The organism is Vibrio sp. F13 (assembly GCF_020806305.2).
Taxonomy (GTDB): Bacteria; Pseudomonadota; Gammaproteobacteria; order Enterobacterales; family Vibrionaceae; genus Vibrio; species Vibrio crassostreae_C.
Window position 1 is genome coordinate 2074682 of sequence record NZ_CP170175.1, and the last position, 113853, is coordinate 2188534.

Sequence of the window (113853 nt, forward strand, 5' to 3'; positions counted from 1 at the left end):
TGAAGGTTCTAAGCGTAACTTCTCACGTTCATACTTCACTCGCGCTAAAGGCGGAGTGTTGATGAAGTCGATCACGGTTGCTATCCGCAACGGTGAAGACCGAGTGATTGGCCTACTGTGTATTAACGTGAATCTAGACGCGCCATTCTCACAAGTGCTGCAATCGTTCATGCCTACACAAGACGCAGACGAAGCCGCATCATCGGTTAACTTCGCTAGTGACGTTGAAGAACTTGTCGACCAAACGGTTGAACGCACCATTGAAGAAATTAACGCTGACAAATCGGTATCGAACAATACTAAGAACCGTCAGATCGTGATGGAGCTGTACGACAAAGGTATTTTCGATATTAAAGACGCGATCAACCGCGTTGCTGAGCGACTGAACATCTCTAAGCACACCGTGTACCTATACATCCGCCAACGTAAAACAGAGGATGAAGAGGGTTGCTAAGCTATACACTCCTAGTGAATGGGCCAGTCTATGGCTCACAGTCAGCAAGAAGTGCCTACCAGTTTGCCGTGGCTCTGATTAAACAGGGCCACAAACTTCACAGTGTGTTCTTCTATCAAGATGGCGTGAGTAACGGCTCAGACCTTACCGTACCGGCTAACGATGAATTTGATTTAGCTTCTGCTTGGCAAAAGCTGGCTGATGAACACGATGTTAGCCTTGAAACCTGTGTGGCAGCTGCGCTAAGACGCGGAGTGATTAGCTCTGAAGAAGCAGAGCAACATCAACTAAGTGCCTCTAACCTAGCCACTGGATTTACTCAAGCCGGATTAGGAAGCTTATCGGAAGCGCTACTAACGCAAGATAGGGTTGTGCAGTTTTGAGAAAGTTAGCCTTTATATTTAACAGTTTCCCTCATACGACCGCTGCGGGTAGAGAAGGGTTAGACGCCCTGCTTGCTGCGTCCGCATATAGTGAAGGCATTGCCGTGTTCTTTGTTGGCGATGGCGTGACACAGCTTCTCAAAGCGCAGCAGCCCGACGAAACACTATCGCGTGACTACATCTCTGCATTCAAACTTATGGACCTGTACGACATCGAACAGGTGTATGTGTGTCAGCGTAGTCTGAGTCAGTTTGGTCTTTCAGCAGACAACCTGCTGATCGATGTGACCACCGTTGAAGCCGACGAGTTAACGCAGAAGTTAGCTCAGTGCCAACAGATACTGACTTTCTAGGGGACGCTATGCTTCATATTGTAAAATCAGTCGACAAACTTAAACTCGCATTGACCTATTCTCAGCCACAAGATCAGTATCTTTTGGTGGAAGATGCGGTGTATGTTTGCCTTCCCAATCATGAGTTATTCACTCAAATCTGCGCAGTAGAGCAGGTGTCGGTGTTAAAACCAGATCTCGATAGCCGAGGTTTACAACTACTTGTCTCAAGTACCATTGATCAAGTTGACTTCGATGGCTTCGTTAAACTGACGGTTTTGAACGACAAATCAGTCACTTGGTAGCTGTGTTTTATCAGTTTGGTTAAAAGTAGACCATCCTGAGCTCTAGACGGCTAAAAAAGATCTGTATATTTCTTGACACACCTCCCACTGCTGAATAGAATTTTGCGTCCCTAATTACGACTTGTGATTAGGGATAGATTTTTCACAAAGCTTACTTTCAAGTAAATTTCAGGAGCTAGTTAATGGCAACTATTAACCAGTTGGTTCGCAAACCTCGTGTAAAGCAAGTTGTTAAAAGCAACGTGCCTGCACTAGAAGCGTGCCCACAAAAACGTGGTGTATGTACTCGTGTTTACACTACTACACCTAAAAAACCTAACTCGGCACTACGTAAAGTATGTCGTGTACGTCTAACTAACGGTTTCGAAGTAACTTCGTACATCGGCGGTGAAGGCCACAACCTACAAGAGCACAGTGTTGTACTAATCCGTGGCGGTCGTGTAAAAGACCTTCCGGGTGTTCGTTACCACACTGTTCGCGGCGCACTTGACTGTGCTGGCGTTAACGACCGTAAACAAGGTCGTTCTAAGTACGGTGTGAAACGTCCTAAGTCTTAATTGATTCTCTTTTTTAAAAAGAAATCGTTAAGTAAGGCCAAACACTATTTTATTTATTATTCTGAAAAGTTTTGGAAAAAACCTGAAGAAGACAACGGAGAATATCCATGCCACGTCGTCGCGTAATAGGTCAGCGTAAGATCCTTCCAGATCCTAAGTTCAAATCTGAATTGCTGGCAAAATTCGTTAACATCCTTATGGTTGACGGAAAGAAATCTACTGCAGAAAAAATCGTTTACACTGCACTAGATTCAATGGCTGAGAAGTCTGGTAAAGACCACTTAGCTGTATTTGAAGAAGCTCTTGAAAATGTTCGCCCAGCGGTAGAAGTTAAATCTCGCCGTGTAGGTGGTTCAACTTACCAAGTACCTGTAGAAGTTCGTCCGGTTCGCCGTAACGCTCTTGCTATGCGTTGGGTAGTTGAAGCTGCGCGTAAGCGTGGTGAAAAATCTATGGCTCAACGCCTAGCTGCTGAAATGCTAGACGCGTCTGAGAACAAAGGTACTGCGGTTAAGAAACGTGAAGACGTTCACCGCATGGCTGACGCAAACAAAGCGTTCGCACATTACCGTTGGTAATACCTTTTTAGTGCTGCAAGGTTCCTTGCAGCACTTCTTTAGTTCCTATGCTTATGCTAGGAACTATTGCTATTTCTAGGGCAAGCAATTTTTAGCGAAGCATCGCTTTTAACGCCTAATCTAGACATAGCAATAGTCCCTAAGTCTCTAATAAGAGGATTCAACCGTGGCTCGTAAAACTCCTATAGAGCAATACCGTAATATCGGTATCGTTGCTCACGTAGATGCAGGTAAAACAACCACAAGTGAACGTATTCTGTTCTATACCGGTCTTTCTCACAAAATCGGCGAAGTTCACGATGGTGCAGCAACCATGGACTGGATGGAGCAAGAGCAAGAGCGCGGTATTACGATCACTTCAGCAGCAACCACTACGTTTTGGCGTGGTATGGAAGCTCAGTTCTCGGACCACCGTATTAACATCATCGACACTCCTGGACACGTTGACTTCACAATCGAAGTAGAACGTTCTCTGCGTGTGCTTGATGGTGCAGTTGTTGTGTTCTGTGGCTCATCTGGTGTTGAACCTCAGTCAGAGACAGTATGGCGTCAAGCTGATAAGTACCAAGTTCCACGTATGGTTTTCGTTAATAAAATGGACCGTACCGGCGCTGACTTCTTGCGCGTAGTTGAACAGATCAAGGACCGCTTAGGCGCAACTCCTGTTCCAATTCAACTGAACATTGGTGCTGAAGAAAACTTCCAAGGCGTTGTCGATCTTATCAAGATGAAGGCAATTAACTGGAATGAAGCTGACCAAGGCATGACTTTCACGTACGAAGATATTCCTGCAGACATGCAAGAAATGGCTGAAGAATATCGTACAGAACTTGTTGAAGCTGCTGCAGAAGCAAATGAAGAGCTGATGGATAAGTACCTTGAAGAAGGTGAACTAACAGAAGCTGAAATCAAACAAGGTCTTCGTACTCGTACCCTTAATAATGAAATCGTACTTGCTACTTGTGGTAGTGCATTCAAAAACAAAGGTGTACAAGCTGTTCTAGATGCAGTTGTTGATTTCCTTCCTTCTCCAGTCGATGTACCTGCAATTAAAGGTATCGATGAAGATGAGAACGAAGCAGAGCGTCACGCAGACGACAAAGAACCGTTCTCAGCGCTAGCATTTAAGATTGCAACAGACCCATTCGTTGGTACTTTAACTTTCATCCGTGTTTACTCTGGTGTTGTTGAAAGCGGTAAAACAGCTTATAACTCTGTGAAGAAACAACGTGAACGCTTAGGTCGCATTGTTCAAATGCACTCAAACAAGCGAGAAGAAGTAAAAGAAGTACGAGCAGGTGACATCGCAGCCATCATTGGCCTGAAAGATGTGACTACTGGTGAAACCCTTTGTGACCAGAACCATAAGATTGTTCTTGAGCGCATGGAGTTCCCAGACCCAGTTATTCAGATCGTTGTAGAGCCAAGCTCTCAAGCTGATCAAGATAAAATGACTATCGCTCTAGGTAAACTAGCAGCGGAAGACCCATCGTTCCGCGTTGATATGGATGCGGAAACTGGCCAGACTCTGATTTCTGGTATGGGTGAACTACACTTAGATATCATCGTTGACCGTATGAAGCGCGAATTTAGCGTGAACTGCAACGTTGGTAACCCGCAAGTGGCTTACCGTGAGACTATTCGTGGTACAGCGAAAGCGGAAGGTAAATTTATCCGTGAACATGGTGGTAAAGGTCAGTACGGTCACGTATGGCTGAAACTAGAACCATCAGAAGCTGGCGAAGGCTTTGTCTTTGTGGATGAAATTGCCAATGGTATCGTACCGAAAGAGTTTATCGCTTCAGTTGCTAAAGGCGTTGAAGAGCAGATGAACAATGGTGTGCTTGCTGGCTATCCAGTTTTGGATATCAAAGCTACACTATATGATGGTTCTTACCATGAAACAGATTCAAGTGAGATGGCGTTTACAATCGCTGCCTCTATGGCTTTCAGAACGGGTGCACTTGAAGCGCAACCGGTTCTGCTTGAGCCTATGATGAAAGTTGAAGTAACTACTCCAGAAGACTGGATGGGTGACGTTGTTGGCGATATTAACCGTCGTCGCGGCATCATCGAAGGTATGGACGAGGGGACAGCTGGCCTGAAGATAATTCGTGCACAAGTTCCGTTGTCTGTCATGTTCGGTTACGCAACTGATTTACGTTCTGCGACACAAGGTCGTGCTTCTTACTCTATGGAGTTTAGTGAGTACGCTGAAGTGCCTAACAATGTTGCAAAAGCAATCATTGCAGAGCGTGGTTAAACAAAAGGAAGGCATTTTTTTTCATTTTTTGAAAGAACAATGCGTCCAAATATTGCGCTAACGAGAGTTGGCGCATAAAATAGCAATTTCTGGCGCGTCTCGCTCAATAATGAACGTGGCGAATCATAACTAGGAAGGAACACGATTGTGTCTAAAGAAAAATTTGAACGTACGAAACCGCACGTAAACGTTGGTACTATCGGCCACGTTGACCACGGTAAAACAACTCTAACTGCTGCTATCTGTACTACTCTTGCAAAAGTATACGGCGGTGTTGCTAAAGATTTCGCATCTATCGATAACGCTCCAGAAGAGCGTGAGCGCGGTATCACAATCGCAACTTCTCACGTTGAGTACGACACTCCAGCACGTCACTACGCACACGTAGACTGTCCAGGACACGCGGATTATGTTAAAAACATGATCACTGGTGCTGCACAAATGGACGGCGGTATCCTAGTTGTTGCTGCGACTGACGGCCCTATGCCTCAAACTCGTGAGCACATCCTACTTGGTCGTCAAGTTGGTATCCCTTACATCATCGTATTCATGAACAAATGTGACATGGTAGATGACGAAGAGCTACTTGAGCTAGTTGAGATGGAAGTTCGTGAACTTCTTTCTGAATACGACTTCCCAGGTGATGACCTACCAGTTATCCAAGGTTCTGCACTTGGCGCACTAAACGGCGAGAAGCAGTGGGAAGACAAGATCGTTGAGCTTGCAGAAGCACTAGATTCTTACATTCCTGAGCCAGAGCGTGCAGTTGACCAACCGTTCCTACTACCAATTGAAGATGTATTCTCAATTCAAGGTCGTGGTACTGTTGTAACTGGTCGTATCGAGCGCGGTATCCTACGTGTAGGTGACGAAGTAGAAATCGTTGGTATCAAAGAGACTACTCTTACTACTTGTACTGGTGTTGAAATGTTCCGTAAACTGCTTGACGAAGGTCGTGCAGGTGAGAACGTTGGTGCACTTCTACGTGGTACTAAGCGTGATGACGTTGAACGTGGTCAAGTACTTTCTGCGAAAGGTTCTATCAACCCACACACTAAGTTTGAGTCTGAAGTATACGTACTTTCTAAAGACGAAGGCGGCCGTCACACTCCTTTCTTCAAAGGTTACCGTCCACAGTTCTACTTCCGTACAACTGACGTAACAGGCGACATCACTCTACCAGAAGGCGTAGAAATGGTAATGCCAGGTGACAACGTTCAAATGACTGTTGAGCTAATCGCTCCAATCGCAATGGACGAAGGTCTACGTTTCGCAATCCGCGAAGGTGGCCGTACAGTTGGTGCTGGTGTTGTAGCTAAAATCTTCGCTTAATAGCATTTAGATTTTTGCACTCTCTTCATTAGAAGAGCACGCATCTGAAAAGGGGAGCTTCGGCTTCCCTTTTGTTTTCTCAAAAGAAATATTACCTTCCATCTATCTTCTTCCCTCTCGATACAAAACCAACTTCCAATAAATTGCGATTATTTTTCCAACACTACTTGCATACTAAAGTGTGATCTGTATAATGCATCGCACTGGCTAACGCTGGTTGTGAACCAATGAGCACTGAGGAGTAGGTCTTACCTAGTAATGTATACTCAGCTTATGTTCGCGGTTAATAAAAATAGTAAACTTCTTGTTTACTTCAAAAGTTAACTGACAATGCGTCCTAATTTTGGGTGCTACGGTTTCACATAAATCAATCGGCATTCTCTCGTTTTATCGGGTTTGAGTGGCGATATTGTTTGTGTAATTTTTAATAATTGGAGCTCTGTCTCATGCAGAACCAACGTATTCGTATCCGCCTTAAAGCGTTTGATTACAAGCTAATCGATGCTTCAACTGCGGAAATCGTTGAAACAGCAAAACGTACTGGCGCACAGGTTCGTGGTCCTATTCCACTTCCTACTCGTAAAGAGCGTTTCACTGTTCTTACCTCTCCACACGTCAACAAAGATGCACGTGATCAGTACGAAATCCGTACTCACAAGCGTTTGATCGACATCGTTGAGCCAACAGATAAAACTGTTGATGCTCTAATGCGTCTTGATCTTGCAGCTGGCGTTGATGTTCAAATCAGCCTAGGTTAAGGGAGATAAGAATAATGATTGGTCTAGTCGGACGTAAAGTGGGTATGACCCGCGTATTTACTGAAGAAGGCGTTTCTATCCCAGTAACTGTTGTTGAGGTTGAAGCGAACCGTATTTCTCAAGTTAAAACTCTTGAGACAGACGGCTACGCAGCAATCCAAGTAACTACTGGTGCTAAGAAAGCTAACCGTGTAACTAAACCTGAAGCTGGTCACTTCGCGAAAGCGGGTGTAGAAGCAGGTCGCGGTCTTTGGGAATTCCGTTTAGAAAACGGCGAAGAGTTTGAAGTTGGCGCTGAGCTAAACGTAGAACTTTTCAACGAAATTAAAAAAGTAGACGTTACTGGTACATCTAAAGGTAAAGGCTTCCAAGGCGCTATCAAGCGTTGGAACTTCTCTACTCAAGATATGACTCACGGTAACTCTTTGTCTCACCGCGCACCGGGTTCAATTGGCCAATGTCAAACTCCAGGCCGCGTGTTTAAAGGCAAGAAAATGGCAGGTCACATGGGTGCTGAGCGTGTAACGACTCAAAACCTAGAGATCGTACGTGTTGACGCTGAGCGCAATCTACTCCTTATTAAAGGTGCAGTACCGGGCTCAACAGGCGGAAACGTGATCGTAAAACCTGCTGTTAAAGCATAACGTCTAGGAGTAAGTAATGGAATTGATGGTTAAAGGTGCTGATGCACTAACTGTTTCCGAGACTACTTTCGGACGTGACTTCAACGAAGCTCTTGTACACCAAGTAGTTGTTGCATATGCAGCAGGTGCTCGTCAAGGTACTCGTGCTCAAAAGACTCGTTCTGAAGTATCTGGCGGTGGCGCTAAGCCATGGCGTCAAAAAGGTACTGGCCGCGCACGTGCTGGTACAATTCGTAGCCCAATCTGGCGTACAGGTGGTGTTACTTTTGCTGCGAAACCACAAGATCACAGCCAAAAAGTAAACAAAAAAATGTACCGCGGTGCTATGAAGAGCATTCTTTCTGAGCTAGTTCGTCAAGAGCGTTTAATCGTTGTTGATAACTTCTCTGTAGAAGCACCAAAAACAAAAGAACTTGTAGCTAAGCTTAAAGAGCTTGAGCTAAGCGACGTTCTGATTGTGACTGGCGAAGTAGATGAAAATCTATTCTTAGCTGCTCGTAACCTATACAAAGTAGATGCACGTGATGTTGCTGGTGTTGATCCAGTATCACTAATCGCTTTCGACAAGGTTCTAATGACTGCTGACGCAGTTAAGCAAGTTGAGGAGATGCTAGCATGATCACTGAAGAGCGTATCTTAAAAGTTCTACGTGCTCCGCACATCTCTGAAAAAGCAACTATGGCAGCTGAGAAAGCGAACACTATCGTTTTCAAAGTAGCTAAAGATGCAACTAAGAAAGAGATCAAAGCAGCTGTAGAAAAGCTATTTGAAGTTGAAGTTAAGTCTGTAAATACTCTTGTATTAAAGGGTAAGACCAAACGTCAAGGTATGCGTGAAGGCCGTCGTTCAGACGTTAAGAAAGCCTACGTTACTTTGAAAGAAGGTCAAGATCTTGACTTCGTTGGCGGCGCGGAATAACAGGAGTAGTAAAAATGGCTATTGTTAAATGTAAGCCGACTTCCCCTGGTCGTCGTCACGTCGTTAAAGTTGTTAACGCTGACCTACACAAGGGTAAGCCATACGCACCACTTCTAGAGAAAAACTCTAAGAACGGTGGTCGTAACAACAACGGTCGTATTACAGTACGTCACATCGGTGGTGGTCATAAGCACCATTACCGTGTAATTGACTTCAAACGTACTAAAGATGGCATCCCAGCGAAAGTTGAGCGTCTAGAATACGATCCAAACCGTAGTGCTAACATCGCTCTAGTTCTGTACGCAGACGGTGAGCGTCGTTACATCATTGCACCTAAAGGTGTTAACGCAGGCGACCAGATTCAATCTGGCGTAGATGCTGCAATCAAAGCAGGTAACACTCTGCCGATGCGCAACATCCCAGTAGGTTCTACTGTACACTGTGTTGAACTTAAGCCTGGTAAAGGTGCTCAACTAGCTCGTTCGGCTGGTGCTTATGCTCAAATCATCGCTCGCGATGGTGCATACGTAACTATCCGTCTACGTTCTGGTGAGATGCGCAAAGTTCTTTCTGAAGGTCGTGCAACGATCGGTGAAGTTGGTAACTCTGAGCATATGCTACGTGAACTTGGTAAAGCTGGTGCTTCACGCTGGCGCGGCGTACGTCCAACCGTACGTGGTGTAGTAATGAACCCGGTGGATCACCCACATGGTGGTGGTGAAGGCCGCACATCTGGTGGTCGTCACCCAGTTTCTCCTTGGGGCGTTCCTACTAAGGGCTTCAAGACTCGTAAGAACAAGCGCACTGACAAGTACATCGTACGTCGTCGCACTAAATAATTTATAAAGAGGAATCGCCATGCCACGTTCTCTCAAGAAAGGTCCTTTTATTGACCTACACTTGCTGAAGAAGGTAGAGAAAGCGGTGGAAAGCGGAGACAAAAAGCCTATTAAGACTTGGTCCCGTCGCTCAATGATCATCCCAACAATGATTGGTTTGACCATCGCTGTCCATAATGGTCGTCAGCACGTTCCAGTTTTCGTTACCGAAGAAATGATCGGTCACAAACTGGGCGAATTTGCACCAACTCGTACTTATCGCGGTCATGCTGCAGATAAGAAAGCTAAGAAGAAATAAGGAGTAGATGATGGAAGCTTTAGCTAAACATAACTTTGCTCGTATTTCTCCACAGAAAGCTCGCTTAGTTGCAGACCAAATTCGCGGTAAGTCGGTAGACCAAGCTCTAGAAATTCTAACTTTCAGCAACAAAAAAGCTGCTGTATTAGTTAAGAAGGTTCTTGAGTCAGCTATCGCTAACGCGGAACATAACGAAGGTGCAGATATCGACGATCTAAATGTCGCTAAAATCTTCGTAGATGAGGGCCCTATCATGAAGCGTATTATGCCTCGTGCTAAAGGTCGTGCGGATCGTATCTTGAAGCGTTCAAGCCACATCACTATTGTTGTAGCAGATCGCTAAAGACTAGGAGAGTAAGCAATGGGTCAGAAAGTACATCCTAATGGTATTCGTCTTGGCATCGTTAAGCCTTGGAATGCTACATGGTTTGCTAATACCAACGAATTCGCTGACAACCTAGACGGCGACTTCAAGGTACGTCAGTTCCTTACAAAGGAACTACAAAAAGCATCATTATCTCGTATCGTTATCGAGCGTCCAGCTAAGAGCATCCGTGTGACTATTCACACTGCTCGCCCTGGCGTTGTTATCGGTAAGAAAGGTGAAGACGTAGAGAAGCTACGCGCAGCTGTAGCTAAAATCGCAGGTGTACCAGCGCAAATTAACATCGCTGAAGTACGTAAGCCTGAGCTAGATGGTCAGCTTGTAGCTGATAGCATCGCGTCTCAACTAGAGCGTCGTGTTATGTTCCGTCGTGCAATGAAGCGTGCGGTACAAAATGCTATGCGTCTAGGCGCTAAAGGCATCAAAGTACAAGTAGGCGGCCGTCTTGGCGGTGCTGAAATCGCACGTTCAGAGTGGTACCGTGAAGGCCGTGTGCCTCTACACACTCTACGTGCAGACATTGATTACGCAACTTCTTCGGCTCACACTCAATACGGTGTGATCGGCATTAAAGTTTGGATCTTCAAAGGTGAGATTCTAGGCGGTATGCCAGCTGCTAACGCAGTAGAGCCAAAAGGCGATAAGCCTAAGAAGCAGCGTAAAGGCCGTAAGTAAGGAGTCGAACGATGCTACAACCAAAACGTACTAAGTTCCGCAAGGTTATGACTGGTCGTAACCGTGGTCTAGCTAAAGGTACTGAAGTAAGCTTCGGCGAATTCGGTCTTAAAGCTGTTGGCCGTGGTCGTCTGACTGCACGTCAAATCGAAGCGGCACGTCGTGCTATGACACGTCACATTAAGCGTCAAGGTCAAATCTGGATCCGTGTTTTCCCAGACAAACCGATTACTGAAAAGCCTCTTGAAGTTCGTCAAGGTAAAGGTAAAGGTTCAGTTGCGTACTGGGTTGCTCAAATCCAACCAGGCAAAGTTATGTACGAGATGAATGGCGTACCTGAAGAGTTGGCACGTGAAGCGTTCCGCCTAGCGGCACGTAAACTGCCTGTTAAAACTACTTTTGTAACTAAGCAGGTGATGTGATGAAAGCACAAGATCTACGCGAAAAGAACGTTGAAGAGCTTAACGCTGAGCTATTGAATTTGCTACGTGAACAGTTCAACTTGCGCATGCAAGCTGCAACTGGTCAACTTCAGCAAACTCATACTCTAAAAGCTGTACGCCGTGACATCGCACGTGTGAAAACTGTTTTGACTGAAAAGGCAGGCGCATAATGAGCGAAACTAACCGCATCCAGCAAGGCCGTGTAGTAAGTGACAAGATGGACAAGTCTATCGTTGTTGCTATTGAACGTACTGTAAAACACCCGATTTACGGCAAGTTCATCAAACGCACGACTAAAGTACACGCACACGACGAAGACAACACTTGTGGCCTAGGCGACAAAGTTGAAATCGCTGAGTGTCGTCCTCTGTCTAAGACTAAGTCTTGGACATTGGTTAAAGTTCTAGAAAAAGCGAAGATTTAATCTTTGTAATTCTATAACTTATAAGCGGCTCCAAATTATTTTTTGGAGCCGCTTGTTTTTTGTCTACCCAATTTAAAAAAAGGGTGGTACAATTCGCGTCCCTTTTAAAGAGGCAGCCCGACCCGAGAGGGTCTAGTTTTAATATTTAGCGGAGCACTAACAATGATCCAGATGCAAAGTACACTTGACGCAGCAGATAACTCTGGCGCGCGCAAGGTAATGTGTATTAAGGTTCTGGGTGGCTCTCACCGCCGTTATGCACATATCGGTGACGTCATCAAGGTTACAGTGAAGGAAGCGATTCCTCGCGGTAAAGTAAAGAAAGGTGATGTTCTGAAGGCGGTAGTAGTGCGCACCCGTAAAGGCGTTCGTCGCCCAGACGGTTCTGTCATTCGCTTCGACAGTAATGCTTGTGTATTGTTAAATGACACTACTGAGCAACCAGTCGGCACACGTATCTTTGGTCCTGTGACTCGTGAACTTCGTAACGCGAAATTCATGAAGATTGTATCACTAGCACCTGAAGTTCTGTAAGGAGCGGCAATATGGCAGCTAAAATCCGTCGTAATGACGAAGTAATCATTCTTGCTGGTAAAGATAAAGGCAAGAAAGGTAAAGTAACTAAGGTTCTGACAACTGGTAAAGTTATCGTTGAAGGCATCAACCTTGTTAAGAAACACCAAAAGCCGGTTCCGGCTCTAGGTCAACAAGGTGGCATCGTTGAACAAGAAGCAGCTATTGATGCTTCTAACGTTGCTGTTTTTAACGCGGCTACTGGTAAAGCAGACCGTATCGGTTTCCGTATCGAAGATGGCAAGAAAGTTCGTTTCTTCAAATCTAACGGCGAAACTGTTTCTAACTAATTAGAAGTAATTTGGAGTTCTACTATGGCGAAACTGCATGATTACTACAAGTCGTCTGTAGTCGCTGAGCTTACCAAAGAGTTCAGCTACACAAGCGTCATGCAAGTCCCTAGGATTGAGAAAATCACCCTAAATATGGGCGTTGGTGAAGCAATCAACGATAAGAAACTGCTAGAAAACGCAGCAGCTGATATGGCAACGATCTCTGGTCAAAAGCCACTTATCACTAAAGCGCGTAAATCTGTAGCTGGTTTCAAAATTCGTGAAGGCTACCCAATTGGTTGTAAAGTAACCTTGCGTGGTGAGCGCATGTGGGAATTTTTAGAGCGTTTAATCTCTATCGCACTTCCACGTGTACGTGATTTCCGTGGTGTTAGCGCTAAGTCTTTTGACGGTCGCGGTAACTACAGCATGGGCGTTCGCGAGCAAATCATCTTTCCGGAAATCGACTACGATAAAGTCGATCGTGTCCGCGGTCTTGATATCACTATCACGACTTCTGCGGGTTCCGATGAGGAAGGCCGAGCTCTGCTGGCTGCCTTTAACTTCCCATTCCGTAAGTAAGGGTAGGGTTACTGTTATGGCTAAACAATCAATGAAAGCACGTGAAGCTAAACGTGCAAAACTAGTAGCTAAGTTCGCTGAAAAGCGTTCTGCGCTAAAAGTTATCATTAGCGATGTAAACGCATCTGAAGAAGATCGTTGGAATGCGGTTCTTAAACTGCAATCTCTTCCACGTGATTCAAGTGCATCACGTCAGCGCAACCGTTGCAACCAAACTGGTCGTCCACACGGTTACCTACGTAAATTCGGTCTAAGCCGCATTAAGGTTCGTGAAGCTTGCATGAAAGGCGAGATTCCGGGTCTTCGTAAGGCTAGCTGGTAATTGCCACTTAATCATTTGGAGTAAATCTTATGAGCATGCAAGATCCGATTTCGGATATGCTGACCCGAGTTCGTAACGGTCAGGCAGCAAACAAAGTTGCTGTAAAAATGCCTTCTTCAAAGCTTAAAGTTGCAATTGCTGCATTACTTAAAGCTGAAGGTTACATCGTAGACTTCGCTGTTAACAGCGAAGCAAAACCTGAGCTAGAAGTTACTCTTAAGTACTTCCAAGCTAAACCTGTAATCGAGCAAATCAAGCGTGTATCACGTCCTGGTCTAAGAGTTTATAAAAATAAAGACTCTTTACCTACAGTGATGGGTGGTCTTGGTATTGCAGTTGTTTCTACTTCCAAGGGTCTGATGTCTGACCGTGCTGCTCGTAAAGCAGGTCTTGGCGGTGAAATCATCTGTTACGTAGCTTAAGGAGTAGATTATGTCTCGTGTTGCTAAAGCACCTGTCGCTATTCCAGCTGGCGTAGAGGTGAAACTAAACGGCCAAGAAGTTACTGTAAAAGGTAGCAAAGGTGAGCTTACTCGCGTTCTTAACAGCGCCGTAGTTATTGCACAGGAAGAAACCAACCTAACTTTCGGTCCGAAAGAAGGTGTTACTAACGCATGGGCACAAGCTGGTACAGCTCGCGCTCTAGTTAATAACATGGTTGTGGGTGTTACTGAGGGCTTCACTAAGAAGCTAACTCTTAAGGGTGTTGGTTACCGTGCTGCTATGAAAGGCAACTCTGTAGCTCTAACTCTTGGTTTTTCTCACCCAGTAGAGCACGCTCTACCTGAAGGTATTAAAGCTGAGTGCCCTAGCCAAACTGAGATCATCATTACTGGTTGCGATAAGCAAGTAGTAGGTCAGGTTGCGGCTGACATTCGTTCTTACCGTGCTCCTGAGCCTTACAAAGGCAAAGGTGTTCGTTACGCAGATGAAAATGTGCGTACTAAAGAAGCTAAGAAGAAGTAAGGTATCACTATGGATAAGAAAGCATCTCGCATCCGTCGTGCTACACGTGCACGTCGTAAGATTGCAGAACTTGGTGCAACTCGCCTGGTAGTACACCGTACTCCTCGCCATGTTTACGCACAAGTTATCGCGGCAAACGGCTCTGAGGTTATCGCAGCTGCTTCTACTGTAGAAAAAGCGATCCGTGAGCAAGTTAAGAACACTGGTAACGTTGATGCAGCTAAAGCAGTTGGTAAAGCTGTTGCTGAGCGCGCTCTTGAAAAAGGCGTAGCTTCAGTTGCATTTGATCGTTCTGGTTTCCAATACCACGGTCGAGTAGCGGCGCTAGCAGAATCTGCTCGCGAAGCTGGTCTGAAATTCTAAGGTAGGGTTGGAAGATGGCTAAAGAACAACAACAAGCTAATGATTTGCAAGAAAAGCTGATCGCAGTTAACCGTGTATCTAAGACGGTTAAAGGTGGTCGAATCATGAGCTTTACTGCACTAACAGTAGTTGGTGACGGTAACGGTCGCGTAGGTTTCGGTTACGGCAAAGCTCGTGAAGTACCTGCTGCGATTCAAAAAGCAATGGAAAAAGCGCGCCGTAACATGGTTACAGTATCGCTTAACGAAGGCACTCTTCACCACCCGGTGAAAGGTCGTCATTCGGGCTCTAAAGTTTACATGCAGCCAGCTGCAGAAGGTACAGGTGTTATTGCCGGCGGTGCAATGCGTGCTGTACTTGAAGTTGCGGGCGTACATAACGTACTTTCTAAAGCATACGGTTCAACGAACCCGATCAACATCGTTCGTGCAACGATTGGTGCTCTAGTAGACGTTAAGTCACCAGAAATGGTTGCTGCTAAACGTGGTCTAACTGTTGAATCTATTTCGGAGTAAGCACACGATGGCAACTATTAAAGTAACTCAAACTAAAAGCTCAATTGGTCGCCTACCTAAGCACAAAGCGTGTCTTAAAGGTCTAGGTCTTCGTCGCATCAACCATACAGTAGAACTTGAAGATACACCGTGCGTACGCGGTATGATCAACAAGGTTTACTACATGGTTAAGATTGAGGAGTAATCAGAATGCGTTTGAATACTCTATCACCGGCTGCTGGCTCTAAACCTTCTAAGAAGCGTGTAGGTCGTGGTATCGGTTCTGGCCTTGGTAAAACAGGTGGCCGCGGTCACAAAGGTCAAAAGTCACGTTCTGGCGGCTCTGTTCGTCCAGGTTTTGAAGGCGGTCAAATGCCTCTAAAACAACGTCTACCTAAATTCGGTTTCACTTCTCGTAAGAGCCTAGTGTCTGCTGAAGTTCGTCTAGCTGAGCTAGCGAAAGTAACAGGTGACGTAGTTGATCTTAACAGCCTTAAAGCTGCTAACGTTATCACTAAGAACATCGAGTTTGTTAAGATCGTTCTTTCTGGTGACCTAAGCAAAGCTGTGACTGTTAAAGGTCTACGCGTGACTAAAGGCGCTAAAGCTGCAATCGAAGCTGCAGGCGGTAAAATCGAGGAATAATCTCGAGGAACGAGGTACAGATGGCTAAGAAACCAGGACAAGATTTTCGTAGTGCTCAGAGCGGCTTAAGTGAACTAAAGTCGCGCTTATTATTCGTAATTGGTGCACTTTTAGTATTCCGAGCCGGCTCTTTTGTGCCGATCCCTGGTATTGACGCAGCTGTACTTGCCGATTTGTTCGATCAGCAAAAAGGTACCATCGTAGAAATGTTTAACATGTTCTCCGGTGGTGCTCTTGAGCGTGCATCTATATTAGCATTGGGTATCATGCCGTACATTTCGGCATCGATCGTAGTCCAATTGCTAACTGTAGTTCATCCAGCGTTAGCGGAACTCAAGAAAGAGGGTGAAGCAGGCCGTCGTAAGATAAGCCAATATACACGCTACGGCACGCTTGTACTTGCAACATTCCAAGCTATTGGTATCGCAACAGGCTTACCAAACATGGTCGACAATCTGGTTGTTATCAACCAAACCATGTTTACGCTTATTGCTACCGTGAGTTTAGTAACTGGTACCATGTTCTTAATGTGGTTAGGTGAACAAATCACTGAGCGAGGAATCGGTAATGGTATTTCCATTCTGATTTTTGCAGGTATTGTTGCTGGATTGCCTTCTGCAATCGGTCAAACAATCGAGCAAGCGCGTCAAGGTGAATTGCATGTGCTTCTTCTGCTGTTGATTGCTGTATTGTCTTTTGCTGTTATTTACTTCGTAGTTTTCATGGAACGTGGTCAACGTCGTATCGTCGTTAACTATGCGAAACGTCAACAAGGTCGTAAAGTTTTTGCAGCACAAAGCTCTCACTTGCCTCTTAAGATTAATATGGCAGGTGTTATTCCAGCGATTTTCGCATCAAGTATTATTTTGTTCCCAGGAACATTAGCGCAGTGGTTTGGTCAAAATGGTGAAAGCAGCGCGTTCGGTTGGTTAACTGACGTGTCATTAGCTCTTAGCCCAGGTCAACCTTTGTATGTAATGCTTTATGCAGCAGCTATAATCTTCTTCTGTTTCTTCTATACAGCGTTGGTGTTTAACCCACGTGAAACAGCTGATAACTTGAAGAAGTCTGGTGCATTCGTACCCGGTATCCGCCCAGGTGAGCAGACAGCGAAATATATCGATAAAGTGATGACTAGACTAACCCTTGCGGGCGCTCTATACATTACTTTTATATGTCTGATTCCTGAGTTCATGATGGTCGCGTGGAACGTTCGTTTCTACTTTGGCGGCACATCACTACTAATCGTAGTGGTAGTTATCATGGATTTCATGGCACAGGTACAGACTCATCTGATGTCACAACAGTATGATTCTGTGTTAAAGAAAGCGAATCTGAAGGGTTACGGCCGTTAATTCGGTGGTAACAATTTCGATTCCATTTACGGAGTTTAGCAATGAAAGTTCGTGCTTCCGTTAAAAAAATCTGCCGTAACTGTAAAGTTATCAAGCGTAACGGTGTCGTTCGCGTGATTTGCAGTGAGCCAAAGCATAAGCAACGCCAAGGCTAATTAGCAGAAATTTTTACTTGAAATACAAGGTAGAGTCGAGTATATTCCTCGGCCTACCTTTTGCGTGCAAAAGAAGTAGTATGCCGCAGCGTATCCATAACGGGCTTTGCTGCGGATAATTCTTTTATGAACCCCTTAGGAGTGAATAATGGCCCGTATAGCCGGCATTAACATTCCTGATCATAAGCATTCTGTAATTGCACTTACTGCAATCTACGGTATCGGTAAAACTCGCTCTCAAGCTATTCTAGCTGAAGTGGGTATTGCTGAAGATGCTAAGATCAGTGAACTAACTGAAGAGCAGATCGATCAACTGCGTGATGGTGTAGCTAAGTACACTGTAGAAGGTGATCTACGTCGTGAAGTATCGATGAACATCAAGCGTCTTATGGACCTTGGCTGTTACCGCGGTCTTCGTCATCGTCGCAGTCTACCACTACGTGGACAGCGTACTAAAACCAACGCTCGCACCCGTAAGGGTCCGCGCAAGCCGATCAAGAAATAGTCGGATAAGGTAGAGTACAATGGCAAAACAACCAACTCGCGCGCGTAAGCGCGTACGCAAGCAAGTAGCTGATGGCGTAGCGCACATTCATGCTTCTTTCAACAACACAATCGTAACTATCACTGACCGTCAAGGCAACGCTCTTGCATGGGCTACAGCAGGTGGTTCAGGTTTCCGTGGTTCTCGTAAATCTACTCCGTTCGCAGCACAAGTTGCAGCTGAGCGTTGTGGTGAAATGGCTAAAGAATATGGCCTAAAGAACTTGGAAGTTATGGTTAAGGGTCCAGGTCCAGGTCGCGAATCTACTGTTCGTGCACTGAACGCTGCTGGTTTCCGTATCACTAACATTGTTGATGCGACACCAATCCCTCATAACGGTTGTCGTCCACCTAAGAAACGTCGCGTTTAAGTTTCGTTTCTAGGAATATTGGAGAAAGATCATGGCAAGATATTTGGGTCCTAAGCTTAAGCTTAGCCGTCGCGAAGGTACTGACTTATTCCTTAAGTCTGGTGTCCGTGCGATCGATACCAAGTGTAAAATTGATAACGCACCAGGTGTACACGGCGCTCGTCGCGGTCGTCTATCTGAGTATGGCGTTCAGCTTCGTGAGAAGCAAAAAGTTCGTCGTATCTACGGCGTTCTAGAAAAACAATTCCGCAACTACTACAAAGAAGCTGCACGTCTTAAAGGCAACACAGGTGCAAACCTGCTTCAGCTTCTTGAAGGTCGTCTTGATAACGTAGTTTACCGTATGGGCTTTGGCGCTACTCGTGCTGAATCTCGTCAACTAGTTAGCCACAAGTCTATTCTAGTTAACGGTAAAGTTGTAAACGTTCCTTCTTTCAAAGTAGCGGCAAACGACGTTGTTTCTATCCGCGAGAAAGCTAAACAGCAATCTCGTATTAAAGCGGCTCTAGAAGTTGCTGAACAACGTGAAAAGCCAACTTGGATTGAAGTAGATGCTGGCAAAATGGAAGGTACATTCAAGCGTATGCCTGAGCGTTCTGACCTATCAGCTGACATCAATGAACACTTGATCGTCGAACTTTACTCTAAGTAAGGTTAAAAAAAGAGAGGACACAATGCAGGGTTCTGTAACAGAATTTCTTAAGCCGCGTCTTGTTGACATTGAACAGATCAATACGACACACGCGAAAGTAACTCTTGAGCCATTAGAGCGCGGTTTCGGCCACACTCTAGGTAATGCTCTTCGCCGCATTCTTCTATCTTCTATGCCGGGTTGTGCCGTAACAGAAGTTGAAATTGAAGGTGTGCTACACGAATACAGCACTAAAGAAGGCGTTCAGGAAGATATCCTGGAAATCCTTCTAAACCTTAAAGGTTTGGCTGTACGCGTTGCTGAAGGCAAAGATGAAGTGTTTATTACACTGAACAAATCAGGCTCAGGCCCTGTTGTTGCAGGTGACATCACCCACGATGGTGATGTAGAGATCGCTAACCCTGAGCACGTAATTTGTCACCTAACGGATGACAACGCTGAGATCGCTATGCGTATCAAAGTAGAACGTGGTCGTGGTTACGTTCCAGCTTCAGCTCGTATCCATACTGAAGAAGATGAGCGTCCTATCGGTCGTCTACTAGTTGACGCTACTTACAGCCCGGTTGATAAAATCGCTTACGCTGTAGAAGCGGCACGTGTAGAACAACGTACTGATTTGGACAAGCTTGTTATCGATATGGAAACGAACGGTACTCTAGAACCTGAGGAAGCAATCCGTCGTGCAGCTACTATTTTAGCTGAACAATTGGATGCGTTCGTAGATCTTCGTGATGTACGTGTACCTGAGGAGAAGGAAGAGAAGCCAGAATTCGATCCTATCCTACTACGTCCTGTAGACGATCTTGAACTAACAGTTCGCTCTGCTAACTGTTTGAAAGCAGAAGCGATTCACTACATCGGTGATCTTGTACAGCGCACTGAGGTTGAGCTACTTAAAACGCCAAACCTTGGTAAGAAATCTCTTACAGAGATTAAAGATGTGCTTGCTTCACGTGGTCTTTCTCTAGGCATGCGTCTAGAAAACTGGCCACCAGCGTCAATCGCTGAAGATTAATCGAAAAGTTAGAAGGATTAGGTCATGCGCCATCGTAAAAGTGGTCGTCAACTCAACCGCAACAGCAGTCATCGCAAAGCGATGTTCAGCAACATGGCTAGCTCTCTTGTTCGTCACGAAGTTATTAAAACTACCGTGCCTAAAGCAAAAGAACTACGTCGCGTAATTGAGCCATTGATTACCCTAGCTAAGACAGACAGTGTTGCTAACCGTCGTCTTGCATTTGCTCGCACTCGTGATAACGAAGTTGTGGCAAAACTATTTAATGAACTAGGCCCGCGTTTCGCGGCTCGCCAAGGTGGTTACACTCGCATTCTTAAATGTGGTTTCCGTACTGGTGATAAAGCTCCAATGGCTTACATTGAGCTTGTAGACCGCCCAGCTGCTGAAGAAGCTGCTGAGTAATCTATACTAGATTCTTAATACAAAAGCCGAGCATTAGCTCGGCTTTTTTGTGTCTGTAGAACAAGGAAAAGATAATAGAAATTGCACCATGATGTTTGGCACTTTTTGCTTGTCTTATCTGCTCCAATTTTCAAAAATGTCTCGTATCTCGTATCTCGTATCTCGTATCTCGTATCTCGTATCTCGTATCTCGTATCTCGTATCTCGTATCTCAAATATCTTTTCTTCCACGCACAAAAAAGAGCACCGAAGTGCCCTTATTAGATTTTAAGCTAGCTATTAATAACTAACGATTATTGCCATATAGCTGAAAGTGAATCCATCAGGCCGCTCGTTGCACCTTGTGACTGCAGTGCTTGAAGAATGATGGGTGCAAATGTTGTAACCATTGATGGATCCATACCTAATCCAGAAAACGCACTTTCAACGGCACCTTGTGAGCTTAGTAGCGATGATAGACCAGTAGACTCAAGGCTCGACATACCCGGAATAAGTGTCGCGAGTTCTTTGTTGTCGGCTGTGCCAAGAGAGTTTTGTGCAAGGGCTAACATTGAACCAATACCGCCAACTGCTTGGTCGCTGGTAACAGAAGCTTGGTCAGCTACCGTATCCACAAGCGGTGTTGTTTCGTTCTGCTGAGACCACATATTCACTGCAGCCATCAGTGCAGTTTGGGATAGTTGGGAATAGTTGGTATCTGATGATGAACTGGTTTGTTCAGAGTCGCTAGTGCTAGCGCAAGAGACAACAGCAAGGCTGCTTAAAACTGTGATGAGTACTTTCTTCATTATTCGTCCTTAAGTAATAAAGTAATTTACTCTTTCACTATAAACGAAAAACGGCGATGTAGTCACATCGCCGTTGGATTATTTCAATTTTATTTACCTATAGTATTTTGTTTTACTAAAGGTTTTTATAAAAATTAAAGAATTGCTAGAAGTTCTACTTCAAATACTAGAGCAGCAAATGGTGGGATTGCAGCACCTGCGCCACGCTCACCGTATGCTAGATCTTGAGGGATGTATAGCTTCCACTTAGAGCCAACAGGCATCATTTGTAGAGCTTGTACCCAACCTTGAATTACGCCAGTTACTGGGAATTCAGCAGGTTGACCGCGAGATACAGAGCTGTCGAAAACAGTACCGTCAGTTAGTTCGCCGTGGTAGTGAACACGTACTTGCTTGTCTGCAGTTGGGATTTCGCCAGTACCTTCAGTTAGTACTTCGTACTGAAGACCAGACTCAAGAACCGTTACTTCTGAACGAAGAGCGTTGTCAGCTAGGAAAGCTTCGCCGTCAGCAGCAGCAGCTTTAGCTAGTTCTTGACGTGCAGCTTCACCGCGAGTGTGTAGCTCTTGTAGTGCGTTGTTGATTTCGTCAACTTCGATAGCTGGCATGTCGCCAACTAGAGCTGTTGCGATACCAGCAGCGATTGCGTCAACGTTTAGGCCTTCAAGACCAGAACCAGCAAGTTGTTGGCCCATTTGTAGACCGATACCGTAGCTAGCTTTTTGCTCTACAGTTTCAAATTTTACTTCAGACATGAAAAGTCACTCTTTTTGTCAGTACGAAAAGGGTAAGAATACCAGTATTAGCAGCGTGAAGAAACGGCTAGTCCCTGATCACTTGCGCTTTACCGTGCCCAAATCACAGCCATGTCAATTTTCTCGCTTTGGGCCTTGTTGTGACGGAAAGATCTATACTGTTGGTACTTTGGTTTTTATACTGTAGTTATTCAATGTATAGGACGCAGTGGTATGAATCGTCGTCAAAAGAAGAAACAGAAAGTTGACCACTTAGCAGAATTCAAGGATCGACTGAATAAGGTCAAAGAGAAATTGAGTTCGATCGATGTGAAGAAATTGAAAACCTCGACAGCGCAAACTTGGGGCTCATTGCCGAAGTTACACCAAAGACTGTTGATGGTGATTTCTCCGATCGTACTGATATTACTTTTTGTGCCGCTACCAGAACCTAAAGTAGACACAGCTCCAACAACATCGCGCGTTGAGCTTGAAATAAACACCGTCGGCTTAAGCGAACAGCAAAATGCCAAGAGCAGTTCATCAGAACCGAGTAACAAAAATTGGCAGGAGTACCTTGTTAAGCAAGGGGATACGTTAGCGCAGGTTTTTCGAAACAACGATTTGCCATTGTCTGACTTGAATGCGTTAGTGCGTATTGAAGGTGCAGATAAGCCACTCAGTCAGATTCGTAAAGGCCAACTGGTTCGTTTCAAACTTGCTGAAACTGGGCAGTTGGACATTCTTCAGCTAGAGAAAGGCGACACTTCGGTGATGTTCTTCCGCTTATCCGATGGTGGCTTTGGTCGCAGTAAGTAGATGAATAGTGAGCCTGAGTTAAAGCGCTTCACCAGACACAGATAAACGATAGAAAAGAGCTAAGCATTAGCTCTTTTTTTTGGTCGCTTGAAAGGGGCGAGTGGCAAGATGATAAGCATGATTCCGATAAAGGTTAATGTATCCGGAATCTCATCGAACCATATTGCACCTATTAGCGCGACAAACACCAATCCTGAATACTCAGCCAAGGCAATTTGGCTAGAGTGTGCTTTTTGATAGGCAGCAACCGCAAGGCCGTTGTAACTTAAGATTAGCGTCGCACTCAGGGCTATGTATCCCAAATGCTCCACAGACACCGGCTGCCAGTATAAGAAGCACAGTACTAATGAGGCTGGAATAGAGAATAAGGTTGTCCACCACAGCGTAGTGACCACCGTTTGCTCACTAGGAAGCTTTCTTACGAGTACATTAAATAGTGCTAGGGTGAGTGCTGTCCCCAAAGCAAACAGTGCCGCCCAATGAAATTGTGATGGCCTCAAGACAATCAATGCACCAATAAAACCTATGGTTGTGCCGATCACCTTGCCGAGTGCCGGTTGCTCTTTCAATAGCAACATTGAGAGCGGCAACATCAGTAAAGGCGCGACATAAAATACTGCGTTGGCGGTTGCCAAAGACAAGTGAGTGATCGTGACCACCATGCACCCACTGCCGATCAGAATTAACTGACCTCGAATGAAGGTTACCTTAGCCTGCTGTAAGCGCCGTTGTTCTTTTTTCTGCTGTAGCCACAAAGGGGTGATGATGAGCAGAGATATCAACTGTCGGAAAAAAATATACTGTAAGGGCGGTACTTCGCCATTTAACAGCTTTACCGCTACGTCGGAAAGCGAGGCAAACAAGTTACCTGCAACCAACAATAGAATACCGGCAGTGATATTCGTCATTATTTTTCTAATCTCATGTCTATATGAGGAATGTCATCTTCGAGGTACATATCCGAGATGGTGTTGAAGCCGTGGCTCGCATAGAAGTTTTCTAGGTGTTGCTGCGCGCCAATATCAATGGCCGTATTTGGCCAAAGAGCCTCGCAGCGTGTTAATGCTTCTTTTATTAATTGATGCCCCAAGCCATCACCTCTTGCTGATTGCTTGGTTGCGACTCGGCCGATGCTGGTGTTGTCGTAAGAGGTACCTGGTGGTAATAAACGTGCACACGCAACCAACTCATCATCAGAATAACCAAGCAGGTGCTCAACACCTGCGAGTGTATCTTTACCGTCGAGCTCTGGATAAGGACAAGTTTGCTCAACCACAAATACATCGACTCTTAATTTAAGTAGTTGATAAAGCTGTTGTGTTGAGAGTTCAGAAAAAGGAATTGAGTGCCAAGTGATCATGTTTACATCCAGAGATTATCGATGCCCTGAATGTACTATGCGTGATGATTGTTGGCATTAACTATTGTTAATTCGACCTTTAATTCTGCTCAGGCTGATTGCGGTGATTCCTAGATAAGCGGCAATTTGATTGTCATTTAAGCGCTGCTCAAGGTCGGGATAGTGCTCGCAGAACAGCTGATAACGTTGCTCTGGTGTATAGAGCAGCATGAAGCGTTCTTTGTTTTCCTTATGCATCAGCTGTGTTTCTAACAGCTTTAAATACAAAGGATTATTTGATGCACGCCACTCGATAACCGCATTCATTGGCAGCTCTAACATGGTGATGGGAGTCAGCGTTTCTAATAGGTAAGGGGACGCTTGGCTTTTTATCAGACTCTCAAAGCCGATGATCCAATCTTGTTCCCAATAGAACTCTTTACTGTATTGCTTACCATCATCAGTGAGGTAGCAGGCATGGCACAAGCCTTCAAGTACAAAGTAGATTGAACTCGCCATCTCACCTTGATTGATCAAGATGTGTCTGGTTGGCAACTCAAGTGGCTTGGCGACAGCAACTAGAGATTCAATCTGGCTTTCAGAGAAGTCGAAGCTTTGTAGTTGTTCGATAAAAGAGGTGTGCATGAAAATAACCTAACCCAAATAAGTGCCGAAATCATCGCACTTATTTGGAGAGAGGTACAGAGCGGGATAAATCAGCGGCGTGCGTGTTGCTCTAGGTAATCTTGAGCAAGCTCTCTGCCCATGTATTTACCCAGAGTCTTCAGTGGTACCTTTTTAAGGTTCACCACAATCAAGCCATCCAAGGCATCATTAAACGATGGGTCGACATTAAAACACACCAGTTTACCGTTCATCCCTAGATATTGGCGCAGCAGTACCGGCAGGCCTTTACCTTGCTCCATGCGTGCTAACACTTTAGAGAGCAGAGGCACACTCGCCAGTGAAGAGAGCAGGTGATTTTGCCAGAACACATGACTGCTGGTATTGAGTGGTGACGAAGGTGAAACCAAATTCGCCTTTTCCTCATCATAATGGTGGATTGATAACGTGGTCGCGATCAACAGACGCGCATTGTGGCTGTAATCATTGCTGATACTGACTGGGCCGAACAGATGGGTATATTGAGGGTGACGAGACACAAAGGTCGCAATGCCTTTCCACAATAGTAACAGTGAGTTCAGGCTCTTTTGGTAAGGTTTACTTACTACCGATCGCCCTAGTTCAATGCTGTTTTCTAACGTATCAATGAATTCTTGGTTGTAGTTAAACAGGCTACGAGAGTAAAGCTGATCAAGCCCGTGCTCTGCGATGAGTTTGTCGACCATACCGAGTCGATACGCCCCGACCAGTTCTGCCTTGGTTTTATTCCACACAAACAGTTGATGGTAGTAAAGGTCATACTCATCTAAATCACAGGCCAGCCCGCTGCCTTCTCCGACTTCTCTAAAGCTTTCTTCTCTTACTCGACCAATCTCGCGCATTAAGTTAGGAATGGATTGGCTTGGTGTGCAGTAGACCTCAAAGTTCCCTTGCTCGAGCAGTTTCATCTCTTCAGGGAGTGAGTCTATCTCTATTGATAAGACTTCTGGTGGAATAGGCGCTATCACTTGGGTATCGAAAGAGGGCGCGTGGATTGGCGTGTTCGGACTATCTTGTTGACTCATTAGATAGGTATTAAGTCGTAGGTAGTTGACGATATCCATCTCTTTTTCAAACGATTTTATCTCTGAATACGGAATCGATGAGCCAATCGAGATAGAGATAGTTGTCGCTTGTTTATTAAGAAGTTCACGCCCGAGTAGAGCGGTTCTCAACAGTGGATGAACACGACCCGCTTGATAGAAAAGCTCACTGTTCTTGCCATTGATAAAGATAGGTACCGTGGTGGCTTGGTGACGTTTGACGAATTTCGCTACCGACTTGCTCCACTCGATGTCTGTCAGTGTTTTTGCCCCTTTACGGTAGCTTGATACTTCACCTGCTGGGAATACAATCAATAGTCCACCATCAGCCAAATGACGATTGGCATCTCGAATCGCTTTGGCATTGGTGCGTTTCGATTCTTTACTGTTAAAGACATCGACACCGATGAAAAGATCATCCAGTTCAGGCAGGCGCTTAAGTAACTCATTGGCCAGCACCTTCACATCCTTTCTTACTGATCCTACGAGATCGGCAAGGATCACGCCTTCGATGGCGCCAAGCGGGTGGTTCGCCACAATCACGACAGGCCCTTCTTCCGGGATGTTTTCCGTGCTTCCCGATGCAACCGAGTAGTCGATATTGAGCGCCGACAGAGTGTAATTCATGAATTCGAAGCTAGATAACTCGTTTTTACGATCTTGGTAGAGTCGGTCTAGCTTAGATAGCCCAGTTGCCCACTCGACAACAGACTCACCTAAACCAAAAGGCGTGTAACGTGGTAAACGAAAAGGACTATCAATCATAATGAAATTACCTTACTTAATCAGTTGCGGCCAAACTTTATCGGCTTGTTGAATATGCTGTGCTTGGTCTTGTTCCCAGCGCTGCTTAATCTCTTGGTCGTAGTTGAGGTAAAGCTTGTTATCAACAATCGTCCATTGATGTGGGTCACTCGGTGCAAAGTCGCTCTTCGCTGATACTGCCCAAGCGCAATAGCCACCATATTGAGGGGCATATTTTTCAGGATTATTAACAAATAAAGTCAGATTCTTTTCAGAAGAGAAATACCAGTCCGCGCCTTTGTACTCTGTGCTGAACTTCTTGCTCCCTTCAACAGGCTTCCCAGACGTGAAATAAGCCACGGTATCGTAGCCATCGAGTGCCTTACTGCTAAAGAAGCCGGTATAGATTTCATCGGCGGCAAATACGTACGGGCTAACAAGTAGCAGAACCATGGTGAATAGTTTTCTCATGATGGACTCCATCTATAGATTGATTGCGGGTGATAAATCAAAGGTAAAGCGCTGCTGATTTATCTGACATGGTTTAATGGGTTCGCATGGTGAGCCGGGTGCATAAAACATAGAGGCTTGACCATGCAGGTTACGTAAGTGTGTAAAGCTCACGGTATGTGCGTCTTCGCGATGCATACAGGTCGCTAAATGAGGTTGCTCATTGTGATGGTGAGAGTGGAACATCAGTAAGTTCTGTTGATTCTTACCTGCCGCCATGAGCTGATCATATTTTGCTTGTCGGTAGGCTTGCACTCGCTCTAAATCAACACCGGATGAGAAGAGCGGAGAATCAGTGTCGACTATTTTCTGTTGAATACCATCCCACATGTAGGCGATAACCAGACCATTGTGTTGGGTTAGATTGGGCGCGAAAGCTAGCAAGGTAAATGGGGCAAAAGAGTGTAGGTCTAGCTTGTGAAACGCTTCAGATAGCTGACTGATATTACGACTCGATGATAGATTTTTAAGTAGCAAACCGCGGCTGACTAACGGCCCAACGGGCACTGTGCCTTGATAGTTATTGAGTAGACATAGCGAAAGCCCGAACTCATTAATACTTATCCAGCTACCGCCGCCAGTTGGGTCGAGTGGCATAATGATATCGACACCGTTGACTCGATATTGTCTGGGTGGCATTGCCAGTGCTCGCGTCTTTTGTTCATCACGATTAAAAAAGACCTGATAACCATTCTCTTCAAGCAGCCAAGATACTGAACACATGATTATTGCTCCCTCAGATAGCTGTTGGTGGTTGGGGCATAACCAAAGGTGTTGCAGGTCTCGACGTCTAGGAAGGTGGTGATCACCTTGATCATCGCGTAATGATGATTGGCATGCAGTGCGGCAAAGGTGACCTCTCTTTCGAGCGTTGAAGGCAGGCTTGCGAACACTTGAGCATCCATCGAAACCTCGGTTTGGATCATGATAGGCGCTTCGAGATCTCGACGGTCTAATCGTTCAAGCCAGTTGATCACATAGTGGATCTCTTTGACTGCAATAGAGCGGTCGTATTCGACAGGATGACCACGACGACGAGTGTTGTAATCAACGGCCTCATCCTCTTTTAAAATCAAGGCGTGAAAAAGATCCAGTGTGTGACGAGTATGTTCACCGATAGAGCTTGTAACGTGTGGCTTTGCTCGTGTCAGGTAATCGCTGTCAGAAATCGCTAACAAAAACTCTAGACCCTGATTCAATATCTCTACCGCTCCTTTGATACTAGGAGAGAAAGAAGTGAGGGCGCTCGGTTGGGCTATGGGGTTCATTCATGGTCCTCGTACAAAGTTAGTCAGTGGTCGGATATTGTTGAACAAGGCGTCGCTCTTCTTGCCACGCAGCGAATAAGCTTTTGAAAGAAGGAGTCTTATGGCCTCGTTGTTTTTGCTGAGCGCCAATATCAAAAAGAATGCGGTATTGCAGTAGTAGCGTAGAAAATATCTCTCGCAGCGGTGTGTTGCGATCCCAGATATGCCCAGCCTCACTGCTTGCGCCATTGACCTCAAGGATCGTGAAATCCTCGCCGTTCATTAGGCTGTGCATGTCCTTAAACTTGACGTCGAGTCGGCCAAAATGAAAACCATCGAAGTCATCGAATATCTCGTCTAAACGTTCAGTTAAAGCCCGAGTGATGTATTGATTGCCATCGCGGAAGATGCAGCCACGGCTATGGCTACCTGCGAACGCGAGTTGGAACTCTTCGCCCTCTGCGAGCACGTGATCCAATTTATCTTCATGCCTTGGTAGATACAGGTGACTGAGCTGCCCAGCACGCGGGCTATTTTCAATTAACTGCTTGAGTGTCGACTTGCCATCACCCATCACCATTGGCGCATATTTGAGTGTGATCGAGATGATCTCGCCTTGCTTTTTGTTTGGGTAACGAACATAGAAAACGCCAGCTTCTGCCTGATAAGGCGCCTTTTCTTGCAGTAGAAAGCGAGCATTATTTGGGAAAGATTCAACATATTGCTCAAGTTGATCTTGTGTGTTGATCAGCTTGACGCCAACGCCTCGACAGCCAAGATCTGGTTTAGCGACAATCGGGAAATCAAGATCGGATTGTATTAGTGCGCTGCGTGCGTCTTCGGCTTGTTTTTTACTGCTGAGATCCGTTTTGGTGAGGGTGATAAACGGAGAGATCCAACGCTGACTTGAAGATCCGGCAAGGCTTAATATCTCGTGTTTTGATTCGCCTACCATACCGCTTAACTTGATGCTTGGGTTGGCGATGAGCGGCAGCGCCCAGTCAAAGTGCCGTAACCCTTGCATCAGGCTTTGAATCACCACTGGCGTGTAGAAAAACCAAGTTGGAAGAAACTCATAAGGAGAGACACTGCGCACGGTATCTTTTTCAAGTAAGGGCATGCCTGCATTGATTTGATGTGCGGGAATGATGCGAATATCTTGCGGTGAACTCATGATAATCCTCTAGAGTAGGTTTTATTCATTAATCGATTACCGATAAACAGTAAAGCGATGGCACACGGGATAACGATCCATTGATATTCAGAGGCTTGCAGCCACGCTGATGTCCCTAAATAGTAGATGGCAGAGAAGACAATGCCAGTCCAGAGCGCAGTGGCACTAATAACGGCAAACAAGAATGTAGACAGTGGGATGGCGAAAAAGCCACTCAAGGTAAACCCGACGGTGCGAAGCCCAGGAATAAAGCGGATGACAAAAAGGCTGCTGAATGCGTTCTGACGTAATTTGGTACGAAGCGAACGAAAGTACTTATTGGTGAGGGCTTTATATCGAACACCTCGGAAGTAACGTCCTGACTTCCCTAAGTAATAAAGACCGAGATCACCCGTGGCAATACCGATGAAAATAGCAAGCAGCGCATATTGAGGAAGTATTAGACCTTGAGTCGCGATGCCTGCCGCCGTAACAATCGCAAGATCTTCAAGCAGGTAAGAAAGCGCGATGATGCCAAGCATCAGCCATAGCAGCGACTCCTCTCCTGAATGTAACCATGCTTGAATGCTCTCGACGGTGCTCATTAAATGTCCTTATCTATCCTATAGATGAATGGCTTAACGACCATTCATTGAGTGTAGTAAATTAAATAGACAGGAGGAGCAGATAAAAACTTACAGCTGATTAGTGTTTTTTTGTGTTGGATTCATTCAATTGGTGGTTTGAGTCGTGCTGTTTGACTGCTGTTTGACTGCTGTTTGACTGCTGTTTGACTGCTGTTTTGAAGCTGAAGGCGTGGCATTTGGAAGCGGGTTGAACGAGAGTTTGTCGTTCGAAAATTAGGGCTTTGGGCTGAACATTTAGAAGAAAAGAAAAAGGCTGAGTCGTAAAACTCAGCCTTTCAGAACGTTAACTATGGATTACTTAAGCAATCTATTTAGTTAGGTCAATCTGGTAAACAGCAAAACCAACATCGTCAGTCGCAACACGTTTCATCGGGTATTGACCTTTCTCTTTAATGAACTCTGCTGCTTTGTCGCTTGGAGATGTTTCAAAGCGGATATCTAGCTTGTTATCCGTTTTGATTGGTGCAAATGACCAATTGTTATCTGCGCTTGGGCTCACTTGACCTTGTTCTTTGCTTACGCGAGAGATGTAGTTTGCAAGAACAGTACGGTTCTCATCTGGTGCATCAAATGCGATGAAGTCTTCACCTGTGCCTGGGAACTTAGCGCTGTATGCACGGTAGTTGTTGGTTGCGATCAGGAAGTCTTGCTTCATGTCGATTGGCTTACCTTGGTAAGTTAGGCCAACAATACGCTGTGAGTCAGGGTTAACGACTTTACAGTTTGCATCGTATTTCGCAGGTTGAGTTACGTCGATTTGGTAATCAACACCGTCGATAACATCGAAGTTGTAAGTGCGGAAGTTATCCCACTCGATCAACTGTTGTGGTGCTGTTGAGTTAACATCAACTTGGTTGAATTGACCAGCAGAACACTCAAGCCACTCTTTTACTTCGTGACCTGTTACCTTCATCGCAACTAGTGTGTTCGGGTAAAGGTATAAGTCAGCTGCGTTACGGAATGTCAGTTGACCAGATTCAACTTCAGTGAAGTTCGCTGGGTCATTCTTACGGCCACCAGCTTTGAATGGTGCAGCCGCGGAAAGTACTGGCGTACCATCTAGGTCAGGGTCACCTTGGATGAACTGTTCAACGTAATCTTTCTGTGCAAGGTTAACGATTTGAACTGTTGGATCGTCTTGTACTAGAGACAAGAAGCTGTACATCACATCGTCTGCTTTACCAATCGGTTGGTTAACAAACTCACGAGTACCAGCGTGGTCTTTTTCTAGTGCTGTTACGATGCCTTCATCAGCCGCAGCAAGAGATTTCTTCTCGATCTTGTCGTAGATAGGGCGTGCTTCTGATTGGCCTTTAACGACTTCCCACTTACCGTCTTTTTGTGCCAGTGTTAGGTCCATAACACCAACGTGGCTACCCCAACGACCTGGCATTACTGCCGCAACGCCGTTCATTGTGCCCGTTTCGTTGTCGATGCCTTGAATGTCATCAAAACCTTTACCTGGGAACACTGCGTGAGAGTGGCCGAATGCGATCGCATCAATGCCATCTACTTCAGATAGGTAGAACGTTGAGTTCTCTTCGCCATTTTTGTATGGGTCAGTTGATACGCCTGAGTGAGGGATAGCAACGATAACTTCAGCGCCTTCCGCTTTCATTTGAGGCACTAACTCGTTAGCCGTCTCAATGATATCGCGAGCGATCACTTTGCCTTCAAGGTTCTTCTTATCCCACGTCATGATTTGTGGTGGAACAAAACCGATGTAACCCACTTTTACTTCGTGCTCTACACCAGCAGTATCTTCGAACGTGTGCGTCTTGATGATATAAGGCGTGAAGTAGTGTTCTTTGGTTTCTGCGTCGTAAACGTTAGCACTGATGTACGGGAAATCAGCGTCGTTGATCGATTCTTCTAGGAACTCAAGACCGTAGTTGAATTCGTGGTTACCTAGGTTTGCAGCGTCGTAGCTTAGTTGGTTCATAGCTTTGTATGCAGGGTGAACTTCGCCTACTTCGATGCCTTTGTCTGCCATGTAGTCACCCATTGGGCTACCTTGCAGCAAGTCACCGTTATCAACTAATACGCTGTTGGTTACTTCGCTTTGAGCTTCTTTTACTAGAGTTGCAGTACGTGCTAAGCCAATTTTTTTCGATGGCTTGTCTTTGTAGTAGTCGTAATCCATTAGGTTGGTATGGATATCCGTCGTTTCTACGACACGTAATTTAATCACTTCATCGGTATCTGGTGTTGTTGTGCAGCCTGCTAAAGTCAAACCAAGACCCGCAAGTACAGCCAATGACAAAGGTTTCATTGCAACTTTCATTTTGTAGCTCCAAAGTGGATAGTAGAAAATTCGTTGCGTAATGTAACAAAATGGAATGAAACAATGATTACAACGAATGTTAATTCGTGACTTAGATCGATTACTTTATGGTGTTCTGCAAGACGCCTCCCAAACCTGATTAATCGATGTGCAACTGATATCGATAATATTAGTCCATTCATTTCACCTGCTTATCGATAAATTCAATCCCTTATCAGCTTTTCGAATAAAAAATGAAATTTTAGAATTTCCAGTAATATGAGAGGCTCGTCATAATGCCTATATCAAGGACGTATCAGGCAGACGAATAGCAAGGATAGCTCAACACGAAGCTTCTGTTTTCTTCTAGTGCCAATACTCCCATTCACTCAAGTGGATGAGTTAAATCCCATGCTTGGCAAGACCAAGTAATGAATTGCTCGTAACGCGAGCCTTAAAGGAAGCACTGAAATGGACCAAGAACGTTTAACCCACCTAAAACAGCTCGAAGCGGAAAGTATTCATATTATCCGTGAAGTGGCGGCTGAGTTTGATAACCCAGTGATGATGTACTCCATCGGAAAAGATTCTTCTGTGATGCTTCATTTAGCTCGCAAAGCGTTTTATCCAGGCAAGATTCCATTCCCGCTATTGCATGTAGATACGGATTGGAAATTCCGCGAGATGATTGAGTTTCGTGATCGTACGGCTAAAAAGTACGGCTTCGACCTTTTAGTACATAAGAACCCAGAAGGTATTGAGATGGGTTGTAGCCCATTTGTACATGGTTCTTCGAAGCACACTGACATCATGAAAACACAGGGCCTTAAGCAGGCGTTAAACAAGTATGGGTTCGATGCGGCTTTTGGTGGTGCGCGTCGTGATGAAGAAAAATCTCGTGCGAAAGAACGTGTTTATTCTTTCCGTGATAAGAACCATACGTGGGATCCAAAAAACCAGCGTCCAGAGCTTTGGCACACCTACAACGGTCAGGTTAATAAGGGCGAAAGCATTCGTGTCTTCCCGCTATCTAATTGGACTGAGCTCGATATCTGGCAATACATCTATCTAGAGAGCATCGATATTGTTCCACTTTACCTTTCAGACAAACGCCCTGTAGTTGAGCGTGATGGCATGCTGATCATGGTTGATGATGACCGTATGGAGCTGCAAGAAGGTGAAGTGATTGAAGAGAAAAGCGTTCGTTTTCGTACTTTAGGCTGTTACCCATTAACCGGAGCGGTTGAATCTGAGGCGAATACGCTAACGGGCATTATTGAAGAGATGCTGGTGGCGACGTCTAGTGAGCGTCAAGGTCGAGCGATTGACCATGATCAGTCGGGCTCTATGGAGCTGAAAAAGCGCCAAGGTTATTTCTAAGAATCTAAGGAAAGAAAAATGAATAGTGCAGTAGAAGCCGAATTGGCTGAACTAGGGATTGAAGGTTATCTAAGTCAGCATCAGCATAAATCTATGCTTAGATTTTTAACTTGTGGCTCGGTAGATGACGGTAAAAGTACGCTAATCGGTCGCTTACTCCATGATACAAAACAGATTTATGAAGATCAGCTAGCGGCGGTTCACTCGGATAGCCAACGAGTGGGAACGACAGGTGAGAAACCTGATTTGGCACTGCTTGTTGATGGTCTGCAGGCTGAGCGTGAGCAAGGGATCACGATCGATGTGGCTTACCGCTACTTCTCGACTCAAAAACGTAAGTTCATTATTGCTGATACTCCTGGGCATGAGCAGTATACGCGCAACATGGCAACAGGCGCTTCAACGTGTGATCTGGCGGTGATCTTGATTGATGCTCGTAAGGGCGTTCTGGATCAAACACGTCGTCACTCGTTTATCTCTAACCTGCTTGGTTTGAAGCATTTCATCGTTGCTGTAAACAAGATGGATCTCGTGGAGTATTCACAAGATCGTTTTGAAGAGATTCGCGATCAGTATCTAGAGTTTGCAGAAAACCTAGAAGGCGAAACCAATATTCAGATCTTGCCAGTATCGGCGCTTGAAGGCATCAACGTTGCTGCACCAAGTAAAGAGCTTGCATGGTTCGAAGGCCCATCTCTGCTAGAAGTGTTAGAGAACGTCGACATTGACCAAAAGCGTTCGGCAGGTGAATTCCGATTCCCAGTTCAGTACGTCAATCGTCCTAACTTAGACTTCCGCGGTTTTGCTGGCACCGTTGCCTCTGGCCGTGTCAGTGTCGGTGATGAAATCAAGGCGCTGCCGTCGGGTAAAACCTCTAAGGTTGCACGCATTGTAACTTTTGATGGTGATTTGGAGTCTGCGCAAGCGGGCTTGGCAGTAACACTGACCCTTGAAGATGAGATTGATATCAGTCGTGGTGATTTGATTGTGCTAGAAAACGCGCAGATTGAATCCACTAACCACGTATTGGCTGACATCGTGTGGATGACAGAGCAACCATTGCAACCGGGCAAAGCTTACGACATCAAGATCGCAGGCAAGAAAACCGTTGGTCAGGTTGAAACGGTTCGTCACCAATACGACATCAACAACCTATCGACTCACGCTGTCGATGAGTTGCCATTGAATGGTATTGGTTTGTGTGAATGGTCATTGAACGAGACTGTCGCGCTGGATAAATACCGTGAAAGTGCCGATACCGGTGGCTTCATCGTTATCGACCGACTAACCAACGTGACGGTTGGCGCGGGTTTGATTCGAGACCGTTTGGACTCTGTTGAACAGCAAGTCGGTAACTTCTCTGCATTTGAACTTGAGTTCAACGCATTGGTTCGCAAACATTTCCCTCATTGGGATGCCAAAGATCTAAGCCAACTACTGAAGTCATAAACGACCAAGTAACAGCTTATTGAATCAGGCGGAAACCGATCGTTTCCGCCATAAAGGACGGGTATATGTGGCAACAAGGATTTGTATTAGCGATTTTGCTCGGCATTATTACTTGCCTGCTCGTTACCCGTATTAAGCCAAGCTTTATCTTTGCTGGCGCGGCGTTTATTGCTTTTATGGCTGGCATGATCGACTTGTCGAGCTTGGCTAATAACTTCACTAACTCCTCGTTACTGACTTTAATTCTTCTGATCCTCGCATCAAGTGCGTTGGAGAAAACTCGCTTAATCAGCTGGGTTAGCCGCAATATCTCTGAAGGTAGGCTAGGTACCGTGGTTGCGAAGTTGGGTATTTCTACAGCGTTACTTTCTTCTTTTACTAATAACACCGCGGTGGTTGTTTCTTTGATCGGGGCGATCAAACGTAATCAACAGCACGCGCCGTCTAAGTTACTTATCCCTTTGTCATACGCTGCCATCTTAGGTGGCACCCTGACATTGATCGGCACCTCTACCAATTTGATCATCAATAGTTTTGTTGAAGATGCAGGTTTACCGAGCTTAAACTTTTTCACACCTACCTTGATCGGTTTAGCGGTTTTGGTCGGTGGGGTATTGATCCTTATTCCTCTTAGCTATTTTCTACCCAGCTACGATGATGGTTCTCAAGATGATCTGCCTTACTTTCTCGAGGCGCGAGTTGAGCCAGGTTCTCCATTAGTTGGCCGTAGCGTCAGTGAAAATAATCTTAGAGCTCTTAGAAAACTGTTCTTAGCCGAAGTGATTCGAGACGGTAAAACCACCGCGTCGATTGACCCTGATTTTATTCTTCAAGCTCGTGACCGATTGCTGTTTTGTGGTGATGTTGAGAGCGTGGCGACACTGCAAGAAATTCAAGGACTGACTCTGTTTGGTCAGCATCATTTGAATGGCCAGAGCTTTGTTGAAGTGGTGGTGAGTTCATCAGCAAGTTTTTGTAACAAAACCCTGAAAACTAGCCAGTTTAGAGACCGTTTCGATGCGGTTGTGGTTGCTATTCGTCGTGGCCATGAACGCCTAGAAGGTGGGCTAGGGAATATCACATTGACCGCTGGTGATACCTTGATTTTGGTTCCAGGTAAACGCTTTGAAGAACAGCGCCAACAACACAACAAAGAGTTTGTGTTGATGAATGACTTAGATTCGAGTGCCAAGCTTGATGCCGACAAATCGACGTTCGTGTTGCTCGGCTTTGCTAGCGTGATTGGTTTAGCCCTTATCGATGCAGTACCTATTATCAAAGGCTTAGCTGGTTTTCTACTGTTGCTGGTGGCATTTGGCGTGGTGCAACTGGGTGAGCTCCGCCGCCGTTTCCCAGTCGATATTGTGGTGATCGTGGGCTCTGCACTTTCTATTGCTCAACTGATGATTTCATCGGGTTTATCTGAGCGGATGGGGCTGATGTTTATGGAGGCGTTTAATGGCTGGGGCGTATTCGGTGCGTTAGTTGCTACCTACTTTATGACTTTGGTTTTGACAGAGCTGGTGACCAATAATGCGGCTGCAGCACTCTCATTTCCGATTGGCTACAGTATGGCAGTAGGTTATGGCGTTGACCCTATGCCGTTCATCATGGCGGTACTGTTTGGTGCCAGTGCCAGTTTTATCTCTCCATACGGCTACCAAACCAACTTACTTGTTTATAGCGTAGGTAATTACCATTTAACGGATTATCTGCGTATCGGCATTCCAATCTCGATTGTATATTCGGGCTTGGTGCTGACCCTAATTCCTTATTTTTTCCCATTTTAATGCTGTTTATTTAAAGGACTAATTATGACCGCAGTACTCAAACCCAAAGATGAGAATGTTGTGTGGCATCAACACTCGATTGATAAAACATTTCGCGCGGATCTGAAATCACAAAAGCCAGCCGTGCTCTGGTTCACGGGGTTGTCTGGTTCTGGTAAATCGACAGTCGCTGGAGCATTAGAAAATCGTTTGGCACAGCTTGGTTACCATACTTATTTATTGGATGGTGACAATGTGCGTCATGGCTTATGTAGCGACCTTGGCTTCTCTGAGCAAGATCGTCGAGAGAACATCCGTCGTATTGGTGAGCTTGCTAAATTGATGGCAGATGCAGGCTTGATCGTGTTGTCAGCCTTTATTTCTCCGCATCAAGCTGAAAGGCAACTCGTGAGAGATTTATTGCCGGAAGGTGAGTTTCTTGAGGTGTTCGTCAATACTCCATTAGAGGTTTGCGAACAGCGTGACCCTAAAGGTCTGTATAAGAAAGCACGTGCCGGAGAGATCCCGAACTTTACAGGTATTAGTTCAGTGTACGAAGCGCCTCAGAACCCTGAGATTGATCTACCTGCAGGTGAGAAGACACTCGATGAATTGGTCGAACTGTGTATTGATGCGTTGGAGAAGCGAAATATCTTAGCCAACTGAGATCGTTGGTATGACTAAGGCTACTCAGCTGTTTATCTGTTTATTCACGACCGATAAATAGTGCAGCCTTAGTTTACCGAGACAAGAAACCTATCCTCTAGATTCTCTTTATTCCTCTCTATACTTCACTTTTTACACCGTCTATTTTAGCTCCGTCGAGTGTCTAGACGGTGTAATTTACGCTGCTTTTCACTTCTGTCTGTACTGTGAATTTCTGGCTCAATAGTGCAATCAGTTGATCGTAATACTGCGTGTTTGGCTTGTTACCGAGCAAGGTACAAAGCTCATTGCCTGTAGGGCTGAATCGGTAGTAAACCAGCTTCACGCCTTTTGATAATGGTGCCAGTGACATGCTCTTACCTTGATAGGTTAGGTGCAGGGCTGGATCGAAATCAATCTCTCCGGATTCTAATTCTGTGCCCAGAATAATCCCGAGCTCTATCAAGTGGAGCAAGCTGGAGTAGGGCAGGTTGTGCCCACCAAGGTTGATGGTGTTGGTGGTGTCCCTTTTGCCAAAGTTGAATAGCCCAGCATGAGATTTAAAGCCGAGTAAGAGCTTTCTGCTGTTATCGCTACCAAAGCTACAACCCAGTGATGCTGCCCTTTGTAGGGTTAACGCTTCTTTTGGTGTCATGTCTTTTAAGATTTGCAGTGCCTTCATCGACGTCGAGCCTGGGTTGGTGACTTCTCGTTTCAGTACTTGAGCCCATAGCCTCTGCATCGATGTATTGTGGATCTCTTGTGCCATGTCGAAGAAACGGTATAACCAGTCCTGATCCGGGTCTCCAGCCGCTTCATCCTTACATGAAGAGTGCGCCAACTTTAGAATCTGTTCTAGGTTCTTTTGGCGAAGCTCTCTACGTTTTTTCTCTCGCAATAGTGCCCGTTCGATAAGCGTACTCTCAGCTTTATCCTTTGGCTTGGCACTATGACTAATTAAGGAATCGAGGCCGAAGCTTTGTGCGATGTGCAGCATTCTGCTGGCACTGTCGGCAATATGAGGCTTTTTCTCATGCTTATGCTGTGTGTCGCTAGCATGCTCAATGATCACTGGCTGTTTGGTTTTTGACATAAGAGTACCGTTAGGAGACGACTCAAAACCAATCGTAGTAAATAATTGCTCAGCCTAGCTTGTTAAAACGCTTGATAACTGCGTTAGAACTTTTGATTGTAGAATAACCACTTATCAAAAAGCTCCGCCTTGTTCTCAAGGCTTTTTCCTACGCTATTTCTGAACACTTACTTATTGTGATTGGTATAACTGTCTAAAATGTAACTCTTTATCTTATTGGTGGCTAGATTTTGCGAGCATAGTTGAAGGTTTCAACAAAATTTTACTTTTGTTAATGATAATAAAATGTTAAATTTGTTGTAATTCTCAAGGAGGAGTTATGAATCAAGTCAATGATAACAAGCTGAAGAAACAGCTTAGTATAGGGTTATTACTCGCGATTTATGTCGCTGTTCTAGCTTACTTATCTAATTACATCGCGTAATTCAGAAGAAAATTATCGTTATTAAACTGTTATTGAATGATCACACTCGTTCAGTGACGGCAGCTCATCCTTGAGCCACCCTTCTAATGACTACATGTCGTCATACTCTTCAATCGCAGTACCTTCAATAAGATAACCGGTTTGCGCTAAGTCATGGCTGATTGACTCAGTTTTCAGCGTTCCGACCAAATAGATCACATCCCATAACTGCTGTATTGGTGCACCTTTCGGGAACTTCACGTAGATGATTTGGTTCGGTGGCGGCGGTGGCACGTGGATACATGCGCCAAAGTACGGTACCAGCAGAAACTCAGTGATCATATTCTCATCACCTTCCAATGGAATCACAAAGCCAGGAATCTTCACTGTGCTGCCATTCAGCTCTGGGCGAACAGCACCAAGTGTCGATTGTTGAGGTTTGTCCATACTATTGTGGTCAACCATCGGCATACCAAATGAATCTAGCTGAGCACGTTCTGATTCTGGAATCAAATCAATCCATTCAAGTGTTAATACCGATTCGTCATTCTGAGTGGTTTCAGCGTGAGCTGTACTGATAAATGGGAACAGAAGTAGCCCAAGTATCAGTAGGAATTTGCGTTGCATCGTAGGTTCCTATTTTAGATTCGAATCGTCATGCCATCAGACAATGACTGGCGGTAAGCCCTGAAAGCGGGAATAAAGCCGATAATGATTCCAGCAACTTGTACCAGCATAAGCAGTTTCCACTCATGCGGTGTGATTGCGGATATCGATATGTTGATACCATAACTTTGTTGCACAATAGGAGCAACCACTGCGATCAGCGCAAACAATACTGCAACACCTAATGTAATGCCAAGGAAGGTTAGCGCACTGGCTTCACTGATCAGTAAACCAAACACATGACGAGGTCTTGCGCCCATCGCACGTAGGATGGCCATCTCTCGGCGCCTTTCTTGCAAGCTAGTGAGTAGGCTACTGAGCATGCCCAATAAACCGGCGACGACAACAAACCCTGAAACAATCAGTAGTGCTTGTTCTGCTACAGCCATCATTCCCCACAATTCGTGAAGCGCAATGCCCGGCATAATGGCGCTTAAAGGTTCTTGGCGGTAGTTATTGATTTCTCGTTGCAGTGCGAAGGTTTGGATCTTCGATTTAAGGCCAACCATCATCGCGGTAATCTGCTTCGGTTGGAAGTCACGTTGCTTTAGCGCTTCAGCATTCGGTGTGTGCCCGAGGTTGGCACCTGATTCCCAGCCAACATGAATTGCTTCGATTGCCTCTAGCGATACGTGTACGGTTTTGTCTACTGGTGTTCCTGTTGGCGCGAGTATTCCCACAATCTTGAAGGGCAGATTATCGTGACGGCTAAACGCAACATCACTGATACCGTGCGCAAGAATGATTTGATCACCTATTTTGTAATCTAGCTTCTTCGCAACATCGGCACCAATCACTACATCAAATAGCTGTTCAAATTCTTTACCTTGTTGGAAAGTAAGTAATTGCTTACTTCCATAGCGATAGTTTTCAAAGTAACTATGATTTGTACCCATCACACGGAAGCCTTTGTGTGAATCGCCCAATGATATTGGTATCGCCCACTTTACTGCGTTGTGCTGGCTAAATTCTTCATAGCTTTTCCAGTCGATGTTGTTGGTCGCATTACCGATTCTGAATACTGAGTAAAGCAGCAGGTTGACCTGACCAGAGCGGCCACCAACGATAAGGTCAGTACCTGAAATCGTATTGGCGAAGCTGCTTTTTGCTTCGGTTCTAACGCGTTCTACGCCGAGCAAGAGAATGACAGATACCGCCACCGTGAGAATGGTGAGAATAGCCGTGGCTTTACGGTTGAGTACGCTTTTTAAGGCTAAGTGAGTAATTACTTTCATACGACAACCTTAGCTTGGTTAACGGTTTTTAAATCTATGGTTCGAGTGAATAATTTTTCTAGTGTTGGATCATGGCTAACAAAGATAAGAGTAGAACCTGCCTGGTTGGCTTGTTCTAACAACAGTTCGATAAAAGCTTCTCGGTTGTCATGATCCAAAGCCGAGGTTGGCTCGTCGGCAATAATGATTTTGGGTTGGCCGATCAAAGCACGAGCGGCAGCAGCACGTTGTTGTTGACCGATGCTTAACTCGGTAACGGGCTTGTCCATTAAAGCTTGAGGGAGTTTTAATCTGAGTAACAACTCTCGAGCCGTCTCTTGTAAGCTTTTCTGGCTTTCAGCGACTTGCTGTTTACGTATCTGTGAAAACTGGCAAGGAAGCGTCACGTTATCGATAACTGATAGATAAGGAAGCAGGTTAAATTGTTGGAAAATATAACCAATATGATCGGCTCTGAATTTATCTCTTTGACGAGGTGTAAGCTGAGTGAGGTCTTGATCAAGGATAGAGACTTCTCCTTGCTCAGCTTGGTTGATTCCGGTCAGTAGCCCTAACAAAGTTGATTTTCCACAACCACTTGGCCCTTTAATAAAAAGGTGCTCTTGGGCTTGGATGTGAAGAGAGGGGATCTCTAGCGTTGGTGGTAATTCAGGCTTCCAACGAAAGCTGATATTTTCGAGTTTGACCACAAGTGATGAACTGTCAGAAGACATGCTAGCTCCAATAATTAAAGCGGTGTATCTACTGGACAGTAATTTGAAACATAAATTCCCAGGAATACACCGATTTGAACAGCCAAGTAAGCGATGACTTACCTGGCTGTTTATTTTACGTTTAATCCGATCTAGGAGTGATTAGAATCGGAAACTAATACGCTCTGCGTTAAGCACTTCTTGTACTTGAGCTGTGTCTGTTAGTAGGTTCACCGTCATTTTTTCAGTGTTGCTGAACTTAGAGAACCACTGAGTGCTAACTGTGTCTAGCTTAGCAACATCTGAACATTCATAGTGGTACTCAACAGTGAACTCACCGTGGCCACCTTCTGAGTGATCGTGGCCTTCATGATCGTGGTGGTCGTGACCTTCGTGGTCATCATGATCGTGCTCAGCGTGGTCATGGTCTTTGTGGTCATCATGATCGTGTTCAGCGTGGTCATGGTCTTTGTGGTCGTCATGATCGTGTTCAGCGTGATCATGGTCTTTGTGGTCGCCATGACCGTGTTCCGCATGGTCATGGCCTTCATGGTCGTCATGACCGCCTTCTAAGGTGTTTGCTACTGACTTGAACTTCAGAGTACAACTCGCATTGTTAAAACTAAACAGCTCTTCTGGCTTGTTTAATTGTGCGATAGCCTGTTCAAACACTTTCTTCTGTTCTGCAGTTTCTGGAGCATGTTCAAACCCAACCACATCAGCGCCGGGAGCTGTTACTTCAACAAGCAATTCTTGCCCATCTTGCGCGATGTTTACTTCAACTTGGCCATGTACGTGTGCATCATGAGAGCGGAATTCTTCGTTAGCTAGAGCATTTGTAGAGACAGTCATGCCGATAACAACGGCTAAAAAAGTAGGTTTCATGTTTTTTCCTGAATAAAGGTTAATTAAAAAGTAGTGGTAATTAAGCGATATTTACAGGAGGTGAGCGTGCCAAATAAGCGAAATATAGCCGCTGTAGTGAAGTTACTGACTCTGTAATAGCGACAGTAAATTCCGAATGGAACTCTGGAATCTGTGGTAGTGAGTGCGCTGTGATGAACTGATTAAGCGAAAACAGCTCACAATGGTGTGAAGTGTGGTGCTCTGGTGCGATATCCACAATGTGTGTTGCGGCTAACACGCTTAACATGAGCATAAGCCCAAGCAAGAAGCCTGTTTTGCGTTTCACATTGTTGGGTGTGTTTTGCCACATCAGGATGATTAACCACAGAATTAAAAAAAGGATACTGTTATAATATAACAATATCCTTTGGTTAGGTCTCGAAAAAGACGCGAATATCTTATTAAAGGCTCGCTTTAATCAACTCAATGACTTGAGTGACTTCTGATTCGTTTAATGCACCTTCTTTTACAAACAAGATTTTACCTTGCTTGTCTTGAACGATAATCGCTGAGCTTTCTTCTTTTAGAGCCCATGTTGACGCAACGGCGCCGTCTTCATCTAGGACCATAGAAGACCATGGAAATTCTTCTTTGCTGCTTTCGGCAGAGGACTTAACAAAAGACCCAGTACCCCAAATCGCATCATCTTGGTTGATGATAGTGGTGGTTTGGTAGCTGTCTTCTGAGAATTTCGATGCGGTAATGGCTGCCATCAGTGGTGCGTTGAGCTCTTTAGAGCTGCTGCGGCCAGCGATAGCTTGAACGACGCGAACTTTACCTAGAAGATCATTGGTTGCCCAAGCTTGATATCCAGTATTTCCGTCGTTTAGAACAATCTCACCATAGTTACTCACATCGACGGCAGGCAGGGTAGCGCCTACTGATAGGTTGTGAGCATTGGCGAAGAGTGGAGAGGCTGCGGCTAGAAAAGCCAGTAGAGTTTTGTTTTTCATTATATTTTTGTTCCGCTTATTGGTTTGCACAGGAAGTATAATATGAAATTTGAAAAATGCCTCTTTAACTTTTTTATCGTACGACGTAGAAAGAAGTTGCAGGCTTGTTACCAAAAGGTATAATGCATCAATATCAAGATGAACAATAGATTATCTTGCTGTTTGCTAAAGGAATTAGCGATTAAATGTGCTTTGAACAGCGACGCTGTTCAGGTATGTGACTGTAGTACTCAAATGGAATTGAGGTTGTATTATGTTAAGAAAATTTTCTACTTACCGTCCACGTCAGGTGGCGCGTTTCGTTAAAGTCCTGTTCAAAGGCCAATTTGCTATTGAAGGTGTTGGAGAGTTTCGCTTCGACCAAGGCAAGGTGCTACTTCCTGAAGTTTCAGACAAACAAAAGCTCACTATTTTTAAAGAAGTTAACGGCACCATTGCAGCGTTGCCGGTGTAACTGAGCTTTATCGATTTGTCTTGCACCGAATAGATTAACAATGAAAAGGGCTTCCTGATGGAAGCCCTTTTTTAATGCGTGTCGTTCACGATGGTATGTCGAACGGCACTTTATTGTGGAGGGAAGCACACACCTGTTCCACCCAACCCGCAATACCCATTCGGATTTTTAGCTAGGTATTGCTGGTGGTAGGTTTCTGCGAAAAAATATTTTCCAGCAGGCAGAACTTCCGTCGTGATCTCGTTGCCTAAAGATTCAGTCATTGCTCGTTGATATTCACGTTTAGAGTGCTCAGCGATAGATTGTTGTTCTTCACTGAAGGTGTAAATCGCAGAACGGTACTGAGTCCCTAAATCGTTGCCTTGGCGCATCCCTTGAGTTGGGTCATGACGCTCCCAAAAGGTTTCAAGTATTCGAGCTAGAGAGGTTTGTTCACTATCAAATATGACACGAACGACCTCGGTATGGCCGGTTTGCCCAGTACATACTTGTTCATAAGTGGGATTAACTGTGTATCCGCCAGCGTAACCAACGGATGTTGAAATAACGCCATCCAATTGCCAAAACAAACGCTCAGCTCCCCAGAAGCACCCCATACCAAACAGGACTTCTTGTTGAGAGCCCGTGGGTGCATCGAGCAGGTCGGTTTGATTGACGAAATGGCGCTCAGTGATTCGAATTGGGTCAGCATTTCCCGGTAGTGCGGTTGCTGCAGAAACCAGTTGTTGTTTGTTTAGCATGTTATATTCCTTTTCGCATACGTTTACCGCGCTGGCTTTTATTTAACGTGGGTTCATATTAACTGTTGGTCAATATTGAATAAGTCTTTAAATTAGACCGTGTTATTCCAGGATTTATTACAGACTCAATGCCTATTTAGCGGTATTATTTCTTTTCACTTATTAACGTATTGATAACTTCTTCACCAATTAAACATGATAAGAAAAACTTTACCAGTTCTGATTGGCACTCTATTGTCATCGACGCTCGCTTTCGCTGACGTTTCCCTTGAAATCAAAGGGCTAGATGGAGCGCTTGAGGATAATGTTGATGCTTATCTGAGTGCGATCCCTGAAGAAGAGTATTCGGTTTCACTAAGATTCCAATCCCGCTTGGAATCTATGATTAAAGAAGCCCTGAATGCGTTAGGCTACTACCACCCTAAAATCACATTTACTCACTCCGAAGATGATACCGAAATGACCGTTACGGTTGAGCCGGGAGAGCCTGTTGTTATTTATACTTCAGATATCGTTCTAACTGGTGAAGCCAAGGATGACCCAGACTTTTTAGCCTTGATAGCGAAGAGTAGCTTGTCTAAAGGTTCGACTCTGAATCATGGTAATTATGACTCTTTGAAATCGTCGATCCGCAACCTTGGCTTAGCGAAAGGCTACTTCGATGGTGCTTATGATCTTAGTAAGCTAGAAGTCGCTCCTGAATTGAACCGCGCTTATGTTCGTCTTCATTATAACAGTGGTATCCGCTATCACTTTGGTACTACTCAGGTTACTGGTAGCCAGATAGAAGAAGATAAGGTGCAGTCACTTAAACCATTTGAGGATGGCGAACCTTACTCAATCACCAAAGTCGGTGAGTACAACCAAAACCTGTCCAATACGGATTGGTTCTCCTCGGTATTTGTTGAACCAGATTTAAGCCAGTTAGGCGAAGGCCGAGAGATCCCGATGAAGGTTAGCCTTGCTCCGCAAGCTCGTAACCAAATCGAAACGGGTATCGGTGTATCCACCGACCTTGGCGTAAAAGGCACTCTGAAGTGGAAAAAACCTTGGGTTAATGAACAAGGCCATAGCTTCAATAGCAGCCTGTCGATTTCTAAACCTGAACAGACGATTACCGCTACCTATAAAATCCCTCTGGATGACGTGCTGAACGACTACTATCAAGTTAAGTACGGTATGAAAAACTTGGATAATCGTGATACCAAGAGTTTGGAGTCAAACTTAGCGCTAGAAAGATATTGGCGACTGGATAACGGTTGGCAACGCACGGTCTTCATTCGATACTTGGTCGAAAACTATGAGCAAGGTTTGCAGGATGATTTAGCGCAATTTGTGCTGCCGGGTATCTCTTTCTCACGCACTCGAACGCGAGGCGGTTCGATGCCGATGTGGGGCGATAAACAAACCATTATGGTTGAAGCGGGTGATGATACCTTGTTATCTGAAACTAAGGTTGTTCGTTTTCAAGGTCAAACCGCTTGGATTCGAAGCATTGGCGACAATCACCGAGGCTTAACTCGACTTCAATTTGGCGGCAACTTTGCCGACGAGTTTGATAAGCTATCTCCCTCCCTAAGATTCTTTGCTGGTGGTGACAATAGCATTCGTGGTTATGGTTATGAGTCGATCTCTCCTCGAGATGAAAGTGGCGCACTAACGGGTGCCAAATTCATTGCAACCAGCTCGTTTGAATACCAATACCGCTTGGTTGGAAACTGGTGGGGCGCAGCATTCTACGACATTGGTGATGCCTTCAATGATAAACCTGAATGGAAACATGGTACCGGCGTCGGGGTTCGTTGGGCGTCGCCCGTCGGCCCTGTGAGCTTAGATTTTGCTTGGGGTCTAGATGCAGCAAAAGGTGATGAGTTCCAGTTACACTTTAGTTTAGGGCCAGAATTATGATCAAAGTGATGGGCAAGTGCATCAAGTGGACGTCGATCTCATTGACGTCTATTTTGCTGTTGTTGATAGCCTTGCTAGGTTTTGTTTTGTTCACCAATCCAGGGTTGAACACTGTGTTGTGGGGCGCTGAAAAAGCGTTGCCACAGCTTAAAGTGGAAAGCACTAAAGGGGCTCTGTTCCCGAGCTTTACGCTTAATAATGTTCAGTTTAAAGATGAGAGCCTGCATATAGACACCAAAGTTCAAAAGCTGAACTTGGCGATTAATCCTCGCTGTCTGCTCGACCCTAAGTTGTGTGTCGATCGTTTAGCGATTCAAGGATTGGACTTCGCATTTACTGAACTGCCTCCGGCCTCTACAGAAGAAACAGAACCTACTCCGCCCGTAACATCGGTAAAAACACCGTTGCCAATTGTGATCAACCGTATCGCTTTGTCTGATATCAAGTTAAATATCTTGGGACATGAAATTGAATGGAGCCTGTTCTCTACGGCTTTGAGTATGCAGGGAGAAACGCTGACGGTATCGCCAACCTTATTCAATGATCTGAAGGTTAAGCTTGCTGAGTCGACAGAAGAACCGCAAACAGAAACAGTAGAGCCAGAATCAACCGCTAAAACTGCGATCGAGCTGCCTGAAGTCTGGATTCCTTTACAGGTTGTACTGGAGCGTTTTGACCTCAACCGTTTCACCTTAGAACAAGAAACCCCAATTGTGGTGAACCATCTTGGGCTAGAAGCTCGAGCAGGTAAACATACGGTAGATGTTTCTACTCTAGAGCTCGATATGCCACAAGCAAGCGCTAACCTTGCGGCTAAGGTTGAGCTTAAAGGTGGCTATCCGTTAGATCTTTCTTTAGATGCTTTGGTGAAAGAAACCGACCTCGCTGGTCAGAAGCTATCGCTGAAAGCACAAGGTAGCGTGGCCAAATTAAGCCTAGAGTCTCAGTTTTCTGAATTGATTGAGGCAAAACTGTCTGGGGATATTCAACCCTTAGAGCCAACTCTGCCATTTGACCTTCTTTTGGATGGAGGTAAAGCGCAATGGCCTCTTACTGGTAAAAGTGACTACCAAGCTGCAATTGAGAAATTCAAAGCCGATGGCTCATTAGATGGTTTTAATGTGCAGCTCAAAGGCGAAGCGGATGGTAAGGAAATTCCGGCCTTAACAATAGACCTGCAAGGCAAAGGCACCACGGAACAAATTGAACTTGAACGTTTGAAACTGAATACCTTGGGTGGAGAACTAAATGGTGTGGTCAAAGCGAACTGGAAGAGTCTCGTTAACTGGCAAGCTGACGTGACACTTAAAGACATTCAGCCGGGCCTGCAATGGCCAGAAGCCGAGGGTAACATTAGCGGAAGCATCGTCACCTCGGGTGAGTTGACGGAAGCGGGCGGCTGGGCGATTGAATTGCCTAAACTGGATATTGAAGGGATCTTACGAGAATATCCTCTCGATATCGAAGGTCAGTTGTCAGCGTCGGATCGCAGCGCGAACGGTGAACCAAAGCTGAAAACCAGCGGTTTGAGTTTGGCTCATGGTGTTAACTCGATTAAGGCACAGGGGCAACTTGATAAGCAGTGGGACATGGGCGTTGAGATCTTCTTCCCTGAGCTTGCAAAAAGTAGTTCTGAGCTGAAAGGTAGAGTGATCGGTAGCATCCAACTTAGTGGCCCAACGAAAGAGCCTGAAGTCGATCTTGCTTTAAATGTTGATAAGGTCGATTGGAATAACGAAGCAACACTAGAATCCTTGTCGCTTAATGGCTCTTTGGTTCCTCTGCCATTACCTGAAGCCCAAGCCGATCTTGTACTCAAAGCTAAGAACTTAACCTATCAAGATCAAAACGTGGAAAGTATTGATCTCACGGTGAGTGGTGGTGAGAAGAAACACACAGTGACACTTGATGTGATATCCGACATCGTGTCGACAAGTTTGGCCATCTCTGGAGAGTTGATTCAAAAGCCTTCTATTATTTGGGATGGGTCGTTAGACCGCGTCAAAATAACCACTCAGCAAGGTCCTTGGGTATTAGATCAACCTGTCGCGATAAAGGCGGATGTCGATAAACAGTTTGCCGATGTTCAAGCGCACTGTTGGAAGCAATCTGGTTCGAGTGTGTGTTTGGATGAAGACGTTCGTGTCGGTAAATCGGGTGAGGCCAAGGTGGCCATCAATCAATTCGATTTCGAGCAGATTAAAGCCTTTGTGCCTAAAGAGACGCAATTGCAGGGCTTAGTCAATGCGACCGCTCATGCTAAGTGGTCTGAACAAGGTGAACCTGAGGTTACGGTAAGTGTTGATATGCCGAAAGGTCAGGTTGTTCAACAAGTTGGTGAGCTAATTACACTGGGTTGGGAAAGTATTGCATTGAATGCCCAGCTGAAAGATAACAAATTGGATGCCGATTTTAAGCTGGATGTTTCCGACAATGGTGACCTGTCTGGTACGGTGTCGTTACCGGATATTCTTGCCGAAGACAAAATGGTCGATGCGGCAATTAAGCTGACCACGTTCCATCTTGATTTCTTACAACCAATTCTAGGTGAATACAGCTTATTGAAAGCCGACCTTGAGAGTGATCTTCAAGTTAAAGGCTCTCTGATGCACCCTCAAGTCTTTGGTCAATTCTCTGTTGATGGTATTCAAGTCAAAGGCGATGTTACGCCTGTTGATGTGAAAGATGGCCGCATCGACCTCGACTTTGATGGTTATAGTGCAAAACTGGATGCGAATGTCGAAACACCTGATGGTCACCTTGATATTGAGGGAACCGGAGATTGGCAAGATCTTAAAGCATGGCATTCGAACGTTAGAGTTTTCGCTGATGAGTTGATGGTTGATATCCCACCGATGGTTAAGGTGAAGGTCGTACCTGATATGACTATTGATGTCACACCAGATCTGGCGAAAATCACCGGTGATATTGCATTACCATGGGGACGAATTGTTGTTGAAGATTTACCACCGTCAGCGGTTGGCGTCTCTTCTGATCAGGTTATTTTGAATAAAGATCTAGAGCCAGAAAACGAAGATACGATTCCATTCAATGTGATGACGAATATTAATATCTCCATTGGTGATGACTTTAAACTGTCTGCCTTCGGTCTTGAAGGTGATTTGGTCGGTAAGCTCAACGTGGCTCAAAAAGACCAAGGTCCATTTATTACAGGTGAAGTGAACATCGTCGATGGTACTTATCAATCATTCGGGCAAGACCTCTTGATCGAAGAGGGTAAGATCCTAATGAATGGACCACCGGATCAGCCATACGTAGCCATCAACGCGATTCGTAATCCTGATAATACTCAGGATGACGTGACCGCTGGTATTCGAGTGACTGGCCCTGCGACAGAGCCTACCATCGAGATTTATTCTGACCCAGCGATGCCACAAGCGAACGCACTGTCTTATATTTTGCGTGGCCAAGATATCGACGGTGAGTCGAGCGGTTCGATGACAACGACTTTAATCGGTTTGAGTTTAGCGAAGAGTGGTAAGGTTGTTGGTGAAATCGGTGAAGCCTTTGGTGTAAAGGACTTGCAACTGGATACTGCAGGCTCTGGCGATGACTCTCAAGTGACGGTAAGTGGTTACATCCTGCCTGGCTTACAGGTGAAGTATGGTGTGGGTATCTTTAACTCGTTAGGTGAGTTTACCGTTCGTTATAGATTGATGCAGGATCTCTATGTTGAAGCTGTTTCTGGCCTAGACAGTGCTGTGGATCTTCTCTATCAATTTGAGTTCGAGTAGAGCCGTATGGGAGGGCATATGCAGCATCTTGTTTTTGTCTATGGAACCTTGAGGCAAGGTCAGTCCAATCACCATTATTTGCAGGGCTGCGATTTATTAGGGCAGTTTGATACACCTAAGGAATACGCACTTTTTGATTTAGGTGCCTATCCGGCGATGATTTTGGGAAAGAAAAGTGTCGCTGGTGAGGTCTATATCATTAACGACGAAATTTTAGAGTCGCTCGATCGGCTAGAAGATGTTCCTGTTGAGTATCGTCGCGAGCAAATAGAGACTATATTTGGATTAGCATGGGTATATTTGTATCAGCTTGATCTAACAGCTAATAAAGAAATACTTTCGGGTAACTGGTGTCAGCGGAACAATGATTCCTAACTAGTTAATCACCTTACGAGACAACAAAAAGCCAGCACTGAGGTGCTGGCTTTTTAATAGCGTTAGTTTGAGAATGAAATGAGAGGGTTACTCAGGGTTCAGCTCAAGAAACTCTTCTACTTTGCGAACCATGTTTGTTGAGCCAACAAAGAAAGGTACACGTTGGTGCAGCTCAGTTGGTTTGATATCCATGATACGTTGAGCACCGTCTGAAGCGATGCCGCCCGCTTGTTCCATAAGGAAAGCAATTGGGTTGCACTCGTAAAGCAGACGCAGTTTACCTTGAGGGTGACTTTGCGTGCTTGGGTACAAGTAGATGCCGCCTTTCAAAAGGTTACGGTGGAAATCTGATACTAGAGAACCGATGTAACGTGATGTATAAGGGCGGTTGTCGCTTGGCTCATTTTCTTGGCAGTACTTGATGTACTTCTTAACACCGGTTGGGAAGCGGATGTAGTTACCTTCGTTGATCGAGTAGATCTTGCCTTCGTCTGGAATCATCATGTTTTCATGAGATAGACAGAAAGTACCCAGAGATGGATCGTAGGTGAAACCATTTACGCCAGCACCAGTTGTGTATACAAGCATGGTTGAAGAACCGTAAATCACGTAACCCGCGGCTACTTGCTTGTGTCCGGGCTGTAAGAAATCTTCTTGTGTTGGTGGTGTACCGATCGGTGATACTCGACGGTAGATAGAGAAAATTGTACCAACCGATACATTTACATCGATGTTTGATGAGCCATCTAGTGGATCCATCAGTACAACGTATTTTGCGTTTTTGTTGAGCTCTTTATTGAAGGCGACAGCTTCGTCTTCTTCTTCACTTGCAACACCACAAACTTGGTCACGGGCTTCTAGAGCCGCTTTAAATTTGTCGTTCGCGTAAAGGTCTAGCTTTTGCTGCTCTTCACCTTGCACGTTGTCTGTACCAACAGCGCCAGTGATGTCGACTAGGCCAGCCTTGTTGATCTCACGGTTAACAATTTTTGCAGCAAGTCGAATAGACGACAAAAGGGATGATAGATCACCGCTTGCATGGGGGAAGTCACTCTGTTTCTCAACAATGAACTCACCAAGGGTGCGCATCTCAGACATGTTATTTCCTTAAACTTCTCTCAATATTAGGGGGGATTTGAGCACTGTAGATTCGGCCTCTTGAGTGGGCTTTATTCATCTAGACGCTTACCTAAATTCTAAAGGTTAGATCTTTTTAATGGTAATGAACTAAGCGACACAGATCTCACTTACTATGTCGACTCAATTTGTTTTGCATTGCCGCTCGCTTTTAATCGCCATTTAATGATAATGAGTGCAAGCCGTTTTAATTAGGCACTGTTTATTTAGCCAAGCGTTTGGAAGCAATTTATGCATATTCATATCTTAGGAATTTGTGGCACCTTCATGGGTGGTGCTGCGGTATTGGCTCGTCAATTAGGTCACAAGGTTACGGGTAGTGACGCGAATGTTTACCCACCAATGAGCACCTTGTTGGAATCACAAGGGATTGAAATTATTGAAGGGTTCGACCCTAGCCAATTAGAACCAAGGCCAGATCTCGTGGTTATCGGTAACGTAATGAGCCGCGGTAATCCGTGTGTTGAGTATGTGTTGGATAACAACCTTAGATACACCTCTGGTCCTCAGTGGTTGCAAGAGTTCTTACTGCATGACCGTTGGGTGTTAGCGGTATCGGGAACGCACGGTAAGACCACGACATCAAGCATGTTGGCTTGGATCTTGGAAGACTGTGGCTATGCACCGGGCTTCTTAGTTGGCGGAGTGTTGGGTAACTTTGGTATCTCTGCTCGCCTTGGTGAAAGCATGTTCTTCGTGGTAGAAGCCGACGAATACGACAGTGCTTTTTTCGATAAACGATCTAAGTTCGTTCATTACCACCCAAGAACCTTAGTGATGAATAACCTAGAGTTTGATCATGCGGACATCTTTGACGATCTTGAAGCGATTAAGCGACAATTTCATCATTTGGTGCGTACTGTGCCAAGCAATGGTCGCATTTTCTCACCTAAGCAAGACAGCGCTATTGAAGATGTTCTAGCTCGCGGTTGCTGGAGTGAAACTGAATCGAGTGGCGAGCAAGGCGACTGGGATGCCAAGAAACTGGTCAAAGATGGCTCTCAATTTGAGGTTTACTTCCAAAATGAATGTGTTGGAACCGTAAATTGGGATTTAGTGGGCGACCACAACGTAAATAATGCTTTGATGGCGATTGCAGCTGCACGTCATGTGGGCGTGACACCTGACCTTGCTTGTGAATCACTAGCTACCTTTATTAATACTAAGCGCCGTTTGGAGTTTAAAGGCGAGGTGGCAGGTGTGTCTGTTTATGACGATTTTGCTCATCATCCAACGGCGATTGAACTTACGCTCGGGGGATTACGTAATAAGGTCGACACTAAGAAAATCATTGCCGTTTTAGAGCCTCGTTCTGCCACCATGAAACGTGGTGTGCACAAAGAAATACTGGCTGATTCGTTGAAGCAGGCGGATTCTACCTACTTATTCCAACCGGATAACATTGATTGGTCAGTTCAAGATGTTGCAGACGCTTGTCACCAACCGGCACACGTGAGTGATGACATGGATGCATTCGTTGCTAAAATTGTCTCAGAGGCACAAGCTGGCGACCAAATTTTGGTAATGAGTAATGGTGGCTTTGGTGGCATTCATCAAAAACTGTTGGATGGATTGGCACTCAAAGGCTAACGGCATCCACGACCTTATAATTTGAAGTAATTGAGAACATGACAAAACACGATAAAGCGATAACCCTTGCTTTCACTGGCGCATCTGGTGCGCCTTATGGCCTGCGTTTACTTGAATGCCTTTTGGCAGCCGACTATCAGGTCTACTTGCTGATTTCATCGGCAGCGCGAGTGGTATTGGCGACCGAGCATGAACTTAAGTTACCTGCTGGGCCAGATGCGGCGAAACAAGCTTTGGTTAAACATCTTGGCTGCGACCCTGAAAAGCTGGTGGTGTGTGGCAAAGATGATTGGTTCTCGCCGGTTGCCTCTGGTTCAGCTGCACCGAAGCAGATGGTCGTTTGCCCATGTTCCGCGGGAAGCTTGGCTTCGATTGCACATGGATTGTCTGATAACCTGATTGAGCGAGCAGCAGACGTAGTCATGAAAGAGCGAGGACAGCTGTTGTTGGTGGTTCGTGAGACGCCATTTTCGACGCTTCATCTAGAGAACATGCATAAGCTTTCGACCATGGGCGTGACGATCATGCCTGCAGCCCCGGGTTTTTATCATCAACCTAAGTCAATTGAAGAACTGGTCGACTTTATGGTGGCGCGTATTCTAGATCACCTTGGTATCGAACAAGGTTTAGTGCCACGTTGGGGTTACGATCAACGTAATTGATCCAAACTTGATAGCTTATTGTTAAAAATCAAATTACAATTCTGAACACTCATCGGGGAGCGAACCATTCAAATAATGAATGCGAGCTGAGATCAAGCAGGTGCTTGGGACCCGTAAACCTGAACCAGATAATGCTGGCGTAGGAATTGAGTTAGGAACAACCTCTACCGTTCTCCTCCCTCAAACCTGTGCCGCTCAGACCATGGAGAGCGTCCAGTGAAATTCACATTAACTACCCTTGCTGTTACTACAGCTATTTCTTTTTCTGCCTTTGCTGCAGACAACACTTTGACTGTATACACCTATGACTCTTTTGCTGCGGATTGGGGCCCTCGTCCTGCCGTTGAAAAAGCATTCGAAGAGAAGTGTGGTTGTGATGTGAACTTTGTCGCGCTTGAAGATGGCGTGTCTATTCTTAACCGCTTGCGTCTCGAAGGCGGCAACAGCAAAGCTGACATCGTATTAGGCCTAGACAACAACCTAATGGCTGAAGCGAAAGCGACGGGCTTATTGGCTGAGCATAATGTTGATACGTCATCGGTAACGCTTCCTAATGGTTGGAACGACAGCACTTTTGTACCCTATGACTTTGGCTACTTTGCTTTTGTTTACAATAAAGAGAAACTGGAAAACCCGCCGAAGAGCTTGAAAGAACTGGTTGAGCAGCGTGATGATCTTAAGGTCATCTACCAAGATCCACGTACATCAACACCAGGCCAAGGCATGATGCTTTGGATGAAATCAGTATACGGTGATGAAGCGACAGCAGCATGGAAGAAGCTTGCTCAGAAAACAGTGACTGTAACCAAAGGCTGGTCTGAAGCTTACTCAATGTTCCTAGAAGGCGAGTCGGATTTAGTCTTGTCTTACACAACGTCTCCTGCTTACCACATTATTGCTGAGAGCGATTCTAAGTACGCAGCGGCAAGCTTTGAAGAAGGGCATTACACTCAAGTGGAAGTGGCTGCCAAGGTTAAAGGCAGTAAGAACGAGAAACTTGCTGATGAGTTTATGGCGTTTATCCTAAGTGATGAATTCCAAACGGCGATGCCAACAGGTAACTGGATGTACCCAGTGACGGATGTTGAGTTACCAAAAGGGTTTGAGCAACTTACGGTTCCTCAGAAAGCGCTGAGCTTTAGCTCAGAAGAGATCGCCGAGAAGCGTAAGCCATGGATTCGTGAATGGCAGAGTGCACTTACTTTTTAATTTGCTTTTAAAAAATTAGCTTTCTAACTTTCTGTATTTAAAGGTTTGTTCGATGTTAACTGAGCGAACCATTTACGGTAAAAAACAATCTATGATAAAGAAAACACCTAAGGTTGGGATTTGGGTAGCGATACTCATTACTGCCTTCGTGGTTTCAGCAGTTGGGGCATTGCTTAGCAATGCCCCTTCTCTTGATATCAGCCAAGTATGGTCCGATCCTTACTATTGGCATGTAACGAAATTCAGCTTTTATCAAGCGACACTCTCAACAGTGCTGAGTGTTGGCTTTGCTATACCTATTGCTCATGCGCTGTGTCGTAGGCAATTTTTTGGACGCGCTTTGTTGTTAAGGCTGTTCGCGTCGACCTTAGTCCTGCCTGTGTTAGTGGGCGTATTTGGCTTACTTGCGATCTATGGCAATAGTGGTTGGTTAGCTAAGTTTTTGGCGAGCTTCGATATTGAATTGCCATTTTCCATATACGGATTGAATGGTATTTTGCTGGCGCACGTTTTCTTTAACTTGCCTTATGCCAGTCGCTTACTTTTACAAGCGTTAGATACCGTGCCTGCCGAGCAACACAAGCTTTGTGCTCATTTGGGTATGAGTCATTGGAACAAATTCAGATGGGTTGAATGGCCACGTTTAAGACAGCAATTGCCTCATGTGTGTGGCTTAGTCTTCATGCTGTGTTTTACCAGCTTTGCTACCGTGATGGCACTAGGCGGTGGACCTAAATCAACCACTATCGAACTCGCTATTTATCAGGCGATTAAATTCGACTTTGACCTTCAAGCTGGTGCCTTGCTCGCGATATGGCAAATGCTGCTGTGTGGTGTGCTAGCAGTGAGCATTCAACGGCTATCGAAACCTATTTCAGTGACGGCCAGTCAGTTGTCTGAAGAGAAATATTTGGTTAAGGACAGCTGGTGGTCAAAAGCTTGGGATAGCTTTTGGATCATAATAGTCTCAATGCTGGTATTGCCGCCATTAGCTATGGTTATCGTCAGTGGAATTAACTCGCAGGCATTAACCGTACTCAGCAGCGAGCCGTTTTGGGCGGCGTTAATTACCTCGGTTAAAGTCGCGTCATTAGCAAGTGTTATCGCAGTTGGTATTGGTATCGCCATACTGCTGACTAGCCGAGCATGGCGTTTACAGAACAAGAATTTTCGAGCCGATAAAATCGAGCTGATTGGCACTATTATCTTAGTGACTCCGGGGCTGGTGATCAGTACGGGGATCTTCTTATTACTGCGTTCATTCACCGATGTCTTTAGTTTAGCTTTCTTTATCGTGATTGCCGTCAACAGCTTAATGGCGCTGCCTTACGTAATTAAAACCCTAGCTCAACCTATGCTGCATTTGTCTCAGCAGTATCAGTATGTGTGTGCAAGCTTGGGAATGACAGGTTTCACGCGTTTTAGGTTAGTGGAGTGGCGAGCACTGCGTAAGCCGATGGCGCAAGCCTTCTCGATTAGCTTTATGTTGGCGATGGGTGACTTAAGCGCGATTGCTTTGTTTGGTAGCCAAGATTTTAGAACTCTGCCTTTGTACCTATTCCAATTGTTAGGCAGTTATCAAATGGAAGCTGCGGCGGTAGTTTCTGTGAGCTTACTGTTACTGAGTGTCGGCAGTTTTAGCTTAATAGAATTCTTATTTACTCGAAGATCTAAGCTCGATGCTAAAGAATTAAGGAACCGATGATGTTAGTGATGAAAGATGTGGATTACCATTATCACAGAGAGTTGTTTAGCTTTGATTTTCAAGCTGAGCAGGGCGATATTGTTGCGCTTATGGGGCCGAGTGGTGCGGGTAAGTCTACACTGTTGGCGCTAGTTGCTGGTTTCATCGAGCCTACATCGGGTGAGATATCAGTGGCTGGGCAGTCGCTTATTGGTAAAGAAGCACATCAGCGTCCGTTGGCGATGTTGTTTCAAGAGCACAACCTGTTTGCCCATCTCACGGTACGTGAAAATATTGGTTTAGGTCTGCACCCGGGATTAAAGCTTACGGCAACCCAAAAGCTCAAAGTTGAGCAAGCAGCCGCACAAGTAGGTGTTGCAGAGTATTTGGATAGATTGCCTGAGCACTTATCCGGTGGTCAACGCCAGCGTGTCGCGTTAGCGCGTTGTTTTGTCCAACCTCATGATATTTGGCTGCTTGATGAACCTTTCTCTGCGCTTGACCCTTTGCTGCGTGAAGAGATGCTTAGCTTAGTGAAGCGATTAGCGGCAGAGCGAAATATTACGGTCTTGATGGTGACTCACCATTTAGGTGACGCACGCAGTATCGCGAATAAGTTTGTGTTTGTGGCGCTAGGTAAGGTGTTGGTTGAAGACTCGATAGAGGCACTGACGGCGGATCATCCACAGACAGAATTAAGCTCATTTGTTAAAGCGGGTGAGTGACGACTCATCACTCCTGTGAGTATTTATTGATATTGAGTGCTTCTTGATATCGAGTGCGTCAAAAACAAAAAGACCTAGCATGCGCTAGGTCTTTTATTGTCTTACAGAATAAAGCGACAAAGATTAGTCTTCTAGCTTTAGCTCTTTTAAGATTTGGAAGATTTCACGAGAAGCCTTTGCTGGCTTGTTCGCTGATTTCTCTTTGTTAGCTTGGCGAGCTAGCTGACGAAGACGCTGACGGTCTGCTTCAGGGTACATGTCCATGACTTCTGAAATGGCAGCATCGCCTTCAGCAACAACGCGATCACGCAGTTGCTCAAGCTTGTGCAGTTCAGCGGTTGCTTGCGAGTGCTTGTTACGTACTTTATCCAAAGCCGCTTGAATTGGCTCAGGATCAACATTGCGCATTACTTTACCAATGTATTGAAGTTGACGGCGCTTCGCTTCATTTTTAAAGCGTTGTGCATCTTTAATCGCTTGTGCCAAATCTTCAGACAGAGGAAACTTGTCTAATACAGAAGGCTTCAGGGAAACAAGTTCTTCCCCCAGTTTTTGTAGCGCTTCCATGTCGGTTTTCATTTCTGTCTTACTTACCCAGATGATTTCTTCTTCTGGTTCCCATGGGGCTTTTTGGTTTTTGCGAGCCATCTTTTCTGCCTATGTCACTATCTCAAACGAATATATTGCCTATTTTAGCAAGAATCTTGGGGAGAAAGCGAAATTCTTGTTATCCTACGTAATATTGACCTACAAAATTAGAATAGATATGGATGTAAAACAGCAAGTCGCCCAGCAAAGAGTTGAGCTAGAAGCCGCAGTAGCAAAAGCGTTGGACATGGCCTCTGTGAGTGCCGACGCCGCTGAAGTTGCTATTACTAAGTCAACGGGTTTAAGTGTTTCAACACGTATGTGTGAAGTGGAAAACGTTGAATTTAATAGTGATGGTGCACTTGGTATTACTGTTTATCGCGGCCAGAAAAAAGGCAGCGCATCTACATCTGACCTGAGTGAGAAGGCGATTGCTCAAACGGTAGCAGCCGCGCTTGATATCGCTCAGTACACATCTGAAGACCCGTTTTCAGGTCCTGCAGCAAAAGAATACATGGTAAAAGAAATTCCAGACTTGGATCTTTTCCACCCTGACGAGCCTAACCCTGACTATGCCGCTGAGATTGCGATTGCAGCTGAGAAGCAAGCGCTCGCTTATAGCGATAAGATCAAACAGAGTGATGGCGCGAGCTACGACAGTCACTACGGTGTTAAGGTTTACGGTAACAGTCATGGCTTACTAGCCAGCTACGCTTCAAGCCGTCATAGCACGAGCTGCTGCGTGATTGGACAAGGCGCTAATGGTGAAATGGAACGTGACTACAGCTACACCGTTGCACGTCACCGTGACGAACTGTGGACGCCTGAGCGTGTAGGTCAGGAAGCTGCAGAAAAGACGATTAGCCGTTTGGATGCGAAAAAGCTACCAACAGGCCAATATCCAATTATGTTCGCTAACGATGTTGCGACAGGTCTTATCGGTCACCTTGTGATGGCGATCAGTGGCGGCAACCTTTACCGTAAGTCATCTTTCTTATTGGATCATTTAGGTCAGAAAATCCTACCTGATTGGTTCAATATCTCTGAGCGTCCTCACATCCTACGTGGTTTGGCTTCAAGCCCATTTGATAGCGAAGGTGTGTTCACTCAAGATCGTGAAATCATCACTGACGGTGTGCTAGCAACTTACCTACTAACGAGCTATGCCGCACGTAAGATGGATATGACGCCAACCGGTCATGCTGGTGGTATTCATAACTGGTTCGTTAAATCGACCGGTCAAAACTTTGAGCAGATGCTAAAAGAGTTGGGTACTGGCTTCCTAGTCACTGAAGTGATGGGCCAAGGCGTAAACACCGTAACGGGTGATTATTCACGTGGCGCTGCAGGTTTCTGGGTTGAAAACGGAGAGATCCAATACCCAGTATCAGAAGTAACAATCGCAGGTAACCTAAAAGACATGTTTACTCAGATTGTTGCGGTTGGTAATGACGTAGAAACACGTTCGCAAATTCAAACGGGTTCTATCTTGCTTGAGTCAATGAAAGTCGCAGGCGAGTAATTCAATTAACACTAATTGATTGAATTAAAAAAGGGAGCCAATGGCTCCCTTTTTGTTTTCTGTATGTCGCCAAAAATTGGCTAGCTGCTTCTGCTAACTAGATCAGTATGGTCGCTAAGCCTAGGAACACCGATAGGCCAATAACATCGGTTACTGTGGTCAGTGCCATACCGCCAGCAAGGGCTGGATCGATATTCATCTTCTTCAACATCACTGGGATAGTTACACCAGCAATACCTGCGACAATCAAGTTGGTCATCATCGCCGCTGAGATGATGCCTCCCAGTATCCAGTTACCTTTCCAAGCCACCACGATACCACCAATGATAACGGCCCATAGAACGCCGTTTAGGAAGCCGATGGCTGCCTCTTTGAGTAGCAGTTCGCGTTTGTTACTGTCACCGATATGACCGAGTGCCAAACCACGAATCACCAGAGCAACGGTTTGGTTACCCGCAACACCCCCCATCGAAGGCACGATAGTCATCAGAACCGCAATCGCTGCCATTTGATCGAGCGTTGCTTCAAACATGTTTGATACAGATGCTGCCGCCAGTGCTGCGAGTACGTTAGCACCAAGCCACACACTACGACGACGAGCAGATTTTACGACCGGTGCGAAGGTATCTTCGTCATCGTCCATACCCGCCATACTCATCATTGAGTGTTCGGCATCTTCACGGATAACATCAACCACGTCATCGATGGTGATACGACCAACAAGGTGCTGGTTACTATCGATGACAGGCGCAGAAACCCAGTTACGACGTTCAAACAGGCTCGCGATATCTGACGCACTGGTTTCTACCGCGATCGCTTCGTCGGCATCATCCATCACTTCTGAAACAGGGACATCAGGTTGAGTCGTTACTAGCGTGGTAAGTGATAGGTTACCGATAAGACGTTCTTCTTCATCAATAACATACAGAGCATCAGTTGCATCTGGCAGTTCGCCACGCATACGCATGTAGCGCAATACAACGTCGACATCGACATCACCACGAATCGTGATTACGTCGGTATTCATGATCGCACCCGCTGAATCTTCAGGGTACGACAGGGCGGTTTCAACTAACGCACGATCGACGGAGTCCATTTGAGAAAGGACTTCGCGAGAAACATCGTCGGGTAGGCTTCGAAGTACGTACGCGACGTCATCGGTTTCCATGCCTTCGGTTGCTTCTGCCAAGGTCTCAGGTGCCATTTTTGACACAAGAGCATCTTTGACGTCTTCGTTTAGTTCATCAAGAATTTCACCGTAGTCTTCAGGATCGGTGAGTTGCCAGAGTACGTCACGACTTTTGCGAGGGGAGGCTTCTAAAAGGTGTGCAATATCTTCAGGCTCCATGTCCTGAAGTTGTCGGCGTACGTGAACAAATCGGCCGTTTTCTAGGGCTTCGCTGACTTCTTGGAGGGTTTGGTGAGCTTGGTCGAATTCTAATTGCTCTGCCATATTTTCCTCCTATCTCATTATTCTTACAATGCTTGGAATAGTAACTTAATTCTAGGGCTTATTTAAATCATAAACTTAGGTAGAACTAAGATTTAATATAGGTTGGTTCACCGTTTGAGTTTGCGGTGTTGTGAGTAAAGCGTCTTAGCTACTCACCCTCATCAAATTTATCTTCGATAAGGTGGCAAACGGCATCAAGTGCTTGTTGTGAATCAGTACCCGAAGCTTGAATCGTGATGTGTTGGCCTTGGGCTGACTCCAGCATCAATAGTCCCATTACGCTGTCTGCGGTGGCACTTTTATCTTCTTCACTATGAATTGTGATAGTGGCATCAAAGCTTTGTGCAAGCTCAACCAACTTTACGGCCGCTCTAGCGTGAAGACCCAAACGGTTTTGGATCAGTACAGTTCGAGTTAATTCCATGGTTAGCCCTGTTGGTGCGTCTCTAAAGAGGCATGTCTGATTTGAACTTGATGACCAAGTTGTTCGAAGTACTCACCAATTTTCTGGGTTAGATAAACCGAGCGGTGTTTGCCGCCAGTACAGCCAATCGCGACCGTTAGGTAACTGCGATTGTTCTTCTCTAACATTGGTAACCACTGTTCAACAAAGCCTTGGATCTGTTGCTTGAGTTCCAGAACTTCTGAGTGTTCTTCTAGAAAGGAGTGAATTGGTGCATCTAGCCCGGTTAGTGGTCGTAGTGCAGGTTCCCAGTGAGGGTTCGGCAAAAAGCGAACATCAAACACGTAGTCGGCATCACTTGGCAAGCCATACTTAAAACCGAAAGATTGAAAGACGATGATCAGCTCTTGCTTCCCTTTGCCTTCAACTTTAAATCGAACCTTTTCACTCAATTCGTAGAGGTTGCAGTCACTGCTGTCGATCACAATGCTGGCGTGCTCTGCGAGAGGTGTCAGAAGTGTCTTCTCTAAATCAATCGCTTGCTCAAGAGAGAGCTTTTCTTGGCCAATTGATAAAGGGTGGATTCTGCGGGTTTCGCTGTAGCGCTTAAGGAGTGTCTGCTTGCTGGCATCGAGGAACAATACATCAACATCGATGTTTGTAGCTGACTCGAGTTGCTCGAGCGTGTCGGTGACTAACTGAGGCTCTTTCGGTAGGTTACGTATATCAATACTTACCGCAACGTTTTGGTTGCTTTCGCGTACCGATTCGACAAAGTTGTTGAGCAGGTTTACTGGTAGATTATCGACACAGTAATACCCCAAGTCTTCTAGGACTCGTAACGCAACACTTTTACCGGCCCCTGATTGGCCACTAACCACGATTAATCGCATGTTATTGCTCGCAAGTTGGCACTTGAATCATGATGTCGTAAAGCTCTTGATCGCTCTGAGCATTACGCAGCTGTTTAAGAGTCTGCTTGTCGTTTAGTCGTTCTGCCATACAAGAAAGGGTTTTTAGATGCTCTTTGCATTGTTCGCTAGGAACAAGCAGGGCAAATAGTAGGTCGACAGGACGATTATCAATCGCATCAAATTCGATAGGATCTTGGCATTGCAGTAATACAGCTATCGCTTTATCACTGACATTCATACGAGCATGGGGAATCGCGATACCATTACCAATACCGGTACTGCCCATCTTCTCACGGCTCAACATACACTCAAATAGCTCTGTTGAATCTTGACCGCAGCTCTCAGCTGCTATCTGGCTGATGAGCTCAAGGGCTCTTTTTTTGCTTGTGCATTGGACTGCACTTTTGGTGCAGTCCAATGAAAGTACTTCGCTTAATTGCATGTTAGTGACTACTTAGCTTTTCTTTGTGCTTGTTGAGTTGGCGGACGAGTTTATCAACCAATGAATCAATCGCGGCATACATGCTTTCATCTGTTGCTGTCGCATGGATTTCCCCCTGATTTATATGCAGGGTAGCTTCTGCGATTTGATTGATTTTCTCAACTTTTAAAACAACCTGAACGCTATTGATATGATCAAAGAAGCGCTCAAGTTTGTCGAATTTGGTGTGAACATAGTCTTGCATTGAATCGGTAAGATCAACGTGATGGCCTTGAATCTTGATTTGCATAGACTTTCCTTTTCAGTTGGTTGCCTGATCATAGTTGCTAAGTAACTAGCGACTAAATGAGCTTATAGCAGGCGTTTACGCTGACTCGATGGGGCAATGCCCAGAGACTCACGGTATTTCGCTATGGTACGTCTAGCTACCTGAATTCCTTGGTCAGCCAGTAAAGCAGCAATCTTACTATCACTTAGAGGCTTCGCGGTATTTTCCGCTGCGACAAGCTTCTTGATGAGTGCGCGAATTGCTGTAGATGAACATTCACCGCCATTGTCAGTGCTGACATGGCTTGAGAAAAAGTATTTGAGCTCGAAGATGCCACGTGGCGTATGCATGAATTTTTGAGTCGTCACACGAGAGATCGTGGATTCGTGCATATCAACAGCTAACGCAACATCATTAAGAACCATTGGCTTCATCGCTTCTTCGCCATGTTCGAAGAAATCACGCTGATGTTCAACAATGCATCGCGCAACTTTGAGTAGCGTCTCATTTCGGCTCTCTAGGCTTTTAATTAACCACTTTGCTTCTTGCAAATTTGAGCGGATGTATTGATTGTCGGCGCTGTTGCCTTTACTGCCCAGATCAGCGTACTGCTGATTCACTTTCAACTTAGGCACGCTATCAGGGTTAATGGTCACTAACCATTTGCCAAGGTCTTTGAAGACAGATACATCTGGAACCACATACTCAGTTTCATCCGGAGTAATCTTACTGCCAGGACGAGGGTCCAGCTGTTGAATCAGTTGCAAAACTTCACGTAGTTCTGCTTCTTTCAACTTGGTCTCTTTGATAACCAGTTTGTAATCGCGATTGCCGAGTTGGTCGATATGGCTAGTAAGTACTAACTTAGCTTCGTTAAGCCAAGGCGTATCTTGGGGAAAGGTTGCCAGTTGCAGTAACAAGCAATCTTGCAGGTTGACTGAACCGACACCTAGCGGATCAAACTGCTGAATTCGTTTACGTACCGCTTCAATTTCATCAAGCTCGATCTCTTCATTGTCGAAGTTTTCAAGGATGTCTTCACAAGTTACAGTGAGGTAGCCGTAGTCGTCGATGGCATCGATTAATGCAAAAGCGATGCTTCGGTCGGTGTCAGTGAATGGCGTTAAGTCGAGTTGCCAAAGTAGGTAATCGTGCAGGCTTTGAGTGGTTTCGCCTTGATAAACCGGCATGTCGTCATCAATCGCAATACCCGTGTTACCGGTGTTCGCGCTGTAGACGTCTTCCCAAGTTGTGTCGATTTCTAGTTCGTTGCCAATCTCTGATTTTTCGATTAAGTCTGAGCTATCAGGTAAGTCTTGCTCTGTGGCTTCAACAGTTTCTTTTTCGTCACTGCTAGGTTTTTCTTCCGATGTTGGCGTATCTTCATTGCCTTCTTCGACATCGAGTAGTGGGTTAGATTCAAGTGCTTCTTGAATCTCTTGCTGCAAATCTAAAGTAGACAATTGCAACAAACGAATCGCTTGCTGCAATTGAGGAGTCATTGCTAACTGTTGGCCTAGCTTAAGTTGTAATGAGGGTTTCATTCAGTGTGACTTACCTAGTTATTATTCTTAGAACTCTCGATACTCTCTATATAATCATAGACGGAATTGTTCGCCTAGATAAACTTGTTTAACTTGTTCGTTATTGAGAACATCTTCAGGAGTACCCTCAGCGATCAGGTGTCCTTGGCTTACGATGTAAGCTTTTTCACACACGTCTAATGTTTCACGAACGTTGTGGTCGGTAATCAAAACGCCCAAGCCGCGATCACGCAGGTGAACAATGATTTTTTTGATATCGATTACTGAGATCGGGTCAACACCGGCGAATGGTTCATCCAATAGAATGAACTGCGGGTTTGCTGCTAGTGCACGAGCAATCTCTACACGACGACGCTCACCACCCGACAGAGCCATACCATTGCTGGTGCGGATATGTTGGATGTGGAACTCTTCTAGCAGGTCTTCCAGCTTATCTTGGCGTTGTTCGTTGGTCATTTCATCACGGGTTTGTAAAACCGCCATGATGTTGTTCTCTACGGACAACTTACGGAAAATCGATGCTTCTTGAGGCAGGTAACCGATACCAAGACGAGAGCGGCTGTGCATTGGTAAGATACTGATGTCTCGGTCATCAATGCTGATGGTACCTTCATCACGCGCCACCAAACCAACAATCATATAGAAAGATGTGGTTTTACCTGCACCGTTAGGCCCAAGCAGACCGACGATCTGGCCTGACTCTACCTGTAAGCTTACATCGGTAACAACCTTACGTTTACTGTAGGTTTTCGCTAGGTTTTTTGCTTTAAGAACAGCCATCGTTACTTATTCACTTCCGTTGGTTGTAAAACCGTTGACACTCGTTTGTTTTCACCACTGTCAGCGACTAATTTCTGAGAACCGATCTGGTAAGTGATCTTAGAACCGCGAATGATGCTGCCATCTTGAGATAACATCGCATTCTTAGTCATGATCAGTCGGTCGGCAACAAGCTGGTAGTGCAGGTCGTCAGCTTCACCGTAGAGTGTCTTACCGTCGTCAGTAAGCTGAGAGAAGGTTGCTGGCTTACCGAAGCCTTGAATTTCTTCAATCTCACCGTTTACGGCGTTACGAGTAACAATAACCTTCTCGGCATTGATATTGATGCTGCCTTGTTTAAGGTTCACATCACCAAGGAAAGTCACTTGGTTACTTTTCATATCCAATTGCTGGCTGTCTGAGTCAATGTAGACAGGTTGCTCACTATCCGAAGACAGAGCATAGACATTAGGTGCCGCAAGGGTCAAAGCGAATAAACTAAGGTGTAAGAGTTTCATATCTACCTTGAACAGAATTAAAGAGGGTTGCATTGTTGGTACCGAAGTTACCTTTCATTGCTTGTCCCTCAGTTTCAAAAAATGTACCGATCATATGGACCGGAGTCTCTGAATAAAAATCTCGGCTAGGCAGCTCAACAACCATTTTATCTGTGGTCATTGTATCGAAGCTGGCTTCTGGCAACAGGTTCTTTGCCACGACGTTGTCATAAAACGTGACAACTTGATTCTCATCCATAATCGCGCGATCAGCGGTGACTTGCCATTCAATCGTGTGCCCTTCACGGAATACCGAAAGAACTGGGTTTTGAAAGTGCGTATCGCCAACTACTGAGTAGTGTTCTAAATACGTCGATTCAACCTGATAGCTGCGAATACCGCTTTCGTCGTAGCTAATGTTGTTCAGGCTTTTGCCACTAAACGCGGGCAGCTCCAAATTTGGAGCCACTTGTATCGTTGATGTTTGCTCTTTGTCGTACAAGTAATAGGTCGACCAAGAGGCAATAAATATGAGTATTAAATAGATAATACGAGTAAAACTCATATGCTTAAACCTTTATGCACGTCGAGTTCATTTCTTGCTTGTAAAATAAGGTCACAGACTTCACGTACCGCGCCATGACCACCGTTAATGGTTGTCACGTAGTTTGCACGCTTTGCAAGTAGCGGGTGCCCATCTGCCACACAGACCTTCAAGCCAACTTTTTCCATTACAGGCCAGTCAATCAGATCGTCTCCGATGTAACCTGTATTTTCAGGGTTTACAGAAAGCTTATCGCAAATATCTTGGTATGCCTTAACTTTATCGTCTTGACCTTGATAAATCAGCTTAATGCCTAGAGCGGTCATACGATTCTCAACAATTTGAGATTTGCGACCCGTGATGATCGCGATTTCAATGCCTGCGTTCATCAGTGATTTGATACCGTAACCGTCACGAGTGTGGAAGGTTTTCAGCTCTTCACCGTTGTTGCCCATGTAGATGCGACCATCAGAGAAGACACCATCGACATCGCAAATCAGCAGTTTGATCTCTTTTGCAATTGCAAATACATCTGAATTAACAGTGCCGTATAGAGTTTCGACTGTCTGTGTCATTACATTACTCCTGCTTTCAGTAAGTCATGCATGTTTAACGCTCCGACTAATTTACCTTCTTGGCATAACATCAGGCCATTGATGCTCTTCGCTTGCATCAAGTTTAAGCCCTCAACCGCGAGCATGTTTGGCTCGGCTACCGTCGGGTTTAGCGTCATCACATCACCGATCTGCGTGTTATGGATATCAACGCGTTTGTCTAAGATACGGCGTAAATCACCATCGGTAAAAATACCGGCCATTTGGCCATCTTCACCAACGATTGCTGTCATGCCTAAGCCTTTCTGAGATATCTCTAGTAGAGCGTCTCTTACTAGTGCGTCGGGTGCTACAACAGGAAGTGAATCGCCTGTGTGCATGATGTCGTCGAGCTTCAACAGCAACTGACGACCTAAAGCGCCACCAGGATGAGACAGGGCAAAGTCTTGAGCGGTGAAGCCTCGAGCCTGCAAAAGTGCAACGGCTAATGCATCACCCATGACCAAAGTCGCCGTGGTGCTTGTTGTTGGTGCTAAGCCCAGCGGACAAGCTTCTTCCGGTACTGAAATTTGTAAATGGATATCAGACAGGGTTGCCATGTTTGATGCTGGCTTGCCTGTCATGCTGATGATCTTGATGCTCAGACGCTTTAACACAGGAAATAGGCTGAGGATTTCTCCCGATTCGCCGGAGTTGGATATTGCAATCACAATATCACCAGGTTCGATCATGCCTAAGTCGCCATGCGCCGCTTCGCCTGGGTGAACAAAGAAAGCCGATGTCCCGGTACTTGCCAATGTTGCTGCGATTTTGTTGCCAATGTGGCCTGATTTACCCATGCCCATCACAACGACTTTGCCTTTGTTGTTCAGGATAAGGTCGCAAGCTTTACAAAAATCATCATTAAAATATTGGTCTAATTGAGTGAGACCTGCAACTTCGGTTTCCAAAACTTGTTTTGCAACGCTGCGGTAATCAAATGGCTGAGACATCAAATACTCCAAGTACGGGAAGTTAAATCAACAATTAAGCCGACATGTTCATTAATAGGTAACTTTGGTAGGCCACGAACGTCACAATTAACACGCCGCCTTCAATACGATTCACACTACGAGATTTTCCTAGTGCCATCACAACAAGTAGTAGCGATACGCCTAGCATTACCCAGAAGTCACGACCCATAGCGAACTCGCTCAAGATCGAAGGGTTTAGGATGCCCGGGATACCCATAACAGCAAGGATGTTGAATACGTTTGAACCAATGATATTACCTACAGCCATATCATCTTCACCCTTCATAACGCCGGCTAGTGATGCTGCAAGTTCAGGAAGGCTAGTACCAACAGCAATGATGGTTAAACCAATGACAAGGTCGCTCATGCCGAAGAACTTCGCGATGATCACAGCGTTATCTACCAGCATATCAGCAGCTAAAGGTAGGACGATTAGACCAATCACGACCCACATTGCAGCCTTAGGGTTACTTACGCCTTCAGGGATCTCTGATTCTTGCTCATCAAGGAAAGCATCGCCGTTCTTTTTCTCGCTGCGGCTGATTTGCAACATAGCAAACAAAAACGCGGCAAAAAGAACAAACAACAACACGCCTTCATAGAAGCCTAAATGGTTATCCCACAATAGGGCGCCCGCTAGCAGAGTGACACCGATCATTAATGGTAGTTCACGACGAATCACGCCTGAGCTAATCGATAACGGCTTGATAAGGGCTGTAATACCTAAAATCAGCGCGATGTTGGCGATGTTAGAGCCCAGTACGTTGCCTACAGCTGTATCTGTTTTGCCATCAAGGGCTGCTGTCGCAGAAACCATCATTTCAGGAGCCGAAGACCCCATTGCTAAGATCGTCATACCGATAACTAGTGGTGAAATACCGAAGTTGCGAGCAAGAGCAGCGGCACCGTAAACCAGCTTATCTGCACTCCACACCAAAAAACCTAGACCGATAATAAGAAACGCAATCGCTTCAAGCATGATGATTCCTAAAAAATTAATAAAAACGGAGAATTAACCGCTAATTTTGACCTGTTGCTAGATAAAAGGGAAGTCACTCGGCAAATTAATTACCAGTTAGCAGGCAAGAAAGAGAGATCAATAGATAATTTCCTAATGCTTTCAAATCCCTGCATAGATTCCTGTTTAATATGAATTAATTGAACAGTGCTTTTAATTCTAAAGTAGACTCATTATTATTGCAGCCATAATTGGCGTTTTTTAAAGCAAGGAAACAACAAAAATATGTTGAACACTGAGCTTGTGAAAGTTAAGAACCTCAGCTTCTCACGTGGTGAGCGCGTTATCTTTGATGACATCAGTTTAGAGGTGCCTCAAGGCAAGATAACCGCAATCATGGGGCCGTCTGGGATTGGCAAAACGACTTTACTGCGTTTGATTGGTGGGCAACTGCCGCCAGATGAAGGCGAAATTTGGTTTGATGGCGACAATGTCCCTGCATTATCACGTCGAAAGCTGTATCAAGCACGTAAGAAAATGAGCATGCTATTTCAATCGGGTGCGCTTTTTACGGATCTCAATGTCTTTGATAATGTGGCGTTTCCGCTGCGAGAGCACACTGAACTTAATGAAAAATTCATTCGTACCATCGTATTACTTAAGCTTGAAGCGGTAGGATTACGTGGTGCTGCGCAATTGATGCCGAGTGAGTTGTCTGGCGGAATGGCTAGGCGTGCCGCACTGGCGCGCGCAATCGCACTGGATCCAGAACTTATCATGTACGATGAGCCGTTTGTTGGCCAAGATCCCATCACCATGGGCGTATTGGTTGAATTGATCCGAAATCTCAATCAAGCCTTGGGCTTAACCTCGATTGTTGTTTCTCACGATGTGCCAGAGGTGATGAGTATTGCTGATTGGGTTTACCTCATGGCAGATAGCAAGATTATTGCCGCTGGAACACCTGATGAGTTGTACAACAATAGCGATCCGAGAGTGCAGCAATTTTTGCAAGGCGAAGCCGATGGTCCAGTACCATTTAGATTCCCTGCGAAGAGCTTAGAAAAGGATTTGTTTTAATATGATTGTTAAAACTATTGCGGGTGTCGGTAAGCGTACACTTGCGAGCTGTGAGTCATTTGGTCGAGCAAGCCTGATGTTATTTGGGGCTTTGTTTGGCATCCCGCGACTAAAAAACTTCCCCTTATTAGTAAAACAACTTTATAGCGTTGGCGTTCAGTCATTGGCTATTATTTTAGTTTCGGGTCTGTTTATCGGCATGGTGCTCAGCCTGCAGGGCTATGTCGTGTTAATTGACTACGGCGCTGAGGGAAACCTTGGTCAAATGGTCGCGCTTTCACTGTTGCGTGAGTTGGGGCCTGTGGTGACTGCGTTATTATTTGCAGGTCGAGCCGGTTCAGCACTCACGGCAGAGATTGGGTTAATGAAGGCAACAGAGCAGATCTCAAGCCTTGAGATGATGGCCGTTGACCCTCTTAAACGCATTATTGCACCACGTCTTTGGGCCGGGCTTATCTCAATGCCATTGCTTGCTATGATTTTTATGGCGGTAGGTATTTGGGGCGGTCAACTGGTTGGTGTTGATTGGAAAGGCATTGATCACGGCAGTTTCTGGTCTGCGATGCAGTCTTCAGTAGAACTTGGCCGAGATATTGGTAACAGCATGATCAAATGTATGGTCTTCGCTATCACCGTAACTTGGATCGCACTTTTCAATGGTTATGACGCAGTACCGACTTCAGAAGGTATCAGTCAGGCAACCACACGCACTGTAGTGCACTCTTCTCTAGCGGTACTAGGGCTAGATTTTGTTCTTACCGCATTGATGTTTGGGAATTAATCATGCAACAAACTCGAAAATTAGAATTATGGGTCGGCACCTTTGTTATTGCCGGAATTTGCGCAATCTTAATCATGATCTTTCAAGTCGCTGACGTAAAAGGCATAGGTTCGAACCATACTTACAATCTAAAAGCGACCTTTGACAACATTGGCAGCCTAAAAGTTCGTTCTCCAGTGAAAGTGGGTGGCGTCGTTGTTGGACGAGTTAAAAGCATTGAGCTTGATACCGAGAGCTACCTTCCTGTCGTTGAACTGTCTATTGACGGGAAGTACTCACAATTTCCAGATACCTCTAGTGCTCAAATTTTAACATCTGGCTTAATTGGTGAGCAGTACATTAGTCTGGTTCCAGGCTTCATTTTTGATGATGAAGAGATGTTGGTCGATGGTGATTCAATTGAAGACACTAAGTCAGCATTGGTACTAGAAGATTTGATTGGCCAAGTGCTGTATAGCGTTGGTGGTTCTAATGACAGCGAAGCTAAGGAATAAGATAATGTTGAAAACTATTAGTTATTTAAAAGCTATTGGTTACTTGAAATCAATGTTTATGGCGGCAATGGCGTTGCTTATTTCTACCCAAGCCTTTGCTGCAGAATCGATTGACCGTACTCAGCCTTACCAGATGATGACTCAAGTTGCCGAAGTGGCATTTGAGCGTTTGAAGAGTGAACAAGACAACATCCACCAAGATCCAGAGTTATTGAAGGTCATCGTGGAAGAAGAGTTGATGCCTTATGTGAATGCACAATATGCAGCTCTTAAGTTACTTGGACCAAACTTGAAAGGCGCGGATAGAAAAGACGTGGGCGTGTTTATCGATTCATTCCGTAAATACCTTGTTTCTTCTTATGCCCAAGTGCTGACTCAATACACAAATCAGACGATTGAATTTGGTCCAGAACCAAAAATCAAAGCGGATAGCCGCATTACCAGTATCAAGGTCGACATCATCGATACGCCGCGACCAAACATTAAGCTTGAATTTAAGCTTCGCAAAGACAAGAAATCTGGCGAGTGGAAAGCATTTGATATGGTTGCCGAAGGTATTAGCTTGTTGTCGAGCAAGCAATCGGAGTGGAATACTAAGATTCGTCAAGAAGGCATCTTACAAGTTGCAGACGAACTAGAGAAATTAGCCGCACAACCGATTCGTTTTGAGAGTAACAAATAATGAGCCATTCTCAATGGCAAGCACTAAGCTCTAAAGAGTATCAACTGTTCGGTGATTTAGACCGAGACAGTGTCCCTGCAATCTGGCGTATATTGGAAAAGTGGCAAACGACGGAATCGAGCGTTGAAATTGACCTTAGCCATATAAATCGAGTCGATTCAGCAGGAATGGTGATGCTAATTCACTTATTAGAGCATGCAAAAAATCAAAACTGTCATATAATGCTCAGTTTCGTGCCAGAACAATTACGAACGTTGTTCCAATTGAGCAATATCCAGCCAATGATGGCAGAACACATAAAAAATTAGGCAGGAGCTATTTGTGGACAGCACAAAAGTACAAGAATTATTAGCAGAAGCACTGAACCTTCAGGAAATTTTCGTGAAAGGGGAAGGCAGTCATTACGAAGTTGTTGCGGTTGATCCATGTTTTGACGGCATGAATCGAGTTAAGAAGCAGCAACTAATCTACGGCCCACTAATGGAATACATTCAACGCAATGACATCCATGCTCTTTCTATTAAGGCTTTCACGCCGGAAGAGTGGGAACGTGATAAGAAACTGATGTCACTTTAAGGTTTATGATGGAAAAGTTTCGAGTTATTGGATCGGATAAGCCGCTAAGCGGTGAAGTGACGATCTCAGGCGCAAAAAATGCAGCGCTACCTATCTTATTTGCTTCAATTCTTGCTGAAGAGCCAGTGGAAGTAAGTAACGTTCCTCACCTACGTGACATCGATACTACGATGGAACTGCTTAAGCGTTTAGGCGCAAAAGTATCGCGTAATGGTAGTGTTCATGTTGATGGCAGCGAAATTAATGAATTTTGTGCGCCTTACGATTTAGTGAAAACAATGCGTGCTTCTATCTGGGCTTTAGGTCCTCTAGTCGCTCGTTTTGGTGAAGGCCAAGTGTCACTTCCAGGCGGTTGTGCAATTGGTGCTCGACCTGTTGATCTGCATATCCACGGCCTAGAGCAACTAGGTGCGACCATTAAGTTGGAAGATGGTTATGTGAAAGCAAGTGTTGATGGCCGTCTGAAAGGCGCGCACATCGTGATGGATAAAGTAAGTGTGGGTGCCACCATTACTATCATGTGTGCAGCAACGCTAGCGGAAGGAACAACAGTACTCGATAACTCAGCGCGTGAGCCTGAGATTGTTGATACGGCTGACTTCCTAAACAAACTGGGTGCTAAAATTTCTGGCGCAGGTACAGATACGATTACTATCGAAGGCGTTGAACGTCTTGGTGGTGGCCAACACTCTGTGGTTGCTGACCGTATTGAAACAGGTACTTTCCTGGTTGCTGCTGCTGTTTCTGGCGGTAAAGTGGTTTGTCGCAACACCAACGCTCATCTTCTTGAAGCTGCCTTAGCGAAGCTTGAAGAAGCGGGTGCGAAGGTTGAAACGGGCGAAGACTGGATCAGTCTTGATATGACGGGTCGTGAACTGAAAGCGGTGAAAATCGTAACGGCACCTCACCCTGGTTTCCCAACCGACATGCAAGCACAGTTTACTCTGCTTAACATGATGGCGAAGGGCAGTGGTGTTATCACTGAGACTATCTTTGAAAACCGTTTTATGCACATTCCTGAGTTACAGCGAATGGGTGCAAAAGCGGAAATCGAAGGTAACACGGCTATCTGTGGTGAAACGGAAAAACTGAGCGGCGCTCAAGTAATGGCAACGGACCTTCGCGCATCTGCGAGCCTTGTTATTGCTGGCTGTATTGCTCAAGGTGAAACCATCGTTGACCGTATTTATCACATCGATCGTGGCTACGATAAGATTGAAGATAAATTGTCAGCCTTAGGCGCAAACATTACACGATTTAGTGAGTCGAACTAACCTAGGTTAGTGGATTCATGAATCAGTAAGATGAAAACATAAAAGTCGGAACCTTGGTTTCGGCTTTTTTATAGTTGTATTTACCGCGAGTAAATCTATTGCTCATTTTTGCGCGAATAGATGAATCAACTTGGCGGTCGGTGAGGAACAAAATGATAGCAATATTACGTATTTTCGCAGTGGCGATATTTGCGATTCTTATGTTTGTATTTGGTTGTGGTTACTGCCTATTAAGTCCACGCAACCCGAAACACGTATTTACCTTTGGCCGTTATTTCGGTCGCATGTCGAAGATCTTCGGCATGAAGTTAGAGCTTCGCATCCCAGAAGATGCCTACTCTCGCGGCCAGCATGTTTATGTGGCGAACCACCAAAACAGCTGGGATCTATTCACGATTTCATCAGCGGTAACGCCAAAAGTGGTAACTGTTGGTAAGAAAAGCCTAGTGTGGATGCCTCTATTTGGTCAGCTTTACTGGTTGACGGGTAACATCCTAATTGACCGTGCTAACCGTAGCAAAGCGGTAGGTACGATTGATCAGGTCGTGACGAGTCTAAAAGAGAGCGATGTTTCAGTTTGGATGTTCCCTGAAGGCACTCGTTCTCGTGGCCGTGGTCTGCTGCCATTCAAAACAGGTGCATTCCATGCTGCGATTGGTGCTGGCTTGCCTATCATCCCTATCGTGTGTAGCTCAACCGGTGGCGTGAAGCTAAACCGTTGGAACAATGGTCACGTGATTGTTGAAATGCTGCCACCAATCAGCACTGAAGGCTACGACAAGTCTAATGTTCGTGAACTGGCTAACCTAGCTCGTGAGCAGATGGCTGCGAAACTTGAAGAGTTAGACAAAGAAGTGGTTGAGCTTAATAAAAAGTAATTATCTAAGCGAAACGATGAACAATAAAAAAGGTTGCCAACGGGGCAACCTTTTTTGTATCTAATAAACACTCAGCATTACGCTAAGTCGTTTATCCGAAGGTGTTTAATCTAGAGATTAAAAGCTATTTGCGAACCGCAATAGCTTCGATCTCGATACCTACATCTTTTGGTAGACGAGCTACTTCAACACATGAACGTGCAGGGTAGTTTGCAACGCCGTGCTCATCGAAGAATTTGCCGTAAACCTCGTTTACTGTGCCGAAGTCGTTTAGGTCTTTAACGAATACCGTTAGTTTTACGATGTCTTTTACAGTCAGGCCTGAAGCTTCAACAACCGCTTGAACGTTGTCTAGAGATTGGCGAGCTTGCTCTGCGATATCAGCAGATACTTCACCAGTTGCTGGGTTTACTGGGATTTGACCAGAAGTCAGTACCATGTTGCCAAGGTCAACGCCTTGTACGTATGGGCCGATTGCAGCTGGAGCAGATTCTGTGTGAAGTACTTTAGTCATTGGTTTATTCCATCAGTTATTAGATAAAAATCAATTTTCAGTGTGCCTTCAAACTTTGGATAGGTAAAGCGCAAAATACCCCGCACAGGCGAGGTATTTGATAGTTTTTACATTCGGTCTGCTTTGCCGTATGACGTTATCTTTCTGTTACGATCTCGCGAGAGAAGACTTTTTCGCAATACTTACACTTCAATCGAATATCTTCTTTCTTTTCAAAGATCTTAAAGCTACTTTCAACCGGTTCATTGTGAGTAATACAGTTGGTGTTTGGACACTCGAACACATCGTTGATTTGCTCAGGAAGTTCTAGTGGTAGTTTCTTAACCACTTCGTAATCTTCGATTTGATTCACTGTTGCGTGAGGCGCATAAAGTGCCAGCTTGCTCGCCTGTTCTTCTGTGATAAACACATTCTCAATCTTGAGCAGGTCTTTTCCGCCTAGTGCAGAAGACGGTAGATTCAGGCCAATCGTCACGCGCTGATGAGAATTGTGCATGTCGAACAGTTTTAGAACCTTGATCCCGATATTGGCTGGGATATGGTCGATAACAGTACCGTTTCTGATTGCTTCAACTTTTAATTGAGTCTCTTTAGACATTATATCTCTCCTCTACAGCGTTTCGTTAAGAACAAGGGCTAGCAATGCTTCACGGGCGTAAACACCATTCTCTGCTTGCTGGAAGTAGTAAGCGTAAGGTGTTTTATCGACATCGACAGTAATTTCATCAACGCGAGGAAGAGGGTGCAGAACCTTCAGGTTATCGCGTGCATTTTCCAGCATCGAAGCGGTCAGGATGTATGCGGATTTTATGTGCGCGTATTCTGACTCATCGAAGCGCTCTTTTTGAACTCGAGTCATGTACAAGACATCTAGTTCAGGAATCACATCTTCCATGTCCGTCAATAGTTGGTACTTGATGCCCGCTTCATCAAGCTCTTCGCAAATGTAGTCTGGCATCGCTAGTGCTTCTGGAGCCACGAAGTAGAAACAGATGTTGTCGAATTTTGCTAGTGCTTGAGTCAACGAGTGAACCGTACGGCCGTACTTAAGGTCACCAACGAATGCAACGTTTAGGTTGTCGAGGCGGCCTTGTGTCTCAGCTATAGAGAATAGGTCTAATAACGTTTGTGTTGGGTGTTGGTTTGCGCCGTCACCTGCGTTAATAACAGGAACACCGTTTGAGAACTCAGAAGCCAGACGCGCTGCGCCTTCTTGAGGGTGACGCATCACGTAAGCGTCAACGTATGAAGAGATAACCTGTACCGAGTCCGCTAGCGTTTCGCCTTTCTTTGCCAAAGAAGTGTTACCACCACTGTCGAAACCAATCACATCACCACCGATGCGTTGAATCGCAGTTTCAAAAGAGAGACGAGTTCGCGTAGAAGGTTCGAAGAAGCAGCTGGCAACAACTTTGTTCTTGATGAGTTCTGGGTTTGGCTCAGCCTTTAGCTGACCTGCCGTTTGAACAATTAATTCTAGCTCTTCACGAGAAAGCTCTGGAATTGAGATGATGTGCTTTTGATAGAGCGAATTCGCCATGATCTTCTTCCCCACAATAATGTATTGGCCATAAAAAAGCCCCCCATAATGGGAGGCTTTAAAAAAGTGCTGAAAAGCAGAATAGACGGCCTGGTAAGCATCTTAGCTTACGAGCAATATTTGGTGTTTTCACAAGTTTATTATGTGTTTTCACAATATCATTATGTTTTATCAAAACATTGCTTGGCGTCATTTTAACTACTCTCAGACAAATTGCCGAGAATTATACGCTTTCAATTTGTGAGCGCAAGCGATTACATCAAGCTTTTGTTTACTTTCATTATTGTCTATTGACCAAGCGTCGCGACCATCACCGCCTTGATGGTGTGCATGCGATTTTCAGCTTCATCAAATACAATCGAGTAGTCAGATTCAAACACTTCGTCAGTCACTTCCAAGCCGTTCATTCCATACTTGTCAGAGACTTGCTGACCAATCACAGTTTCATTGTTGTGGAAAGCGGGTAGGCAGTGCATGAACTTCACTTGAGGGTTACCAGTTAGCTTAATGACATCCATATTCACTTGGTATGGTTTCATTACCGCCACACGTTCGTCCCAAGCTTCAGGGGCTTCGCCCATCGAAACCCAAACATCGGTGTATAGGTAATCACAACCTTTCACGCCTTCAGCAACGTCTTCAGTTAACGTGATTTTTGCGCCAGTGTTTTGCGCAATGGTTTGGCACTCTTCAACAAGCTGCTCTTCTGGCCAAAAGGCTTTTGGCGCGACAAGGCGAATATCCATGCCCATCTTCGCGGCTCCGACTAACAGAGAGTTACCCATGTTATTGCGTGCATCGCCTAGATAAGCAAAGCTGATTTGGTGTAGATGCTTCCCGCGGCCATGCTCAAGCATAGTGAGGAAATCAGCCAAGATCTGAGTAGGGTGGAACTCATCGGTTAAGCCATTCCAAACCGGCACGCCCGCATAAGCGCCTAAGTCTTCAACGATACTTTGGCCAAAGCCACGATATTCAATGCCATCGTACATGCGTCCCAATACACGCGCCGTATCTTTCATTGATTCTTTTTGACCAATCTGAGAACCAGAAGGGCCAAGGTAAGAGACTTGAGCACCTTGATCAAAGGCGGCCACTTCAAACGCACATCGTGTTCGAGTTGATGCTTTCTCGAAGATCAAAGCAATGTTTTTGCCGTTGAGTTTCTTCTGCTCAGTGCCTGCATACTTAGCTTTTTTTAGGTCAGCAGACAGGTCGAGTAAAAACTGAATCTCTTTAGGAGTAAAGTCGAGAAGTTTTAGAAAGTTACGATTGCGAAGATTAAAGGCCATCTCTCGCTCCTTGCGTATATAGAATCAATGAAGAACTTAGTTAAACATAAAAATGCTATATTTGTGAATATTTATTTTATTAATTTGATAAAAAAGGCCAGTAAATGAATACTGGCCTAGATAAGATTATTGAGTCTGTTTAACTGAGCTCTTTGACTTAGATACCATCTCTTTCGATAGGGCAACTCATACAGCGCGCGCCGCCACGACCACGGCCTAGCTCGTTGCCAGGAATCGTTAGAACTTCGATACCCGCTTTGTCGTATTTCTCATTGGTGTAAACATTACGTTCATAACCAATCACGGTACCTGGTTTCACTGTCAGTACGTTGTTAGCGTCATTCCACTGTTCACGCTCAGCTTCGTAGTTATCACCGCCGGTAGTGATGATCTTCAGTTGATCAAGGCCTAGTGCGCCTTCAATCGCTGACAGGTAGTTTTCAGCTTTCTCGACACGCATTTCGCCGTTTTCTTTTGGCGTTAAGCGCCAAGTGTCGAGGTCTTTACGAACGATCTCTGGATAGACAGAGAACGTGTCGATATCCATGTGTGTCATCACCGTATCAAGGTGCATACAAGAGCGGTGTTTTGGTAGATCGATCGCAATCACTTCGCTCGCTTGGCCTGATCTAAATAGGCTAGCCGCTAGGTTTTCGACACCTTGTGGTTTCGTACGCTCTGAAATACCAACCAGTACCGCACCTTTACCGATAACCAGTACGTCACCGCCTTCAATGTTAGCGTTGTCGTAGTGAAGGTCTTCGTCACCAAAGTACTTAATGAAATCTTGGCCTGCGAACACTGGGTGCCAGCGGTAGATAGCACGCAGGTGGTTCGTTTCACGTTGACGTGCAGGCTTCATCATTGGGTTAAGCGATACACCACCGTAAACCCAGCAAGAAGTATCTCGCGTAAATAGGTGGTTAGGCAGTGGCTCGATAACGAAATCGAGTGGTCGATGCATTTTAGGCAGCATCGATGATGATTTGATAGGAAGCTCAGAGTAGGCCAAGCCACCGAGTAAGATCGTTGCTAGATGCTCATTATCCATTTGAGCAAGGTAGTTTCTTAAGTCACGGGCGAAAGTCGGCCCATAACGGAAATCTGAGATTTGAGTATTCAGCAACCACTCACGAGCCTGAGATACGGCAAGCGTTTCTACTAGCAGGTCATGCAGCAGTAGTACTTCTACGTCTTGGCTGCGCAGCGTTTCTGCAAAGGCATCATGTTCTTCACCAGCGGCTTCAACGGCAAGTACATCATCAAATAGAAGATCATGACAGTTTGAAGGGGTGAGGTGGGTGAGTGCTCTTTCAGGTCTATTTAGGAGAACTCGTCTCAATTGACCGACTTCGGAGCCAACGTACAGCTTACTCATTTTGCATCCTTACTATTAATCCAGCGTCTATTTATGACAAGCTTGTCCGTAATATGCAAGTTTTGTAGATTGAGTTAATACAAGGTATTTGGGTAATAATTGGTCATAAAACCTGTGATTTTTAAGTTTATACAGATTAAATTCCAACTAACTGGCTATCGAACGGAACAACGTTTTTGAGGATCTATGCTCAATTCGTGGCTTGTTAGAATTGAATTTTGCTTATTAATCGTGATTTTTTATTCACTATTATGCACTTTTTGATAACAAGCTGAGGATTTATGCACCCCAAAAGCGGTTTAGCGTATGCACCTAACGTGACTAATCACGCAAGTTTTATTCAATAAGCCCTAAAGTGGCCACAAAAACGAAATGCTAAAATACGGCGCAGTTAATAAAATGTTGAAAATTTGTTTCTGTGATTTTGATTTCACTTTTGAATTGATATTGGCGCTGCGATCTCGCGATAAACTTACCTTTCTAGGCCTGATCTGGGTGGCTTTTCTAGACGATCCGTGCCATATTTCGTGACAATCAAATTTGATCTTTTCATAGTCAACACTCTGGAGCAGACACATGTCTCACGAAGATGAATATCTATCAGTAGCGGAATTAATTGAATTTCAAAAGGAAGAGACTCGCGACATCATTACAGCATTAATTGAAGATGGTAGCGATCCTGAAGCTCTATACGATATCGAGCATCACCTATTTGCTGAAGATTTCGATGTGCTTGAGAAAGCGGTTGTTGAAGCATTCAAAATGGGCTTTGAAGTGCTTGAAGCTGAAGAGACAGAAGACGAAGATGGCAATAAGCTACTTTGTTGTGATGCAACGATGCAATGTACTCTGAATGCAGAAGCGATTGATGAGCAAGTTGAGAAGCTTGTAAACCTTGCAGAGAAGTTTGACATTATCTACGACGGTTGGGGCACTTACTACGAAGGTGAAGATGCTATCTACCCAGACGAAGATGATGAAGGCGAAGAGTAATTCTTTCCCAATTTTAAAAAATGCCAGCCTCGAGCTGGCATTTTTTTACCCTCAGAAAAATAAATGTCTTTATATGCATTCATTCATTATAATGCGGTCAAAATTGATCTAGCTCAAGGAATGATATGCGGTTGCTTCTCGATGGTCTTTGGCAAATTTCGCCACTGACGGATCTCTCTATCCCACAAGATGACATCACCTTTCCGGCTCCGTTAAGCTCAAAGCTCCCTGATAGCTTGAGTGAAAGTCAAATTGCAGAGCAAGAGTGGCACCTGATGCACGACATCGAAGTGGATGACGCTATGTTAGCGTGTCCATTTGTTGAGTTAGTGATGGCTGGAGTCGATTATTTTGCTGAAGTTCGACTTAATGGTGTGGCTGTTTTTGATTGTGATGGTAGCCAAGCTGAATACCGTAAAGATATCCGTCCTTATATGCAGTCCGGCCGAAACCGTTTCGAGATCCTTTTCCTTGAAGAAGAGGAGAGCCTATTGCTTGAAGAAGACATGGATGACTCTGTATCTTCACAGGCTATCGCTAAATCTGATTCACGCATCGGGATTTGGCAAGCGCCATACCTGCAGTTCGTTCGAAACGTCAAGCTAGAGCAAGTTGTCACAGAGCAGATCTGGCACCACGGTGGTGGCTGTGAGTTTAAAGTGGATGTTATCTATCAAACGCTAAAGGCGGGGTTAGTATCGGCATCCATCAAGTTTAATGGTATGACTCTCGTGATGCCGATTGATGTACGCGCTGAACATACTGGCGTCGTGTTCCAGGTCGAAGCTCCTATCATTTTTGATATTGAGAATCCTAACCCCAAGTATCTATACCCATTAGAAGTGGTACTTGATGGGCAAGAAGAGAGTTCTTTTGTTGCCTTGAACCCAACTTCTTGCGTCAGTAACTTTCTACGTTAACTCCGTATATTTTAGCGTTATCTTCTTTCGCTATAGCGGCGCATTCTGCTTATAACGACTTGGCCATGACAACCTCACAAGCGTCGTGGCCTGTTTCTCCCCAAGCTGACTCAAGATGCTCAAACCCAAGCTTCTCATAGAGTTTGACCGCAGCACCCAAGCACTTCGTCGTTTCTAAATACATGTGTTGATACCCAAGTTGCTTGGCTTGCTTTAAGCTCAAAGCGACAATTCGCTTGGCTAGGCCATGCCCTCGAGTTTGCGGTAAGAAGTACATCTTTTGTAGCTCACACACATTGGGTTTACCTGCTAGAGGGGCAAAGCCACCGCCTCCGACGATCTTTCCGTTGTGTTCGATAACCCAGTACATTGCATTCGCTTGGCTATAGACAGAGTACATATCGTCGAGTGTTGGATCGGCCACGCCATAACCTTTATCTTCTGTGAGTCCATGCTCAGCCGAAACTTGGCGAATGATTTGTGCGATGCTTGGGTTGTCTTGCGGTGTAATGGGTCTAAGGGTGAACTCAGCAATTTGTTCCATGATCTGCCTATGAAAGGGTCACTAATATGTGACCCAATATATGGTGACTAAGCATGTTGGTGCAAACAGAATTGTTGTTGTGCCATTTGGTCGCCTGATTTACGTAACCAGACTTTCTCGTGGAAGTAGTAAGCAACTGTATTTAAAGTTGGCTCAAGCAAAGCCATCACGCCGCCGATGAAGGCATCGCCAGTCAACAAGTAGACAACGGTAAAGGCAACACTAAAGTGGATGGTAGCAAAGCTTGCTGTTTTTAATTTGGTCATCCACTGGCGAGCTTTAAGAGCTGGAACTTGAGCCCACGCCTTTTCATGAAAATAGAAGGCAACAGTATTCACAGAGGGCTCAATCATAGCGATTAAGCTACCAATTAAGATGTCGCCTGTTAGTACATAAGCGACACTAAATGCGATAGTAAAATGTAATGCAGCAAAGGTTAGTGTCTTTTTCATGATAATTACTCAGTCGTTGTGTTGTTTTGATAGGTCTATTATTGAGAATTATTATCATTAAGTATAATGGGAAGTAGAGATTAATTTGATAGATGAAACCTATCAATCAGTGCGGCTAGAGTGAGAAGCATTGGAATATTGGAATCAGGGACATAAAAAAAGGCTGGTCACCAAGACCAACCTTTCTATTTAGACCGAGAAGTTTGAAGCCTTCTCGTTCACTCGGTTTTAAAGCGCAGCGATTGTCGCTTTTTGCTCTTCAAGCTTAACAAGAGTTTCCTTGTAGCCTTCAAGCTTTTCACGCTCTTTCGCGATAACTGCTTCTGGTGCTTTAGCAACGAAACCTTCGTTACCTAGCTTACCTTCGATACGTTTAATCTCGCCGTGAGTCTTAGCGACTTCTTTATCTAGACGAGCAAGCTCTGCATCTTTGTCGATAAGACCCGCCATTGGGATCATCAACTCAGATTTGCCAACCAGTTTAGTTGCACAAGCAGGAGTCTCTTCACCATCAGCTAGAACTTTAATATCGTCTAGCTTAGCTAGAGAAGTAAGAACGATCTTGTTCGCTTCGATACGAGCGGCATCTTTCTCATCAGCAACCTTGATCATTACTTCTAAGCCTTGGCTTGGTGCAATGTCGTATTCCGCACGTAGGTTACGGATAGCAGTGATGAAAGTCTTAACCCATTCGATGTCGTCAACGATCTCAGCATTGAAGTTAGCTTCATTAAACTGAGGAAGCGCTTGAGTCATGATTGTCTCGCCTTCAACGCCGTCTACTAGCGGCTTAACGCTCTGCCAGATAGATTCAGTGATGTAAGGAAGAACAGGGTGAGCAAGACGCAGAGTCTTCTCAAGAACCGTGATAAGCGTGTAACGAGTCGCTTGTTGTTGAGCTTCAGTACCTTTCCAAAGAACAGGTTTAGTTAGCTCTAAGTACCAGTCACAGAATTGGTTCCAGATGAATTCGTAAAGCGTGTTTGCTGCCATGTCTAGACGGTAGTTGTCTAGGTGAGCATTAAACTCTTTCGCTGCAACTTCAAACTGAGACTCAATCCACTTATCGGCTAGAGAGAATTCCATGTTTGCACGGTCTTCTACAGACAGTGACATGCCACAGTCGTGCTCTTCTGTGTTCATCAGTACGTAACGGCTTGCGTTCCATAGCTTGTTACAGAAGTTACGGTAACCTTCAAGACGCTTCATGTCCCAGTTGATGTCACGGCCAGTTGAAGCCATAGCAGCAAGAGTGAAACGCAGTGCGTCAGTACCGTAGGGTTCGATACCGTTTTCGAATGTTTTACGTGTGTTCTTTTCGATCTTAGCAGCCAGTTTAGGTTGCATCATGTTGCCACAACGCTTCTCTACTAGCTCTTCAAGGCCGATGCCGTCAATCATGTCGATTGGGTCAAGTACGTTACCTTTCGACTTAGACATCTTATCGCCGTTTTCATCACGGATAAGACCTGTCATGTAAACAGTTTTGAAAGGTACTTGAGCCTTGCCATCTTCGTCTTTCACGAAGTGCATGGTCATCATGATCATACGAGCAACCCAGAAGAAGATAATATCAAAACCAGATACTAGTACTTCAGATGGGTGGAATGTTTTCAGTGCTTCAGTATCTTCAGGCCAGCCTTGTGTGCCGAACGTCCAAAGTGCAGAAGAGAACCAAGTATCCAGTACGTCGTCGTCTTGCTTAAGCACAACAACAGGCGCTAGGTTGTTCTTTTCACGAACTTCTTCTTCAGTGCGACCTACGTAAACTTTACCATCGTTGTCGTACCATGCTGGGATACGGTGGCCCCACCAAAGTTGACGAGAGATACACCAGTCTTGCACGTCACGCATCCACGCGAAGTACATGTTTTCGTACTGCTTAGGTACGAATTGGATTTGACCATCTTCAACCGCTTTAACTGCAGGTTCTGCAAGAGGTGCTGTGCGCACGTACCATTGGTCAGTCAGCATTGGTTCGATAACCACGCCACCACGGTCGCCGTAAGGGACAGTCAGGTCGTGATCTTTGATCTCTTCAAGAAGACCAAGCTCATCGAATTCAGCAACGATAGCTTTACGTGCAGCAAAACGCTCCATACCTTGGTACTTAGCAGGGATACCTGTTGAGTAAACATCGCTTTCTTCGCCGTTAGTCGTGAAGACTTCAGCAGCATCACGGATATCAGCATTGAACGTTAGGATGTTGATCATCGGTAGGTTGTTGCGCTTACCCACTTCGTAATCGTTAAAGTCATGAGCTGGAGTGATCTTCACACAACCCGTGCCTTTTTCCATGTCTGCGTGCTCATCGCCTACGATAGGGATAAGACGGTTTACAACAGGAAGTAGGATTTCTTTGCCGATAAGATCTTTGTAACGAGGATCTTCTGGGTTAACAGCAACACCAGTATCGCCAAGCATGGTTTCAGGACGAGTCGTCGCAACAACGATGTAGTCTTTACCATCTGCCGTTTTAACACCGTTCGCTAGCGGGTAGCGGAAGTGCCACATGAAACCTTTTTTGTCTTTGTTTTCAACTTCAAGATCCGAGATTGCAGTGTGCAGTTTAGGATCCCAGTTTACTAGACGTTTACCACGGTAGATTAGGTCTTCTTCGTATAGACGAACAAACACTTCTTGAGTCGCAGCCGATAGGCCGTCATCCATAGTGAATCGTTCACGATCCCAATCTACAGATGCACCAAGACGACGAAGTTGTTGAGTGATCGTGCCACCTGATTCGCCTTTCCATTCCCAGATCTTGTCGATGAAAGCTTCACGGCCGTAGTCGTGTTTTGTTTTGCCTTCTTCGGCAGCAATCTTACGCTCAACAACCATTTGAGTTGCGATACCAGCGTGGTCAGTACCCACTTGCCAAAGCGTGTTTTTGCCTTTCATACGTTGAGCACGGATAAGCGTATCCATGATCGTATCTTGGAACGCGTGACCCATGTGTAGGCTGCCAGTGACGTTCGGTGGCGGGATCATGATGCTGTAAGCTTCTTTTGATGTGTCACCGTGTGGCTTAAAGTAGCCTTTCTCTTCCCAAGTCTTATACAGAGCTTGTTCGATTGATGTTGGGTTGTATGTCTTTTCCATAGTGCTCTTAAACGGATACTGTGAATGGTTAATCGTGGTCAAACTTCATAAGTGAAGCTTCTTGAATCTAAATCCAAAGATAGCTTTAACTATGAGGTTTGACTATGGATGTTGAATCTCGATAGTTTGTAGCTGATATCCAGCTTGACGGTAAATTTTATACCTTTCTCGAGCGAGTTGCTTAGCTTTTTCTTCGCAAGGGACGAAGTCTATCACCTGAGCAAAGGCGTTCGCAAAGGTTGTATGATTATCGGCCAGATTAATTACTAGCTGACGATTCCAATTATGTTTTACGCCTTGATAGCCAATTTCGATGTTGGTTGAATACTTCGGGCCTTCGCCAACCAAGTTGTGCGCAATAAAATCACAGGGTTCGACTTGCCAGAAAACTTCAGCAATACGCTCGGCATGCTCTTTGTCATTACAGTTGAGATAAAGTTTAGCGCCTTGTTTTGCAAAGTGCTGAGCAAGAAACAGCACATAGTGAGTAAAACCATCTTCGCGGGCTTGCGGACTGTCTGAAGGCACTATGTAAAAAGTGGCAGTTTGCATACTTAACACTCGAACTGAAAATTGTGGACCTCAATATTACTTGGTCTACAGACTCTAACAAATAGCAGTTATTAAAAAAGGGCCCGTAGGCCCTTTTTACTATTTTGAAGATTGCTCTTCAGTCTCTTGGCCGCTGCGGTTCAATAAGAATTGGACAAGCATTGAGACAGGACGACCTGTCGAGCCTTTCGCTGCGCCTGACTTCCACGCCGTACCAGCACTGTCGATGTGTGCCCAGTGGTACTTCTTAGTGAATTTAGACAGGAAGCAACCAGCAGTAATTGTGCCGCCAGGACGGCCGCCGATGTTCGCCATATCAGCGAATGGGCTGTTTAGCTGCTCATGGTATTCGTCAGCCATAGGTAGACGCCATGCTCGGTCGCTTGCTTGCTCTGAAGCATTAACAAGTTCATGAGATAGTGGGTTGTGGTTTGATAGAACGCCACTGATGTGGTGACCTAGAGCAATAACACATGCGCCAGTTAGTGTCGCAACGTCGACAACACAATCAGGTTCAAAACGCTCAACGTAAGTTAGAGCATCACATAAAACCAAACGACCTTCTGCATCAGTATTTAATACTTCAACGGTTTGACCAGACATCGTAGTTAGGATGTCACCAGGGCGATAAGCGTTGCTACCAGGCATATTTTCACAACCCGCTAGAATACCAACAACGTTGATTGGCAGGTTAAGTTTCGCCAATGCTTTCATTGTACCGAATACAGAGGCAGCACCACACATATCGTACTTCATCTCATCCATGCCTTCGCCAGGCTTAAGTGAGATACCGCCTGAATCGAAAGTAAGACCTTTACCGACTAGGACGATAGGTTTTGCGTCTGGATCCGCAGCGCCTTTGTATTCCATGATAGACATCATCGATTCGTTCTTAGAGCCACGGCCTACTGCTAGGTATGAAGTCATACCCAGTTTTTCCATCTCTTCTTCGCCAATGATCTTAGTCTTCACAGTTTCATAATCGTCAGCTAGGCGACGAGCTTGAGATGCAAGGTAAGCAGGGTTTGCGATGTTCGGTGGCATATTGCCTAGATCTTTCGATGCTTTCACGCCTGAAGCAATAGCAAGGCCATGAGAAATAGCTTTCTCACCAAGGCTCAATTCACGACGTGTAGGTACGTTGAATACCAATTTACGTAGTGGGCGACGAGTCTCTGGCTTATTACTCTTGAATTGGTCAAACGTGTAAAGGCCATCTTTAGTTGCTTCTACAGCTTGACGAACTTTCCAGTAAGTGTCGCGACCTTTAACGTGAAGTTCTGTAAGGAAACATACTGCTTCCATAGAACCTGTTTCGTTTAGTGTGCTGATGGTTTTTTGGATGATTTCTTTGTATTGACGTTCGCCTAGCTCACGCTCTTTACCACAGCCTACCAGTAGAACACGTTCTGAAAGTACACCAGGTACTTGATGCAGTAGTAGCATCTGGCCAGGTTTACCCTCTAGATCACCGCGACGAAGCAGTGAACTAATATAGCCATCGCTAATCTTATCTAATTGCTCGGCGACTGGAGAAAGGCGGCGCGGTTCGAATACACCGACAACGATACATGCGCTGCGTTGTTTCTCTGGGCTGCCACTTTTTACACTGAACTCCATGCGTACTCCTACATCCTGAAGACAAATCGAACTAAATGTTAGATAATGGGTTCTTACTTGTTGGATCCTATAATGGAACTAACCTTAAAGAAGAACGCTAACACTTAGCTAAAAATTTAAAAAAATAAAAGGTTCAACGGGAAATTATAGTGATTCAATCAAAAAAACAAGTTTTGTATAGGTAATTTGAGCGTGATTATTGTTAGATATTTGATCCGCGAGACAATCAAGAGCCAATTTGCGATCTTTTTTGTTCTCTTTCTCGTGTTTCTCAGCCAAAAATTCATCAGTGTTTTAGCGGATGCCTCTGATGGTGATATCCCTGCGAGTCTTATATTGTCGATTGTTGGCTTAAATATGCCAGCGATGGGCCTATTGATGCTTCCACTCAGTATCTATATTGGTATTTTGCTTACTTTTGGCCGCCTTTACGCTGAAAGTGAAATAGTGGTCATGAACGCCACCGGTATCGGTAATAAATTCCTGATCCAATCTGCGCTTTACCTCGCTTTAATTACGGCATCTGTTGCAGCCTTTAACTCATTTTGGTTATCTCCTTGGTCACAAGACAAAGTTGAACAAATGTATGAAGAAGTAGCTGCAGAGAACAGCGTTGATTTGCTACCAAAAGGTAAGTTTGAAGGTACGCCGGATGGCTCTTCTGTCGTGTTTATTGATGATATCGACGGTAATAAGTTAGAAAACGTGTTCGTAGCTCAAATGCGTCCGCGTGATTCTGTACTGCCAAGTGTGATGTTCTCGAAGTCAGGTGATGTAAAAGAGCTCAGTGATGGTCGCCAAGTGATCGTAATGTACGATGGTACTCGTCATGAAGGCATTCCGACTCGCCTCGACTACAGGGTGACGCACTTTGAAGAATACGAAGGCCTGATTGGTCAGCGTGAAGTTGAGAAGAAAGGTCGAGACTGGGAAGCGATCCCTACGCTTGAACTGATTGGTAACTCAAATAATAGTGCGAAAGCAGAGTTGCAGTGGCGTATTTCTTTGGTACTTTGTATTCCATTGTTGACCATGCTTGTCGTGCCACTGTCTGCGGTAAACCCTCGGCAAGGTCGTTTTGCGAAAATCGGCCCAGCAATACTGATTTATCTCACCTATTTCTTAGCAATCAGTGCAACCAAGTCTTCAATCGAAGAGGGGAGCATTCCTGCGGTAATCGGCATGTGGCCAATCAATGCGTTATTGTTATTTGTCGCGATTGGTGCCAACTTTATGGATAGCGTGCCAGTAAGGCGTTTGAAAGAAAAATTCAAGAATAAGAGGTTGGCTTAAGCCGTGTTTAAGATTCTCGATTTATATATAGGCAGAACCATCATCGCAACGACGTCACTGGTATTGGTGACGTTTGTTGGTCTCTCTGGGATCATCAAATATGTAGAACAGCTAAGAAAAGTTGGCCGTGGTACATACGATCTATTACAAGCGCTGTATTTCGTTTTATTGAGTATCCCTCGTGATATCGAAATGTTCTTTCCAATGGCTGCATTGCTTGGCGCATTGATAGGGCTTGGTATGCTTGCTGCAAGTTCTGAGCTTGTCGTTATGCAGGCAGCTGGTTTCTCTAAGTTAGATATCGGCCTATCAGTACTTAAAACAGCTATTCCACTGATGATCGTGGTGACATTGCTTGGTCAATGGGGAGCACCGCAAGCGCAGAAAATGGCTCGTGATCTAAGAACTATCTCGATTGCTGGTGGTAATATTATTTCGACGCAAAGTGGTGTCTGGGCTCGTGATGCCAATGACTTCATCTTCATTGTCAAAATCGATGACCAGAAGCTATATGGAATGAACATGTGGCGCTTTGATGAAAACAAGGCACTTAAAACCGCTATTTATTCTGACGAAGTTGATTACGTTGGAGACAACGTGTGGACGATGAAGGATGTAGAGATCACGTCTTTTGAAAACGAACTTCAAATTACTAAAGAAAGTTTACCGACTTACTCTTGGGAAACGTCATTAGCTCCAGATAAGTTGGCGATAGTAACGGTTAAACCAGAAGAGCTATCGTTAAGTGGGTTGTATGATTATGTTTCTTATCTGAAGGCGTCAGAGCAAGATGCATCACGCTATGAATTGGCGCTGTGGAGAAAGATAACCCAGCCAATTTCGATCGCGGTTATGATGTTGATGGCACTGTCGTTTATCTTTGGTCCTTTGCGTAGTGTGACCATGGGTGCGAGGATTTTGTCAGGTGTTATTGCTGGCTTTACCTTCTATATATCCAGTGAGTTCTTTGGCCCAGTGAGTTTGGTTTATCAAATACCACCCGCCTTTGGCGCAATAGCCCCGAGCGTGGTGTTCCTTGGAATTGCCATCATGCTCTTGAGGCGGAAACTGTAAATAGTAAAAAGGAAGGCATAACGCCTTCCTTTTTTGATCTTGATTGGAGCTAACTTAAATCACATTATCGTGCTTGTGGTAACACAACGACTTCGGTCTTTGCCCAGATATCGTGAAAGCCACGTTTTTCAGGATCGAATGGAACACATAGGTTTGCCAGTCCAAAACCTGAAGTACCTAAACGAATCAGCGCCTGAGTTACTGTGATCGCTGAGCCATCTTTGTTTTGAACGCGCAGCTTCCAAGCTCTCATGCCGAGAGTTTGACCAGCTCTAGTCCAGAAGAACACGAAGAAATATACCCAAACGGCGACTAAGTAAAAGGTATATGCAGGGCTCCAAATCGGATGGTTGGTTAAGAAGTCACTAACATCGGCATAACCGCTGTGGTTAAAAATGCCGAGAGCCATGAGCGCGTGCAGTAGAGCGACAATGACGCCAGCCGCCAACATTTCAATAGCGATTACGATCAGAGCGTCGTAGAACAAGGCACCAAATCGGCGCATGACTCCTGCTGGTGGCAGAGTGTTTGTTGATGTCATGTGTTATTACTTCTTTAAAAATTGAGGCGTCAGAATATAGTTTAAGGCTTAGCCTGAAAAGAGACATGACGCACAGCTTATGACTTAGTGGCGAAATTATCGGCAAACACACATGAATTCAAGTTTTTATACTTGCCACATCAGTTCGCATACGTATAATGCCAAACATCGAAAGGGCAATGCCCCAAGATAATGCCGGTATGGTGAAATTGGTATACACGACGGATTCAAAATCCGTTGCCTTCGGGCGTGGCGGTTCAAGTCCGCCTACCGGTACCATATTTAAATGACAAAGCCTCGACGAAAGTCGGGGCTTTGTTGTATCTGAGATATAGGAAGCGTTGCCTTCGCGGTGGCGGCAGGAATGCCTGTCCAATCATTCCGCCTACCGGTACCAAACATAGAAAGGTCGCTTTTATAGCGACCTTTCGTCGTTTTAGGCGTTTATGAATTTGAAATCCAGCGTGTCGGCTTGGATGCAAGCCCAGTCAAGTCGCCTACCGGTACCATATTTAGATAAAGCCCTGATCAGAAATGGTCGGGGCTTTGTTGTATCTGGGGTATAGGAAGCGTTGCCTTCGCGGTGGCGGCAGGAATGCCTGTCCAATAAGTCCGCCTACCGGTACCAAACATAGAAAGGTCGCTTTTATAGCGACCTTTCGTCGTTTTAGGCGTTTGTGAATTTAAAATCCAGCGTGTCGCTGCAGTTGCCCTTCAATTAGACAGATCTTGATGTTTCATTCCTAAATCCCATAATTTCGCTTCGCTACTCGGTCTGATAATGAATTAATTATCTTAAATCATGATGTTACCTGTCATTCTCTCTTCTATTGTCTATGTTTAAAGGACTAACAGAGGAGAGAAATATGCTGACAGTAACCCCTTACTTATTTTTTGATGGTCGTTGTAGTGAAGCGTTGGATTTTTATCACAAGTGCTTTGGTGGTGTGGTTTTATCTAAGCAGCTTTTTAGTGATGCACCACAGGTAATAGAGGGAGCTCAACCTGATTGGGTTATGCATGCTGAGTTCGAAGCGTTTGGTATGAAGCTGATGATGTCTGATGGTGTTAAGGCAAAAGAACTCAAAGGCAACAATCTCGCTCTCTCTCTTGTGACTGAAGATAGCGCGACTCAAGAACAAATCTTTGAAAAGCTCAAGAAGGGAGGGCGGATAATGACTCCACTCGCAGATACTTTTTGGGGGGCTCGATTTGGCAAAGTAGAAGATAAATTCGGTATACGCTGGATGGTGCACTGCGACTCTTTAAGTTGAGCCTGTGAAATTGGATAGTGAAATTGCTGCTTGGTTTTATTAGAATTATAAATAGAGATTAATCATCAATATTATATATAAAAATGGGCAGCATAAAGATTACCGTAGATCGCATTCAGCCCGGTCTGCATATACGACTCCCCGTAAAATGGAATGAACACCCATTTTTATTCAACAGCTTTAAAATCAAAGATGACGCTCAAGTAAAAGTAATTCGACATCTTGGGATTAAGCACGTCTATATAAACCTGAGTCAAAGTGATACCTCACCTTTACCTGTTAATCACGTAGGTGAACAAGAAGTCGATATTGATTCACAGGTAAGCCTTGAAACGGAAAGAATGTGGAAAGATAAGCATGAGCGTATCGAAACCCTTAGCTCTTACCGCCGCAGGGTGAGTCATTGTGAGAGAGAGTTTGAACGTTCGCTTGCTCGAATGCGATCTGTGATGACCAAGATCCGTAACAGACCTTTAGATGCGGTAGGGGAGGTTAAGGCTCTTGTTGATGATATCGTTGAAACTCTAGTGAGCGATGATAACGTCACCTTGCACCTTATGAATGCTAAAGCAGATTTCGAAGATATTTACTTTCATACTCTAAATGTTTCGGTTGTTGCACTGATGATAGGAAAGGCCAAAGGCTATAACACACAGCAATTGAAAGACCTCTCATTCGCAGCGTTGTTTCATGATGTAGGCAAGATCAAAATACCAGTCGCGATACTAAGAAAGCAGAGTGCACTAACGGTGCCAGAAGAGAACTACCTGAAGCTTCATACTAAATACGGTGCGGATATTGTATCGGCAATTGATGACTTTCCTGAAAGTGCTAAAAAGGTGATCGCTCAACATCATGAGATGAATGATGGTTCTGGCTACCCCGAGGGCTTAAAAGAACATGAGATTGATGAATTTGCCAAGATAGTCGCCGTGGCTAATGCATTTGATAACCTTTGCCATGGTAAAACGCAATCTCAACAAATGATCCCGTATTTGGCACTGTCCCACCTATATAAGAGCTGCAAGCATCTATATAGCCAAGATAACTTGGGGCTGTTAGTTAAGTTCATGGGAGTCTATCCACCAGGAACTGTAGTACAGCTTTCAAATGACTCGATTGGGATTGTGATATCCGTTAACGCTAAACATATGCTTTATCCAAATGTACTTATCTATGATCCTAGCGTGCCAAGAACCCAAGCTCCGATCATTGACCTCTTTATTAAAGAGATCAAAATCGTTAATGCCGTTCATCCAAGCAAATTACCTGAACAAGTTCGAGAGTATCTAAACCCTAGGGCTCGTTTATCTTACTTTTTTGATAGTGGAGAGTAGTTATCCACAGGTCGTTGTGGGTAATTTGTTCGAAACTTGGGGTGAAAGTGGTATAAATAAGCCCTTGGTTGAAATGTCTTCGCTTAACCTCTTTTTTTAATAAAAAACGCATTTATTGCTTGCCAATATGAGCGGCATCTCTATAATGCCGCCTCACTGACACGGCAGACGCCACAAGGCTTCAGCGAGAAATGTTAGTAAGGCAACTAGCTTTAAGCGATGATTCGCTTCTACTTTTAGAAAGTAGGAATTAATTCCAAATAAGTGTTTGACACTGAGAATTAAATCGCTAGAATGGCCGCCTCTTCCGAAGTGATGTAAGTCACAACGAAGAGAAGCTCTTTAACAATTTAAACCTATCAATCTGTGTGGGCACTCGTTGATGAATATCAAAACGTTTTATCTTCCCTTTTTTAAAGAGAAGTAAAACAGATTCCTCGGAATCAAATTTGGTTTCAATGAACTGAGTGACCAATACGAATAACTACTTTCTCTTGTAGAAAGAAGGTATTTGGCACAGTCAATTCATTATCTTTCTGTTGGAAAGATAATAGCTTTAGAATTACTTTTTGTAGTTTTGAAGTCAGTATTCATTGAGCCGACAAAATCTTAAATTGAAGAGTTTGATCATGGCTCAGATTGAACGCTGGCGGCAGGCCTAACACATGCAAGTCGAGCGGAAACGACACTAACAATCCTTCGGGTGCGTTAATGGGCGTCGAGCGGCGGACGGGTGAGTAATGCCTAGGAAATTGCCTTGATGTGGGGGATAACCATTGGAAACGATGGCTAATACCGCATAATGCCTACGGGCCAAAGAGGGGGACCTTCGGGCCTCTCGCGTCAAGATATGCCTAGGTGGGATTAGCTAGTTGGTGAGGTAATGGCTCACCAAGGCGACGATCCCTAGCTGGTCTGAGAGGATGATCAGCCACACTGGAACTGAGACACGGTCCAGACTCCTACGGGAGGCAGCAGTGGGGAATATTGCACAATGGGCGAAAGCCTGATGCAGCCATGCCGCGTGTATGAAGAAGGCCTTCGGGTTGTAAAGTACTTTCAGTTGTGAGGAAGGGGGTAGCGTTAATAGCGCTATCTCTTGACGTTAGCAACAGAAGAAGCACCGGCTAACTCCGTGCCAGCAGCCGCGGTAATACGGAGGGTGCGAGCGTTAATCGGAATTACTGGGCGTAAAGCGCATGCAGGTGGTTCATTAAGTCAGATGTGAAAGCCCGGGGCTCAACCTCGGAACTGCATTTGAAACTGGTGAACTAGAGTGCTGTAGAGGGGGGTAGAATTTCAGGTGTAGCGGTGAAATGCGTAGAGATCTGAAGGAATACCAGTGGCGAAGGCGGCCCCCTGGACAGACACTGACACTCAGATGCGAAAGCGTGGGGAGCAAACAGGATTAGATACCCTGGTAGTCCACGCCGTAAACGATGTCTACTTGGAGGTTGTGGCCTTGAGCCGTGGCTTTCGGAGCTAACGCGTTAAGTAGACCGCCTGGGGAGTACGGTCGCAAGATTAAAACTCAAATGAATTGACGGGGGCCCGCACAAGCGGTGGAGCATGTGGTTTAATTCGATGCAACGCGAAGAACCTTACCTACTCTTGACATCCAGAGAAGCCAGCGGAGACGCAGGTGTGCCTTCGGGAGCTCTGAGACAGGTGCTGCATGGCTGTCGTCAGCTCGTGTTGTGAAATGTTGGGTTAAGTCCCGCAACGAGCGCAACCCTTATCCTTGTTTGCCAGCTAGTAATGTCGGGAACTCCAGGGAGACTGCCGGTGATAAACCGGAGGAAGGTGGGGACGACGTCAAGTCATCATGGCCCTTACGAGTAGGGCTACACACGTGCTACAATGGCGCATACAGAGGGCAGCAAGCTAGCGATAGTGAGCGAATCCCAAAAAGTGCGTCGTAGTCCGGATTGGAGTCTGCAACTCGACTCCATGAAGTCGGAATCGCTAGTAATCGTGAATCAGAATGTCACGGTGAATACGTTCCCGGGCCTTGTACACACCGCCCGTCACACCATGGGAGTGGGCTGCAAAAGAAGTGGGTAGTTTAACCTTTCGGGGAGGACGCTCACCACTTTGTGGTTCATGACTGGGGTGAAGTCGTAACAAGGTAGCCCTAGGGGAACCTGGGGCTGGATCACCTCCTTATACGAAGATATTCACGATAAGTGTCCACACAGATTGATATGTTTAAACAGTTAAGAGTAACCTATGTCCCGTTCGTCTAGAGGCCTAGGACACCGCCCTTTCACGGCGGTAACAGGGGTTCGACTCCCCTACGGGATACCATCTTTAAGCACATTTATTTAAGTGTTTTTAAAAATGGTTCATTTTATTGAATCAAGCTCTTTAACAATTTGGAAAGCTGACTGATTAACTGACTTACGAGTCATGTTAATCAAATTTAAAAGTTCTCAATGTTTATCTGCTCTTATTTAATAAGAACGGTATAAACACAACAAACACATTCAAGTGTCTTCACTTTTTAAAGTGAAAGCAAATAGAAACCCTTTCGGGTTGTATGGTTAAGTGACTAAGCGTACACGGTGGATGCCTTGGCAGTCAGAGGCGATGAAAGGCGTAATAACTTGCGATAAGCCCAGATTAGGTAGTAATAACCTTTTGAGTCTGGGATTCCTGAATGGGGAAACCCACTTACATAAGTAAGTATCCTGTTGTGAATACATAGCAACAGGAGGCAAACCGGGGGAACTGAAACATCTAAGTACCCCGAGGAAGAGAAATCAACCGAGATTCCGAAAGTAGCGGCGAGCGAAATTGGATTAGCCCTTAAGCTTTTAATGATGCAGGTGAAGAGTCTGGAAAGTCTCGCAGTAAAGGGTGATAGCCCCGTAACCGACACATCATAATCAGTGAAAACGAGTAGGGCGGGACACGTGATATCCTGTCTGAATATGGGGGGACCATCCTCCAAGGCTAAATACTACTGACTGACCGATAGTGAACCAGTACCGTGAGGGAAAGGCGAAAAGAACCCCTGTGAGGGGAGTGAAATAGAACCTGAAACCGTGTACGTACAAGCAGTAGGAGCACCTTCGTGGTGTGACTGCGTACCTTTTGTATAATGGGTCAGCGACTTAATTTTAGTAGCAAGGTTAACCGTTTAGGGGAGCCGTAGGGAAACCGAGTCTTAACTGGGCGTACAGTTGCTAGGATTAGACCCGAAACCAGGTGATTTAGCCATGGGCAGGTTGAAGGTTGAGTAACATCAACTGGAGGACCGAACCGACTAATGTTGAAAAATTAGCGGATGACTTGTGGCTAGGGGTGAAAGGCCAATCAAACCTGGAGATAGCTGGTTCTCCCCGAAAGCTATTTAGGTAGCGCCTCGGACGAATACTACTGGGGGTAGAGCACTGTTAAGGCTAGGGGGTCATCCCGACTTACCAACCCTTTGCAAACTCCGAATACCAGTAAGTACTATCCGGGAGACACACGGCGGGTGCTAACGTCCGTCGTGGAGAGGGAAACAACCCAGACCGCCAGCTAAGGTCCCAAAGTATAGCTAAGTGGGAAACGATGTGGGAAGGCTCAGACAGCCAGGATGTTGGCTTAGAAGCAGCCATCATTTAAAGAAAGCGTAATAGCTCACTGGTCGAGTCGGCCTGCGCGGAAGATGTAACGGGGCTAAGCTATACACCGAAGCTGCGGCTACGTACCTTAGGGTATGTGGGGTAGGGGAGCGTTCTGTAAGCCGTTGAAGGTGGCCTGTAAGGGCTGCTGGAGGTATCAGAAGTGCGAATGCTGACATGAGTAACGATAAAGGGAGTGAAAAACTCCCTCGCCGGAAGACCAAGGGTTCCTGTCCAACGTTAATCGGGGCAGGGTAAGTCGACTCCTAAGGCGAGGCCGAAAGGCGTAGTCGATGGGAAACGGGTTAATATTCCCGTACTTCTTACAATTGCGATGGGGGGACGGAGAAGGCTAGGTGGGCCTGGCGACGGTTGTCCAGGTTCAAGTACGTAGGCGGGTGGTTTAGGTAAATCCGGACCGCTATTAACGCTGAGATACGATGTCGAGCTACTACGGTAGTGAAGTCATTGATGCCATGCTTCCAGGAAAAGCCTCTAAGCTTCAGATTGTAAGGAATCGTACCCCAAACCGACACAGGTGGTCGGGTAGAGAATACCAAGGCGCTTGAGAGAACTCGGGTGAAGGAACTAGGCAAAATGGTACCGTAACTTCGGGAGAAGGTACGCTCTTATCAGTGAAGTCCCTTGCGGATGGAGCAGACGAGAGTCGCAGATACCAGGTGGCTGCAACTGTTTATTAAAAACACAGCACTGTGCAAAATCGTAAGATGACGTATACGGTGTGACGCCTGCCCGGTGCCGGAAGGTTAATTGATGGGGTTAGACTTCGGTCGAAGCTCTTGATCGAAGCCCCGGTAAACGGCGGCCGTAACTATAACGGTCCTAAGGTAGCGAAATTCCTTGTCGGGTAAGTTCCGACCTGCACGAATGGCGTAATGATGGCCACGCTGTCTCCACCCGAGACTCAGTGAAATTGAAATCGCTGTGAAGATGCAGTGTACCCGCGGCTAGACGGAAAGACCCCGTGAACCTTTACTACAGCTTGGCACTGAACATTGAACCTACATGTGTAGGATAGGTGGGAGACTATGAAACCGCGTCGCTAGATGTGGTGGAGTCGTCCTTGAAATACCACCCTTGTAGTTTTGATGTTCTAACGTTGGTCCCTGAATCGGGATTACGGACAGTGCCTGGTGGGTAGTTTGACTGGGGCGGTCTCCTCCCAAAGAGTAACGGAGGAGCACGAAGGTGGGCTAAACACGGTTGGACATCGTGTGGTTAGTGCAATGGCATAAGCCCGCTTGACTGCGAGAATGACAATTCGAGCAGGTGCGAAAGCAGGTCATAGTGATCCGGTGGTTCTGAATGGAAGGGCCATCGCTCAACGGATAAAAGGTACTCCGGGGATAACAGGCTGATACCGCCCAAGAGTTCATATCGACGGCGGTGTTTGGCACCTCGATGTCGGCTCATCACATCCTGGGGCTGAAGTCGGTCCCAAGGGTATGGCTGTTCGCCATTTAAAGTGGTACGCGAGCTGGGTTTAGAACGTCGTGAGACAGTTCGGTCCCTATCTGCCGTGGGCGTTGGAAAATTGAAAGGGGCTGCTCCTAGTACGAGAGGACCGGAGTGGACGAACCTCTGGTGTTCGGGTTGTCATGCCAATGGCATTGCCCGGTAGCTAAGTTCGGAATCGATAACCGCTGAAAGCATCTAAGCGGGAAGCGAGCCTTGAGATGAGTTTTCCCTGGCACTATAAGTGTCCTAAAGGGTTGTCGTAGACTACGACGTTGATAGGCAGGGTGTGTAAGTGCTGCGAGGCATTGAGCTAACCTGTACTAATTGCCCGTGAGGCTTAACCATACAACACCCAAGGGGTTTTGATGGACTCAAAACTGTTGTTTCCGCTTTAAAAAGCAGAGGCAAACAAGAACACTTGAATGAGTTTACGTAAGAACTTTTAATAGCTTTCCAGATTATTTTGCCTTCAGCTTTTTAAAAAAGCTGAAAGTAAAAGCAAAATTTGCTTGGCGACCATAGCATTGTGGACCCACCTGATTCCATGCCGAACTCAGAAGTGAAACACAATAGCGCCGATGGTAGTGTGGGGCTTCCCCATGTGAGAGTAGGACATCGCCAGGCTTTAAATTTATTTTCACTTTTTTAAAAGTGAAGACAAAAGTTCGACTTTGTCTATTAAGTAGACAGGTCACCATAGAGTTCTAAGTTTTCTTAGTATTTTATGTTGACTTTCAAAGTAGAAAGCGTATTATACGCGTCCTGCTTAAGTGCTAAGGCACTGAAAGCGTTCTCTTTTTAGAGAACAAGCTCTTTAACAATTTAAACCTATCAATCTGTGTGGGCACTCGTTGATGAATATCAAAACGTTTTATCTTCCCTTTTTTAAAGAGAAGTAAAACAGATTCCTCGGAATCAAATTTGGTTTCAATGAACTGAGTGACCAATACGAATAACTACTTTCTCTTGTAGAAAGAAGGTATTTGGCACAGTCAATTCATTATCTTTCTGTTGGAAAGATAATAGCTTTAGAATTACTTTTGTAGTTTTGAAGTCAGTATTCATTGAGCCGACAAAATCTTAAATTGAAGAGTTTGATCATGGCTCAGATTGAACGCTGGCGGCAGGCCTAACACATGCAAGTCGAGCGGAAACGACACTAACAATCCTTCGGGTGCGTTAATGGGCGTCGAGCGGCGGACGGGTGAGTAATGCCTAGGAAATTGCCTTGATGTGGGGGATAACCATTGGAAACGATGGCTAATACCGCATAATGCCTACGGGCCAAAGAGGGGGACCTTCGGGCCTCTCGCGTCAAGATATGCCTAGGTGGGATTAGCTAGTTGGTGAGGTAATGGCTCACCAAGGCGACGATCCCTAGCTGGTCTGAGAGGATGATCAGCCACACTGGAACTGAGACACGGTCCAGACTCCTACGGGAGGCAGCAGTGGGGAATATTGCACAATGGGCGAAAGCCTGATGCAGCCATGCCGCGTGTATGAAGAAGGCCTTCGGGTTGTAAAGTACTTTCAGTTGTGAGGAAGGGGGTAGTGTTAATAGCGCTATCTCTTGACGTTAGCAACAGAAGAAGCACCGGCTAACTCCGTGCCAGCAGCCGCGGTAATACGGAGGGTGCGAGCGTTAATCGGAATTACTGGGCGTAAAGCGCATGCAGGTGGTTCATTAAGTCAGATGTGAAAGCCCGGGGCTCAACCTCGGAACTGCATTTGAAACTGGTGAACTAGAGTACTGTAGAGGGGGGTAGAATTTCAGGTGTAGCGGTGAAATGCGTAGAGATCTGAAGGAATACCAGTGGCGAAGGCGGCCCCCTGGACAGATACTGACACTCAGATGCGAAAGCGTGGGGAGCAAACAGGATTAGATACCCTGGTAGTCCACGCCGTAAACGATGTCTACTTGGAGGTTGTGGCCTTGAGCCGTGGCTTTCGGAGCTAACGCGTTAAGTAGACCGCCTGGGGAGTACGGTCGCAAGATTAAAACTCAAATGAATTGACGGGGGCCCGCACAAGCGGTGGAGCATGTGGTTTAATTCGATGCAACGCGAAGAACCTTACCTACTCTTGACATCCAGAGAAGCCAGCGGAGACGCAGGTGTGCCTTCGGGAGCTCTGAGACAGGTGCTGCATGGCTGTCGTCAGCTCGTGTTGTGAAATGTTGGGTTAAGTCCCGCAACGAGCGCAACCCTTATCCTTGTTTGCCAGCGAGTAATGTCGGGAACTCCAGGGAGACTGCCGGTGATAAACCGGAGGAAGGTGGGGACGACGTCAAGTCATCATGGCCCTTACGAGTAGGGCTACACACGTGCTACAATGGCGCATACAGAGGGCAGCAAGCTAGCGATAGTGAGCGAATCCCAAAAAGTGCGTCGTAGTCCGGATTGGAGTCTGCAACTCGACTCCATGAAGTCGGAATCGCTAGTAATCGTGAATCAGAATGTCACGGTGAATACGTTCCCGGGCCTTGTACACACCGCCCGTCACACCATGGGAGTGGGCTGCAAAAGAAGTGGGTAGTTTAACCTTTCGGGGAGGACGCTCACCACTTTGTGGTTCATGACTGGGGTGAAGTCGTAACAAGGTAGCCCTAGGGGAACCTGGGGCTGGATCACCTCCTTATACGAAGATATCTTTGATGAGTACCCACACAGATTGATTAGGTTTAGAAAAGTTAAGAGACGATATTGGGTCTGTAGCTCAGCTGGTTAGAGCGCTCGCCTGATAAGCGGGAGGTCGGTGGTTCAAGTCCACTCAGACCCACCAATATCGACCTAGATGGGGCTATAGCTCAGCTGGGAGAGCGCCTGCCTTGCACGCAGGAGGTCTGCGGTTCGATCCCGCATAGCTCCACCATCTTTAAGCGTTCTTGTTCGACAAAAAGTCTTACGAGAGTCTTTAAAAATGGTTCAATTTATTGAATCAAGCTCTTTAACAATTTGGAAAGCTGACTGATTGATTACTTACGAGTAATTCAATCAAATTTAAAAGTTCTCAATGTTTATCTTTCATTAGATAAACACAACAAACACATTCAAGTGTCTTGGCTTTTTGTATTCACTTTTTAAAAGTGGAAATAAAGAGTGATTCAAACTTAGTTTGAATCAAAATTGAGTCCGGCAAACAGTCATTGAGAATTAACCCTTCTTGATGACAACCAAAAACCTTGGTTAGTTGCCATACGCTAAGACCCTTTCGGGTTGTATGGTTAAGTGACTAAGCGTACACGGTGGATGCCTTGGCAGTCAGAGGCGATGAAAGGCGTAATAACTTGCGATAAGCCCAGATTAGGTAGTAATAACCTTTTGAGTCTGGGATTCCTGAATGGGGAAACCCACTTACATAAGTAAGTATCCTGTTGTGAATACATAGCAACAGGAGGCAAACCGGGGGAACTGAAACATCTAAGTACCCCGAGGAAGAGAAATCAACCGAGATTCCGAAAGTAGCGGCGAGCGAAATTGGATTAGCCCTTAAGCTTTTAATGATGCAGGTGAAGAGTCTGGAAAGTCTCGCAGTAAAGGGTGATAGCCCCGTAACCGACACATCATAATCAGTGAAAACGAGTAGGGCGGGACACGTGATATCCTGTCTGAATATGGGGGGACCATCCTCCAAGGCTAAATACTACTGACTGACCGATAGTGAACCAGTACCGTGAGGGAAAGGCGAAAAGAACCCCTGTGAGGGGAGTGAAATAGAACCTGAAACCGTGTACGTACAAGCAGTAGGAGCACCTTCGTGGTGTGACTGCGTACCTTTTGTATAATGGGTCAGCGACTTAATTTTAGTAGCAAGGTTAACCGTTTAGGGGAGCCGTAGGGAAACCGAGTCTTAACTGGGCGTACAGTTGCTAGGATTAGACCCGAAACCAGGTGATCTAGCCATGGGCAGGTTGAAGGTTGAGTAACATCAACTGGAGGACCGAACCGACTAATGTTGAAAAATTAGCGGATGACTTGTGGCTAGGGGTGAAAGGCCAATCAAACCTGGAGATAGCTGGTTCTCCCCGAAAGCTATTTAGGTAGCGCCTCGGACGAATACTACTGGGGGTAGAGCACTGTTAAGGCTAGGGGGTCATCCCGACTTACCAACCCTTTGCAAACTCCGAATACCAGTAAGTACTATCCGGGAGACACACGGCGGGTGCTAACGTCCGTCGTGGAGAGGGAAACAACCCAGACCGCCAGCTAAGGTCCCAAAGTATAGCTAAGTGGGAAACGATGTGGGAAGGCTCAGACAGCCAGGATGTTGGCTTAGAAGCAGCCATCATTTAAAGAAAGCGTAATAGCTCACTGGTCGAGTCGGCCTGCGCGGAAGATGTAACGGGGCTAAGCTATACACCGAAGCTGCGGCTACGTACCTTAGGGTATGTGGGGTAGGGGAGCGTTCTGTAAGCCGTTGAAGGTGGCCTGTAAGGGCTGCTGGAGGTATCAGAAGTGCGAATGCTGACATGAGTAACGATAAAGGGAGTGAAAAACTCCCTCGCCGGAAGACCAAGGGTTCCTGTCCAACGTTAATCGGGGCAGGGTAAGTCGACTCCTAAGGCGAGGCCGAAAGGCGTAGTCGATGGGAAACGGGTTAATATTCCCGTACTTCTTACAATTGCGATGGGGGGACGGAGAAGGCTAGGTGGGCCTGGCGACGGTTGTCCAGGTTCAAGTACGTAGGCGGGTGGTTTAGGTAAATCCGGACCGCTATTAACGCTGAGATACGATGTCGAGCTACTACGGTAGTGAAGTCATTGATGCCATGCTTCCAGGAAAAGCCTCTAAGCTTCAGATTGTAAGGAATCGTACCCCAAACCGACACAGGTGGTCGGGTAGAGAATACCAAGGCGCTTGAGAGAACTCGGGTGAAGGAACTAGGCAAAATGGTACCGTAACTTCGGGAGAAGGTACGCTCTTATCAGTGAAGTCCCTTGCGGATGGAGCAGACGAGAGTCGCAGATACCAGGTGGCTGCAACTGTTTATTAAAAACACAGCACTGTGCAAAATCGTAAGATGACGTATACGGTGTGACGCCTGCCCGGTGCCGGAAGGTTAATTGATGGGGTTAGACTTCGGTCGAAGCTCTTGATCGAAGCCCCGGTAAACGGCGGCCGTAACTATAACGGTCCTAAGGTAGCGAAATTCCTTGTCGGGTAAGTTCCGACCTGCACGAATGGCGTAATGATGGCCACGCTGTCTCCACCCGAGACTCAGTGAAATTGAAATCGCTGTGAAGATGCAGTGTACCCGCGGCTAGACGGAAAGACCCCGTGAACCTTTACTACAGCTTGGCACTGAACATTGAACCTACATGTGTAGGATAGGTGGGAGACTTTGAAACCGCGTCGCTAGATGTGGTGGAGTCGTCCTTGAAATACCACCCTTGTAGTTTTGATGTTCTAACGTTGGTCCCTGAATCGGGATTACGGACAGTGCCTGGTGGGTAGTTTGACTGGGGCGGTCTCCTCCCAAAGAGTAACGGAGGAGCACGAAGGTGGGCTAAACACGGTTGGACATCGTGTGGTTAGTGCAATGGCATAAGCCCGCTTGACTGCGAGAATGACAATTCGAGCAGGTGCGAAAGCAGGTCATAGTGATCCGGTGGTTCTGAATGGAAGGGCCATCGCTCAACGGATAAAAGGTACTCCGGGGATAACAGGCTGATACCGCCCAAGAGTTCATATCGACGGCGGTGTTTGGCACCTCGATGTCGGCTCATCACATCCTGGGGCTGAAGTCGGTCCCAAGGGTATGGCTGTTCGCCATTTAAAGTGGTACGCGAGCTGGGTTTAGAACGTCGTGAGACAGTTCGGTCCCTATCTGCCGTGGGCGTTGGAAAATTGAAAGGGGCTGCTCCTAGTACGAGAGGACCGGAGTGGACGAACCTCTGGTGTTCGGGTTGTCATGCCAATGGCATTGCCCGGTAGCTAAGTTCGGAATCGATAACCGCTGAAAGCATCTAAGCGGGAAGCGAGCCTTGAGATGAGTTTTCCCTGGCGCTATAAGCGTCCTAAAGGGTTGTCGTAGACTACGACGTTGATAGGCAGGGTGTGTAAGTGCTGCGAGGCATTGAGCTAACCTGTACTAATTGCCCGTGAGGCTTAACCATACAACACCCAAGGGGTTTTGTGGACTCAAAGAAAGACCAGACCTTGAATGAGTTTGAAGAGATAGACTTTTAAATCAGTTTTCCAGATTATTTTGCCTTCAGTTTTTAAAAAAGCTGAAAGTAAAAGCAAAATTTGCTTGGCGACCATAGCATTGTGGACCCACCTGATTCCATGCCGAACTCAGAAGTGAAACACAATAGCGCCGATGGTAGTGTGGGGCTTCCCCATGTGAGAGTAGGACATCGCCAGGCTTTAAATTTTTAGAGTCGTTTTTAAACGGTTCTTGAATTGCTGATATAGCTCAGCCCGGTAGAGCGCACCCTTGGTAAGGGTGAGGTCCCCAGTTCGAGTCTGGGTATCAGCACCATATTTAGTTGATTTGATTATTCAAGTTAACAACAGAATTTGTTTGACGACCATAGCATTGTGGACCCACCTGATTCCATGCCGAACTCAGAAGTGAAACACAATAGCGCCGATGGTAGTGTGGGGCTTCCCCATGTGAGAGTAGGACATCGTCAGGCTCAAATTGCTTTATGCTGAATAGACACTGCGGAGTGGTAGTTCAGTTGGTTAGAATACCGGCCTGTCACGCCGGGGGTCGCGGGTTCGAGTCCCGTCCACTCCGCCACTTATTAGAAAGCCTAGTCTTATGACTAGGCTTTCGTCGTTTCTGGCTATCGATAATTTGGTCTCCGACCAATGAGTGTCGTCACCTGATACCAATCCGGAAAACTAACTGATCAGGTCAATCCAATCTCTTGTACACATTTTTGTGACGCGATCTTTGCACTCAAGAAATCCATTCCAAGCGCTACAGACCTTCGAAACAATATCGTTATAATCAATGAAGTTTTGGTTTGCTAGATAGTGTTGCCTTAACCAACTCCACACTTGCTCTATAGGGTTAAGCTCTGGTGAGTATGGCGGCAATTTGATAATACTGACATTATCAAATGGGTTAGCAATATCATCGGTATGCCATCCTGCGCCATCCATTATTACCACTGAATGACGGTCTTTTTCTGTGACTTTAGATATCTGCTCTAGATGGTTTATCATGATGTCTTTGTTAACCCAAGGGACGACCATTGCCTCACCAATCCCTCTCGATGGGCACACTGAGCCAAACAAATAAGCGTATTCAAATTGCTGCTGTTTTACTACGCGAGGTCTCGTTCCACGAGTAGCCCAAAGACGTGTTGTTGTGTTCTGCTGACCAAACCTAGCTTCGTCTTGAAACCAGACATCAACACTCTCTAGCCCAATATGGCCGGGGATCTTAAGGATTGTTTCGATTTGGAATTTTTTTAAAATCGTCCTGTATTTGCTGTGATTGTTTAGGGTGTTTGGAACGAGAAGTTATCCAAGAAAAACCCATGTGGTCGAGGAGATAATAGATGGAATTAGGGTGGTAGTGCTTGTCAAAGTGTTTAACGATGTAGTCATGTATATCGCTTCCAACAAGGCGGCCACCAGAAGGTGATTCAGCTTCTTTTTTTATGAAGGCACTGAGTTGAGCCCGCTGCTCATCGGTGAGGTATGCAGGCCTACCAGTCCGAGGTTTTTCTTGAAGTCCTTCTAGGCCTTCTTCAAAAAAAATCCGAACCCATTTATTGACACTGGTTCGACTGACTTTGAGAGATTTTGCAATTTGTGTACGAGAGAGGCCGTCTTTAAAGTGTGCTAGCGCAAGTAAACGCATCTTCATCTGAATGGTTTTTTGCTGGCTCGCAAGCTTTTTGAAGTCAGTGTTATTAAGGCTATCCATGGCTAAATTTCACAATAATTCATCAATCTTAATTAGATCACATTTTTACTTTAATTGGTATCAGATACTCAAGCCATACGCGCTGTAAGTTAGATTTATGAGACTGAACTGACCCCTTATTAATACTTTGAGTTATAAAAGCCTTACATCCCATCCTAATTACTCTGCGCTGTAGATGTTTCCTTTATTAAGTGAGTGGCTCTCAGTATTAGTTAACAGCCTTTCGTCTACGAAATCTGACTTCTGCTCTATCTGTGAATCTATAGGATACGTGTAATTAGGGCTCTATCATGGAGGCTTCTGCTAAGAGCGCTATAGCCCTTAATGAGTCGACTTAATAGCTCTTATTATACATTCAGCTTAAACCACTCTCGATAGCATCAAGCGCTTTGTTAGAAGCATTTCAAAGGATGGAAGCGGAGTAGATTCAGCTTGAAAGGTGAGAGTTGTTAGGTTGCGTTCCAAAGTGGTGCTGGAGGGATATGTAAGTTAAGACATAGAGTGTCCCTCGTATCCGTATCTACACGTGCAGGGAGGTTCTTCCCCCAACTGATTGTGATGTTCTCTGGTTCTAGGGGATGGTAATTTAGGATGTTTACCGGTCTCTCTTCGATTCTGATGTGCTTGTTGACTCGATATGAATTAGTTGTGTCGACAACTTTGCTCAGAACATGTTGATTTCTTGCTGGTTAGTTCAAGCTATGTTTTGGTTATTGCGACTAAGATGAAGCTAGAAGGTCACTACTGTTTGCTTAGTAGAAATAAAAATCCCCCAAATCATTGGCGGATAGTTTTGTGATTCTTTTCAGAATTAGATAAAGCCTTAAACCTAATGGGTCGAATTATGAAATTGAGTTTTAACTTTGAAGATGCGAGCCAGATCTTTGTGGGATCTTTTGCCTTGGCCGTGCCGATTTCTTTTTCTGAAGAGGCTTGGAAGTTAGGGGAGACTTTACCTACCGCTAATCTATTGCTGCTATTTTTACTGTCTGCGGTGTTCTTAGGCTTCTATACGTATGAGAGTGTCTTTCAAAAAGATGTTGTTGCTCGGTTGCCGGTGTTTATTTTCAGAATAGTGATTGCTTATGTTATGACGGCATTGGTCGTTGCTTTGGTACTGACTTGCCTGGACAAATTACCTCTATTGAGTGATCCCGTCGTATCGATCAAAAGAGTGATTGTTATTTCAATGCCAGCCTCTATGGGTGCTATTGTAGTGGATAGTTTTGATAAAGAGTGACCTGTGTTTCAATTTGGATTGAAGCGCCTTACAGAGCTTTTCTAGCGCTTATTTGATTCGTTGTTTAGCTTTCTCATTTCCAGACTTAGCATTGATTTTTTCAACCTATCTCCTGATTAATAAAATGCGTAGTAACGTTAATATAAGTGACTTTTACCTGAACGTGTCGCTTGTTGTTGGGAGATATTGAAGAGCATCAAGTAGCGAAAATTTGTAGCTTTTGAAGGATATGAAAACGGTTGGTTTCTGAATTGAATATGGTATTTGAAAGGTGAGGGTAGTTGTATTGAGAAGTTAGGATCTTTAGATGCAAAAAAGCCGCATCAATGATGCGGCTTCTTTTAATTGGCTCCCCTTGCAAGACTTGAACTTGCGACATACGGATTAACAGTCCGCCGTTCTACCAACTGAACTAAAGGGGAATTGATTGTTTAGTCTCTAATCAAGAGAATGGTGCCGACTACCGGAATCGAACTGGTGACCTACTGATTACAAGTCAGTTGCTCTACCTACTGAGCTAAGTCGGCATCATGAATCAAAAAGCTTATGCTTGATGATTAACTTGGCTCCCCTTGCAAGACTTGAACTTGCGACATACGGATTAACAGTCCGCCGTTCTACCAACTGAACTAAAGGGGAATTATTCTTAAAGCTTTAAAGAAATGGTGCCGACTACCGGAGTCGAACTGGTGACCTACTGATTACAAGTCAGTTGCTCTACCTACTGAGCTAAGTCGGCACATAATATTTCTTTGTGCTTTACTGTTGTTGTCTAAGACACCAACAAATAAATTGTGGTGCCCGGAGGCGGAATCGAACCACCGACACGAGGATTTTCAATCCTCTGCTCTACCGACTGAGCTATCCGGGCGACGAGGTGTATTAAACGTGTTTTCGCGTTCTGGGTCAACATTAAATTGCAAAAAAAGTATCGTTTGATGTTTTTCTATACTTAGTGGGTTGTTTTTGCTCATTTGGGGTGAAAAACCTAGGTCTAGCATGCCCTAAAAGATAGTAAAACTACGGTTAACTACACTGAATGGGCGCCGAAATAAAAAAAGCACGTATGAAAACGTGCTTTTTTATTTGAAAATTTTCTAGGGAGTTTAGTGTTTTACTTCAAACCTATTAACCCAAGCTTCTAATTCGTTGGAAAGAGAGGCAAGAGTTTGGGTGCTGTTATGACTTTCTGTTACGACATTGCTCAGTTGGTTACCGCTCTCTTCGATCATATTGATACGCTTCGATATATCATCGCTCACCTGAGTCTGCTCAGCGGCCGCTGTTGCGATTTGATGACTCATTGATGAAATGGACTCTAATGCGACAACAATCTGTTGTAGTGCTTCAGAGGCGTTTTGAGACTCTGTTACGGTGCTTTCACTGGTCGCGGCACACACTTCCATGGTTTGAATTGCGTTGCGAGATCCCTCTTGAAGGTTATTAATCATTAATTGGATTTCTTTTGTGCTCGATTGTGTTCTGCCTGCAAGGTTACGAACCTCATCTGCTACAACAGCAAATCCACGACCTTGTTCGCCAGCTCGAGCTGCTTCAATGGCTGCATTTAGTGCCAATAGGTTAGTTTGCTCCGCTATATCACCAATCACATCCAATACTTTTGCAATGTTGTTTACATCGTTATCTAGGTTAGCGACAGCTTCGCTTGCTGTGCCTAGTTGGCCTGCTAAGCCTTGAATGTTATCTACTGTGTTGTGAATGAGTTGTTGGGTATGCTGGCTCTGTTTGTCGGCCTCGTCGGTGTTGCGCGCGGTATCGCTAGCTGAAGCAGCTACGTTATTGGCTGAAGAGGCCATCTCGGTCATTGCTGTCGCGATCATCTCTGTTGATTGCTGTTGGGTGTCTGTCAGTTGACCAATTGACCCAGCGCGATCTTCTACGCGCTGCAGTTCGCCTCTTAATGCCAGCATTGAAGCGTCAAGGTTTGATACTAGCTCAGCCAATGACTTACTCATTTGTTGTACGGCGTGATAGATACTGCCGTCAATTGCCTGAGTTTCGAAAGAGGTTTGAATTCGACCTTGTGCTACGGCTTGTACTGCTTCTCGTACGTCTTTAGGTTCGCCGCCAAGAAGCGCTAGCATGCGTTTAATGGATACAATTAGGCTCGCCAGAATAAGACCAGCAATCACGACACAAAGGAATAGCTGCCATTGAGCAGTAGACCAAAAACGAGCGTTAACTTCATTGAACCCGATACCAGTGCCGACAACCCAACCCCAATGTGGCGTTTTCTCTGCAATAGACAGTTTTTCTTCAATCGTTCCATCTGGCAGTTTTTGTGTCCAGGTGTACTCAATGATCTCGCCAGTACGATTACCAAGTACTCTTTGGATTAGCTGCCCAACACTATTGCCGTCGCCATCTTTAAAGTCGTTAAAACTGGTTCCGTGCAGTTGAGGATCTAATGGTGTCGCGATAAACGTCATGTTCTCATCGGCTACGTAAACATATTCATTATCTTTATAGATGTTGTTGCGTAGAAGGCGAGTAGCTAGTTGCTTGGCTTGCTCTTCTTCTAGTGTGCCATCAATCGCCATTTTTTCGACTTCAGTAAGAATGCTGTATGCGCTCTTAAACAGCTCTGTTACGCGAGCTTTGTTGTCCATGTTGCTAGCAACTCTTAAGGTCCATAAGCCTGTAGCCGTCAGTGCTAGCAGGGCGATCAAGATGATGCCCGATAATAAGTAAGCTTGCGTTTTTAGTTTCATATTTCCCCGCGCAGCGATTCAATAATTAGTATTAGGTATAATTCATCGAATCTTAATCTAAGTGGTGTAAGGCAGATATTAGAAAGACATCAAAGTATGATAGGGATTAAATTTTCGAAGAAAAAAAAGTAACAGGACTTGGTTCTATTTGTTTTAATGTGAATATTAGCGGGTCATGAACTTTATAAGGCGTTGGTTCTGTTGTAGTGGATATGCTTTATAGAACTTAGAATCAACTGCTGTAGTAAGAGTACTAAAAGGAGATAACTCAATTTATCGAGACTGATTAAGAGTTAGTGAGGAGCTGATGTGTATATTGAATAGAGTTTGTTTTTGTTCAAACGAAAAAAAGCCAAGTCTTTCGACTTGGCTTTCTTGAATGTGGCTCCCCTTGCAAGACTTGAACTTGCGACATACGGATTAACAGTCCGCCGTTCTACCAACTGAACTAAAGGGGAATTATTTGTGTCAACATCAGGTCTATAAAGACCATTATTTGTTAAGCACCAAATAATGGTGCCTCGAGGCGGAATCGAACCACCGACACGCGGATTTTCAATCCGCTGCTCTACCGACTGAGCTATCGAGGCAAAAGAATGGTGCCGACTACCGGAGTCGAACTGGTGACCTACTGATTACAAGTCAGTTGCTCTACCTACTGAGCTAAGTCGGCACACTAAATTCTTTGCTTAAAGAGTTAAACTCTTCAATTAAGACCTCATATAAAATGAAGTCCTTTAAAAATGGCTCCCCTTGCAAGACTTGAACTTGCGACATACGGATTAACAGTCCGCCGTTCTACCAACTGAACTAAAGGGGAATTACTTGTCTCAACATCAGGTCTATAAAGACCATTATTTGTTAAGTACCAAATAATGGTGCCTCGAGGCGGAATCGAACCACCGACACGCGGATTTTCAATCCGCTGCTCTACCGACTGAGCTATCGAGGCAAAAGAATGGTGCCGACTACCGGAGTCGAACTGGTGACCTACTGATTACAAGTCAGTTGCTCTACCTACTGAGCTAAGTCGGCACACTAAATTCTTTATGCTTTTGTCCGTGTTGTTACTCCCTGTTAAAGAGTGTTGACACCAACAAATCAAATTGTGGTGCCCGGAGGCGGAATCGAACCACCGACACGAGGATTTTCAATCCTCTGCTCTACCGACTGAGCTATCCGGGCAACGGAGCGCTATTAAACGGATTTTCTGCATAACCGTCAACTCCTTTTTTGAAAATAACTAAAAAAACCGTTCGTTCGTTGTTTTTTTATTCAAAAGTGAGGGTTATGTTTTACCTTGGTTAAATTCTTTTTTGAATTGCGTTACTTTTTCGAGGTATCGGCGCGACTCTTTATTTGGATGCTTCTTGGTAAGCGCCCAGTAGGCTTGGCTCGGTTGCAGCGAGTTTAAGTCTTGCATTGCTCGCTTTCTGTCCTTACTGAAGGTATTGAGTACGCCACCAGTACCGCCGTTATAGGCTGAAATCATACTGTATTCAAGCGTTAATGGGTTTTTTACGTCTTTCAAATAACGATTTTTAAGGATGTAAAAGTATGCGGTGCCAGCATCAATGTTGTTTTCTGGATTGAATAAGTACTCAGGGCTTGGTTCACCAGGTTTCTTTTTGACGTGTTCAAATACATCTCGACCAGCGGTTTTAGGTACCACCTGCATAAGACCATAAGCATTAGCCCAGCTTACGGCGTACGGGTTGAAGCTACTCTCTGTCTTGATGATAGCGTAGATTAAATCTTCAGGGATGTCATAACGCTGAGACGCTCGTCGAACGATGTCGGCATATTGATAACTACGCTGGCTAGCGTGGTCGGCCACCATTGGGATTTCAACGTAGTAGGCTTTTTTAAAGTCGACTTCTTTGGTTTTTAGGTTATTCGCGATCAGGTAATCCGCAAACTGGTTCGCTCGCCAAGTCCATTGAATGGGCTTTTTTTCTTGGTCTACGACCTGATTATAGAGGAAAGGTTTGCCTTCTAGCTTGATGCTTTTAGAAGAGAATAGATCGACATGCGCCGGATCATCTGGCGTCAAAAGGGTCGTCATGATCGCATTTTTGAGGTGTTTTTTCGGTTCGGTAGAGGAAACCGTTTCCACCGTTATCAGGCCTTGGCTAAAATTCACTTCTGAACGACTTAAGTAATTATCTATGTATTTCACATAGTTACTCTTACCTGCTATCTTGATTTCACTGCTACCCCAACGTTTTTGAATGTTGCCTGAAAAGCTATCTATTAATGAATCTAGCGCCCCGGTATCTTTTTCAAATTGTCCGGGTAGCTCAGCTAAATTCTTCACAAACCGGTTGGTTGGCTCGTAATTGACATCATAAATGCTTTCGACAAATTCACGGCTGCAGCCAGTTAATAACATGGCTGTTAGGAAGTAACTTAGCTTTTTCATAGTTCCTCATACAAAAATGACATCGCAGCGTTAACCATGATGTCATTAAAAATTGCTTAAATAAATGTCTTATTCGCTTGGTGGAGTGTAGCCATCAATAACGACATCTTTACCTTCGAAAAGGAAGTTAACCATCTCAGTTTCAAGAAGTTTACGATGTTCAGGATCCATCATGTTTAGCTTCTTCTCATTGATAAGCATGGTTTGCTTGCTTTGCCATTGTCCCCAAGCTTCTTTAGAGATGTTGTCAAAGATACGCTTACCTAAGTCACCTGGGTAAAGTTGAAAATCTAGGCCTTCAGCATCTTTTTGAAGGCGAGCACAAAATACAGTGCGGCTCATAGTGGTTCCTCTTATCGCGTTCGTTGATTCAAACGTCGTCGTTCAGTTCAAAGGGTAGGCTCTCAATAAGCTGCTTTACAGGAGCGGCTAGGCCAATTTCTTCCGGTTTTGATAAGTTATACCAGAGACCTTTAGTCCCTTCCATTATCAAATCTGGTTGTTTATCTAATTTTACTAATACAGGTGTGATATCTAAATGGTAGTGGCTGAAAGTGTGTCTAAACGCAATCATGGTCTTGATCGAATTGGTTTGAGTGTCTTTGATCGAACGAAGATCTAGTTGATGTTCGATCTCTGCGTTTTCATTTTGAGGGAAACAAAACAATCCGCCCCAGATACCAGATTGAGGGCGCTGTTCGAGCCACACTTGGTTGTCGTGATACAGAATCACAAACCATGTGTCTTTTACTGGCTTTTCTTTCTTAGGCTTTTTGCCAGGGAAGTCGAGCTGTCTATCGAGCTTCTTGGCCTCACACATGCTTTCAATCGGGCACAAGGTGCACTTAGGCTTGCTACGGGTACAAACCATGGCACCCATGTCCATCATTGCTTGGTTGTACTTATCGACATTTTTGTTCGGAGTATGTGCTTCGGCGTGTTCCCAAAGCTGGTTTTCGACTTTCTTTTGCCCCGGCCAACCTTCAACGGCAAAACTTCTCGCAAGCGTTCGTTTTACATTGCCATCAAGAATCGCATGAGGAAGTTTATGAACCGATGATAAGACGGCTGCTGCTGTTGAGCGACCAATCCCCGGTAGCGCGTTCATCTCTTCGATAGACAGCGGAAATTCACCACCATATTGCTCAGCA

116 protein-coding genes, 18 tRNA genes, 7 rRNA genes and 1 riboswitch (2 of these 142 only partly in view) are annotated in these 113853 nt (G+C 45.2%); of the genes, 79 read left to right on the forward strand and 62 right to left on the reverse strand.

Going from position 1 to position 113853, the window contains the following annotated elements:
• From LMH68_RS09485 to rplQ, 36 genes are all read left to right on the forward strand, one after another.
• A protein-coding gene (locus tag LMH68_RS09485) for a transcriptional regulator (protein WP_004729851.1) crosses the window boundary here: on the forward strand, window positions 1–454 show its 3' portion. 272 nt of this gene lie to the left of the window's left edge; 454 of the gene's 726 nt are visible here — the last part of the coding sequence; the start codon falls outside the window, past its left edge; the stop codon is at window positions 452–454.
• On the forward strand, window positions 448–837 hold the full coding sequence (tusD, locus tag LMH68_RS09490; protein ID WP_017063709.1) for a sulfurtransferase complex subunit TusD: 390 nt from the start codon (window positions 448–450) through the stop codon (window positions 835–837). Before LMH68_RS09485 ends, tusD begins: the two co-directional genes overlap by 7 nt.
• The gene (gene tusC, locus LMH68_RS09495; protein WP_229647429.1) at window positions 834–1190 is read left to right on the forward strand and encodes a sulfurtransferase complex subunit TusC; all 357 of its coding nucleotides are present in this window, start codon (window positions 834–836) and stop codon (window positions 1188–1190) included. The genes tusD and tusC overlap by 4 nt, the downstream gene beginning before the upstream one ends.
• 8 nt (window positions 1191–1198) lie before the next feature.
• Window positions 1199–1474, forward strand: coding sequence for a sulfurtransferase complex subunit TusB (tusB, locus tag LMH68_RS09500; protein ID WP_017063711.1), 276 nt, complete (start codon window positions 1199–1201; stop codon window positions 1472–1474).
• Between the two features lie 182 nt (window positions 1475–1656).
• A complete protein-coding gene (gene rpsL, locus LMH68_RS09505) occupies window positions 1657–2031 on the forward strand; it encodes a 30S ribosomal protein S12 (RefSeq protein ID WP_004737194.1) in 375 nt (124 codons plus the stop codon).
• A 107-nt stretch (window positions 2032–2138) separates the two neighbouring features.
• Complete coding sequence (gene rpsG, locus LMH68_RS09510) at window positions 2139–2609, forward strand: 30S ribosomal protein S7 (RefSeq protein WP_010435163.1); 471 nt, start codon at window positions 2139–2141, stop codon at window positions 2607–2609.
• Between the two features lie 166 nt (window positions 2610–2775).
• Window positions 2776–4872: an elongation factor G gene (gene fusA, locus LMH68_RS09515; RefSeq protein ID WP_017061101.1), complete on the forward strand. Its 2097-nt coding sequence runs from the start codon at window positions 2776–2778 to the stop codon at window positions 4870–4872.
• Between the two features lie 147 nt (window positions 4873–5019).
• Window positions 5020–6204, forward strand: coding sequence for an elongation factor Tu (gene tuf, locus LMH68_RS09520; RefSeq protein WP_010435158.1), 1185 nt, complete (start codon window positions 5020–5022; stop codon window positions 6202–6204).
• A gap of 446 nt (window positions 6205–6650) precedes the next feature.
• On the forward strand, window positions 6651–6962 hold the full coding sequence (rpsJ, locus tag LMH68_RS09525; protein WP_004736761.1) for a 30S ribosomal protein S10: 312 nt from the start codon (window positions 6651–6653) through the stop codon (window positions 6960–6962).
• 14 nt (window positions 6963–6976) lie between these two features.
• The gene (rplC, locus tag LMH68_RS09530; protein WP_004736763.1) at window positions 6977–7606 is read left to right on the forward strand and encodes a 50S ribosomal protein L3; all 630 of its coding nucleotides are present in this window, start codon (window positions 6977–6979) and stop codon (window positions 7604–7606) included.
• Window positions 7607–7622: 16 nt separating this feature from the next.
• Window positions 7623–8225 (forward strand): 50S ribosomal protein L4, encoded by a 603-nt coding sequence (gene rplD, locus LMH68_RS09535; RefSeq protein WP_004738803.1) that lies wholly within the window; start codon window positions 7623–7625, stop codon window positions 8223–8225.
• A complete protein-coding gene (gene rplW / locus LMH68_RS09540) occupies window positions 8222–8524 on the forward strand; it encodes a 50S ribosomal protein L23 (protein ID WP_004736765.1) in 303 nt (100 codons plus the stop codon). Before rplD ends, rplW begins: the two co-directional genes overlap by 4 nt.
• Window positions 8525–8538: 14 nt before the next feature.
• Window positions 8539–9363 carry a 50S ribosomal protein L2 gene (rplB, locus tag LMH68_RS09545; RefSeq protein WP_010435149.1) on the forward strand — a complete coding sequence of 275 codons (825 nt, stop codon included), beginning with the start codon at window positions 8539–8541 and terminating at the stop codon, window positions 9361–9363.
• A gap of 19 nt (window positions 9364–9382) precedes the next feature.
• Window positions 9383–9661: a 30S ribosomal protein S19 gene (gene rpsS / locus LMH68_RS09550; protein WP_004736729.1), complete on the forward strand. Its 279-nt coding sequence runs from the start codon at window positions 9383–9385 to the stop codon at window positions 9659–9661.
• A 10-nt stretch (window positions 9662–9671) separates the two neighbouring features.
• Window positions 9672–10004: a 50S ribosomal protein L22 gene (gene rplV, locus LMH68_RS09555; RefSeq protein WP_004736732.1), complete on the forward strand. Its 333-nt coding sequence runs from the start codon at window positions 9672–9674 to the stop codon at window positions 10002–10004.
• A gap of 18 nt (window positions 10005–10022) precedes the next feature.
• A complete protein-coding gene (rpsC, locus tag LMH68_RS09560; protein WP_004736734.1) occupies window positions 10023–10721 on the forward strand; it encodes a 30S ribosomal protein S3 in 699 nt (232 codons plus the stop codon).
• 11 nt (window positions 10722–10732) lie between these two features.
• Window positions 10733–11143 carry a 50S ribosomal protein L16 gene (rplP, locus tag LMH68_RS09565; RefSeq protein WP_004736736.1) on the forward strand — a complete coding sequence of 137 codons (411 nt, stop codon included), beginning with the start codon at window positions 10733–10735 and terminating at the stop codon, window positions 11141–11143.
• The gene (gene rpmC / locus LMH68_RS09570) at window positions 11143–11334 is read left to right on the forward strand and encodes a 50S ribosomal protein L29 (protein WP_004736737.1); all 192 of its coding nucleotides are present in this window, start codon (window positions 11143–11145) and stop codon (window positions 11332–11334) included. Before rplP ends, rpmC begins: the two co-directional genes overlap by 1 nt.
• Complete coding sequence (rpsQ, locus tag LMH68_RS09575) at window positions 11334–11588, forward strand: 30S ribosomal protein S17 (RefSeq protein WP_004736739.1); 255 nt, start codon at window positions 11334–11336, stop codon at window positions 11586–11588. The genes rpmC and rpsQ overlap by 1 nt, the downstream gene beginning before the upstream one ends.
• Window positions 11589–11750: 162 nt before the next feature.
• Window positions 11751–12122, forward strand: a complete 372-nt coding sequence (gene rplN, locus LMH68_RS09580) for a 50S ribosomal protein L14 (RefSeq protein ID WP_004736740.1) — start codon at window positions 11751–11753, stop codon at window positions 12120–12122.
• Between the two features lie 11 nt (window positions 12123–12133).
• Complete coding sequence (gene rplX / locus LMH68_RS09585; RefSeq protein WP_004738792.1) at window positions 12134–12451, forward strand: 50S ribosomal protein L24; 318 nt, start codon at window positions 12134–12136, stop codon at window positions 12449–12451.
• 24 nt (window positions 12452–12475) lie between these two features.
• Window positions 12476–13015 carry a 50S ribosomal protein L5 gene (gene rplE / locus LMH68_RS09590; RefSeq protein WP_004738790.1) on the forward strand — a complete coding sequence of 180 codons (540 nt, stop codon included), beginning with the start codon at window positions 12476–12478 and terminating at the stop codon, window positions 13013–13015.
• 16 nt (window positions 13016–13031) lie between these two features.
• Window positions 13032–13337: a 30S ribosomal protein S14 gene (rpsN, locus tag LMH68_RS09595; RefSeq protein ID WP_004738789.1), complete on the forward strand. Its 306-nt coding sequence runs from the start codon at window positions 13032–13034 to the stop codon at window positions 13335–13337.
• 29 nt (window positions 13338–13366) lie between these two features.
• Entirely contained in the window at window positions 13367–13759 is a 393-nt protein-coding gene (rpsH, locus tag LMH68_RS09600) for a 30S ribosomal protein S8 (protein ID WP_017061309.1), read from the forward strand.
• Between the two features lie 10 nt (window positions 13760–13769).
• On the forward strand, window positions 13770–14303 hold the full coding sequence (gene rplF, locus LMH68_RS09605; RefSeq protein WP_017063712.1) for a 50S ribosomal protein L6: 534 nt from the start codon (window positions 13770–13772) through the stop codon (window positions 14301–14303).
• A gap of 9 nt (window positions 14304–14312) precedes the next feature.
• Window positions 14313–14666, forward strand: coding sequence for a 50S ribosomal protein L18 (gene rplR, locus LMH68_RS09610; protein ID WP_004738784.1), 354 nt, complete (start codon window positions 14313–14315; stop codon window positions 14664–14666).
• Between the two features lie 14 nt (window positions 14667–14680).
• Entirely contained in the window at window positions 14681–15181 is a 501-nt protein-coding gene (gene rpsE, locus LMH68_RS09615; RefSeq protein ID WP_017061307.1) for a 30S ribosomal protein S5, read from the forward strand.
• A 7-nt stretch (window positions 15182–15188) separates the two neighbouring features.
• Window positions 15189–15365: a 50S ribosomal protein L30 gene (rpmD, locus tag LMH68_RS09620; RefSeq protein WP_004736756.1), complete on the forward strand. Its 177-nt coding sequence runs from the start codon at window positions 15189–15191 to the stop codon at window positions 15363–15365.
• A gap of 5 nt (window positions 15366–15370) precedes the next feature.
• Entirely contained in the window at window positions 15371–15805 is a 435-nt protein-coding gene (rplO, locus tag LMH68_RS09625; RefSeq protein ID WP_004736758.1) for a 50S ribosomal protein L15, read from the forward strand.
• 20 nt (window positions 15806–15825) lie between these two features.
• Window positions 15826–17160, forward strand: a complete 1335-nt coding sequence (secY, locus tag LMH68_RS09630; protein ID WP_004738781.1) for a preprotein translocase subunit SecY — start codon at window positions 15826–15828, stop codon at window positions 17158–17160.
• A 41-nt stretch (window positions 17161–17201) separates the two neighbouring features.
• Window positions 17202–17315 (forward strand): 50S ribosomal protein L36, encoded by a 114-nt coding sequence (gene rpmJ / locus LMH68_RS09635; protein WP_000868186.1) that lies wholly within the window; start codon window positions 17202–17204, stop codon window positions 17313–17315.
• Window positions 17316–17463: 148 nt separating this feature from the next.
• Window positions 17464–17820, forward strand: a complete 357-nt coding sequence (gene rpsM, locus LMH68_RS09640) for a 30S ribosomal protein S13 (RefSeq protein WP_004738779.1) — start codon at window positions 17464–17466, stop codon at window positions 17818–17820.
• 19 nt (window positions 17821–17839) lie between these two features.
• Window positions 17840–18229 carry a 30S ribosomal protein S11 gene (gene rpsK / locus LMH68_RS09645; RefSeq protein ID WP_004738778.1) on the forward strand — a complete coding sequence of 130 codons (390 nt, stop codon included), beginning with the start codon at window positions 17840–17842 and terminating at the stop codon, window positions 18227–18229.
• 31 nt (window positions 18230–18260) lie between these two features.
• Window positions 18261–18881, forward strand: a complete 621-nt coding sequence (rpsD, locus tag LMH68_RS09650; RefSeq protein ID WP_004738777.1) for a 30S ribosomal protein S4 — start codon at window positions 18261–18263, stop codon at window positions 18879–18881.
• 22 nt (window positions 18882–18903) lie between these two features.
• The gene (locus tag LMH68_RS09655) at window positions 18904–19896 is read left to right on the forward strand and encodes a DNA-directed RNA polymerase subunit alpha (protein WP_004729813.1); all 993 of its coding nucleotides are present in this window, start codon (window positions 18904–18906) and stop codon (window positions 19894–19896) included.
• A gap of 24 nt (window positions 19897–19920) precedes the next feature.
• Window positions 19921–20301 carry a 50S ribosomal protein L17 gene (gene rplQ / locus LMH68_RS09660; RefSeq protein WP_004729812.1) on the forward strand — a complete coding sequence of 127 codons (381 nt, stop codon included), beginning with the start codon at window positions 19921–19923 and terminating at the stop codon, window positions 20299–20301.
• Window positions 20302–20594: 293 nt separating this feature from the next.
• On the opposite strand, the gene LMH68_RS09665 is transcribed toward rplQ, so the two are convergent.
• Window positions 20595–21089 carry a DUF2780 domain-containing protein gene (locus LMH68_RS09665; RefSeq protein ID WP_017058875.1) on the reverse strand — a complete coding sequence of 165 codons (495 nt, stop codon included), beginning with the start codon at window positions 21087–21089 and terminating at the stop codon, window positions 20595–20597.
• Between the two features lie 134 nt (window positions 21090–21223).
• A complete protein-coding gene (locus tag LMH68_RS09670) occupies window positions 21224–21844 on the reverse strand; it encodes an FKBP-type peptidyl-prolyl cis-trans isomerase (RefSeq protein ID WP_008220519.1) in 621 nt (206 codons plus the stop codon).
• Between the two features lie 213 nt (window positions 21845–22057).
• Between LMH68_RS09670 and LMH68_RS09675 the strand changes: the two genes are divergently transcribed.
• A complete protein-coding gene (locus LMH68_RS09675) occupies window positions 22058–22642 on the forward strand; it encodes a LysM-like peptidoglycan-binding domain-containing protein (protein ID WP_059022215.1) in 585 nt (194 codons plus the stop codon).
• Window positions 22643–22701: 59 nt separating this feature from the next.
• Here the strand turns inward: LMH68_RS09675 and LMH68_RS09680 are convergent, their stop codons facing one another.
• The 10 genes from LMH68_RS09680 to LMH68_RS09725 form a co-directional block, all read right to left on the reverse strand.
• The gene (locus LMH68_RS09680; protein ID WP_229647431.1) at window positions 22702–23550 is read right to left on the reverse strand and encodes a DMT family transporter; all 849 of its coding nucleotides are present in this window, start codon (window positions 23548–23550) and stop codon (window positions 22702–22704) included.
• Window positions 23550–24002 carry a GNAT family N-acetyltransferase gene (locus tag LMH68_RS09685; protein WP_017068023.1) on the reverse strand — a complete coding sequence of 151 codons (453 nt, stop codon included), beginning with the start codon at window positions 24000–24002 and terminating at the stop codon, window positions 23550–23552. Before LMH68_RS09685 ends, LMH68_RS09680 begins: the two co-directional genes overlap by 1 nt.
• Window positions 24003–24059: 57 nt before the next feature.
• Entirely contained in the window at window positions 24060–24626 is a 567-nt protein-coding gene (locus LMH68_RS09690) for a Crp/Fnr family transcriptional regulator (RefSeq protein ID WP_017058879.1), read from the reverse strand.
• 71 nt (window positions 24627–24697) lie between these two features.
• Window positions 24698–26452 (reverse strand): lysophospholipid acyltransferase family protein, encoded by a 1755-nt coding sequence (locus tag LMH68_RS09695; RefSeq protein WP_017058880.1) that lies wholly within the window; start codon window positions 26450–26452, stop codon window positions 24698–24700.
• A gap of 12 nt (window positions 26453–26464) precedes the next feature.
• Complete coding sequence (locus LMH68_RS09700) at window positions 26465–26902, reverse strand: YHS domain-containing (seleno)protein (RefSeq protein ID WP_229647432.1); 438 nt, start codon at window positions 26900–26902, stop codon at window positions 26465–26467.
• A gap of 12 nt (window positions 26903–26914) precedes the next feature.
• Window positions 26915–27664 (reverse strand): NRDE family protein, encoded by a 750-nt coding sequence (locus tag LMH68_RS09705; RefSeq protein WP_017058882.1) that lies wholly within the window; start codon window positions 27662–27664, stop codon window positions 26915–26917.
• A gap of 2 nt (window positions 27665–27666) precedes the next feature.
• Entirely contained in the window at window positions 27667–28209 is a 543-nt protein-coding gene (locus LMH68_RS09710) for a hypothetical protein (RefSeq protein WP_032545608.1), read from the reverse strand.
• Between the two features lie 19 nt (window positions 28210–28228).
• Window positions 28229–29362, reverse strand: a complete 1134-nt coding sequence (locus LMH68_RS09715; protein ID WP_229647433.1) for an ATP-grasp domain-containing protein — start codon at window positions 29360–29362, stop codon at window positions 28229–28231.
• Window positions 29359–29946 carry a DedA family protein gene (locus LMH68_RS09720; RefSeq protein WP_017069394.1) on the reverse strand — a complete coding sequence of 196 codons (588 nt, stop codon included), beginning with the start codon at window positions 29944–29946 and terminating at the stop codon, window positions 29359–29361. Before LMH68_RS09720 ends, LMH68_RS09715 begins: the two co-directional genes overlap by 4 nt.
• Before the next feature lie 349 nt (window positions 29947–30295).
• Complete coding sequence (locus LMH68_RS09725) at window positions 30296–32272, reverse strand: bifunctional 2',3'-cyclic-nucleotide 2'-phosphodiesterase/3'-nucleotidase (RefSeq protein WP_108196146.1); 1977 nt, start codon at window positions 32270–32272, stop codon at window positions 30296–30298.
• Between the two features lie 414 nt (window positions 32273–32686).
• Between LMH68_RS09725 and cysD the strand changes: the two genes are divergently transcribed.
• The 4 genes from cysD to cysC all read left to right on the forward strand — a co-directional run bounded on the left by cysD (window position 32687) and on the right by cysC (window position 37515).
• Window positions 32687–33631 (forward strand): sulfate adenylyltransferase subunit CysD, encoded by a 945-nt coding sequence (cysD, locus tag LMH68_RS09730; RefSeq protein WP_226088532.1) that lies wholly within the window; start codon window positions 32687–32689, stop codon window positions 33629–33631.
• Between the two features lie 18 nt (window positions 33632–33649).
• A complete protein-coding gene (cysN, locus tag LMH68_RS09735) occupies window positions 33650–35080 on the forward strand; it encodes a sulfate adenylyltransferase subunit CysN (protein ID WP_017063719.1) in 1431 nt (476 codons plus the stop codon).
• Between the two features lie 65 nt (window positions 35081–35145).
• Window positions 35146–36870 (forward strand): SLC13 family permease, encoded by a 1725-nt coding sequence (locus tag LMH68_RS09740; RefSeq protein WP_017067554.1) that lies wholly within the window; start codon window positions 35146–35148, stop codon window positions 36868–36870.
• Window positions 36871–36894: 24 nt separating this feature from the next.
• Window positions 36895–37515, forward strand: coding sequence for an adenylyl-sulfate kinase (cysC, locus tag LMH68_RS09745; RefSeq protein ID WP_017067555.1), 621 nt, complete (start codon window positions 36895–36897; stop codon window positions 37513–37515).
• Between the two features lie 163 nt (window positions 37516–37678).
• Here the strand turns inward: cysC and LMH68_RS09750 are convergent, their stop codons facing one another.
• The 7 genes from LMH68_RS09750 to LMH68_RS09780 all read right to left on the reverse strand — a co-directional run bounded on the left by LMH68_RS09750 (window position 37679) and on the right by LMH68_RS09780 (window position 43442).
• Window positions 37679–38587 (reverse strand): TIGR03899 family protein, encoded by a 909-nt coding sequence (locus LMH68_RS09750; RefSeq protein ID WP_017069397.1) that lies wholly within the window; start codon window positions 38585–38587, stop codon window positions 37679–37681.
• Window positions 38588–39101: 514 nt separating this feature from the next.
• Window positions 39102–39617: a DUF3299 domain-containing protein gene (locus LMH68_RS09755; protein ID WP_017058892.1), complete on the reverse strand. Its 516-nt coding sequence runs from the start codon at window positions 39615–39617 to the stop codon at window positions 39102–39104.
• A gap of 14 nt (window positions 39618–39631) precedes the next feature.
• Entirely contained in the window at window positions 39632–40891 is a 1260-nt protein-coding gene (locus LMH68_RS09760; protein ID WP_102427912.1) for an ABC transporter permease, read from the reverse strand.
• Window positions 40888–41604: an ABC transporter ATP-binding protein gene (locus LMH68_RS09765; protein WP_229647434.1), complete on the reverse strand. Its 717-nt coding sequence runs from the start codon at window positions 41602–41604 to the stop codon at window positions 40888–40890. The genes LMH68_RS09760 and LMH68_RS09765 overlap by 4 nt, the downstream gene beginning before the upstream one ends.
• Window positions 41605–41745: 141 nt before the next feature.
• Entirely contained in the window at window positions 41746–42468 is a 723-nt protein-coding gene (gene zrgA / locus LMH68_RS09770) for a zinc uptake protein ZrgA (protein WP_229647435.1), read from the reverse strand.
• Window positions 42469–42508: 40 nt separating this feature from the next.
• Window positions 42509–42799 carry a DUF2607 family protein gene (locus LMH68_RS09775; protein WP_017063722.1) on the reverse strand — a complete coding sequence of 97 codons (291 nt, stop codon included), beginning with the start codon at window positions 42797–42799 and terminating at the stop codon, window positions 42509–42511.
• Between the two features lie 91 nt (window positions 42800–42890).
• Window positions 42891–43442, reverse strand: coding sequence for a YtfJ family protein (locus LMH68_RS09780; RefSeq protein ID WP_017063723.1), 552 nt, complete (start codon window positions 43440–43442; stop codon window positions 42891–42893).
• Between the two features lie 253 nt (window positions 43443–43695).
• Between LMH68_RS09780 and LMH68_RS09785 the strand changes: the two genes are divergently transcribed.
• On the forward strand, window positions 43696–43896 hold the full coding sequence (locus tag LMH68_RS09785) for a DUF1107 family protein (protein WP_017058898.1): 201 nt from the start codon (window positions 43696–43698) through the stop codon (window positions 43894–43896).
• A gap of 110 nt (window positions 43897–44006) precedes the next feature.
• Here LMH68_RS09785 and msrA read toward each other — a convergent pair whose 3' ends face one another.
• Entirely contained in the window at window positions 44007–44636 is a 630-nt protein-coding gene (gene msrA / locus LMH68_RS09790; protein WP_017058899.1) for a peptide-methionine (S)-S-oxide reductase MsrA, read from the reverse strand.
• 195 nt (window positions 44637–44831) lie between these two features.
• Between msrA and LMH68_RS09795 the strand changes: the two genes are divergently transcribed.
• From LMH68_RS09795 to LMH68_RS09805, 3 genes are read left to right on the forward strand one after another with little or no spacing between them, the layout of a single operon-like run.
• Window positions 44832–46544 carry an autotransporter assembly complex protein TamA gene (locus LMH68_RS09795; RefSeq protein WP_065584316.1) on the forward strand — a complete coding sequence of 571 codons (1713 nt, stop codon included), beginning with the start codon at window positions 44832–44834 and terminating at the stop codon, window positions 46542–46544.
• The gene (locus tag LMH68_RS09800; RefSeq protein WP_229647436.1) at window positions 46541–50299 is read left to right on the forward strand and encodes a translocation/assembly module TamB domain-containing protein; all 3759 of its coding nucleotides are present in this window, start codon (window positions 46541–46543) and stop codon (window positions 50297–50299) included. Before LMH68_RS09795 ends, LMH68_RS09800 begins: the two co-directional genes overlap by 4 nt.
• 18 nt (window positions 50300–50317) lie before the next feature.
• On the forward strand, window positions 50318–50674 hold the full coding sequence (locus tag LMH68_RS09805) for a gamma-glutamylcyclotransferase (protein WP_017069403.1): 357 nt from the start codon (window positions 50318–50320) through the stop codon (window positions 50672–50674).
• 87 nt (window positions 50675–50761) lie between these two features.
• Here LMH68_RS09805 and fbp read toward each other — a convergent pair whose 3' ends face one another.
• Entirely contained in the window at window positions 50762–51772 is a 1011-nt protein-coding gene (gene fbp / locus LMH68_RS09810) for a class 1 fructose-bisphosphatase (RefSeq protein ID WP_017633404.1), read from the reverse strand.
• Between the two features lie 270 nt (window positions 51773–52042).
• On the opposite strand from fbp, the gene mpl reads away from it, so the two are divergent.
• The 5 genes from mpl to thiQ all read left to right on the forward strand — a co-directional run bounded on the left by mpl (window position 52043) and on the right by thiQ (window position 57681).
• The gene (gene mpl / locus LMH68_RS09815) at window positions 52043–53401 is read left to right on the forward strand and encodes a UDP-N-acetylmuramate:L-alanyl-gamma-D-glutamyl-meso-diaminopimelate ligase (RefSeq protein ID WP_229647437.1); all 1359 of its coding nucleotides are present in this window, start codon (window positions 52043–52045) and stop codon (window positions 53399–53401) included.
• Window positions 53402–53439: 38 nt separating this feature from the next.
• On the forward strand, window positions 53440–54063 hold the full coding sequence (locus LMH68_RS09820; protein WP_017058905.1) for a flavin prenyltransferase UbiX: 624 nt from the start codon (window positions 53440–53442) through the stop codon (window positions 54061–54063).
• 43 nt (window positions 54064–54106) lie between these two features.
• A riboswitch (TPP riboswitch) is annotated at window positions 54107–54226 on the forward strand.
• A gap of 53 nt (window positions 54227–54279) precedes the next feature.
• Complete coding sequence (gene thiB / locus LMH68_RS09825) at window positions 54280–55272, forward strand: thiamine ABC transporter substrate binding subunit (protein ID WP_229647438.1); 993 nt, start codon at window positions 54280–54282, stop codon at window positions 55270–55272.
• 91 nt (window positions 55273–55363) lie between these two features.
• Window positions 55364–56977 (forward strand): thiamine/thiamine pyrophosphate ABC transporter permease ThiP, encoded by a 1614-nt coding sequence (gene thiP / locus LMH68_RS09830; RefSeq protein ID WP_136973684.1) that lies wholly within the window; start codon window positions 55364–55366, stop codon window positions 56975–56977.
• Window positions 56977–57681 (forward strand): thiamine ABC transporter ATP-binding protein, encoded by a 705-nt coding sequence (gene thiQ, locus LMH68_RS09835; RefSeq protein WP_017058908.1) that lies wholly within the window; start codon window positions 56977–56979, stop codon window positions 57679–57681. Before thiP ends, thiQ begins: the two co-directional genes overlap by 1 nt.
• Window positions 57682–57804: 123 nt before the next feature.
• On the opposite strand, the gene yjgA is transcribed toward thiQ, so the two are convergent.
• Window positions 57805–58329 carry a ribosome biogenesis factor YjgA gene (gene yjgA, locus LMH68_RS09840; RefSeq protein WP_017069408.1) on the reverse strand — a complete coding sequence of 175 codons (525 nt, stop codon included), beginning with the start codon at window positions 58327–58329 and terminating at the stop codon, window positions 57805–57807.
• Between the two features lie 118 nt (window positions 58330–58447).
• Between yjgA and pmbA the strand changes: the two genes are divergently transcribed.
• Window positions 58448–59791, forward strand: a complete 1344-nt coding sequence (pmbA, locus tag LMH68_RS09845) for a metalloprotease PmbA (protein WP_171733234.1) — start codon at window positions 58448–58450, stop codon at window positions 59789–59791.
• A 97-nt stretch (window positions 59792–59888) separates the two neighbouring features.
• Here pmbA and mgtE read toward each other — a convergent pair whose 3' ends face one another.
• From mgtE to LMH68_RS09905, 12 genes are all read right to left on the reverse strand, one after another.
• Window positions 59889–61244 (reverse strand): magnesium transporter, encoded by a 1356-nt coding sequence (gene mgtE, locus LMH68_RS09850; protein ID WP_017058911.1) that lies wholly within the window; start codon window positions 61242–61244, stop codon window positions 59889–59891.
• Between the two features lie 148 nt (window positions 61245–61392).
• A complete protein-coding gene (locus tag LMH68_RS09855; RefSeq protein ID WP_008220439.1) occupies window positions 61393–61668 on the reverse strand; it encodes an HPr family phosphocarrier protein in 276 nt (91 codons plus the stop codon).
• A gap of 2 nt (window positions 61669–61670) precedes the next feature.
• Window positions 61671–62540 (reverse strand): RNase adapter RapZ, encoded by an 870-nt coding sequence (gene rapZ, locus LMH68_RS09860; RefSeq protein ID WP_229647439.1) that lies wholly within the window; start codon window positions 62538–62540, stop codon window positions 61671–61673.
• 1 nt (window position 62541) lies between these two features.
• The gene (gene ptsN / locus LMH68_RS09865) at window positions 62542–63003 is read right to left on the reverse strand and encodes a PTS IIA-like nitrogen regulatory protein PtsN (protein ID WP_004738707.1); all 462 of its coding nucleotides are present in this window, start codon (window positions 63001–63003) and stop codon (window positions 62542–62544) included.
• A 1-nt stretch (window position 63004) separates the two neighbouring features.
• The gene (gene hpf / locus LMH68_RS09870) at window positions 63005–63292 is read right to left on the reverse strand and encodes a ribosome hibernation promoting factor (RefSeq protein ID WP_229647440.1); all 288 of its coding nucleotides are present in this window, start codon (window positions 63290–63292) and stop codon (window positions 63005–63007) included.
• Between the two features lie 62 nt (window positions 63293–63354).
• Entirely contained in the window at window positions 63355–64815 is a 1461-nt protein-coding gene (locus tag LMH68_RS09875) for an RNA polymerase factor sigma-54 (protein WP_017058913.1), read from the reverse strand.
• Between the two features lie 54 nt (window positions 64816–64869).
• Window positions 64870–65595 (reverse strand): LPS export ABC transporter ATP-binding protein, encoded by a 726-nt coding sequence (gene lptB, locus LMH68_RS09880; protein ID WP_004735304.1) that lies wholly within the window; start codon window positions 65593–65595, stop codon window positions 64870–64872.
• A gap of 2 nt (window positions 65596–65597) precedes the next feature.
• A complete protein-coding gene (lptA, locus tag LMH68_RS09885) occupies window positions 65598–66092 on the reverse strand; it encodes a lipopolysaccharide transport periplasmic protein LptA (protein WP_229647441.1) in 495 nt (164 codons plus the stop codon).
• On the reverse strand, window positions 66073–66636 hold the full coding sequence (gene lptC / locus LMH68_RS09890; RefSeq protein WP_004735306.1) for an LPS export ABC transporter periplasmic protein LptC: 564 nt from the start codon (window positions 66634–66636) through the stop codon (window positions 66073–66075). Before lptC ends, lptA begins: the two co-directional genes overlap by 20 nt.
• Window positions 66633–67190: a 3-deoxy-manno-octulosonate-8-phosphatase KdsC gene (gene kdsC / locus LMH68_RS09895; protein WP_017058916.1), complete on the reverse strand. Its 558-nt coding sequence runs from the start codon at window positions 67188–67190 to the stop codon at window positions 66633–66635. Before kdsC ends, lptC begins: the two co-directional genes overlap by 4 nt.
• Window positions 67190–68161, reverse strand: coding sequence for an arabinose-5-phosphate isomerase KdsD (gene kdsD, locus LMH68_RS09900; RefSeq protein WP_017058917.1), 972 nt, complete (start codon window positions 68159–68161; stop codon window positions 67190–67192). The genes kdsC and kdsD overlap by 1 nt, the downstream gene beginning before the upstream one ends.
• A gap of 34 nt (window positions 68162–68195) precedes the next feature.
• Window positions 68196–69161 carry a calcium/sodium antiporter gene (locus tag LMH68_RS09905; protein ID WP_017063737.1) on the reverse strand — a complete coding sequence of 322 codons (966 nt, stop codon included), beginning with the start codon at window positions 69159–69161 and terminating at the stop codon, window positions 68196–68198.
• 264 nt (window positions 69162–69425) lie between these two features.
• Between LMH68_RS09905 and mlaF the strand changes: the two genes are divergently transcribed.
• The 8 genes from mlaF to LMH68_RS09945 all read left to right on the forward strand — a co-directional run bounded on the left by mlaF (window position 69426) and on the right by LMH68_RS09945 (window position 74905).
• Window positions 69426–70220 (forward strand): phospholipid ABC transporter ATP-binding protein MlaF, encoded by a 795-nt coding sequence (gene mlaF, locus LMH68_RS09910; RefSeq protein ID WP_171733232.1) that lies wholly within the window; start codon window positions 69426–69428, stop codon window positions 70218–70220.
• A 1-nt stretch (window position 70221) separates the two neighbouring features.
• Window positions 70222–71001, forward strand: a complete 780-nt coding sequence (gene mlaE / locus LMH68_RS09915; protein WP_017058920.1) for a lipid asymmetry maintenance ABC transporter permease subunit MlaE — start codon at window positions 70222–70224, stop codon at window positions 70999–71001.
• Between the two features lie 2 nt (window positions 71002–71003).
• Window positions 71004–71495: an outer membrane lipid asymmetry maintenance protein MlaD gene (gene mlaD, locus LMH68_RS09920; RefSeq protein WP_017058921.1), complete on the forward strand. Its 492-nt coding sequence runs from the start codon at window positions 71004–71006 to the stop codon at window positions 71493–71495.
• Window positions 71496–71547: 52 nt separating this feature from the next.
• On the forward strand, window positions 71548–72177 hold the full coding sequence (locus tag LMH68_RS09925; RefSeq protein WP_413755720.1) for an ABC transporter substrate-binding protein: 630 nt from the start codon (window positions 71548–71550) through the stop codon (window positions 72175–72177).
• On the forward strand, window positions 72177–72485 hold the full coding sequence (locus LMH68_RS09930) for a lipid asymmetry maintenance protein MlaB (protein ID WP_017058923.1): 309 nt from the start codon (window positions 72177–72179) through the stop codon (window positions 72483–72485). The genes LMH68_RS09925 and LMH68_RS09930 overlap by 1 nt, the downstream gene beginning before the upstream one ends.
• Window positions 72486–72498: 13 nt before the next feature.
• Window positions 72499–72753, forward strand: a complete 255-nt coding sequence (ibaG, locus tag LMH68_RS09935) for a BolA family iron metabolism protein IbaG (protein ID WP_017058924.1) — start codon at window positions 72499–72501, stop codon at window positions 72751–72753.
• A gap of 8 nt (window positions 72754–72761) precedes the next feature.
• Window positions 72762–74027 (forward strand): UDP-N-acetylglucosamine 1-carboxyvinyltransferase, encoded by a 1266-nt coding sequence (gene murA, locus LMH68_RS09940; RefSeq protein ID WP_017058925.1) that lies wholly within the window; start codon window positions 72762–72764, stop codon window positions 74025–74027.
• Between the two features lie 152 nt (window positions 74028–74179).
• Complete coding sequence (locus tag LMH68_RS09945) at window positions 74180–74905, forward strand: 1-acylglycerol-3-phosphate O-acyltransferase (RefSeq protein WP_017058926.1); 726 nt, start codon at window positions 74180–74182, stop codon at window positions 74903–74905.
• A 124-nt stretch (window positions 74906–75029) separates the two neighbouring features.
• On the opposite strand, the gene LMH68_RS09950 is transcribed toward LMH68_RS09945, so the two are convergent.
• From LMH68_RS09950 to arcA, 5 genes are all read right to left on the reverse strand, one after another.
• Window positions 75030–75419, reverse strand: coding sequence for a RidA family protein (locus LMH68_RS09950; RefSeq protein ID WP_004735319.1), 390 nt, complete (start codon window positions 75417–75419; stop codon window positions 75030–75032).
• Between the two features lie 136 nt (window positions 75420–75555).
• On the reverse strand, window positions 75556–76017 hold the full coding sequence (gene pyrI / locus LMH68_RS09955) for an aspartate carbamoyltransferase regulatory subunit (RefSeq protein ID WP_017058927.1): 462 nt from the start codon (window positions 76015–76017) through the stop codon (window positions 75556–75558).
• A 12-nt stretch (window positions 76018–76029) separates the two neighbouring features.
• Window positions 76030–76959 (reverse strand): aspartate carbamoyltransferase, encoded by a 930-nt coding sequence (gene pyrB, locus LMH68_RS09960; RefSeq protein WP_012604860.1) that lies wholly within the window; start codon window positions 76957–76959, stop codon window positions 76030–76032.
• Between the two features lie 287 nt (window positions 76960–77246).
• On the reverse strand, window positions 77247–78251 hold the full coding sequence (locus LMH68_RS09965; protein ID WP_017063738.1) for an ornithine carbamoyltransferase: 1005 nt from the start codon (window positions 78249–78251) through the stop codon (window positions 77247–77249).
• A gap of 157 nt (window positions 78252–78408) precedes the next feature.
• Window positions 78409–79629 (reverse strand): arginine deiminase, encoded by a 1221-nt coding sequence (arcA, locus tag LMH68_RS09970; protein ID WP_017069412.1) that lies wholly within the window; start codon window positions 79627–79629, stop codon window positions 78409–78411.
• A gap of 576 nt (window positions 79630–80205) precedes the next feature.
• Between arcA and rraB the strand changes: the two genes are divergently transcribed.
• Window positions 80206–80622, forward strand: a complete 417-nt coding sequence (rraB, locus tag LMH68_RS09975) for a ribonuclease E inhibitor RraB (RefSeq protein WP_017058930.1) — start codon at window positions 80206–80208, stop codon at window positions 80620–80622.
• 125 nt (window positions 80623–80747) lie between these two features.
• Complete coding sequence (locus LMH68_RS09980; RefSeq protein WP_017058931.1) at window positions 80748–81542, forward strand: glycosyl hydrolase 2 galactose-binding domain-containing protein; 795 nt, start codon at window positions 80748–80750, stop codon at window positions 81540–81542.
• A gap of 49 nt (window positions 81543–81591) precedes the next feature.
• Here the strand turns inward: LMH68_RS09980 and LMH68_RS09985 are convergent, their stop codons facing one another.
• The 5 genes from LMH68_RS09985 to pepA form a co-directional block, all read right to left on the reverse strand.
• A complete protein-coding gene (locus tag LMH68_RS09985) occupies window positions 81592–82086 on the reverse strand; it encodes a GNAT family N-acetyltransferase (RefSeq protein WP_017066666.1) in 495 nt (164 codons plus the stop codon).
• Window positions 82087–82133: 47 nt separating this feature from the next.
• The gene (locus LMH68_RS09990; RefSeq protein WP_017058933.1) at window positions 82134–82538 is read right to left on the reverse strand and encodes a DUF2061 domain-containing protein; all 405 of its coding nucleotides are present in this window, start codon (window positions 82536–82538) and stop codon (window positions 82134–82136) included.
• 228 nt (window positions 82539–82766) lie between these two features.
• On the reverse strand, window positions 82767–85640 hold the full coding sequence (locus LMH68_RS09995) for a valine--tRNA ligase (protein ID WP_017063742.1): 2874 nt from the start codon (window positions 85638–85640) through the stop codon (window positions 82767–82769).
• A gap of 102 nt (window positions 85641–85742) precedes the next feature.
• Window positions 85743–86192: a DNA polymerase III subunit chi gene (locus LMH68_RS10000; RefSeq protein WP_102333032.1), complete on the reverse strand. Its 450-nt coding sequence runs from the start codon at window positions 86190–86192 to the stop codon at window positions 85743–85745.
• Between the two features lie 99 nt (window positions 86193–86291).
• Window positions 86292–87812, reverse strand: a complete 1521-nt coding sequence (gene pepA, locus LMH68_RS10005) for a leucyl aminopeptidase (RefSeq protein ID WP_010435005.1) — start codon at window positions 87810–87812, stop codon at window positions 86292–86294.
• Window positions 87813–88004: 192 nt separating this feature from the next.
• On the opposite strand from pepA, the gene lptF reads away from it, so the two are divergent.
• Both lptF and lptG read left to right on the forward strand, forming a co-directional pair.
• Window positions 88005–89105 (forward strand): LPS export ABC transporter permease LptF, encoded by a 1101-nt coding sequence (gene lptF, locus LMH68_RS10010; RefSeq protein ID WP_017058937.1) that lies wholly within the window; start codon window positions 88005–88007, stop codon window positions 89103–89105.
• A gap of 3 nt (window positions 89106–89108) precedes the next feature.
• Window positions 89109–90179, forward strand: a complete 1071-nt coding sequence (gene lptG / locus LMH68_RS10015; protein ID WP_017058938.1) for an LPS export ABC transporter permease LptG — start codon at window positions 89109–89111, stop codon at window positions 90177–90179.
• 64 nt (window positions 90180–90243) lie between these two features.
• Here the strand turns inward: lptG and LMH68_RS10020 are convergent, their stop codons facing one another.
• Window positions 90244–90720: an RDD family protein gene (locus LMH68_RS10020; RefSeq protein ID WP_017058939.1), complete on the reverse strand. Its 477-nt coding sequence runs from the start codon at window positions 90718–90720 to the stop codon at window positions 90244–90246.
• A 194-nt stretch (window positions 90721–90914) separates the two neighbouring features.
• On the opposite strand from LMH68_RS10020, the gene LMH68_RS10025 reads away from it, so the two are divergent.
• The 15 genes from LMH68_RS10025 to LMH68_RS10095 all read left to right on the forward strand — a co-directional run bounded on the left by LMH68_RS10025 (window position 90915) and on the right by LMH68_RS10095 (window position 105168).
• Window positions 90915–90999, forward strand: a tRNA-Leu gene (locus LMH68_RS10025).
• A 587-nt stretch (window positions 91000–91586) separates the two neighbouring features.
• Window positions 91587–91994 carry a VOC family protein gene (locus LMH68_RS10030; RefSeq protein WP_229647442.1) on the forward strand — a complete coding sequence of 136 codons (408 nt, stop codon included), beginning with the start codon at window positions 91587–91589 and terminating at the stop codon, window positions 91992–91994.
• 83 nt (window positions 91995–92077) lie between these two features.
• Entirely contained in the window at window positions 92078–93331 is a 1254-nt protein-coding gene (locus tag LMH68_RS10035) for an HD-GYP domain-containing protein (protein WP_017063746.1), read from the forward strand.
• A 611-nt stretch (window positions 93332–93942) separates the two neighbouring features.
• Window positions 93943–95497, forward strand: a 16S ribosomal RNA gene (locus LMH68_RS10040).
• A gap of 65 nt (window positions 95498–95562) precedes the next feature.
• Window positions 95563–95638: transfer RNA gene (locus LMH68_RS10045), tRNA-Glu, on the forward strand.
• A 234-nt stretch (window positions 95639–95872) separates the two neighbouring features.
• Window positions 95873–98766: ribosomal RNA gene (locus LMH68_RS10050) — 23S ribosomal RNA — on the forward strand.
• A gap of 163 nt (window positions 98767–98929) precedes the next feature.
• A 5S ribosomal RNA gene (rrf, locus tag LMH68_RS10055) occupies window positions 98930–99045 on the forward strand.
• A gap of 458 nt (window positions 99046–99503) precedes the next feature.
• Window positions 99504–101058, forward strand: a 16S ribosomal RNA gene (locus tag LMH68_RS10060).
• Between the two features lie 67 nt (window positions 101059–101125).
• A tRNA-Ile gene (locus LMH68_RS10065) sits at window positions 101126–101202 on the forward strand.
• 14 nt (window positions 101203–101216) lie between these two features.
• A tRNA-Ala gene (locus LMH68_RS10070) sits at window positions 101217–101292 on the forward strand.
• A gap of 350 nt (window positions 101293–101642) precedes the next feature.
• Window positions 101643–104536, forward strand: a 23S ribosomal RNA gene (locus LMH68_RS10075).
• 136 nt (window positions 104537–104672) lie between these two features.
• A 5S ribosomal RNA gene (gene rrf / locus LMH68_RS10080) occupies window positions 104673–104788 on the forward strand.
• Window positions 104789–104827: 39 nt separating this feature from the next.
• Window positions 104828–104904 (forward strand) — tRNA-Thr (locus LMH68_RS10085).
• 41 nt (window positions 104905–104945) lie between these two features.
• Window positions 104946–105061: ribosomal RNA gene (rrf, locus tag LMH68_RS10090) — 5S ribosomal RNA — on the forward strand.
• Together the 16S, 23S and 5S rRNA genes with 5 tRNA genes alongside form the textbook arrangement of a ribosomal RNA operon.
• 30 nt (window positions 105062–105091) lie before the next feature.
• Window positions 105092–105168 (forward strand) — tRNA-Asp (locus LMH68_RS10095).
• 104 nt (window positions 105169–105272) lie between these two features.
• Here LMH68_RS10095 and LMH68_RS10100 read toward each other — a convergent pair.
• Window positions 105273–106308, reverse strand: a protein-coding gene (locus LMH68_RS10100; RefSeq protein ID WP_102394396.1) for an IS630 family transposase whose coding sequence is annotated in 2 segments (ribosomal slippage) — window positions 105273–105848 and window positions 105850–106308 — 1035 coding nt in all. Because the reading frame shifts where the segments join, the coding sequence is not laid out codon by codon here.
• Window positions 106309–107152: 844 nt separating this feature from the next.
• On the opposite strand from LMH68_RS10100, the gene LMH68_RS10105 reads away from it, so the two are divergent.
• Window positions 107153–107548 carry a DUF2391 family protein gene (locus LMH68_RS10105; protein ID WP_017060180.1) on the forward strand — a complete coding sequence of 132 codons (396 nt, stop codon included), beginning with the start codon at window positions 107153–107155 and terminating at the stop codon, window positions 107546–107548.
• A 346-nt stretch (window positions 107549–107894) separates the two neighbouring features.
• Here LMH68_RS10105 and LMH68_RS10110 read toward each other — a convergent pair.
• From LMH68_RS10110 to mutY, 16 genes are all read right to left on the reverse strand, one after another.
• Window positions 107895–107970: transfer RNA gene (locus tag LMH68_RS10110), tRNA-Asn, on the reverse strand.
• 29 nt (window positions 107971–107999) lie between these two features.
• Window positions 108000–108075 (reverse strand) — tRNA-Thr (locus LMH68_RS10115).
• Between the two features lie 36 nt (window positions 108076–108111).
• Window positions 108112–108187: transfer RNA gene (locus LMH68_RS10120), tRNA-Asn, on the reverse strand.
• 24 nt (window positions 108188–108211) lie between these two features.
• A tRNA-Thr gene (locus tag LMH68_RS10125) sits at window positions 108212–108287 on the reverse strand.
• 56 nt (window positions 108288–108343) lie between these two features.
• Window positions 108344–108419 (reverse strand) — tRNA-Phe (locus LMH68_RS10130).
• A 235-nt stretch (window positions 108420–108654) separates the two neighbouring features.
• The gene (locus tag LMH68_RS10135; RefSeq protein WP_017062210.1) at window positions 108655–110280 is read right to left on the reverse strand and encodes a methyl-accepting chemotaxis protein; all 1626 of its coding nucleotides are present in this window, start codon (window positions 110278–110280) and stop codon (window positions 108655–108657) included.
• A 382-nt stretch (window positions 110281–110662) separates the two neighbouring features.
• Window positions 110663–110738, reverse strand: a tRNA-Asn gene (locus LMH68_RS10140).
• A 56-nt stretch (window positions 110739–110794) separates the two neighbouring features.
• Window positions 110795–110870, reverse strand: a tRNA-Phe gene (locus LMH68_RS10145).
• Between the two features lie 7 nt (window positions 110871–110877).
• A tRNA-Thr gene (locus LMH68_RS10150) sits at window positions 110878–110953 on the reverse strand.
• Between the two features lie 71 nt (window positions 110954–111024).
• A tRNA-Asn gene (locus LMH68_RS10155) sits at window positions 111025–111100 on the reverse strand.
• A 56-nt stretch (window positions 111101–111156) separates the two neighbouring features.
• Window positions 111157–111232: transfer RNA gene (locus LMH68_RS10160), tRNA-Phe, on the reverse strand.
• Between the two features lie 7 nt (window positions 111233–111239).
• Window positions 111240–111315 (reverse strand) — tRNA-Thr (locus LMH68_RS10165).
• 74 nt (window positions 111316–111389) lie between these two features.
• A tRNA-Phe gene (locus tag LMH68_RS10170) sits at window positions 111390–111465 on the reverse strand.
• Between the two features lie 103 nt (window positions 111466–111568).
• Entirely contained in the window at window positions 111569–112702 is a 1134-nt protein-coding gene (mltC, locus tag LMH68_RS10175; RefSeq protein ID WP_017063191.1) for a membrane-bound lytic murein transglycosylase MltC, read from the reverse strand.
• 69 nt (window positions 112703–112771) lie between these two features.
• Window positions 112772–113044, reverse strand: a complete 273-nt coding sequence (locus tag LMH68_RS10180; protein ID WP_004735465.1) for an oxidative damage protection protein — start codon at window positions 113042–113044, stop codon at window positions 112772–112774.
• A gap of 28 nt (window positions 113045–113072) precedes the next feature.
• Window positions 113073–113853: the 3' portion of an A/G-specific adenine glycosylase gene (gene mutY / locus LMH68_RS10185; protein ID WP_229648168.1), read on the reverse strand. It continues 281 nt past the right edge of the window; the window shows 781 of its 1062 coding nt (coding positions 282–1062); its start codon lies beyond the right edge, outside the window; its stop codon occupies window positions 113073–113075.

Coding starts and splice junctions, on each gene's coding strand:
- tusB (WP_017063711.1), top strand. CDS start 1,199: ATGCTTCATATTGTAAAATCAGTCGACAAACTTAAACTCGCATTGACC.
- rpsL (WP_004737194.1), top strand. CDS start 1,657: ATGGCAACTATTAACCAGTTGGTTCGCAAACCTCGTGTAAAGCAAGTT.
- rpsG (WP_010435163.1), top strand. CDS start 2,139: ATGCCACGTCGTCGCGTAATAGGTCAGCGTAAGATCCTTCCAGATCCT.
- rpsJ (WP_004736761.1), top strand. CDS start 6,651: ATGCAGAACCAACGTATTCGTATCCGCCTTAAAGCGTTTGATTACAAG.
- rplC (WP_004736763.1), top strand. CDS start 6,977: ATGATTGGTCTAGTCGGACGTAAAGTGGGTATGACCCGCGTATTTACT.
- rplD (WP_004738803.1), top strand. CDS start 7,623: ATGGAATTGATGGTTAAAGGTGCTGATGCACTAACTGTTTCCGAGACT.
- rplW (WP_004736765.1), top strand. CDS start 8,222: ATGATCACTGAAGAGCGTATCTTAAAAGTTCTACGTGCTCCGCACATC.
- rplB (WP_010435149.1), top strand. CDS start 8,539: ATGGCTATTGTTAAATGTAAGCCGACTTCCCCTGGTCGTCGTCACGTC.
- rpsS (WP_004736729.1), top strand. CDS start 9,383: ATGCCACGTTCTCTCAAGAAAGGTCCTTTTATTGACCTACACTTGCTG.
- rplV (WP_004736732.1), top strand. CDS start 9,672: ATGGAAGCTTTAGCTAAACATAACTTTGCTCGTATTTCTCCACAGAAA.
- rpsC (WP_004736734.1), top strand. CDS start 10,023: ATGGGTCAGAAAGTACATCCTAATGGTATTCGTCTTGGCATCGTTAAG.
- rplP (WP_004736736.1), top strand. CDS start 10,733: ATGCTACAACCAAAACGTACTAAGTTCCGCAAGGTTATGACTGGTCGT.
- rpmC (WP_004736737.1), top strand. CDS start 11,143: ATGAAAGCACAAGATCTACGCGAAAAGAACGTTGAAGAGCTTAACGCT.
- rpsQ (WP_004736739.1), top strand. CDS start 11,334: ATGAGCGAAACTAACCGCATCCAGCAAGGCCGTGTAGTAAGTGACAAG.
- rplN (WP_004736740.1), top strand. CDS start 11,751: ATGATCCAGATGCAAAGTACACTTGACGCAGCAGATAACTCTGGCGCG.
- rplX (WP_004738792.1), top strand. CDS start 12,134: ATGGCAGCTAAAATCCGTCGTAATGACGAAGTAATCATTCTTGCTGGT.
- rplE (WP_004738790.1), top strand. CDS start 12,476: ATGGCGAAACTGCATGATTACTACAAGTCGTCTGTAGTCGCTGAGCTT.
- rpsN (WP_004738789.1), top strand. CDS start 13,032: ATGGCTAAACAATCAATGAAAGCACGTGAAGCTAAACGTGCAAAACTA.
- rpsH (WP_017061309.1), top strand. CDS start 13,367: ATGAGCATGCAAGATCCGATTTCGGATATGCTGACCCGAGTTCGTAAC.
- rplF (WP_017063712.1), top strand. CDS start 13,770: ATGTCTCGTGTTGCTAAAGCACCTGTCGCTATTCCAGCTGGCGTAGAG.
- rplR (WP_004738784.1), top strand. CDS start 14,313: ATGGATAAGAAAGCATCTCGCATCCGTCGTGCTACACGTGCACGTCGT.
- rpsE (WP_017061307.1), top strand. CDS start 14,681: ATGGCTAAAGAACAACAACAAGCTAATGATTTGCAAGAAAAGCTGATC.
- rpmD (WP_004736756.1), top strand. CDS start 15,189: ATGGCAACTATTAAAGTAACTCAAACTAAAAGCTCAATTGGTCGCCTA.
- rplO (WP_004736758.1), top strand. CDS start 15,371: ATGCGTTTGAATACTCTATCACCGGCTGCTGGCTCTAAACCTTCTAAG.
- secY (WP_004738781.1), top strand. CDS start 15,826: ATGGCTAAGAAACCAGGACAAGATTTTCGTAGTGCTCAGAGCGGCTTA.
- rpmJ (WP_000868186.1), top strand. CDS start 17,202: ATGAAAGTTCGTGCTTCCGTTAAAAAAATCTGCCGTAACTGTAAAGTT.
- rpsM (WP_004738779.1), top strand. CDS start 17,464: ATGGCCCGTATAGCCGGCATTAACATTCCTGATCATAAGCATTCTGTA.
- rpsK (WP_004738778.1), top strand. CDS start 17,840: ATGGCAAAACAACCAACTCGCGCGCGTAAGCGCGTACGCAAGCAAGTA.
- rpsD (WP_004738777.1), top strand. CDS start 18,261: ATGGCAAGATATTTGGGTCCTAAGCTTAAGCTTAGCCGTCGCGAAGGT.
- LMH68_RS09655 (WP_004729813.1), top strand. CDS start 18,904: ATGCAGGGTTCTGTAACAGAATTTCTTAAGCCGCGTCTTGTTGACATT.
- rplQ (WP_004729812.1), top strand. CDS start 19,921: ATGCGCCATCGTAAAAGTGGTCGTCAACTCAACCGCAACAGCAGTCAT.
- LMH68_RS09665 (WP_017058875.1), bottom strand. CDS start 21,089: ATGAAGAAAGTACTCATCACAGTTTTAAGCAGCCTTGCTGTTGTCTCT.
- LMH68_RS09670 (WP_008220519.1), bottom strand. CDS start 21,844: ATGTCTGAAGTAAAATTTGAAACTGTAGAGCAAAAAGCTAGCTACGGT.
- LMH68_RS09675 (WP_059022215.1), top strand. CDS start 22,058: ATGAATCGTCGTCAAAAGAAGAAACAGAAAGTTGACCACTTAGCAGAA.
- LMH68_RS09680 (WP_229647431.1), bottom strand. CDS start 23,550: ATGACGAATATCACTGCCGGTATTCTATTGTTGGTTGCAGGTAACTTG.
- LMH68_RS09685 (WP_017068023.1), bottom strand. CDS start 24,002: ATGATCACTTGGCACTCAATTCCTTTTTCTGAACTCTCAACACAACAG.
- LMH68_RS09690 (WP_017058879.1), bottom strand. CDS start 24,626: ATGCACACCTCTTTTATCGAACAACTACAAAGCTTCGACTTCTCTGAA.
- LMH68_RS09695 (WP_017058880.1), bottom strand. CDS start 26,452: ATGATTGATAGTCCTTTTCGTTTACCACGTTACACGCCTTTTGGTTTA.
- LMH68_RS09700 (WP_229647432.1), bottom strand. CDS start 26,902: ATGAGAAAACTATTCACCATGGTTCTGCTACTTGTTAGCCCGTACGTA.
- LMH68_RS09705 (WP_017058882.1), bottom strand. CDS start 27,664: ATGTGTTCAGTATCTTGGCTGCTTGAAGAGAATGGTTATCAGGTCTTT.
- LMH68_RS09710 (WP_032545608.1), bottom strand. CDS start 28,209: ATGAACCCCATAGCCCAACCGAGCGCCCTCACTTCTTTCTCTCCTAGT.
- LMH68_RS09715 (WP_229647433.1), bottom strand. CDS start 29,362: ATGAGTTCACCGCAAGATATTCGCATCATTCCCGCACATCAAATCAAT.
- LMH68_RS09720 (WP_017069394.1), bottom strand. CDS start 29,946: ATGAGCACCGTCGAGAGCATTCAAGCATGGTTACATTCAGGAGAGGAG.
- LMH68_RS09725 (WP_108196146.1), bottom strand. CDS start 32,272: ATGAAAGTTGCAATGAAACCTTTGTCATTGGCTGTACTTGCGGGTCTT.
- cysN (WP_017063719.1), top strand. CDS start 33,650: ATGAATAGTGCAGTAGAAGCCGAATTGGCTGAACTAGGGATTGAAGGT.
- LMH68_RS09740 (WP_017067554.1), top strand. CDS start 35,146: ATGTGGCAACAAGGATTTGTATTAGCGATTTTGCTCGGCATTATTACT.
- cysC (WP_017067555.1), top strand. CDS start 36,895: ATGACCGCAGTACTCAAACCCAAAGATGAGAATGTTGTGTGGCATCAA.
- LMH68_RS09750 (WP_017069397.1), bottom strand. CDS start 38,587: ATGTCAAAAACCAAACAGCCAGTGATCATTGAGCATGCTAGCGACACA.
- LMH68_RS09755 (WP_017058892.1), bottom strand. CDS start 39,617: ATGCAACGCAAATTCCTACTGATACTTGGGCTACTTCTGTTCCCATTT.
- LMH68_RS09760 (WP_102427912.1), bottom strand. CDS start 40,891: ATGAAAGTAATTACTCACTTAGCCTTAAAAAGCGTACTCAACCGTAAA.
- LMH68_RS09765 (WP_229647434.1), bottom strand. CDS start 41,604: ATGTCTTCTGACAGTTCATCACTTGTGGTCAAACTCGAAAATATCAGC.
- zrgA (WP_229647435.1), bottom strand. CDS start 42,468: ATGAAACCTACTTTTTTAGCCGTTGTTATCGGCATGACTGTCTCTACA.
- LMH68_RS09775 (WP_017063722.1), bottom strand. CDS start 42,799: ATGTGGCAAAACACACCCAACAATGTGAAACGCAAAACAGGCTTCTTG.
- LMH68_RS09780 (WP_017063723.1), bottom strand. CDS start 43,442: ATGAAAAACAAAACTCTACTGGCTTTTCTAGCCGCAGCCTCTCCACTC.
- LMH68_RS09785 (WP_017058898.1), top strand. CDS start 43,696: ATGTTAAGAAAATTTTCTACTTACCGTCCACGTCAGGTGGCGCGTTTC.
- msrA (WP_017058899.1), bottom strand. CDS start 44,636: ATGCTAAACAAACAACAACTGGTTTCTGCAGCAACCGCACTACCGGGA.
- LMH68_RS09795 (WP_065584316.1), top strand. CDS start 44,832: ATGATAAGAAAAACTTTACCAGTTCTGATTGGCACTCTATTGTCATCG.
- LMH68_RS09800 (WP_229647436.1), top strand. CDS start 46,541: ATGATCAAAGTGATGGGCAAGTGCATCAAGTGGACGTCGATCTCATTG.
- LMH68_RS09805 (WP_017069403.1), top strand. CDS start 50,318: ATGCAGCATCTTGTTTTTGTCTATGGAACCTTGAGGCAAGGTCAGTCC.
- fbp (WP_017633404.1), bottom strand. CDS start 51,772: ATGTCTGAGATGCGCACCCTTGGTGAGTTCATTGTTGAGAAACAGAGT.
- mpl (WP_229647437.1), top strand. CDS start 52,043: ATGCATATTCATATCTTAGGAATTTGTGGCACCTTCATGGGTGGTGCT.
- LMH68_RS09820 (WP_017058905.1), top strand. CDS start 53,440: ATGACAAAACACGATAAAGCGATAACCCTTGCTTTCACTGGCGCATCT.
- thiP (WP_136973684.1), top strand. CDS start 55,364: ATGATAAAGAAAACACCTAAGGTTGGGATTTGGGTAGCGATACTCATT.
- thiQ (WP_017058908.1), top strand. CDS start 56,977: ATGTTAGTGATGAAAGATGTGGATTACCATTATCACAGAGAGTTGTTT.
- yjgA (WP_017069408.1), bottom strand. CDS start 58,329: ATGGCTCGCAAAAACCAAAAAGCCCCATGGGAACCAGAAGAAGAAATC.
- pmbA (WP_171733234.1), top strand. CDS start 58,448: ATGGATGTAAAACAGCAAGTCGCCCAGCAAAGAGTTGAGCTAGAAGCC.
- mgtE (WP_017058911.1), bottom strand. CDS start 61,244: ATGGCAGAGCAATTAGAATTCGACCAAGCTCACCAAACCCTCCAAGAA.
- LMH68_RS09855 (WP_008220439.1), bottom strand. CDS start 61,668: ATGGAATTAACTCGAACTGTACTGATCCAAAACCGTTTGGGTCTTCAC.
- rapZ (WP_229647439.1), bottom strand. CDS start 62,540: ATGCGATTAATCGTGGTTAGTGGCCAATCAGGGGCCGGTAAAAGTGTT.
- ptsN (WP_004738707.1), bottom strand. CDS start 63,003: ATGCAATTAAGCGAAGTACTTTCATTGGACTGCACCAAAAGTGCAGTC.
- hpf (WP_229647440.1), bottom strand. CDS start 63,292: ATGCAAATCAAGATTCAAGGCCATCACGTTGATCTTACCGATTCAATG.
- LMH68_RS09875 (WP_017058913.1), bottom strand. CDS start 64,815: ATGAAACCCTCATTACAACTTAAGCTAGGCCAACAGTTAGCAATGACT.
- lptB (WP_004735304.1), bottom strand. CDS start 65,595: ATGGCTGTTCTTAAAGCAAAAAACCTAGCGAAAACCTACAGTAAACGT.
- lptA (WP_229647441.1), bottom strand. CDS start 66,092: ATGAAACTCTTACACCTTAGTTTATTCGCTTTGACCCTTGCGGCACCT.
- lptC (WP_004735306.1), bottom strand. CDS start 66,636: ATGAGTTTTACTCGTATTATCTATTTAATACTCATATTTATTGCCTCT.
- kdsC (WP_017058916.1), bottom strand. CDS start 67,190: ATGACACAGACAGTCGAAACTCTATACGGCACTGTTAATTCAGATGTA.
- kdsD (WP_017058917.1), bottom strand. CDS start 68,161: ATGTCTCAGCCATTTGATTACCGCAGCGTTGCAAAACAAGTTTTGGAA.
- LMH68_RS09905 (WP_017063737.1), bottom strand. CDS start 69,161: ATGCTTGAAGCGATTGCGTTTCTTATTATCGGTCTAGGTTTTTTGGTG.
- mlaF (WP_171733232.1), top strand. CDS start 69,426: ATGTTGAACACTGAGCTTGTGAAAGTTAAGAACCTCAGCTTCTCACGT.
- mlaE (WP_017058920.1), top strand. CDS start 70,222: ATGATTGTTAAAACTATTGCGGGTGTCGGTAAGCGTACACTTGCGAGC.
- mlaD (WP_017058921.1), top strand. CDS start 71,004: ATGCAACAAACTCGAAAATTAGAATTATGGGTCGGCACCTTTGTTATT.
- LMH68_RS09925 (WP_413755720.1), top strand. CDS start 71,548: ATGTTTATGGCGGCAATGGCGTTGCTTATTTCTACCCAAGCCTTTGCT.
- LMH68_RS09930 (WP_017058923.1), top strand. CDS start 72,177: ATGAGCCATTCTCAATGGCAAGCACTAAGCTCTAAAGAGTATCAACTG.
- murA (WP_017058925.1), top strand. CDS start 72,762: ATGGAAAAGTTTCGAGTTATTGGATCGGATAAGCCGCTAAGCGGTGAA.
- LMH68_RS09945 (WP_017058926.1), top strand. CDS start 74,180: ATGATAGCAATATTACGTATTTTCGCAGTGGCGATATTTGCGATTCTT.
- LMH68_RS09950 (WP_004735319.1), bottom strand. CDS start 75,419: ATGACTAAAGTACTTCACACAGAATCTGCTCCAGCTGCAATCGGCCCA.
- pyrI (WP_017058927.1), bottom strand. CDS start 76,017: ATGTCTAAAGAGACTCAATTAAAAGTTGAAGCAATCAGAAACGGTACT.
- pyrB (WP_012604860.1), bottom strand. CDS start 76,959: ATGGCGAATTCGCTCTATCAAAAGCACATCATCTCAATTCCAGAGCTT.
- LMH68_RS09965 (WP_017063738.1), bottom strand. CDS start 78,251: ATGGCCTTTAATCTTCGCAATCGTAACTTTCTAAAACTTCTCGACTTT.
- arcA (WP_017069412.1), bottom strand. CDS start 79,629: ATGAGTAAGCTGTACGTTGGCTCCGAAGTCGGTCAATTGAGACGAGTT.
- rraB (WP_017058930.1), top strand. CDS start 80,206: ATGTCTCACGAAGATGAATATCTATCAGTAGCGGAATTAATTGAATTT.
- LMH68_RS09980 (WP_017058931.1), top strand. CDS start 80,748: ATGCGGTTGCTTCTCGATGGTCTTTGGCAAATTTCGCCACTGACGGAT.
- LMH68_RS09985 (WP_017066666.1), bottom strand. CDS start 82,086: ATGGAACAAATTGCTGAGTTCACCCTTAGACCCATTACACCGCAAGAC.
- LMH68_RS09990 (WP_017058933.1), bottom strand. CDS start 82,538: ATGAAAAAGACACTAACCTTTGCTGCATTACATTTTACTATCGCATTT.
- LMH68_RS09995 (WP_017063742.1), bottom strand. CDS start 85,640: ATGGAAAAGACATACAACCCAACATCAATCGAACAAGCTCTGTATAAG.
- LMH68_RS10000 (WP_102333032.1), bottom strand. CDS start 86,192: ATGCAAACTGCCACTTTTTACATAGTGCCTTCAGACAGTCCGCAAGCC.
- pepA (WP_010435005.1), bottom strand. CDS start 87,812: ATGGAGTTCAGTGTAAAAAGTGGCAGCCCAGAGAAACAACGCAGCGCA.
- LMH68_RS10020 (WP_017058939.1), bottom strand. CDS start 90,720: ATGACATCAACAAACACTCTGCCACCAGCAGGAGTCATGCGCCGATTT.
- LMH68_RS10030 (WP_229647442.1), top strand. CDS start 91,587: ATGCTGACAGTAACCCCTTACTTATTTTTTGATGGTCGTTGTAGTGAA.
- LMH68_RS10035 (WP_017063746.1), top strand. CDS start 92,078: ATGGGCAGCATAAAGATTACCGTAGATCGCATTCAGCCCGGTCTGCAT.
- LMH68_RS10105 (WP_017060180.1), top strand. CDS start 107,153: ATGAAATTGAGTTTTAACTTTGAAGATGCGAGCCAGATCTTTGTGGGA.
- LMH68_RS10135 (WP_017062210.1), bottom strand. CDS start 110,280: ATGAAACTAAAAACGCAAGCTTACTTATTATCGGGCATCATCTTGATC.
- mltC (WP_017063191.1), bottom strand. CDS start 112,702: ATGAAAAAGCTAAGTTACTTCCTAACAGCCATGTTATTAACTGGCTGC.
- LMH68_RS10180 (WP_004735465.1), bottom strand. CDS start 113,044: ATGAGCCGCACTGTATTTTGTGCTCGCCTTCAAAAAGATGCTGAAGGC.